The 105181-nt window shown below is 44.9% G+C and carries 91 protein-coding genes (1 of these 91 only partly in view); 52 read left to right on the top strand and 39 right to left on the bottom strand.

Annotated features, from left to right (window positions below):
* Positions 1-155: 155 nt before the first annotated feature.
* A complete protein-coding gene (locus R7044_RS11060; RefSeq protein WP_005380840.1) occupies positions 156-1715 on the bottom strand; it encodes a SulP family inorganic anion transporter in 1560 nt (519 codons plus the stop codon).
* A gap of 332 nt (positions 1716-2047) precedes the next feature.
* The gene (gene rne / locus R7044_RS11055; RefSeq protein WP_225455572.1) at positions 2048-5131 is read right to left on the bottom strand and encodes a ribonuclease E; all 3084 of its coding nucleotides are present in this window, start codon (positions 5129-5131) and stop codon (positions 2048-2050) included.
* Positions 5132-5770: 639 nt separating this feature from the next.
* Between rne and rluC the strand changes: the two genes are divergently transcribed.
* Positions 5771-6715 carry a 23S rRNA pseudouridine(955/2504/2580) synthase RluC gene (rluC, locus tag R7044_RS11050; protein ID WP_021033985.1) on the top strand — a complete coding sequence of 315 codons (945 nt, stop codon included), beginning with the start codon at positions 5771-5773 and terminating at the stop codon, positions 6713-6715.
* A gap of 58 nt (positions 6716-6773) precedes the next feature.
* On the opposite strand, the gene R7044_RS11045 is transcribed toward rluC, so the two are convergent.
* Positions 6774-7355 (bottom strand): Maf family protein, encoded by a 582-nt coding sequence (locus R7044_RS11045; RefSeq protein ID WP_064377074.1) that lies wholly within the window; start codon positions 7353-7355, stop codon positions 6774-6776.
* 149 nt (positions 7356-7504) lie between these two features.
* Between R7044_RS11045 and yceD the strand changes: the two genes are divergently transcribed.
* The 15 genes from yceD (at position 7505) to R7044_RS10970 (ending at position 20653) form a co-directional block, all read left to right on the top strand.
* Positions 7505-8029 (top strand): 23S rRNA accumulation protein YceD, encoded by a 525-nt coding sequence (gene yceD / locus R7044_RS11040; RefSeq protein ID WP_005387307.1) that lies wholly within the window; start codon positions 7505-7507, stop codon positions 8027-8029.
* 59 nt (positions 8030-8088) lie between these two features.
* Positions 8089-8259, top strand: a complete 171-nt coding sequence (gene rpmF / locus R7044_RS11035) for a 50S ribosomal protein L32 (RefSeq protein ID WP_005396978.1) — start codon at positions 8089-8091, stop codon at positions 8257-8259.
* Between the two features lie 10 nt (positions 8260-8269).
* Positions 8270-9295 carry a phosphate acyltransferase PlsX gene (plsX, locus tag R7044_RS11030; protein ID WP_017633846.1) on the top strand — a complete coding sequence of 342 codons (1026 nt, stop codon included), beginning with the start codon at positions 8270-8272 and terminating at the stop codon, positions 9293-9295.
* A gap of 5 nt (positions 9296-9300) precedes the next feature.
* Positions 9301-10251, top strand: coding sequence for a beta-ketoacyl-ACP synthase III (locus tag R7044_RS11025; protein WP_017821385.1), 951 nt, complete (start codon positions 9301-9303; stop codon positions 10249-10251).
* 75 nt (positions 10252-10326) lie between these two features.
* Complete coding sequence (gene fabD / locus R7044_RS11020) at positions 10327-11250, top strand: ACP S-malonyltransferase (RefSeq protein ID WP_205390958.1); 924 nt, start codon at positions 10327-10329, stop codon at positions 11248-11250.
* Between the two features lie 45 nt (positions 11251-11295).
* Positions 11296-12030: a 3-oxoacyl-ACP reductase FabG gene (gene fabG / locus R7044_RS11015; RefSeq protein ID WP_031781117.1), complete on the top strand. Its 735-nt coding sequence runs from the start codon at positions 11296-11298 to the stop codon at positions 12028-12030.
* Positions 12031-12276: 246 nt separating this feature from the next.
* Complete coding sequence (gene acpP / locus R7044_RS11010; RefSeq protein WP_004406112.1) at positions 12277-12510, top strand: acyl carrier protein; 234 nt, start codon at positions 12277-12279, stop codon at positions 12508-12510.
* Between the two features lie 93 nt (positions 12511-12603).
* Positions 12604-13854, top strand: coding sequence for a beta-ketoacyl-ACP synthase II (fabF, locus tag R7044_RS11005; RefSeq protein WP_033905745.1), 1251 nt, complete (start codon positions 12604-12606; stop codon positions 13852-13854).
* Positions 13855-13961: 107 nt separating this feature from the next.
* Positions 13962-14777, top strand: a complete 816-nt coding sequence (gene pabC, locus R7044_RS11000; protein ID WP_064377075.1) for an aminodeoxychorismate lyase — start codon at positions 13962-13964, stop codon at positions 14775-14777.
* The gene (mltG, locus tag R7044_RS10995) at positions 14774-15790 is read left to right on the top strand and encodes an endolytic transglycosylase MltG (protein WP_005372950.1); all 1017 of its coding nucleotides are present in this window, start codon (positions 14774-14776) and stop codon (positions 15788-15790) included. Before pabC ends, mltG begins: the two co-directional genes overlap by 4 nt.
* Positions 15787-16419, top strand: a complete 633-nt coding sequence (gene tmk / locus R7044_RS10990; protein WP_005387350.1) for a dTMP kinase — start codon at positions 15787-15789, stop codon at positions 16417-16419. The genes mltG and tmk overlap by 4 nt, the downstream gene beginning before the upstream one ends.
* A gap of 24 nt (positions 16420-16443) precedes the next feature.
* Positions 16444-17406 (top strand): DNA polymerase III subunit delta', encoded by a 963-nt coding sequence (locus R7044_RS10985; RefSeq protein WP_064377077.1) that lies wholly within the window; start codon positions 16444-16446, stop codon positions 17404-17406.
* On the top strand, positions 17397-18164 hold the full coding sequence (locus R7044_RS10980) for a TatD family hydrolase (protein WP_005372957.1): 768 nt from the start codon (positions 17397-17399) through the stop codon (positions 18162-18164). The genes R7044_RS10985 and R7044_RS10980 overlap by 10 nt, the downstream gene beginning before the upstream one ends.
* A gap of 444 nt (positions 18165-18608) precedes the next feature.
* Positions 18609-20039, top strand: a complete 1431-nt coding sequence (gene ptsG, locus R7044_RS10975; RefSeq protein ID WP_064377078.1) for a PTS glucose transporter subunit IIBC — start codon at positions 18609-18611, stop codon at positions 20037-20039.
* Positions 20040-20251: 212 nt separating this feature from the next.
* Entirely contained in the window at positions 20252-20653 is a 402-nt protein-coding gene (locus tag R7044_RS10970; protein WP_005372960.1) for a hypothetical protein, read from the top strand.
* 68 nt (positions 20654-20721) lie between these two features.
* Here the strand turns inward: R7044_RS10970 and R7044_RS10965 are convergent, their stop codons facing one another.
* From R7044_RS10965 to R7044_RS10955, 3 genes are all read right to left on the bottom strand, one after another.
* Positions 20722-20817, bottom strand: coding sequence for a MetS family NSS transporter small subunit (locus R7044_RS10965; RefSeq protein ID WP_005372963.1), 96 nt, complete (start codon positions 20815-20817; stop codon positions 20722-20724).
* Positions 20814-22280, bottom strand: a complete 1467-nt coding sequence (locus R7044_RS10960; RefSeq protein WP_005372966.1) for a sodium-dependent transporter — start codon at positions 22278-22280, stop codon at positions 20814-20816. Before R7044_RS10960 ends, R7044_RS10965 begins: the two co-directional genes overlap by 4 nt.
* 569 nt (positions 22281-22849) lie before the next feature.
* Positions 22850-23440 (bottom strand): outer membrane protein, encoded by a 591-nt coding sequence (locus R7044_RS10955; RefSeq protein WP_047103413.1) that lies wholly within the window; start codon positions 23438-23440, stop codon positions 22850-22852.
* Between the two features lie 127 nt (positions 23441-23567).
* Here R7044_RS10955 and R7044_RS10950 point away from each other — a divergent pair, with 127 nt between their 5' ends.
* A complete protein-coding gene (locus R7044_RS10950) occupies positions 23568-23660 on the top strand; it encodes a YnhF family membrane protein (protein ID WP_005372970.1) in 93 nt (30 codons plus the stop codon).
* A 44-nt stretch (positions 23661-23704) separates the two neighbouring features.
* Positions 23705-24856, top strand: coding sequence for a patatin family protein (locus tag R7044_RS10945; protein WP_047103410.1), 1152 nt, complete (start codon positions 23705-23707; stop codon positions 24854-24856).
* A 108-nt stretch (positions 24857-24964) separates the two neighbouring features.
* Here R7044_RS10945 and pyk read toward each other — a convergent pair whose 3' ends face one another.
* A complete protein-coding gene (pyk, locus tag R7044_RS10940) occupies positions 24965-26407 on the bottom strand; it encodes a pyruvate kinase (protein ID WP_005372972.1) in 1443 nt (480 codons plus the stop codon).
* 410 nt (positions 26408-26817) lie between these two features.
* On the opposite strand from pyk, the gene R7044_RS10935 reads away from it, so the two are divergent.
* Together R7044_RS10935 and R7044_RS10930 are read left to right on the top strand one after the other, a co-directional pair.
* On the top strand, positions 26818-28035 hold the full coding sequence (locus R7044_RS10935) for an ROK family protein (protein ID WP_005372973.1): 1218 nt from the start codon (positions 26818-26820) through the stop codon (positions 28033-28035).
* Between the two features lie 363 nt (positions 28036-28398).
* A complete protein-coding gene (locus R7044_RS10930) occupies positions 28399-29352 on the top strand; it encodes a chemotaxis protein CheV (RefSeq protein WP_005372976.1) in 954 nt (317 codons plus the stop codon).
* 72 nt (positions 29353-29424) lie between these two features.
* On the opposite strand, the gene R7044_RS10925 is transcribed toward R7044_RS10930, so the two are convergent.
* From R7044_RS10925 to R7044_RS10910, 4 genes are all read right to left on the bottom strand, one after another.
* Positions 29425-32499 (bottom strand): error-prone DNA polymerase, encoded by a 3075-nt coding sequence (locus R7044_RS10925; protein WP_064368639.1) that lies wholly within the window; start codon positions 32497-32499, stop codon positions 29425-29427.
* 27 nt (positions 32500-32526) lie between these two features.
* Positions 32527-33930 carry a Y-family DNA polymerase gene (locus R7044_RS10920; protein WP_047103405.1) on the bottom strand — a complete coding sequence of 468 codons (1404 nt, stop codon included), beginning with the start codon at positions 33928-33930 and terminating at the stop codon, positions 32527-32529.
* 4 nt (positions 33931-33934) lie between these two features.
* Positions 33935-34627 carry a translesion DNA synthesis-associated protein ImuA gene (imuA, locus tag R7044_RS10915; protein WP_017821660.1) on the bottom strand — a complete coding sequence of 231 codons (693 nt, stop codon included), beginning with the start codon at positions 34625-34627 and terminating at the stop codon, positions 33935-33937.
* Positions 34628-34756: 129 nt separating this feature from the next.
* Positions 34757-35503 carry a YciK family oxidoreductase gene (locus R7044_RS10910; RefSeq protein WP_005372980.1) on the bottom strand — a complete coding sequence of 249 codons (747 nt, stop codon included), beginning with the start codon at positions 35501-35503 and terminating at the stop codon, positions 34757-34759.
* A 254-nt stretch (positions 35504-35757) separates the two neighbouring features.
* Between R7044_RS10910 and sohB the strand changes: the two genes are divergently transcribed.
* From sohB to R7044_RS10870, 8 genes are all read left to right on the top strand, one after another.
* The gene (gene sohB / locus R7044_RS10905; RefSeq protein ID WP_005385819.1) at positions 35758-36819 is read left to right on the top strand and encodes a protease SohB; all 1062 of its coding nucleotides are present in this window, start codon (positions 35758-35760) and stop codon (positions 36817-36819) included.
* Positions 36820-37027: 208 nt separating this feature from the next.
* The gene (gene cmk / locus R7044_RS10900) at positions 37028-37708 is read left to right on the top strand and encodes a (d)CMP kinase (RefSeq protein ID WP_172563546.1); all 681 of its coding nucleotides are present in this window, start codon (positions 37028-37030) and stop codon (positions 37706-37708) included.
* Positions 37709-37818: 110 nt separating this feature from the next.
* Positions 37819-39489 (top strand): 30S ribosomal protein S1, encoded by a 1671-nt coding sequence (gene rpsA / locus R7044_RS10895; RefSeq protein ID WP_005385817.1) that lies wholly within the window; start codon positions 37819-37821, stop codon positions 39487-39489.
* 213 nt (positions 39490-39702) lie between these two features.
* Positions 39703-39984, top strand: a complete 282-nt coding sequence (gene ihfB / locus R7044_RS10890) for an integration host factor subunit beta (RefSeq protein ID WP_005385816.1) — start codon at positions 39703-39705, stop codon at positions 39982-39984.
* 281 nt (positions 39985-40265) lie between these two features.
* Positions 40266-40562, top strand: a complete 297-nt coding sequence (locus tag R7044_RS10885; protein ID WP_005376663.1) for a LapA family protein — start codon at positions 40266-40268, stop codon at positions 40560-40562.
* Positions 40563-40580: 18 nt separating this feature from the next.
* A complete protein-coding gene (gene lapB / locus R7044_RS10880; RefSeq protein ID WP_005376665.1) occupies positions 40581-41756 on the top strand; it encodes a lipopolysaccharide assembly protein LapB in 1176 nt (391 codons plus the stop codon).
* An 84-nt stretch (positions 41757-41840) separates the two neighbouring features.
* A complete protein-coding gene (gene pyrF / locus R7044_RS10875; RefSeq protein WP_005376667.1) occupies positions 41841-42542 on the top strand; it encodes an orotidine-5'-phosphate decarboxylase in 702 nt (233 codons plus the stop codon).
* A gap of 499 nt (positions 42543-43041) precedes the next feature.
* On the top strand, positions 43042-44880 hold the full coding sequence (locus R7044_RS10870; RefSeq protein WP_017633867.1) for an extracellular solute-binding protein: 1839 nt from the start codon (positions 43042-43044) through the stop codon (positions 44878-44880).
* Positions 44881-44940: 60 nt separating this feature from the next.
* Here R7044_RS10870 and R7044_RS10865 read toward each other — a convergent pair whose 3' ends face one another.
* From R7044_RS10865 to dsrO, 10 genes are all read right to left on the bottom strand, one after another.
* Positions 44941-45180, bottom strand: coding sequence for a hypothetical protein (locus R7044_RS10865; RefSeq protein WP_225455571.1), 240 nt, complete (start codon positions 45178-45180; stop codon positions 44941-44943).
* Positions 45181-45386: 206 nt separating this feature from the next.
* Positions 45387-46160 carry a hypothetical protein gene (locus R7044_RS10860; RefSeq protein WP_017633868.1) on the bottom strand — a complete coding sequence of 258 codons (774 nt, stop codon included), beginning with the start codon at positions 46158-46160 and terminating at the stop codon, positions 45387-45389.
* Positions 46161-46262: 102 nt separating this feature from the next.
* Positions 46263-46841, bottom strand: coding sequence for a membrane integrity-associated transporter subunit PqiC (locus R7044_RS10855; protein WP_017821657.1), 579 nt, complete (start codon positions 46839-46841; stop codon positions 46263-46265).
* Positions 46841-48487: an intermembrane transport protein PqiB gene (gene pqiB, locus R7044_RS10850; protein WP_171342887.1), complete on the bottom strand. Its 1647-nt coding sequence runs from the start codon at positions 48485-48487 to the stop codon at positions 46841-46843. Before pqiB ends, R7044_RS10855 begins: the two co-directional genes overlap by 1 nt.
* Positions 48480-49811 (bottom strand): paraquat-inducible protein A, encoded by a 1332-nt coding sequence (locus tag R7044_RS10845; RefSeq protein WP_225455570.1) that lies wholly within the window; start codon positions 49809-49811, stop codon positions 48480-48482. The genes pqiB and R7044_RS10845 overlap by 8 nt, the downstream gene beginning before the upstream one ends.
* Positions 49812-50114: 303 nt before the next feature.
* The gene (locus tag R7044_RS10840) at positions 50115-51167 is read right to left on the bottom strand and encodes a c-type cytochrome (protein WP_005376684.1); all 1053 of its coding nucleotides are present in this window, start codon (positions 51165-51167) and stop codon (positions 50115-50117) included.
* 8 nt (positions 51168-51175) lie between these two features.
* The gene (locus R7044_RS10835; protein ID WP_373920870.1) at positions 51176-51739 is read right to left on the bottom strand and encodes a c-type cytochrome; all 564 of its coding nucleotides are present in this window, start codon (positions 51737-51739) and stop codon (positions 51176-51178) included.
* Positions 51740-52016: 277 nt separating this feature from the next.
* The gene (locus R7044_RS10830; protein ID WP_225455569.1) at positions 52017-55109 is read right to left on the bottom strand and encodes a tetrathionate reductase subunit A; all 3093 of its coding nucleotides are present in this window, start codon (positions 55107-55109) and stop codon (positions 52017-52019) included.
* 17 nt (positions 55110-55126) lie between these two features.
* Positions 55127-56257, bottom strand: coding sequence for an NrfD/PsrC family molybdoenzyme membrane anchor subunit (gene nrfD, locus R7044_RS10825; protein WP_225455568.1), 1131 nt, complete (start codon positions 56255-56257; stop codon positions 55127-55129).
* On the bottom strand, positions 56254-57021 hold the full coding sequence (gene dsrO / locus R7044_RS10820; RefSeq protein ID WP_213870307.1) for a sulfate reduction electron transfer complex DsrMKJOP subunit DsrO: 768 nt from the start codon (positions 57019-57021) through the stop codon (positions 56254-56256). The genes nrfD and dsrO overlap by 4 nt, the downstream gene beginning before the upstream one ends.
* A gap of 178 nt (positions 57022-57199) precedes the next feature.
* Between dsrO and R7044_RS10815 the strand changes: the two genes are divergently transcribed.
* The 5 genes from R7044_RS10815 (at position 57200) to R7044_RS10795 (ending at position 62849) form a co-directional block, all read left to right on the top strand.
* Positions 57200-59032 (top strand): sensor histidine kinase, encoded by a 1833-nt coding sequence (locus R7044_RS10815; protein ID WP_042523068.1) that lies wholly within the window; start codon positions 57200-57202, stop codon positions 59030-59032.
* 25 nt (positions 59033-59057) lie between these two features.
* Positions 59058-59660 (top strand): response regulator transcription factor, encoded by a 603-nt coding sequence (locus tag R7044_RS10810; RefSeq protein WP_033905719.1) that lies wholly within the window; start codon positions 59058-59060, stop codon positions 59658-59660.
* 102 nt (positions 59661-59762) lie between these two features.
* Positions 59763-60161: a hypothetical protein gene (locus R7044_RS10805; RefSeq protein WP_033905718.1), complete on the top strand. Its 399-nt coding sequence runs from the start codon at positions 59763-59765 to the stop codon at positions 60159-60161.
* Between the two features lie 64 nt (positions 60162-60225).
* Entirely contained in the window at positions 60226-62337 is a 2112-nt protein-coding gene (locus R7044_RS10800; protein ID WP_225455567.1) for a protein-disulfide reductase DsbD family protein, read from the top strand.
* Entirely contained in the window at positions 62334-62849 is a 516-nt protein-coding gene (locus R7044_RS10795; protein ID WP_033905715.1) for a protein disulfide oxidoreductase, read from the top strand. The genes R7044_RS10800 and R7044_RS10795 overlap by 4 nt, the downstream gene beginning before the upstream one ends.
* Before the next feature lie 49 nt (positions 62850-62898).
* Here R7044_RS10795 and R7044_RS10790 read toward each other — a convergent pair whose 3' ends face one another.
* The gene (locus R7044_RS10790; protein ID WP_064354163.1) at positions 62899-63120 is read right to left on the bottom strand and encodes a hypothetical protein; all 222 of its coding nucleotides are present in this window, start codon (positions 63118-63120) and stop codon (positions 62899-62901) included.
* A gap of 423 nt (positions 63121-63543) precedes the next feature.
* On the opposite strand from R7044_RS10790, the gene R7044_RS10785 reads away from it, so the two are divergent.
* The 7 genes from R7044_RS10785 to R7044_RS10755 all read left to right on the top strand — a co-directional run bounded on the left by R7044_RS10785 (position 63544) and on the right by R7044_RS10755 (position 70632).
* The gene (locus R7044_RS10785; RefSeq protein ID WP_225455566.1) at positions 63544-64356 is read left to right on the top strand and encodes a TIGR02594 family protein; all 813 of its coding nucleotides are present in this window, start codon (positions 63544-63546) and stop codon (positions 64354-64356) included.
* A gap of 2 nt (positions 64357-64358) precedes the next feature.
* Entirely contained in the window at positions 64359-64793 is a 435-nt protein-coding gene (locus R7044_RS10780) for a hypothetical protein (RefSeq protein ID WP_017821643.1), read from the top strand.
* Between the two features lie 217 nt (positions 64794-65010).
* On the top strand, positions 65011-66144 hold the full coding sequence (locus R7044_RS10775; RefSeq protein ID WP_064368623.1) for an efflux RND transporter periplasmic adaptor subunit: 1134 nt from the start codon (positions 65011-65013) through the stop codon (positions 66142-66144).
* Positions 66137-67408, top strand: a complete 1272-nt coding sequence (locus tag R7044_RS10770) for a TolC family protein (protein ID WP_225455565.1) — start codon at positions 66137-66139, stop codon at positions 67406-67408. Before R7044_RS10775 ends, R7044_RS10770 begins: the two co-directional genes overlap by 8 nt.
* A complete protein-coding gene (locus tag R7044_RS10765; protein ID WP_225455564.1) occupies positions 67405-68619 on the top strand; it encodes an ABC transporter permease in 1215 nt (404 codons plus the stop codon). Before R7044_RS10770 ends, R7044_RS10765 begins: the two co-directional genes overlap by 4 nt.
* Before the next feature lie 2 nt (positions 68620-68621).
* Positions 68622-69905: an ABC transporter permease gene (locus R7044_RS10760; protein WP_205390942.1), complete on the top strand. Its 1284-nt coding sequence runs from the start codon at positions 68622-68624 to the stop codon at positions 69903-69905.
* 22 nt (positions 69906-69927) lie between these two features.
* Positions 69928-70632 carry an ABC transporter ATP-binding protein gene (locus R7044_RS10755; protein ID WP_205390941.1) on the top strand — a complete coding sequence of 235 codons (705 nt, stop codon included), beginning with the start codon at positions 69928-69930 and terminating at the stop codon, positions 70630-70632.
* A gap of 67 nt (positions 70633-70699) precedes the next feature.
* Here R7044_RS10755 and R7044_RS10750 read toward each other — a convergent pair whose 3' ends face one another.
* Entirely contained in the window at positions 70700-71383 is a 684-nt protein-coding gene (locus tag R7044_RS10750; RefSeq protein ID WP_225455563.1) for a topoisomerase I, read from the bottom strand.
* 75 nt (positions 71384-71458) lie between these two features.
* Positions 71459-72376, bottom strand: a complete 918-nt coding sequence (locus R7044_RS10745; RefSeq protein ID WP_005376731.1) for a leukocidin family pore-forming toxin — start codon at positions 72374-72376, stop codon at positions 71459-71461.
* Positions 72377-73474: 1098 nt separating this feature from the next.
* Between R7044_RS10745 and R7044_RS10740 the strand changes: the two genes are divergently transcribed.
* Both R7044_RS10740 and R7044_RS10735 read left to right on the top strand, forming a co-directional pair.
* On the top strand, positions 73475-74449 hold the full coding sequence (locus R7044_RS10740; protein ID WP_017636059.1) for a DUF1852 domain-containing protein: 975 nt from the start codon (positions 73475-73477) through the stop codon (positions 74447-74449).
* Positions 74450-74479: 30 nt separating this feature from the next.
* The gene (locus tag R7044_RS10735; protein ID WP_033905704.1) at positions 74480-75508 is read left to right on the top strand and encodes a methionine synthase; all 1029 of its coding nucleotides are present in this window, start codon (positions 74480-74482) and stop codon (positions 75506-75508) included.
* Positions 75509-75941: 433 nt separating this feature from the next.
* Here R7044_RS10735 and R7044_RS10730 read toward each other — a convergent pair whose 3' ends face one another.
* Together R7044_RS10730 and R7044_RS10725 are read right to left on the bottom strand one after the other, a co-directional pair.
* On the bottom strand, positions 75942-76961 hold the full coding sequence (locus R7044_RS10730) for a DUF2955 domain-containing protein (RefSeq protein WP_213876393.1): 1020 nt from the start codon (positions 76959-76961) through the stop codon (positions 75942-75944).
* Positions 76962-76970: 9 nt separating this feature from the next.
* Complete coding sequence (locus R7044_RS10725) at positions 76971-78035, bottom strand: HlyD family secretion protein (RefSeq protein WP_047103347.1); 1065 nt, start codon at positions 78033-78035, stop codon at positions 76971-76973.
* 99 nt (positions 78036-78134) lie between these two features.
* On the opposite strand from R7044_RS10725, the gene R7044_RS10720 reads away from it, so the two are divergent.
* Together R7044_RS10720 and R7044_RS10715 are read left to right on the top strand one after the other, a co-directional pair.
* The gene (locus tag R7044_RS10720) at positions 78135-78995 is read left to right on the top strand and encodes a LysR family transcriptional regulator (protein ID WP_005494676.1); all 861 of its coding nucleotides are present in this window, start codon (positions 78135-78137) and stop codon (positions 78993-78995) included.
* Positions 78996-79145: 150 nt separating this feature from the next.
* A complete protein-coding gene (locus tag R7044_RS10715; protein WP_005457944.1) occupies positions 79146-79688 on the top strand; it encodes a hydrolase in 543 nt (180 codons plus the stop codon).
* A gap of 39 nt (positions 79689-79727) precedes the next feature.
* On the opposite strand, the gene R7044_RS10710 is transcribed toward R7044_RS10715, so the two are convergent.
* The gene (locus R7044_RS10710) at positions 79728-80624 is read right to left on the bottom strand and encodes a 1-aminocyclopropane-1-carboxylate deaminase/D-cysteine desulfhydrase (protein WP_225455575.1); all 897 of its coding nucleotides are present in this window, start codon (positions 80622-80624) and stop codon (positions 79728-79730) included.
* Between the two features lie 223 nt (positions 80625-80847).
* On the opposite strand from R7044_RS10710, the gene R7044_RS10705 reads away from it, so the two are divergent.
* Positions 80848-82086: a leucine-rich repeat-containing protein kinase family protein gene (locus R7044_RS10705; protein WP_064354152.1), complete on the top strand. Its 1239-nt coding sequence runs from the start codon at positions 80848-80850 to the stop codon at positions 82084-82086.
* A gap of 104 nt (positions 82087-82190) precedes the next feature.
* On the opposite strand, the gene R7044_RS10700 is transcribed toward R7044_RS10705, so the two are convergent.
* Both R7044_RS10700 and R7044_RS10695 read right to left on the bottom strand, forming a co-directional pair.
* Complete coding sequence (locus R7044_RS10700) at positions 82191-83480, bottom strand: sensor histidine kinase (protein WP_205390937.1); 1290 nt, start codon at positions 83478-83480, stop codon at positions 82191-82193.
* Positions 83477-84154 carry a response regulator transcription factor gene (locus R7044_RS10695; RefSeq protein WP_005389368.1) on the bottom strand — a complete coding sequence of 226 codons (678 nt, stop codon included), beginning with the start codon at positions 84152-84154 and terminating at the stop codon, positions 83477-83479. Before R7044_RS10695 ends, R7044_RS10700 begins: the two co-directional genes overlap by 4 nt.
* A gap of 152 nt (positions 84155-84306) precedes the next feature.
* Between R7044_RS10695 and R7044_RS10690 the strand changes: the two genes are divergently transcribed.
* The 3 genes from R7044_RS10690 to R7044_RS10680 are packed head-to-tail and all read left to right on the top strand — an operon-like array spanning position 84307 to position 87183.
* Positions 84307-85347, top strand: coding sequence for a glycosyltransferase family 2 protein (locus tag R7044_RS10690; RefSeq protein ID WP_182016752.1), 1041 nt, complete (start codon positions 84307-84309; stop codon positions 85345-85347).
* A 2-nt stretch (positions 85348-85349) separates the two neighbouring features.
* On the top strand, positions 85350-86756 hold the full coding sequence (locus R7044_RS10685) for an ArnT family glycosyltransferase (protein ID WP_182016750.1): 1407 nt from the start codon (positions 85350-85352) through the stop codon (positions 86754-86756).
* Between the two features lie 4 nt (positions 86757-86760).
* Positions 86761-87183 (top strand): GtrA family protein, encoded by a 423-nt coding sequence (locus tag R7044_RS10680; protein WP_053306596.1) that lies wholly within the window; start codon positions 86761-86763, stop codon positions 87181-87183.
* A 127-nt stretch (positions 87184-87310) separates the two neighbouring features.
* On the opposite strand, the gene R7044_RS10675 is transcribed toward R7044_RS10680, so the two are convergent.
* The 5 genes from R7044_RS10675 to R7044_RS10655 all read right to left on the bottom strand — a co-directional run bounded on the left by R7044_RS10675 (position 87311) and on the right by R7044_RS10655 (position 95905).
* Complete coding sequence (locus tag R7044_RS10675; protein WP_171344315.1) at positions 87311-88255, bottom strand: hypothetical protein; 945 nt, start codon at positions 88253-88255, stop codon at positions 87311-87313.
* Positions 88256-88258: 3 nt separating this feature from the next.
* On the bottom strand, positions 88259-88723 hold the full coding sequence (locus tag R7044_RS10670) for a DUF2079 domain-containing protein (protein ID WP_182016748.1): 465 nt from the start codon (positions 88721-88723) through the stop codon (positions 88259-88261).
* Between the two features lie 119 nt (positions 88724-88842).
* Positions 88843-89796, bottom strand: a complete 954-nt coding sequence (locus R7044_RS10665; RefSeq protein WP_182016746.1) for a hypothetical protein — start codon at positions 89794-89796, stop codon at positions 88843-88845.
* Between the two features lie 3 nt (positions 89797-89799).
* Positions 89800-93309 carry a T6SS effector BTH_I2691 family protein gene (locus R7044_RS10660; RefSeq protein ID WP_225455562.1) on the bottom strand — a complete coding sequence of 1170 codons (3510 nt, stop codon included), beginning with the start codon at positions 93307-93309 and terminating at the stop codon, positions 89800-89802.
* Between the two features lie 262 nt (positions 93310-93571).
* Positions 93572-95905 (bottom strand): YgiQ family radical SAM protein, encoded by a 2334-nt coding sequence (locus R7044_RS10655; RefSeq protein WP_025767256.1) that lies wholly within the window; start codon positions 95903-95905, stop codon positions 93572-93574.
* 425 nt (positions 95906-96330) lie between these two features.
* Between R7044_RS10655 and R7044_RS10650 the strand changes: the two genes are divergently transcribed.
* The 3 genes from R7044_RS10650 (at position 96331) to R7044_RS10640 (ending at position 99937) form a co-directional block, all read left to right on the top strand.
* Positions 96331-98787 (top strand): EAL domain-containing protein, encoded by a 2457-nt coding sequence (locus R7044_RS10650; RefSeq protein ID WP_158159707.1) that lies wholly within the window; start codon positions 96331-96333, stop codon positions 98785-98787.
* A gap of 86 nt (positions 98788-98873) precedes the next feature.
* The gene (locus R7044_RS10645) at positions 98874-99584 is read left to right on the top strand and encodes a hypothetical protein (protein WP_064376491.1); all 711 of its coding nucleotides are present in this window, start codon (positions 98874-98876) and stop codon (positions 99582-99584) included.
* Between the two features lie 152 nt (positions 99585-99736).
* The gene (locus R7044_RS10640) at positions 99737-99937 is read left to right on the top strand and encodes a DUF4250 domain-containing protein (protein WP_005376762.1); all 201 of its coding nucleotides are present in this window, start codon (positions 99737-99739) and stop codon (positions 99935-99937) included.
* Between the two features lie 21 nt (positions 99938-99958).
* Here the strand turns inward: R7044_RS10640 and metR are convergent, their stop codons facing one another.
* Entirely contained in the window at positions 99959-100870 is a 912-nt protein-coding gene (gene metR / locus R7044_RS10635; protein ID WP_005386724.1) for an HTH-type transcriptional regulator MetR, read from the bottom strand.
* A gap of 278 nt (positions 100871-101148) precedes the next feature.
* Here metR and metE point away from each other — a divergent pair, with 278 nt between their 5' ends.
* Positions 101149-103431, top strand: a complete 2283-nt coding sequence (gene metE / locus R7044_RS10630; protein ID WP_085569780.1) for a 5-methyltetrahydropteroyltriglutamate--homocysteine S-methyltransferase — start codon at positions 101149-101151, stop codon at positions 103429-103431.
* Between the two features lie 133 nt (positions 103432-103564).
* On the opposite strand, the gene R7044_RS10625 is transcribed toward metE, so the two are convergent.
* From R7044_RS10625 to R7044_RS10610, 4 genes are all read right to left on the bottom strand, one after another.
* Entirely contained in the window at positions 103565-103957 is a 393-nt protein-coding gene (locus R7044_RS10625) for a GspS/AspS pilotin family protein (RefSeq protein WP_005386726.1), read from the bottom strand.
* Positions 103958-103960: 3 nt separating this feature from the next.
* Entirely contained in the window at positions 103961-104257 is a 297-nt protein-coding gene (locus R7044_RS10620; RefSeq protein WP_005386727.1) for a YciI family protein, read from the bottom strand.
* A 115-nt stretch (positions 104258-104372) separates the two neighbouring features.
* Positions 104373-104768 carry an acyl-CoA thioester hydrolase YciA gene (gene yciA / locus R7044_RS10615; RefSeq protein ID WP_005376768.1) on the bottom strand — a complete coding sequence of 132 codons (396 nt, stop codon included), beginning with the start codon at positions 104766-104768 and terminating at the stop codon, positions 104373-104375.
* Positions 104769-104993: 225 nt separating this feature from the next.
* Positions 104994-105181, bottom strand: the 3' end of a protein-coding gene (locus R7044_RS10610) for a septation protein A (protein WP_205390935.1). It continues 376 nt past the right edge of the window; only the last 188 of its 564 coding nucleotides appear in the window; its start codon lies beyond the right edge, outside the window; it ends in the stop codon at positions 104994-104996.

The raw sequence follows: 105181 nt of genomic DNA, 5'->3' as shown, positions 1-105181 counted from the left end.
TGAGTTTAAAAGCGAGGGAGTAATCGCGCTGAGTTCTTTTAGTTGTTGATTTCATAACACTCTCCAATTTTGGGGGTAGAAAGTGTCAACCTTATTTAGGACGGCACAAAGACAATAGAAAAAGGGATGGCTCAGCTCATCCCTTTTTATTCGTGTTAACCCGCTAGTATGTCGGTTGCGACTTTGTAGCTTGGGTCTTCCTTCACGTTAATTTCAACCAAGCTGCCAGCTTTGTCCAAAAGTTTACGACAATCTGGGCTTAGGTGACGAAGGTGCAGCGTTTTACCTTGAGCATTGTAACGCTCAGCCAGTGTTTCAATGGCTTCAATTGCAGAGTGATCAGTCACGCGAGAGTCTGCAAAATCGACAATCACATCTTTTGGATCTTCAGGCGCGTTAAACAACTCTAGGAAGTTAGCCGCAGAGCCAAAGAAAATAGGGCCGTGAATCTTGTACTCTTTTGAACCTTCCTCGTTTAAGCACGTGTCGGCATAGATGTGCTTAGCGTGTTGCCATGCAAACATTAATGCAGAAACGATAACACCAACCGCTACGGCAACAGCAAGGTCAGTAAGAACAGTAACAACGGTCACAAGAACAATAACGAAGAAGTCTTGCTTCGGTACGCGGCGTGCTAGCTTAAATGTTGCCCATTCGAATGTACCAATGACAACCATGAACATCACACCAACCAGAGCTGCGAGTGGGATCATTTCAATTAGCGAAGAAGCGAATAAGATAAACATCAATAGAGCGATAGCCGCAACGATACCAGATAGACGGCCGCGACCACCTGAGTTTACGTTGATCATCGACTGACCAATCATCGCACAACCACCCATTGCGCCAAACACAGAACACGTCATGTTTGCCATACCTTGACCGATACATTCGCGGTTAGATTGACCACGAGTGTTCGTCATCTCATCTAAAACTGTCAGTGTTAGTAGAGATTCAATTAGACCAATGGCCGCGAGAATGATCGCGTATGGAAGAATGATTTGTAGTGTCTCTAGTGTAAATGGTACCGCAGGAATAGAGAAGGTTGGTAGTGAACCTGCGAGTGTTGCAGCTTCATCACCAGACATTGTACGCAGGAAGTCAACAACAGTGCGAGTTTCCAGATCCAAGCCAACCACTAAAGCCGTCACCGTTACGATCGCAACAAGTGAAGAGGGTACAGCTGTTGTGATTTTTGGTAGAAAGTGAATGATTGCCATAGTCAGCGCAACCAAACCAAGCATTAGCAGCATCTGGTCTTGTGGTAGCCAAGTAAGCATGCCGTTGATGTCTGGCGCTTTAAACTGACCCAACTGAGCTAGGAAGATAACAATAGCCAGACCGTTCACAAAACCGATCATCACAGGGTGAGGTACGATACGGATGAACTTACCCAATTTAAACATACCAGCGGCAATTTGAAGAATACCAGCGAGCATGATGGCTGCGAATAGGTACTGGACACCGTGAGTCGCGACAAGCGAAACCATTACGACTGCCATGGCACCTGTTGCACCAGAGATCATGCCAGGACGACCACCGAAAATGGAAGTAATAAGACCAACGATGAATGCAGCGTAAAGACCGACCATCGGATCTACGCCTGCGACGAACGCAAATGCGACAGCTTCAGGAACCAATGCTAGCGCAACGGTTAAGCCTGATAGCACATCATTTTTTACGGAGTGCTTAGAAAATTGGGGAAATTCGAACATGTTTGTTTTTAAGTTCTCTTTGCAATGAGTTAAACCCGACACATATTCGTATTTGCACAAGCCACTGAGTGGTTGATTTCTAATCAAACATTGCAGTGTAAACCGTAGTATTAAAAGAGCAGCATCAGAATGGTGTCGAAAACTTGAGTCGGCGCATGCTACCGAAAAGTGTGATTAAGTTCAAGAATGATACGAATAATGGCGTACAAATGTGATCACGAATTGGTATTTATATGAACAATTTATTGGGCAAATATGAAGATAAAAAAGGCTACCAGATGGTAGCCTTTAATTTATTTATGCCGTTAAGCAGTTGAACGTAATGATTTAGCCTAGTTAAAGTTAGGCTTTGTCATCTCTGCCGATGCACGGTTTTTAGCCACTTGGCTACCAGCACCTTTAGCTTGGTAACGTTCGGTTTTGAACGGTGCTGCTGCAACCGTGATTTCGCGTAGCTCTTGAGGGCCAGGTGCTTTCGTCATCGGTGCGCTAGCGTTTAGCTTAGCCGCAACTTTAATGGCTTCGACTTTAGGCTCTGGTTTATCTACTGGCGCTTCGGCTGCAATCTCTTTTGCTGCTTCAACGATAGGCTCTTCAGCAGGTGCCGTTTCTACAATGACATCAACCGGTTCAGCATGTTCAGTTACAGGAGTTTCAACGATAGGCTCTACCGATGCTGTTTCTACTACTGCCGATTCAGCTTTTTCTGCGATTACTGTTTCAACAACAGGTGCTTCTACTACTGGAGCTTCCACTTTCGCTTCAACGGTTTCTTGAACCTTGTGTTCAACAACTGGCGCATCTGTTACGACAGGTTGCTCGCGACGAATAATCACTTTACCCATTGCCATTTCTGGACACGCAAAGCCACCTTGGATTGTAGGTACTGCTACTACAGCTTCTTCCTTAACTCGCTCTTCCTTCTTAGGTGCTGGTTTCGGAATGTAACGTGGCATTACTTTACCCATAGCCATTTCAGGAGAAGCGACACCTCCCTTACGTAGGCGGAACGGGTTAGGGCGGCGATCACGGCCACGGCGACGACGCTGGCCGCTTGCACGCAGGTGACGTGGCGAACGACGATTACGACGTTGCTTAGACTCTGCTTGCTTGTTGTCTTGCTGTGCCTCTACCGCTGCTTCTGTTGGCTTTTCAACTTTAGTTTCAACCGTTTCTTGAGTCTTAACCGCTGTTTCTTCGGCTTTCTTCTCAATAGCTTCTTGGTCCTTAACGCGTACAGACTTGTTCAATTTGCGACGTTGGCGGCGCTCTTTCACTTTTTCTGCTTTCGCATTTTGCTGCTTCGGTTTGCTCTCTTCTGGTTTTGTTTCAGTACGAGCTTCCGCTGCTAGCTGCAGACCTTTTTCCGCTACTTTTGCGTTTACTTTCTGCTCTTGGGCTTTATCTGCCTGTTGAGCTTTAGGTTTACGCTTTTGGTTACGGTTTTGCGGTTTATTTGTTTGTTGTTGAGCTTCGTTTTGCTCATTAGCCTGCTCATCACGAGGCTTACGACGACGTCGGTTATCGCGATTGTCGCGGTTATCACGATTATCACGATTGTCGCGCTGGTTGTTATTGCGACGACGATCGTTGCGATCACGCTTATTACGTCGATTATCGCGATTTGGTTTTTTCTCTTCCTGAGGTTTCTGTTCTTCTTTTGTTTCTTCAGAACCACCGAATAGGAAGCTACCAAGTGCTTTAAACAGACGGCTGAACAATCCAGGTTTCTCTTCTTGTTCAACGTTTTGTTCTTTCTTCTTCGCCTCAGGAGCTGGTTTAGCTGCTGGTGCAGGTGCGGTTTGAGACGGAGCAGCAAAGCCTTTAAGAACTGGCTCTTCAATTCGTTTTGGTTTTACGTCAACTTCCGCTGGCTCTTTACCTTCTGCTTCTTTCATTGCTTCCAGTTTCTTAGGAAGTAAGTAAGAAATCAGATCGAACTCTTCGCCTTCACGAACACGGATAACTTCAAAGTGCGGTGTTTCCATATCAGAGTTAGGAACAACCGTAATTTTCACTTCTTGAATGCGTTCGATATGGTTTACTGAACGACGTTTTTCGTTCAATAAGTAAGAGGCGATTGGCACAGGTACGACTGCAAGTACTTGTGCTGTGTTGTCTTTTAGCGCTTCCTCTTCAATTAAACGAAGTACAGAAAGTGCTAGAGATTCGTTGTCGCGAACGACACCTGTTCCGCTACAGCGAGGACAGATGTGATGGCTTGCTTCTGCAAGAGAAGGGCTCAAGCGCTGGCGTGACATCTCCAACAAACCAAAGCGAGAAATACGACCGATTTGTACACGAGCGCGGTCAAGGCGAACGGCTTCACGTAGACGGTTTTCTACTTCTCGTTGGTGACGAACTGGGGTCATATCGATAAAGTCGATAACCACTAAGCCACCTAAGTCACGTAGACGCAATTGGCGAGCAATTTCGTCGGCTGCTTCTAGGTTCGTGTTTAGAGCTGTTTCTTCAATATCGCCGCCCTTGGTTGCACGAGCAGAGTTGATATCGATAGACGTTAGTGCTTCAGTCGGGTCAATAACGATAGAACCACCAGATGGCAGACGCACTTCACGTTGGAAAGCCGATTCAATTTGGCTTTCGATTTGGTAGTGGCTGAATAGTGGAACTTCGCCTTCATATTTCTTAACGCGGTTAAGGAAATCAGGGCGCACCAATTGAATGTGCTCTTTTGCACGTTCGTAGATGGTGTTGCTATCAATTAAGATTTCGCCAATATCGCGACGCAAATAGTCACGGATTGCACGAACGATAACGTTACTTTCTTGGTGGATTAAGAATGGAGCAGGGTTAGAGTCCGCTGCACTTTTGATTGCACCCCAGTGGTTAAGTAGTACATTCAAATCCCACTCAAGTTCTTCAGCACTCTTGCCAACGCCAGCAGTACGTACGATTAGGCCCATGCCCTGAGGCAGTTCCAAAGTACTTAATGCGGCTTTTAGTTGAGTACGCTCGTCACCTTCGATTCGACGAGAAATACCGCCAGCACGAGGGTTGTTAGGCATCAGAACAAGGTAACTACCAGCAAGAGAAATGAAAGTAGTAAGAGCAGCGCCCTTGCTTCCACGTTCTTCTTTTTCCACTTGAACGATAACTTCTTGGCCTTCCGTTAGCACTTCTTTGATGCTTGGACGACCTTGGTAGGTGTAACCTTCAGGGAAATATTCGCGGGCAATTTCTTTGAGAGGGAGGAAACCGTGACGCTCGGCGCCGTAATCAACAAATGCGGCTTCTAAGCTTGGTTCGATACGTGTGATACGTCCTTTGTAGATATTCGCTTTTTTAGATTCATGACCTGGACTCTCGATATCAAGATCGAAAAGTCGCTGGCCATCAACCAGAGCGACACGCAACTCTTCTTTTTGAGTTGCGTTAATTAACATTCTTTTCATTGAAAATTCTCGTTGTCTTTTCTTTTATATCTTTCTTGTCGACTTGCCACTGTTTTTTCGCTCTTTCACGGTGCCTGATCCCATGGCTTGTATTTTGCAGCCTCCCGGCTGGAAGGGGATGCTCTCGGGCACTTCAGTCATCACAAGCCTCTTGTGGTTTCTGTTGGAAACGTAGACTTGTGACCCGCTATTTGGGCGGTAGGTACTCAACGTGAATATGCGAGGAGTAGGGTGGCAAGAGTGTTGAATTCGATGTGTCTCACGCCAATGCTGCACTCGACCTTCAACGATCTACTCACATTGCTTGAGGATAAATGATTGGTAATGAATAAAATGTAACCAAACCTTCCTTAGCAGCTGTGAACTATAGCAGTGCGCGTGGCTATCAGCAATCTGCTTTCACGCAAACGATAGAAAATTTGCCGCTAAACTCAAAATTTCTATTTTATAACTGGCTGTTTCATAAGCAATTGAGATGTGCAAACTGTTCAAGACAGAAAACAAATTGAGAACTTGATTGAGAGTTTTAATAATTTAAACAAAAGCTTGGCGAAATTTAGACCAGTATGTGCCACGGAGTGTTTCTTTTACGACAAGAATAATGTGAAGTCGCACGAAATTGAGTTTACAATACCGCCCATGAACGAAATAAGAACAAAAGTCCAGTTCGTCGATATCGACGAAGATATGGCGGGTCAGCGCATTGATAATTTTTTGCGCAACCAATTAAAAGACATTCCTAAAAGCATGATTTACCGAATTGTGCGTAAGGGCGAAGTGCGCGTAAATAAAAAGCGTATAAAAGCAGAGTACAAGTTAAAAGCAGGCGATCTCGTTCGTATTCCACCGGTGACCGTCGAGAAAAAAGATGACGATGTCGCACCAAGTACGAAACTTAACAAAGTCGCTGAGTTGGAAAATATGATTATCTTCGAAGATGATCATATGTTGATTCTAAACAAACCATCTGGCACCGCTGTGCATGGTGGCAGTGGTTTAAAGTTTGGTGCGATTGAAGCGCTTAGGGCTCTGCGTCCTCAAGCTCGCTTTCTTGAACTTGTGCATCGTATTGACCGTGATACTTCAGGGATTTTGCTGGTTGCTAAGAAGCGTTCTGCACTTCGTCACTTGCAAGCCCAGTTTCGTGAAAAGACAGTAAAGAAGTTTTACTTAGCTCTTGTCATGGGGCAATGGAAAAGCAGTTGTAAGGTTGTGAACGCGCCACTGCTCAAAAACGAAGTGAACAGTATTGTTCGTGTTAACCCTAATGGTAAGCCGTCAGAAACGCGTTTTAAGATTTTGGAAAAGTTCGAACAAGCTACATTGATTCAGGCGAGTCCGATTACTGGTCGAACTCACCAAATCCGAGTTCATACGCAATACACTGGTCACCCAATCGCTTGGGATGATCGCTACGGTGATCGTCGCTTTGACGCTTACACAGGTCAAGTTGGTTTAGATCGTTTGTTCCTACACGCGGCAAACATCAAGTTCCAACACCCATCAAATGATGAGTGGATGGAAATCAACGCACCGATGGAACCGAAACTAGAAAAAGTGTTGGCGGGTTTAAGAAACGCGTAACCATGTTTTCCTCGCGGATGCAAAAGGGAGCCTGTGGCTCCCTTTTATCGTATTTGGGTTAAAGGACATCGAGTCCTTGAACATGCAACATATCAATCAAATCAATCAATGGTAGTCCGACAAGTGTGTTCGGGTCTTTACCAACTAATTTCGTAAACAAGCAAATTCCCATGCCTTCGCTTTTAAAGCTGCCTGCGCAGTAAAAAGGTTCTTCCCTGTCGACGTAGCGTTTGATTTGTTCAAGCGTTAAATCTCTAAAGTGCACCTCGAAAGAATCAAAGCCGACTTCTGTATGGTTTGTGACGGTGTTATGTACCGCAAGACCAGTATAGAAAGTGATGACTTTTCCACTTTGAGCCAAAAGTTGATTTATCGCGTTATCTCTATTTAAAGGCTTGCCAACGATTTCACCATTAATGACACAAACTTGGTCACTGCCGATAACTAAACTTGCTTTATCCGTCTGGCAAGATATTGCTTTCTCTTGGGCCAGTCTCTGCACAAGTTCAGTTGGCGTTTCTTGGTCAAAAGGTGTTTCATCGCAATCAGGTGGTAAACAAACGAATGGTAGTGAGAGCTTTTCAAGCAGTTGTTTACGAAAAGGGGAAGTTGAGGCTAAAACCAGTTGGTAATTTTTCATTTTGAATTACAATTCGTGGGAGCATTTCCAATAGGATAATCGATCAAAAATGATTCTGGCTAATGCTCTGTATGTTAAGCGTAAAAAAGTACAACTTTTTTGCCTTTTTCTTTGACTAATTTTGATTTGGAAGATAATATTCGCGCCCTATGCAAAAGGTAAAAATACCGCGAACGGTTGACCCAGCTAAAGCTGCACAGAAACGATTGGATTACGATGGCATCATCCAAGCTAGTCTTTTCAAGCGCTTAGTGGAAACAACTGAAGGCGTAAAACGCGACGCAGAAGTCTCATTGTCATTTGGGATGGATGAACAGCGACTCGTTGTTATCTCTGGTAAAGCTAACATCGAAGTCGATTTAGAGTGTCAGCGTTGTAATGAGGTATTCGCACATGAGTGCGAAGTTGAATTCCTTTCTACTCCTTACTACGGTGAGAAAACAGAACAGGAAGCACCAGAAATTTATGATTTGGTAGATCTAAATGAATATGGTGAATTAGACCTCATACAACTTGTTGAAGACGAGTTCATCTTAGCATTACCTCAAATTGCGATGCACGATGAAGCGGATTGTAGCGTTGATTCAAATAACATGGTTTTTGGTGAGATTCCTGAAGAAATTGAGGAAGAAAAACCGAATCCATTCGACGTTTTGAAAAGTCTGAAAAAGTAATAGGTGTGGTAGCCGATTCTTCTTCAGGTTTTTAACCCAATAGTATAGGAGTAGGGTCAATGGCCGTACAGAAAAACCGTAAAACTCGTTCTAAGCGCGGTATGCGTCGTTCACACGATGCGCTAACTACAGCTGCTCTATCTGTAGACGCGACTTCTGGTGAAACTCACCTACGCCACAACGTAACTGCTGAAGGTTACTACCGTGGTCAAAAGGTTATCAACAAGTAAGGTTGAACCTTTGCAAAGTATTACCGTTGCACTTGATGCAATGGGCGGGGATTTCGGTCCACGCGTAACAGTGCCTGCCGCCGTGCAGGCACTGTCTCATTTCCCAGAGCTAAAAGTGATTCTTATTGGTGATCAATCTCTGATCACGTCTCAATTATCTCAACTCGGTACCTCGACCAGTTCTCGCTTGACTATTCTTCACAGCGAGAAAGTTATCTCGAACTCAGAAAAACCTTCATTGGCGTTACGTAATAGCCAAAATAGTTCTATGCGTATGGCTATCGATTTGGTTTCTGAGCAGAAAGCGGATGCTTGTGTTAGTGGTGGCAACACCGGTGCATTAATGGCACTATCGCGTTTCATTCTTAAGTTACTTCCTGGCATTGAACGTCCTGCTTTAGTTTCCGCTTTACCGACGATTACCGGAAAGCGTACTTGGATGCTGGATCTGGGGGCGAATGTATCGTGCGATGCTGATAGCTTGTTCCAATTTGCTGTAATGGGCAGTGCATTAGCTGAAGAACACTTGGGTCGTCCTCCTCGCGTTGCTGTACTCAATATTGGCGCAGAAGAGATTAAAGGTAACGATTTAGTCAAACGTTGCGCAGAAATGCTTTCTCAGACCGATGCGATTAACTTTGTCGGTTATATTGAAGGTAATCAAATTTTGCATGATGTTGCGGACGTCATTGTTTGTGATGGATTTGTCGGCAACGTATGCTTAAAAGCCAGTGAGGGAACAGCTCAACTTTTTATCGAAAAAATTAAAACCAGCATAATGGCATCAACGATAAAGGGTTGGATAGCTAGAAAGTTGTTTTCTAGGCTGTTTAATGAACTAAAAACACTGAACCCCGACCAGTATAACGGCGCAAGTTTGCTAGGATTGCGCGGCATTGTCATAAAAAGCCATGGAAGTGCGGATGTATCTGCGATTGTCAATGCACTTGGCGAGGCAGTACACGAGGTCAAACGACAAGTACCAAGCCGTATTAGCGATCGTTTGGAAGCGGTTTTACTCGAGAGGCATTATTAGTCTTCATGTATAGCAAAATTTTAGGTACTGGCAGCTACCTGCCATCTCAGGTGCGTACAAACGCAGATCTAGAGAAAATGGTAGATACAAGTGATGAGTGGATCGTTGCTCGCACGGGTATTAAAGAGCGTCGAATTGCTGCAGAAAACGAAACTGTAGCAGACATGGCATTCTACGCAGCTGAAAACGCTATCGATATGGCGGGTATTGATAAAAACGATATCGACCTGATTATCGTAGCCACAACGAGCAGTAGCCATACTTTCCCTTCATCTGCGTGTCAGGTGCAGGCAAAGCTTGGCATTAAAGGTTGTCCAGCTTTTGACTTAGCCGCTGCTTGTTCTGGTTTTGTGTACGCATTATCTGTTGCAGACCAACATATCAAATCTGGTATGTGCAAAAACGTACTTGTGATTGGTTCAGATGCTTTGTCTAAAACGTGTGATCCGACAGACCGTTCAACCATTATCCTATTTGGTGATGGTGCCGGAGCCGTTGTCGTAGGCGCTAGCCAAGAGCCTGGCATTATCTCTACCCACATATACTCGGATGGTCAATTCGGAGAGCTTCTAAGCCTACCTGTACCTGTGCGGGGGCAAGATGCGGATAAATGGCTTCATATGGCTGGGAACGAAGTATTCAAAGTCGCTGTCACTCAGTTATCGAAACTAGTAAAAGATACGCTTGAAGCCAACAACATGCATAAGTCTGAGCTAGACTGGCTAGTGCCGCACCAAGCGAACTACCGCATTATTTCAGCGACAGCGAAGAAACTTTCGATGTCACTAGACCAAGTCGTGATTACACTTGATAAACACGGCAACACATCAGCTGCGACTGTGCCGACAGCACTAGATGAAGCGGTACGTGATGGTCGTATTAAACGCGGTCAAACTCTGCTTCTTGAAGCGTTTGGCGGCGGATTCACTTGGGGCTCGGCCCTTGTGAAGTTCTAAGTTTCACAAGAATTCAAAATTTAAGGTGCACTTGGTGCATCTTATTTCTTTTTACTTTGCTTAAAGGAAAACAACATGAGCAAGTTTGCTATCGTATTTCCAGGTCAAGGTTCTCAAGCTGTAGGTATGCTTGCAGAACTAGGCGAACAATATGACGTAGTAAAACAAACATTTGCAGAAGCATCTGACGCACTAGGTTACGATCTATGGGCGCTTGTTCAAAATGGACCTGCAGAAGATTTAAACGAGACTTTCCGTACTCAACCAGCTTTGCTAGCTTCATCTGTTGCAATCTGGCGTGTATGGCAAGAACTTGGCTTAGAGCAACCAGCAAACCTAGCCGGTCACAGCCTAGGTGAGTACTCAGCACTTGTATGTGCGGGTGTTATTGACTTTAAAGAAGCCATCAAGCTGGTTGAATTACGTGGTCAACTTATGCAAGAAGCAGTACCAGCTGGTACTGGCGCAATGTACGCGATTATCGGTTTGGCTGCTGATGCGATTGCAAAAGCGTGTGAAGACGCAGCGCAAGGCGAAGTGGTCTCTCCAGTAAACTTTAACTCGCCTGGTCAAGTCGTTATCGCTGGTAGCAAAGACGCAGTAGAGCGAGCTGGTGCGCTATGTAAAGAAGCTGGTGCGAAGCGTGCGCTTCCTCTTCCTGTTTCAGTACCTTCACACTGTGCACTTATGAAGCCAGCAGCGGAAAAACTTGCTGTAGCTCTTGAGTCTATCGAATTTAACTCACCACAGCTGCCAGTTATCAACAACGTTGATGTGATTGCTGAGACAGATCCTGCAAAAATCAAAGATGCGCTTGTTCGTCAGCTACATAGCCCAGTTCGTTGGACTGAAACAGTTGAACTGATGCACGAACAAGGCGTAGAAAATCTTCTTGAGCTTGGTCCTGGTAAAGTTTTAACAGGTCTAACAAAACGTATCGTGAAAACGCTAACTGCAGCAGCAGTGAATGATATCGCATCGCTAGACGCTGCGAAGTAATCCATAAAGCGATAAATTTGCGATAAGAAAAGGAAACACAACATGATGAATCTAGAAGGTAAGATCGCGCTAGTTACCGGCGCAAGCCGTGGTATTGGCCGCGCGATCGCGGAACTTCTTGTCGAGCGAGGTGCTACGGTTATCGGTACTGCTACTTCTGAAAGTGGTGCGGCTGCTATCAGCGAGTATCTTGGTGATAACGGTAAAGGCTTAGCGCTTAACGTGACTGATGTCGAGTCTATAGAAGCGACATTAAAAACGATCAACGAAGAATTTGGTGTGATCGATATTCTGGTGAATAACGCTGGTATTACTCGTGACAACCTATTGATGCGCATGAAAGATGATGAGTGGAACGACATCATCGATACCAACCTAACGCCTATCTACCGCATGTCTAAAGCGGTTTTACGCGGTATGATGAAAAAACGTGCGGGTCGTATCATCAACGTAGGCTCTGTTGTTGGTACCATGGGTAATGCTGGTCAAACTAACTACGCAGCAGCGAAAGCGGGCGTGATTGGTTTTACTAAATCAATGGCTCGTGAAGTTGCGTCTCGTGGTGTAACAGTGAACACTGTTGCTCCTGGTTTCATCGAAACTGACATGACTAAGGCGCTAAATGATGACCAACGTGCGGCAACTTTGTCGAACGTGCCAGCAGGTCGTTTAGGTGACCCACGTGAAATTGCATCAGCAGTAGTTTTCCTTGCTTCTCCTGAAGCAGCGTACATTACTGGTGAAACTTTGCATGTAAATGGTGGCATGTACATGGTTTAATGCGACAGTTTATGCAAAATAAGCTATTTTACATTGTGAAAAATAGCCTATAGTTGCAGTTAACTGTCATGAACTTGTCATGCTTATGCGCAAGATTTGTGCATGATTTAAGTCAAAAATGTATTGAAATTCGGTTAAATTCGCTAATTTTGTGGTTTGACCAGCAAGGACCCCCTTGCAACTTTCAATAGTTCGAATAAACTACGGAATCATCGCATTAGGCGAAATCTGTAAAGGAAAAGAAAAATGAGCAACATCGAAGAACGCGTAAAGAAAATCATTGTTGAACAGCTAGGTGTAGACGAAGCAGAAGTTAAAAACGAAGCTTCTTTCGTTGACGATCTAGGTGCTGATTCTCTAGACACTGTAGAACTAGTTATGGCTCTAGAAGAGGAATTCGACACTGAGATTCCTGACGAAGAAGCTGAGAAGATCACTACTGTTCAAGCTGCAATCGACTACGTAAACAGCGCTCAGTAATTAGCTCTCCCAGGCGGTCTCCTAGACCGCCTGTGTTCTTTCTAACTTCTTCTATCCTCTCATAGAAATATTCAATTCCCGGAGAATTATATCGTGTCCAAGCGTCGTGTAGTTGTCACTGGCATGGGTATGTTGTCACCGGTAGGCAACACAGTAGAATCATCTTGGAAAGCCCTGCTAGAAGGTCAAAGTGGTATCGTAAATATCGAGCACTTTGATACTACGAACTTCTCAACTCGTTTTGCAGGTCTTGTTAAAGATTTCGATTGCACAGAGTACATGTCTAAAAAAGATGCTCGTAAGATGGACCTTTTCATCCAGTACGGCATTGCAGCGGGTATTCAAGCTCTTGATAACTCTGGCTTACAAATTACCGAAGAAAATGCGGCTCGAGTTGGTGTTGCTATCGGCTCAGGCATTGGCGGTCTTGACCTTATCGAAACTGGCCATACCGCATTAGTAGACAAAGGCCCTCGCAAAGTTAGCCCATTTTTTGTTCCTTCGACCATTGTAAACATGGTTGCAGGTAACCTATCTATCATGCGTGGTCTTCGTGGTCCAAATATCGCGATTTCTACCGCATGTACTACTGGCCTGCATAATATCGGCCATGCAGCACGTATGATTGCCTACGGCGATGCAGATGCGATGGTTGCTGGTGGTGCAGAAAAAGCTTCTACGCCTCTTGGCATGGCTGGCTTCGGTGCAGCTAAAGCGCTATCTACTCGTAATGACGAGCCTCAAAAAGCGTCTCGCCCATGGGATAAAGGCCGTGATGGTTTTGTTCTAGGTGATGGTGCTGGCATGATGGTGCTTGAAGAGTACGAACACGCGAAAGCACGTGGCGCGAAGATTTACGCAGAACTGGTTGGTTTTGGTATGTCTGGTGATGCTTACCACATGACATCTCCAAGCGAAGATGGCTCTGGTGGTGCACTTGCGATGGAAGCGGCGATGCGTGACGCTAACATCACAGGTACTCAAGTAGGTTATGTGAATGCTCACGGTACTTCTACTCCAGCTGGTGATGTTGCAGAAATCAAAGGCGTGAAACGTGCTCTTGGTGAAGAAGGTGCGAAGCAAGTTCTTGTATCTTCAACTAAGTCGATGACGGGTCACCTATTAGGTGCTGCTGGCTCTGTTGAAGCAATTATCACGGTTATGTCTTTGGTTGACCAAATTGTTCCGCCAACCATTAACCTTGATGATCCAGAAGAAGGTCTAGACATCGACCTTGTGCCGCATACAGCGCGCAAAGTTGAAGGTATGGAGTACGCTATCTGTAACTCGTTTGGCTTTGGTGGTACAAACGGTTCTTTGATCTTCAAGAAGTTCGCTGAGTAACACTATCTAACCTAATTTAGATAAGCGAAACTTGTATTCTAACGGCTCGATGCTTAGCATTGAGCCGTTTTGTTTTATTTGTTGTCTGCTAATTTGAAGGTACGTGAATGTTTTGGGTAAATGGAGTTCCGCAAACGCATGTAGAGCTAGGTGATCGCTCATTCCAATACGGTGATGGAGGCTTTACCACCATCCTGACCCAAAATGGAGAGTTGGTTTACTGGCAGGAACATACTGAGCGCATGAGTGCTTGCCTTGACGCTTTGAAGATCTCTTCACCTGACTGGAAAGTTGTGCATGATTGGGCAAGCAAAGCGGTTTTATCTGACGCACGAGCGGGGGTGAAGATTCACGTTAGCCGCGGTATTGGCGGGCGAGGGTATAGCCCTAATGGGATTGAAAGCCCTATCGTGACGATTTCCAATTTTGCGTTTCCTTCTCATTATTCATCTTGGCAAGAACTAGGTGTGGACTTGGGCGTTTGTAATACTCGTCTAGGGATTCAACCTTTACTTGCGGGACATAAGCACAATAACCGTTTAGAGCAGATTCTCGCCAAGGCTGAAATCGACAATACAGAGTTTGCAGATGCAATAACGTTAAATGTGCAAAACCATGTCATTGAAACTACAATGGCCAACCTTTTTTGGGTTAAAGGTAATAAAGTATTTACGCCGGAGCTGACCTTATCAGGCGTTACGGGCGTAATGCGTCGTAAGGTGCTTGAGTTACTTAAAGTAAGTCATATTGAAGTCATCGAGGGGCGTTTTATACTTCCAGATTTGCTGAGTGCTGACGAGGCTTTCATGTGTAACTCAATATTAGGTGTCGCACCTATTCGCAGCATAGTGACATCGAACTATAAGACTATATTTCCGATAGGAAAATTGACTCAACGACTGCAAGGGAATTTAACTACGTGATTAAAAAACTGTTGGCTTTTGTTGTGCTGATCGCAGTGATAGGCGCAGCAGCTGTTTTTTATATAATTTCACAGGCTAAACAATACGTTGAAAAGCCTATTCTATTGGAACAACCTCAGCTGTTTACTGTAGAAAGTGGTACAAGCTTTCATCATGTCATGCGCGCCTTAGTTGAAGATGAGGTGATTGAAACATCGGAGTACATCCGTTTAATTCCTCACTTATATCCAGAATTGTTGCAAGTGCGAGCGGGTACTTACCAACTTGAGCCTGGTATGTCACTTTCGCAAACATTGGAGCATCTGAATACTGGAAAAGAATACCAGTTTGCGATCACTTTTGTTGAAGGCAGCCGCTTTTCTGAATGGGTAGATCAACTAAAAAGTGCTCCTTATTTAAAGCATGATTTAACCGATCTTTCAGAAAAAGAAATGGCTGCGAAGCTCGGAATTGAGAGAGAAAAGCTAGAAGGGTTGTTTTTAGCAGAAACCTACCATTACACAGCGGGTGCGAGTGAAAGCCAGTTATTAAAACGAGCGCATCGAAAACTCAATAAAATACTCGACGCTAGCTGGGAAGCTCGTCAAGAAAAGCTGCCATTACAGGATAAATATGAAGCCTTGATTCTCGCGTCTATCATCGAGAAAGAGACGGCTATTGATTCTGAGCGTGAGCGCGTCGCTTCTGTGTTTATCAACCGATTGAACAAACGTATGCGGTTACAAACTGATCCGACAGTTATTTATGGTATGGGTGACGCCTACGATGGCAACATTCGTAAGAAAGATTTGCGTACGCCGACACCATATAACACCTATACCATCAATGGTTTGCCACCAACACCGATTGCGATGGCTGGTGAAGCCTCCATTGAAGCGGCTTTGAATCCAGAAAGCAGCAACTATTTATATTTTGTAGCAAGTGGAAAGGGCGGACATGTATTTTCGAAATCCCTTGCTGAGCACAACCGTGCTGTTCGTGCCTATTTAAGAGAACTAAGAAAGAACAAATGATGAAAGCAAACTTTATTGTCGTTGAAGGCCTAGAAGGCGCGGGTAAAAGCACTGCGATTAAAACCGTTTTAGATACGCTAAAAGCGGCCGGTATTGAGGATATCGTAAATACCCGTGAGCCAGGAGGCACACCGCTAGCAGAAAAAATGCGCGCTCTGGTGAAAGAAGAGCACGAAGGCGAAGAACTTAAGGACATGACGGAGTTGCTTCTTCTGTACGCTGCACGTGTTCAGTTGGTTGAGAACGTGATCAAACCAGCTTTGGAAAACGGTCAGTGGGTGGTTGGTGACCGACACGATATGTCGTCGCAAGCTTATCAAGGTGGTGGCCGTCAGATTGACGCATCGTTAATGAAAAATCTCCGGGATACAACGCTTGGTGATTTTAAACCTGCTCTTACTCTCTATATGGACATTGACCCTCGTGTTGGGCTTGAGCGTGCGCGTGGGCGTGGTGAGTTAGATCGTATAGAGAAGATGGATATTAGTTTCTTCGAGCGTACACGTGAGCGTTATTTGGAGATTGCTCATGCCGATCCTTCCATCGTTATCATTAACGCAGAACAGACGATTGAAGGCGTGTCGCGTGATATTCGGGACGCTCTAAACGAGTGGCTAGCTCGTCAATAAGTGAAACGTAAATTTAGGTGACTCATGTTAAATGATTATCCATGGCTACAGCCAATATGGGATAACCTCAAAGTAGGGTTAGAGTCGGACAGAATACCAGGTGCGCTTTTATTACAAAGCGAGCAGGGCTTGGGCATCGAAAAACTTATCGAGTTTTTTAGCCAAGCACTTCTTTGCCAAAATTACGCGAGTGAAGCATGCGGTTTTTGTCATAGCTGCCAGCTAAATCAATCTCAAAACCACCCTGATTTACACTGGATCAAGCCAGAGAAAGAAGGAAAGGCGATAACGGTGGACCAAATTCGCGCTTGTAACCGTCTTGCTCAGGAATCATCTCAGCTTAATGGTTACCGCCTATTTGTAATAGAATCGGCGGACTCTATGAACGAGTCGGCATCGAATGCGCTGTTAAAGACGCTAGAAGAGCCTGGGGAAAAGTGCTTGTTTTTGCTCGTTACCCACAATCAGGAGCGTCTGCTCCCAACGATTCGTAGCCGTTGTCAACACTGGGTTGTTGCGCCTCCGTCAGCGGAACAAGCAATGCAATGGATGCACGAACAAGGGGCGAAGCAAGTTCCTGCTTATGCCTTAAAACTGAATATGGGATCTCCAATAAAAACATTGGATGCGTTAAATAATGGTGAGCTCGAAGCTTACTTGGCTTTTGAACGCAGTTTTATTAAGGCAATGTCTTCGCCTGTTTCAGACGTTTCTGAGTGTGCTTCTTTAATCGCTAAACACTCAGAGCAATCATTAGACTGGGCATGGTATTTACTGACAGATGCTCAGAAAGCGCAGTTTGGTGTATCAGAAGCTCAAATGCTTCCGGGCGCGACAAAGTTTCAACCGGACAACTATAACGGTTTGTACTCATCAGCGAAGGCGCTGATGAACCTGAAAGCTCAGGTGCAAGCCTTTCCTGGCCTGAACCTTGAGCTACTATCAATGAATTGGTTAATTGAATCACGAGAGGCATTATGTTCGTAGATTCTCATTGTCATTTAGACAAATTGAATTACGACGATCTCCACATCAATGTGGAAGACGTTATTAACAAAGCTAAACAAGCAAACGTAACTGAGCTACTTTCTGTTGGAGTAACGCTGGATTCTTTCCCGAAAATGATGGAAATGATCGAGCCTTATGACAATGTTTATGCTTCGTGCGGTGTGCACCCACTTGATGTTGAAAGCGACTTTTCGATGGACGTATTGCGCCACCATGCGTCAAATGCAAAAGTCGTCGCTATTGGCGAAACGGGTTTAGATTATCATTACAAGCCCGAAACGGCCGCGTTACAGAAAGAGCGCTTTGAGCAACACGTTGATCTTGCAGTGGAGCTCAACAAACCTTTAATTATCCATACCAGAAACGCACGTGCGGATACTCTAGATATTTTGCGTAAGGGTGGGGCAGAGAAATGTGGTGGTGTTATCCACTGTTTTACAGAAGATCTTCCATTTGCTGAAGCTGCACTGGAGCTGGGGTTTTATATTTCTATCTCGGGGATTGTTACTTTCCGTCAAGCTACAGAGTTAAAAGAAGTGGTGAAGACTCTACCTTTAGAGAAGCTTCTTATTGAGACAGATTCTCCTTACTTGGCTCCTGTCCCTCATCGTGGCAAAGAGAATCAACCCGCTTACGTTGTCGAAGTCGCTTCTTATATTGCGCAACTCAAATCGTGCTCTCTTTCTGAAGTGGCACAAAAAACCACCGAAAACTTCCGAAATCTTTTTTTGCGATGAAAAAATAATAAGAGCATAAAAAAGGAGCTTAGGCTCCTTTTTTGTTGATAAAAACAACAGATACGCTCACGAGTTTAATGTTTACTAAAAATGTTGATTTAATAACATTCAAAAATCACAAATGTAATTTTGTTACTAAAAATAACATTGAGGCGTATTTTATTTACGCCTTAAAATTAATTATATAAATAATTAATTCTTTATAAAACAGTAATATAAGTGCAATGCAAACCTTTTCATCGGCTGTTTTTGGGTGTGATCCAAGACTTGTTTTGAAACTAAATTTCGTAACTGTGTGGAAAGTTTGAGGGTCATCAATATATATTTAGAGCCGGAAAATATAATGCAGTTGTGGTTACATTTTCATTGGGTGCTAACCTTTAGGCTACGGGGGTGTGCCGTTAGTGCCCAAATAATACTTATAAATTTATCAGGAGCATAAACATGTTTAAGAACCTTTTTGCTAACCTGCAAAAAGTTGGTAAGGCTCTGATGCTTCCAGTATCAGTTTTACCAGTTGCAGGTATTTTATTAGGTGTGGGTGCTGCCCATCTAAGCTTTATTCCAGAGATCGTTTCTAATCTTATGGAACAAGCTGGTGGTTCAGTATTCGGCCAAATGGCACTTCTATTTGCAGTAGGTGTAGCGCTAGGCTTCACTAACAACGACGGTGTTGCAGGTCTTGCAGCTATCGTTGGTTACGGCATCATGACGGCAACGCTAGGTGTAATGGCGGGCGTTATGGGTGTTGAGAAAATCGATACAGGTGTACTAGGTGGTATCCTTGTCGGTGGTGTGGCTGCTTGGGCATTCAACCGTTTCTTCAAAATCCAACTTCCAGAGTACCTTGGCTTCTTCGCTGGTAAGCGCGCAGTGCCAATCATCACTGGTTTTGCTGCGATCGTCCTAGGTGTTATCCTTTCTGTTATCTGGCCACCAATTGGCGGTGCAATTTCTGCATTCTCTGATTGGGCTGCACACCAAAACCCACAGCTAGCATTCGGTATCTACGGTGTTGTTGAGCGCTCTCTAATCCCATTCGGTCTACACCACGTCTGGAACGTACCGTTCTTCTTCGAAGCAGGTTCTTGTGTTAACGCTGCCGGTGAAGCTCAAAATGGTGTACTAACTTGTTACCTAGTTGCTGATGAAGCATCTCGTGCTGCTGGTAATGGCTTCGGTCAGCTAGCGGGTGGTTACATGTTCAAGATGTTCGGTCTACCAGCTGCAGCAATCGCAATTGCTCATTGTGCTAAACCAGAAAACCGTGCAAAAGTAATGGGTATCATGGCGTCAGCTGCACTGACTTCATTCCTAACTGGTATTACTGAGCCAATCGAATTCTCATTCCTATTCGTTGCTCCACTACTATACGGTATCCACGCTCTACTAGCTGGTTCTGCATACATCGTTTCGAACACTCTAGGCTTTGTACACGGTACTTCTTTCTCTCACGGTCTGATCGACTTCCTAGTTCTATCTGGTAACGCTCAGAAGATGGTGCTAATGATTGCCGTTGGTCTAGTTTACGCAGTAATTTACTACGTAGTGTTCCGTGGTGTAATCACAGCGCTTGACCTAAAAACACCTGGCCGTGAAGATGAAACGGAAAGTGCAGCTGTAACTTCTGGCTCTGATATGGGCGGTGAACTGGTTGCAGCGTTTGGCGGTAAAGCTAACATTACTGGTCTAGATGCATGTATCACACGTCTACGTGTAGCAGTTGCAGATACAGCAGCTGTTGACCAAGACAAGCTAAAACAACTAGGCGCTGCTGGTGTTGTAGTTGTAGCTGGTGGTGTACAGGCTATCTTCGGTACTAAGTCTGATAACCTAAAAACTGAAATGGATGAGTGGATTCGTAACCACGGTTAATCGCAGTCATTCATAGTAATGCATAAAAGGAGGCTTCGGCCTCCTTTTTTAGTTCCTATTTTATTAACTGACAGTTCCTTTTTAGTGTGATCCTAAACTCATCTTTACTTTTGTCAGCTTTTTCATACATCGAGCTTACCCATCGTTGACATATTGATATGCCATTATGTTTGAATAGCGAATAATGTTTTTTTGAATAATTGATAACGTGTATGAAGAACAAATTCATTTTAGTTTTGGGACTAGTTTCTAGTACGGCAATGGCGGCAAGCGAGCCAACGGATCTATCAGTTGGTATGGCTGTCGATCAACAATTAAGTGTTGTTGTAGAGTTAGATAACAAATATCGTGGCATTATCGGAAACGATGGTATGGCGTTTGATTACATCGCTAAGCGTGGAACATTCGATCAAAACATGCCTGTGACTTGGTATGTCGGCGTTGGTGGCTGGTATGAATGGGATGACGAGTTTGGTGTGAGAGTACCACTTGGTGTGAACTGGGATTTATCACGCGGCTGGGACCTTTATGGTCAAATACACCCAGAGCTAGATCTTTACAAAGGTGCTGACTTGCAACTTGGCGGCGCCGTTGGCATCAAGTACAGTTTCTAGAATTGAACTAATGTATGTATAAAAAAACGCCGGTAACTACCGGCGTTTTTTATGTGGAACTTAACGTTCTATTGTTTATCCATGGCTCGCTTGATGCAAACGGCAGCGCCGCCCCAAGTGATACCTAAACCAATAACCATCATAATAATTGCGCTGATTGTCATTTTGCTGTCTCCTTGCGGTTCACTGCGTTGATCACTAGACCAAAGATAAAGAGTGCGGCGATAAGTGCCCAGCCTAAAGTTAGATCATAGCCACCGTAGCCTTCAGTAATTAGGGCGTATAGCTTGGTCGCTAAGATAATGGCGAGCATGATTGGTGTAACGAAGCGTAAGCAGATCTCGAACCATTGACCAACAGAGAAATCAGAGCGCTCGTTAACGTAATTACGTACTTCTGGCACGCGCTTCAATAGCCACGCCATCAAGACAATCTCAACCAGACCACCAACCATGATGCCAACGTTGTTTGCAAAGTGGTCTACTAGATCGAGTAGCAGCAGACCGCCATTGGTAGCAAACGCCATAGAGACAACGAAGCCAATACCAATCACAACATTTGCAGCTTTTTTACGGCTCCACTTCAGCTTGTCGATAATGGCTGAAGTTACGGCTTCCATAATTGAAATATGCGAACTTAGACCAGCAACCACCAGTGCAAAGAAGAACAGTGGACCAAGAATATATGGGGCAGGTAGTAGGTTAATTGCCGCAGGTAAAGTAACAAAAGCCAAGCCAACGCCTGCAGATACCACCTCTGTTAACGGCTTACCTTGCTCTTGAGCCATGTAACCCAATACTGAGAAGATCATGATGCCGGCTAGGATCGAGAAGCCACAGTTGATCAACACGGTCATAAACGCGTTATTCGTTATGTCTGACTTTTCTGGTAGGTAGCTAGAGTAAGCTAGCATGATGGCGAAGCCGATACTTAGCGTAAAGAAGATCTGACCATATGCCGCTGCCCATACTTTCACATCCCAAATTTTGCTGAAATCGGGTTCGAACATGTAGTTCACGCCATCTAGAGCTCCTGGCAAGAAAATCATACGTCCGATTAAGAAAATCACCATCAAGAATAGGATTGGCATCATAATTTTAGATGCTCGTTCAATTCCTGATTTCACGCCTTTGGCAATAGCGGTGTAAGTAATTGCCCAAGCAATTACCATGGATAAAGCAATCTTCCATTGAATACTGCCTAAGTCTGTTGGTGAGTTGTCACCTAGCTTTAGGTATTCACTAAAGAAAAATGCGTTGGTATCGGTTCCCCAACCTTGAGTGAACGACAACCCAAAGTAAGAAATCGACCAACCGATAACAGCCACATAGTAAACGGCAATAACTGCAGCCACACCAACTTGGAACCAGCCAAGCCATTCAAATTTAGAATGAATTTTCGCAAGTGTTTTTGGTGCCGAGCCTCGGTATTTTTGTCCCATACTGAACTCAAGGATCATAAATGGAATACCGGCAGTGATCATGGCAAAAATGTAAGGAATAAAAAATGCGCCGCCACCGTTTTCATAGGCCATGTATGGGAAACGCCAAATGTTTCCCAAACCGATAGCAGACCCAACTGCTGCTAAGATGAATCCCGCCCGGGATCCCCATTGTTCTCGCTTCATATTTGACTCCTATAAGACTCCCTGAGGAATGAAGCTCTCTACGTAACACAGTAATAATTGCGCAAACAGTTGGAAGAAAGGACCGCTGTTATCCATCAGCTTTTCTATCCTTAATTCTAACTTTTTATAATTTTATAGAGCTATATTCTGGCTACTGTAAGAGAAAGTAGATTATTAATCTTAAAATTTTGATGTGTGTTTGATAAAACTGAAATATTTATCTGTTTTCACTGATCAGACTAACTTCTAATAATACTTAGCGCAATAGAATCTAAATGTTAATTCAGATGCGTTGTCTGGTTTTAATCTTGTTAAATTTGAGTTTGATTGTGGTTTTGTGTGGGTGGTTGGTTGTTTGTCTGGAATAAATGACTGGGATCTAATAATTGCTTTGGTGTTTAAGACTATTTTGATGAATTAGGGCGTACGGCTATCTTTTGTGCACCTATCTAGATGATGCTTCGTTACTTTGCCAAACAATGGTGTTTAGACGATGTCCTTTATCGGCTCTGTGCAGGACTCGTTCAGCGTTCTTTGTGACGAGCCCTACAGAGGAACATGCATAAAAATTAGAAGCGGAAACTAAAACCGACATTTGATTGGAATTGGTTCATCCAATCAGTATCGAACTTAATGATACAGTTTGAGCCGTCATTAGGTAGATTACAGGCGCCAGATGTATCGTTATCAACGACCGTTCCTAACCATCTCAGTTGGGCTGTTAATGCAAAGTTCTTTGAAAATTCATATTCCAGCCCTGCAAAAGCGCTAGCCGAAAATCCGTATTTTTTGTCTACCCAATCCACATCGGCATAAGAAGCGCCCAAACCTACACCGATATAGGTTTGCCAATTTTCTGCGACAGGATAGTACATGCTGCTTTGGAAGTGCAGATAATGGATATCTGCTGAGTTGGACAGCTTTTCAAGTTCCGTCGATTGATTGGAGTAAAACAATCCGATCCTTCCTTTTTCTAAGGGAGTCTCGACTGAAAGAGCGTAGTTCACTGCGGGGTCGAGATCGTATGTATTACCACTTTCATCCTCTACTTGGCCGCCTCCTGTATAGCCTATGTATGGTGTAACGATGATATTCGCTTGTGCATTGATAGCAGTACTCATCATCATGATTCCTACTAGCCAGCTGAGTTTTTGGTTCATGCCCTATCTCCTTATTATGACTAAGCTAATTGTGATGGGTTAGTCAAAATTGCGCGACTAAATTAAGCAAATCTTGAACATATTTCACACCGGTGTTATTAATTTGTTACATATTAAGGAGGTGTTTATGGAACACGATCTAAAATCCGCATTAATCATTGTGGTGACTGTTTTTGCAGTGCTTTTGTCATTTGGCATCATTGCTATTACAACAGCTTAAGATAACCACTTTTACCAAACGTTTTAACAAAATGGCGTGAGCCTATGATACGTAACAGCGGTATAATCACAGAAAGCCATGCAGAGCTTGATGTAAAAGTTTATGAGCACTTTAGGCATGGTAAAACTGCTTTAGTCACGCAAGGTGGAGGGCAGAGAGGGATTTTTACCGCTGGCGTTTTAGACGCCTTTTTACTTTCCAACTTCGATCCTTTCGATGAATTCTATGGCACCTCTGCCGGAGCACTTAACTTATGTTCTTACTTGTGTCGTCAACATGGCATGGGCAAAGCTTTTATTACCGAGCTGACAACGTCTCCTGAATTTTTTAATCTGTTTCGCTATATCCGAAAGCAGCAGTACTTAGGTTTAGAGTGGGCATTAGAACGGATTCAAGATTTCCCATACAAGCTTGACCTTGATTTAGGTCGTAGTGCATTGGGAAAACGAGAAGCGTTTGCTGCGGTAACGAATATAGAGACGCTATCAGATCAATATCTACCAATCTTGGATGACTCGTGGTTTAACACTATGCTAGCGACATGTGCGATTCCCAAGTTGTACCACGGACCTGTCGACGTAAATGGCAATAAGTTTGTTGATGGCGGCGTGTCTGCCTCTATCCCTGTTCAAGAAGCGTGGCGTCAGAATGCTCGCAACATTATTGTCATTCGCACAGAGCCGTTTTCAGAGATTGAAGCGAGAGCCCAAAGTGAAGTGGGGGATGTGCCTGTCGAATGGTATCGAGAGTCTATCAACTCAGTACAGCAATCATGGCAGCAAAAAGTGAATCAGTGGAAGCTGGATTGGGCGTCGTTCTTCCAACAAAAAATTAATGCAGCACATCAATCGAAGCTTGCAGGGAAAATGCTGCTAAATGGAGGCCGTTGGTTGTTCGGTGCCGATAACTTGTATCGTTTAAGTCATCTGATTGGTGAGAATTTTGATTCAGGTTTAGCCGACATGCTGATGATTCATTATCAAACATTTGAGCTCACTCAGGCCTTTATTTCTGCTCCACCTGACGACACTTTTATTTTACAAGTTGCGCCTAAAGAGGGACTTCGTTCTTCTTCTTTGTTAAGTGACCAAGAGTCACTAGAGCATGACTATCAACTTGGGCTTCAAGCTGGGTTTAACCTAGTTCAACTCTATGACCAGCTGGATGTTGAAATTGATGGTAGAGAGAGTGCATAAACCTTCTTACGTTCACGATGTGCGCAATATACAAAGCATATAAATAAGGCTCCATTTTCGGAGCCTTATTTGCGGGTTCTTGTGGTTAACTCCGGTTAGGTATAACGACTACGCTTGTAGAATGCGCATGCAATTGGTTGAGCCAACAACATCCATTACATCGCCTTGAGTAATAATGACTAAATCACCTTTGTGCAAGAACCCTTGCTCTTTAAGGCTAGTAATTGCAGCTTGAGCCGTTGGTAAACCCGCATCACTTTTTGACTCGAAATATACAGGTGTCACGCCTCGGTATAATGCTGCTCGATTTAGTGTCGATTCATTCCGTGATAAGGCAAATATTGGCAAGCCAGAGCTTAAGCGAGACATCATCAACGCAGTCCTGCCGGACTCAGTTAACGAGATCATCGCTTTAATTCCTTCCATGTGATTCGCAGAGTACATGGTTGCCATTGCGATGGTTTCTTCAGCGGTTTCGAAGGTTCTATCTAAGCGATAAGTAGATAGACTTGCCTCCGACATTTTTTCTGCCCCCACACATACTTCGGCCATGGATTTGACCGTTTCTACAGGATATTTACCTGCAGCAGTCTCTCCAGACAGCATCACCGCGTCAGTGCCGTCTAGAACCGCATTGGCCACATCCATCACTTCAGCACGCGTTGGCATTGGGCTAGTAATCATGGATTCCATCATTTGTGTCGCAGTAATCACGATACGGTTTAAACTGCGTGCGCGGCGAATCAGTTTTTTCTGGACACCAATGAGCTCAGGGTCACCGATTTCTACACCAAGGTCACCACGTGCAACCATCACCACATCGGATGCGAGAATAATGTCGTCAATAGACTCATTGGTCGCGACGGTTTCTGCTCGTTCGACTTTAGCCACTAACATAGCTTCAAGGCCTGCATCTCTGGCTAAGCGTCGAGCGTAATGCATGTCTTCGCCGTTACGTGGGAATGAAATAGCAAGGTAGTCTACTTGAATTGCTGCGGCGGTAAGAATGTCGGCTTTATCTTTCTCTGTGAGCGCATCGGCTGACAATCCGCCGCCTTTTTTGTTGATCCCTTTATTGTTGGACAGTGGACCACCGACAATCACACGGGTATGAACTTTATTACCCTCTACTTTGGTAACTTGCAGCTGAACGCGTCCATCATCGAGTAATAAAATGTCATTTGGTGAAACATCTTGCGGTAGTTCTTTATAATCTAACCCTACAGATTCTTGATTGCCTTCACCTTTTGGTAAATCACTATCTAATGTGAATTTATCGCCCACATTCAAAATGACTTGGCCGTCTTTAAACGTTGATACACGGATTTTAGGGCCTTGTAAATCACCAAGAATTGCAACCTGACGCCCAAGTCTTGCTGCAATGGTACGGACTTTGTTCGCACGTTGAATGTGGTCTTCACTGGTTCCATGTGAAAAATTCATACGGACAACGTTTGCACCGGCTTTGATGATCTCCTCAAGTATATTGTCCTTATCCGTTGAAGGACCCAGCGTAGTGACAATTTTTGTTCGTCTTAATTTGGAAGTCATAGATTCTCCGATGAATGTGTGTGTAAAGGTAACTTGAACTCTATCCTTACTTTACGCAATCGCTCTCAAGGTTAGCCTCGTTGCTGAGCCCGCACCTTAAAGCTACTTGAATATAAGTATATGCACAGAATGTTTACATTAAGAGTAACCCCGGTAAAACAGACAGATATTCGACAGGCAATGGCCTTATTGATAAAAATACGCTGCTTTAAAGGCATTACTTCATAATTTAGTGAATAAAAATAAGTTATTTTTCAAACAATTTAACAGGAGTAGATTCTTCGTTATTTGATTGAATACACAAACAAACAGGTTTATACGTGATGCTTGTCACGGGGATTTATTAATTCACTTCACAATTAGTTCGCAAAGTAAAAAAATTGTCCCGTTATAGAATTTCGGAGTGCAAGATGTACATGGCTCAACCGGGCCATATTGATCATATCAAACAGGTCAATGCTGGTCGTGTATATAAACTAATTGACCTAAAAGGTCCTATTTCTCGAATTGATTTGTCCAAGCAGAGTGAGCTTGCTCCTGCTAGTATCACCAAAATCACTCGAGAATTAATTGAAGCGCACTTGATTCATGAAACGACAGTACAAGAAGCGACGAGTCGTGGTCGACCTGCTGTCGGTTTGCAGGTCAATAATGAAGGCTGGCAATTTTTGTCAATGCGTTTGGGGCGAGGTTATTTAACCATTGCTTTGCATGAGTTAGGCGGTGATGTACTGATCGATACTAAAATCGAGATACACGAGCTTGATCAAGACGATGTGCTTGAGCGCCTGCTTTACGAAATTGATGAATTCTTTCAGACTTACGCGGATCAACTTGATCGTGTTACCAGTATTGCTCTTACGCTGCCTGGTCTCGTGAACTCAGAGCAAGGTGTCGTTTTGCAGATGCCTCATTACAATGTCGAAAATCTTGCTCTTGGACCAGAGATATACAAAGCAACAGGCTTGCCAGTTTTCATTGCCAATGACACGCGAGCTTGGGCATTAGCAGAAAAGCTTTTTGGTCATTCTCAAGATAATGACAACTCCGTTCTTATCTCTATCCACCACGGTTTAGGTGCGGGCATCATTCTGGATGGGCGCGTTTTGCAAGGCCGTCACGGTAACATTGGTGAACTCGGGCATATTCAAATTGACCCAAATGGAAAACGTTGTCATTGCGGCAATATTGGCTGTTTGGAAACCGTTGCCAGTTCTCAGGCAATTCGTGAAGAAGTCGTAAGACGAATCGCTGATGGCGAAGACTCTATTCTTGCTAAACAAGAAGAAATGAGTATTGAGAGCATTTGTGAAGCCGCTGCAAACGGTGATCCTTTGGCCGTCGATGTGATTGAAAAACTTGGAGGCTACTTAGGCTCTGCAATTGCTATTGTGATCAACTTATTTAACCCTGAGAAAATCTTGATCGGTGGTGTGATTAACCAAGCAAAAGATGTGCTTTATCCTGCGGTTCGTCGCTGTATCGAAGAGCAGAGTTTACCTGTTTATCACCAAGATCTTGAGCTGGTGGAGTCTCGTTTCTATAAGCAAGCCACAATGCCTGGTGCCGCGTTGATTAAGCAAGCGTTGTACGATGGTCAACTATTGATGAAGGTTGTGGAAGGTTAAGTACTTTTTAACATGATGATGTGCCTGGCTGTTGAGACTACATTTGTAGGTGATTTAGGGTGAGACTTAACGGCTCACCCTTTTTGATCGCCTATTACTAGAATGGGAATTTGAGTTATGTTGCATTGCTATATCTGCGCCATTCATGTAATTTCCTAAAAAGCTCAAGTAAATAAACAAAATGGCTTTCAATGTGCTGCGTGACTTTGCGTCTGATGCAAAGAGAAGTAATACGCTAAAACTGTTGTACTTTAAAGCTGTGCTCGAAAAGCCAAATATTTTAAGGTTATTTGGTTATATAACCTTGCTGTGTCTGTACTGATTTCGAGTAAAATAAGAATTATCCATAATTTAGGTAGTAGTATGTCCGGAGTGTTAAATACGGTTGACCAGCGTACAAACTTGGTTGGTGAAAATCGACTAGAGCTTCTGCTGTTCACTTTAAATAGTCGCCAATTATTTGCGATTAATGTGTTCAAAGTGAAAGAGGTCATCAAGCTTCCACCGTTAACCAAGCTCCCTGGATCGCACTACAATATTCGTGGGGTTGCTTCTCTACGAGGTGAAGCGGTACCAGTGATTGATTTACGAGGCGCAATTGGTTTTCCTGCTTTACGTGGTGAAGCGGAAGAAGAAAATTTGATCGTGACAGAGTACAACCGCACGGTGCAGGGCTTCTTAGTCGGTCCGGTTAAAAACATTATTAATACGGCATGGACTGAAATTCAGCCGCCTCCTTCCACGTCTGGTCGCTCGAATTACCTCACGGCTATCACGCAAATCAAAGAGGGGGATGCCTCTCAAATTGTCGAAATTATTGACGTTGAAAAAGTTTTAGCAGAGATCGTACATTACGACGTGACTATCTCGGAGGACATTCTCGATCAAGAATTGGCCCAAGCAATGGTCGGGCGTAATGTTCTGATTGTGGATGATTCCTCTACAGCTCGTAATCAAGTTCGCGATACGCTTTCTCAATTGGGTATGAATATCATCGAGTGCCGTGACGGGCTAGAAGCGTTAACGGTTTTAAAACGTTGGTGTGATGAAGGTAAAGATGTAGAAAAAGAGCTGTTGATGATGATTACGGATGCTGAAATGCCTGAAATGGACGGTTATAAACTGACCCATGAAGTGCGCCAAGATCCACGTATGTCTAAGTTGTTTATCACATTGAACACTTCTCTGAGCGGTAGTTTTAATGAAGCCATGGTACAAAAAGTAGGCTGTGATCGCTTTATATCTAAATTCCAACCGGATCTGCTGGTTGAAGTTGCTCAAGACCGATTACGCCAGATGCTTTCTAAAAGTGCATGATTAGATCTAGTGAAATCAGAGGGAGCGCACCTCTCTCTGATTTTTAACATTTCTCTCCTTAATTCCTCTGTACTAATGGAAATCCCGAGATTTACTTTGTAGATTGTTCAAGTAGTGCGTGCAATCCATCAACTTGCCAGCAATAACGTGTGTGACTTCTCCCTCTTTTTCAAGAATGCCTTTCACCATTAATACTTTAGCGCCTAAATACGCTTGCTTTTGGGCTCGTGCTGTCGCTTGCCAAACGACCACATTAATGTTGCCCGTGTCATCTTCTAACGTAAAAAATGTCACGCCAGCGGCGGTGCCTGGAGATTGTCTTCCTGTTACCACACCTACCACTGTGACCAGTGACTTATGCGGTTTCTCTGTCAGTTGCCTCATGCGGGTAAAGTGAGGGAGTTTGCCCGTTTCTTCTAATAATTTAATTGGATGGCGGCTAAGAGATAGTCCCGTGCTTGCGTAATCCTCAATTAAATTTTCATATTCAGAGGGTTGAGTCTGGTAGCTAACATTGGGTTCTTCGACCTTGTGAAACAATGGTAGGTCAGATAAGGAATCCATTGCTGCCCAGCGAGCGTTATAACGATTTCCCGATAAGGCCTGAAATGCATTGGCTGAAGCCAATAATTCAATGTCACTTCGGCTTCTTAATATCTGCTTTACTTCTTGAATCGATCGGTAACCATTAAGTGGTTTGCGCTCAATAAGCCTTTGTGCGCTTTCTGCGTTAAAGCCTTTCACCAAGCGAAAACCAAGTTGCACGCCGAGCCTGCCATTCGGACGTGAGACGAGATGATGTTGATATTTTGAATGATTGACGCACACCGGCAATACTTCGACGCCATGTCGGCGAGCATCTTGTACTAATTGCGATGGGCTATAAAATCCCATTGGTTGGCTGTTCAATAATGCAGTGTAAAATTCGGCTGGGTAATAATATTTTAACCATGCAGAACAATATGCCAGCACTGCGAAAGACGCTGAATGACTTTCAGGGAAGCCGTACTCACCAAAGCCGCAAATCTGATCGAAAATGCGCTCAGCAAACGCTAAGTCATAACCTCTCTCTTGCATACCATTGATCAGTTTTGGTCTGAATTTAGCGAGATCGCCATTCTTTTTCCATGATGCCATCGCTCGACGGAGTTGATCGGCCTCGCCGCCGCTAAACCCTGCGGCTACCATGGCTAGCTTGATGACTTGCTCTTGGAAAATAGGGACGCCCATAGTCCGCTCCAGAACGCTTTTTACTTCTTCCGATGGATAACTGACAGGCTCTTTGTGATCTCGTCGTTTTAAAAAAGGATGCACCATATCACCCTGAATAGGGCCTGGACGAACAATTGCAATTTGAATCACTAAGTCGTAATAACAAGCAGGCTTTAGGCGAGGAAGCATGCTCATTTGTGCACGAGATTCAATTTGGAATACGCCTATCGTGTCAGCTTTTTGGATCATGCGGTACACGTGTGGATCATCTTGTCGGCGAGTGATCTCGGAAATCGAGAGGGATCGCTGGTGATGTTTCTCGACCAGTTGAAAGCACTTTTTGATGGCGTTTAACATGCCGAGTGCGAGTACATCGACTTTTAGTAGCTTCAAGCTTTCTAAATCGTCTTTATCCCATTGAATGATAGTGCGATCTTCCATCGAGGCATTTTCAACAGGTACCAACTCATATAAAGGGCCAGATGAAATTACAAAGCCACCTACGTGCTGAGATAAATGGCGTGGGAAGCCAATGATCTCGTTGACCAATTGGATAAACTGCTGCCCTTTGAGAGATTCTGGTTGTAAGCCAAGTTCAATAATTTGAGCTTGCCAGCCTTGGCTGCGATCTCGGCGATTAACGTTCTTAATGAAAAAATCTAATTGGGTCTCTTCAATCCCTAGTGCTTTACCGACTTCACGCACGGCACTTTTAAAGCGATAGCTGATCACTGTTGCAGCAAGTGCTGCACGCTCACGGCCATATTTTTTGTAAATATACTGGATAACTTCTTCACGGCGCTCGTGTTCAAAGTCCACATCAATATCCGGCGGTTCCTTACGTTCTTTACTGATAAATCGTTCGAATAAGACAGCGATTTGTCGAGGATCGACGGCGGTAATTTCCAGGCAATAACACACCACAGAGTTTGCAGCGGAACCTCGCCCTTGGTAAAGAATGCCTTGCTGTTTCGCGAACATTACGATGTCGTGAATAGTAAGGAAGTAGTAGTGGTATTTCAGCTCTTGAATAAGCGCCAGTTCATTCTCGATGGTTTGATTGACTTCTGCTGGCACGCCTTCAGGAAAACGCAGCTTTTTACCGCGTTCGACCAACATACGTAAGTAAGAGTCGGGTGTATAACCATCTGGGATCAGCTCGGTAGGATATTCGTATTTTAAATCGGAGAGCTTAAACTCGCATAAATCGGCGATGTAAGTACTTTCTTCCAGCCATTCTGGTTTGTAAATCCGAATCAACTTTTTAAAAGGACGAAGCGCTCGCTCAGTATTCGAAATACGGTCAAAACCGAGTTTATCGACGCTACACCCATGCTTTATAGCAGTAAGTACATGCTGTAATGGCAAGCGTTCAACATCATGCATGAGAACGCCTCCGCAGGCAGTTATAGGTAATTGAAATTCATGTGCTAACTGCTCGCAGTGCGCAATGTACTCAGTATCGTTGTTACTCAAATGGCGCTGAATCGCTACCCACAAACGATTAGCGTGGTGTTGATTGAGCCAGCGCCCCCAATAGTGATCACTCTCTTGATGTGTGGGCAGCCACAATACCAAACAATGTCGAACCGACATCAAATCCCATTCGAACAGTTGATAGTTGCCTTTTTCACTGCGTCTCCTTGCGTTTGTGATGATACGACACAACTCGGCATAAGCCTTGCGACAAGGGCAAAGCAGTACGATTTGGCATTCATCATTTAACCAAAACATACTTCCAACGATTTGTTTGATATCGAGTTTATGTTGTTCGATGGTCGCATGGGCTTTGACAACGCCCGCGACTGAACATTCATCCGTTATAGCTAGAGCTTGATAGCGATAGAAAGCAGCTTGGAGTACCAGCTCTTCTGCATGAGAAGCCCCAGTCAAAAAAGAGAAGTTAGACTGACAAAATAGTTCCGCGTAACTCATAATGACCCAACAAAAATAACTGTCGATTTAACAAAAATAGCCATGAAGAAACCAGTGCTTGTGCTGATCGCGAAATATCCATAACCAGCGGCCTTGCTTGGTGTGTGCAATGTAGTAATCACGCATGATCTCATCACCATCCCACCACCCAGAAACTATTCGCTCAGGTCCGTGGACCAAAGAAACTTGCTCTTGCAATACAATGGGAGTCGGTAATTGCATTGCGGGGCGTAGTATGGATGGTATGGCGTGCCCCTTTTCATCCGGAGCATCAGCAGGGCGATACTGACTGGCCTTTTCTGGTCTAGGATCGCAAGCAATATTGGGTTTTAAAACGGCACTTTTTCCCAATTTAGCTTGCAGTAAAGAGAGCAGCTCTAAAGCATTCATGTTTCCTTTCTGCCCAGCAAAGAGATCGCGTGATGCACTAAGAGGCTCACCTTGACGGATGACTTTTAACGTTAGCCCTGTGACTGGGCCATTAAGCGAGAGTGATTCTAAGCTTAAACTCGCTAACTGTTGCCAACGCTGACATAGGTAATCACCTTGCGCAGAAGTGAGTTGAAGGTGTTGCTCTTGTTTCTCACGCTGGTGGAGTGTTAAACACAGTTCAAAAGCGACCTTATCTCTTAATTTAAGAAAGGTTTCGAGTTGACGAAGTAATTTGGCCAACGGTTTTTCAATCCACTGAACGTTTTCGATCTCAAACAACAGCTCTAAATAAACTCGGAAGGATTCGGTAGGGTGATAAAGGTCGACAGGGTGTTTAAACTGCCCAGTCAGTCGACCAACGTAGTTCACCAAATCGATATCAAAGCGTCGTGCGATGTCTTGCAATGGCAGTTCAAGCAGGTTTTGCAATGTGGTGACGCCTACACGTTGTAACTTCTCTACTGTAGCGCTTGATAAATCTGCCAGTGTTAACGGTAATGGTGATAGGACTTTTTGTATGGTAGATTTGTCTTCACTGATGACGTTCGCTCCTGATATTGCCATCAATTTGGCAGCAAAAGGCGAAAAACCACATCCGAATTGAAAACTCAGTTTCAGCTCCGATAAGTGAGCTCTGACTTTATTCCAATAGTTTTCAAGCCCTTCATACAGAGCGAGCATTGGAGTAGCACGCAGTAAAATACCTTGGTTTGGCATCAACACAACGTCAGATGTGATCAAATACAACCACTGAGCTACCTCTTGTAATTTATTTAATTCGGTTTGTGGATGATAAGGATGCACTTGTAAATCTCGACACAAGGACGCAGCACTGCCTAAGCCCATACCAGGCTTAATGCCTTGTTGTTCGGCAATCTCGTTGTATTGAATAATCTGGCAACGTTGGCTTTCGACAATCACCACGGGTTGTTCTTGGTTATCACCAAAGAGTGCGTCTAGCTGCAGGCGAGGGAAGTGCAAGTAAATCCACAGAGACATATCACTAACCTTGGTTCGCCAGTGGGAAGTTGACCACAGTCGAGTGCACAGTTTCAGATGATGGTTTCACCAGTTGCGGGTAATGGTGTTGGAATCCGATACTAACGCTACCTCTATTCCAGCCTCCTTTCCTTTTCAGCACTTCAACATGAATCCCTTGCTCGTCGCCTTTCAGTTTTAAACTGAGTGACACAGGCAAAGACAAGCGGTTGATAGTATCTGTTTTAAGCATAAAGAGAGGGCAACTCCCTTGTTCACTTGCTACCTGTAAGCGTTTCACTTGATGTATTTCAAGCTCTTCTTGCCATAACAAAACATTACTGCATACCCCACTTTTCAGACATTGCTCTGCAGCCCAAAGAGCGTCTTTGGGGTGAGTTGGAGTAACGACCCACACTTGGTTTATATCCAACCCGATGTAGTGTAAAAACAGAGAATTCACTAGCGCAGGTGGTTGAATAAATGCGGTCACACCATTGGTCTGAGTGGCTTTTAAATAGGGAGCGAGCAAACGCAATTCACCAATACTACCAATAGATTCCATCTCCACTACGCCATGAGGTGGAAAGCCTCCGCCGAGCAAATCATCTAATTCAGAAAAACCGGAACTAGTCTGCAACTGCTGAGGATCTGCTTTCGTTAAATTTGCTTGCCAAACAAGGTGTTGGCTTTTTAAGTTCTGAATAATATCTTGCATAATAAATACCTGTATATATATACAGTATATTTCTGTGGGAGAAAGTCGCAAGATTTTTATGAAGAGAGAAATGAAAAAAGGCAGCGTTTGCTGCCTTTTCAATCGATTATGTGAGGTAACCTGAATGAGTTATTTACGCTTCGGTTGAGCGTCGATGCACTGACCGTTCACATCGGTAACCGCAGGATCCATTAAGTGCAAATATAGCGGCATGATATCCAGTGGCGTTTTGAGAGTATTCGCATCTTCACCCGGATATGCTTTTTCACGCATGCGAGTACGAGTGGCACCAGGGTTAATTGCGTTAACGCGGATCGGTGTATCACTCAGCTCGTCAGCCAAAACTTGCATCATGCCTTCTACGGCAAATTTAGAGATAGCGTATGGCCCCCAGAATGCGCGGCCAGAGTGGCCGACGGTTGAAGAGGTAAAGATAATACGCCCAGCTTCTGATTTACGCATCACAGGCAGTAGTGCTTGAGTCATTAGCACTTCGGCTTTCACGTTGATCTGCATGATATCGTCGAAGTCTTCCTCTTTGATTTGATCAAATGGACACAGCGAACTCAAGACACCTGCGTTGTGTAATAGACCATCCAAGCGACCAAACTGTCCTTCGATTGTCTCTGCCATATCAATGTAATTCTGCTGAGTTGCACCCTTGAGATCCAATGGAATGATAGCTGCTTGTGGATAGCCAGCAGCTTCAATCTCATCATAGATAGATTCAAGGTTTTGCACATTTCTACCCAAGAGAATAACAGTTGCACCGTGCTCGGCATAAGAAAGCGCGGCTTGACGGCCGATGCCATTACCAGCGCCAGTAACAAGAATGACTTTACCTTTTAGAGCATCAGCTGAAACGGAGTAGTTCACGGCGATAAATCCTTATTATTGTAAGAGGGTCCATGATAGTTAATTGACGCTAAAAAACGCCTGTTTCTCAATGGAAAATCTTGGTAATCGTGACAAGATGGTTACAATACACCAATTCATGTGTTATACCAATTCCAGAACTTTCGTTAGGTATGCTATCAATCAGAACAAGTGGTTACAAACCGCGCTGCCTTCTCGCTGATGTTTCTGCGTAACATACTAACGTCATCTGAAATGAGATAAAGGAGCTCTCGTTGGAATTTTTATTAGATTATGGTCTGTTTCTGGCCAAAATTATCACGGTGGTTGCTGCGATAATTGTTCTGCTCATTATTGCAAAATCGGCTGGTGGCAAATCGGGTGCGGCGAAAGGGGAGTTAGAGATTACCAACCTTTCAGAGCAACACAAACAATCTGTTGAGCAGTTAGAGCATCATTTGCATGACGATGCTTTCATCAAGGCTCGAGATAAAGCCGTCAAGAAAGAAGAAAAAGAGAAGAACAAATCTCGCGAGAAAGAAATCAAACAAGCGAGCAAAGACGGTTCATTAGATAGCAAGCGTGAACCACACCTATTTGTTCTTGATTTCAACGGTAGCATAGACGCAAAAGAAGTCGCGTCTCTACGTGAAGAAATCACCGCTATTTTGGCTGTCGCACGTGAAGGTGATGAAGTGTTACTTCGCTTAGAGTCTGGCGGTGGTATGGTTCATGGTTACGGCCTTGCCTCTTCTCAACTGGACCGAATCAAAGCTGCAGGTCTTCCTCTGACCATCTCTGTTGACAAAGTTGCGGCAAGTGGCGGTTACATGATGGCATGTGTAGCAGATAAGATTGTTTCTGCACCATTTGCAATTGTGGGGTCTATTGGCGTTATCGCACAAATTCCTAACTTCAACAAACTGTTGAAGAAACATGACATTGAGTACGAACAACTAACAGCGGGTGAATATAAACGCACGCTAACGATGTTCGGTGAGAATACCGATAAAGCGCGCGATAAGTTTAAGCAAGAACTTGAAGAAACACATGTCTTGTTTAAAGACTTCATCCGTGAGCGTCGTCCTAGTTTGGACCTAGACAAAGTAGCCACTGGTGAGCACTGGTTCGGTACACAAGCGAAAGAGCTTGGTTTGGTGGATGACATTAGTACATCTGATGATATCGTTGTTGCAGCATGCAAAGATAAAACTGTACTTTCTGTGCATTATGTACAAAAGAAAAAACTGGCCGACAAGCTAGCAGGTGTGGCGGGTAAAGTCGCTGATAGTGTGATTTTAAAGTTAGCTGAGCGTGGTCAAAAGCCGATTGTTTAATCGAGCTTAAGTTCATGACATTTAAAACGGCGAGGGCGGAAGCCCTCGCCGTTTTTGTTGAACTTTATGTTTATTGATGAATCCAATTACGCATTAGGTGTAATGCTTTACACGACATTTTTCCTCGCTCCAAAGACTGATTACCCGTATAATGTGCGCCTCGAAAACCGAGCAAATTGCTGAAAAGAAACTATTGGTGGAGAAGAACATGTCCTCTCAAACTCCGGTTGTAACCGTAGATGGACCTAGTGGTGCAGGTAAAGGCACTTTATGTATGTTGCTGGCGAAAAAGTTGGGTTTCCAACTCTTAGATTCTGGCGCAATTTATCGTGTACTTGCACTCGCTGCGATTCACCACGGTGTCGACACCGAGTCAGAAGATGCTCTTGTCCCACTAGCAACCCACCTAGACGTTCAATTTATCGCGGAAGGTGACTTAGTTAAGGTCATTCTAGAAGGCGAAGACGTGTCAGGGGAGCTTCGCAAAGAAGAAACAGGCATGGCAGCATCTAAAGTTGCGGCTTTGCCACGTGTTCGTGAAGCATTACTACGTCGTCAGCGTGCATTTGAGACCGCTCCGGGTCTGGTTGCTGATGGTCGTGATATGGGCACAATTGTATTCCCGAGTGCGCAAGCAAAAATCTTCCTTGATGCGAGTGCTGAAGAGCGTGCAAATCGACGCCTTAAACAGTTGCAAGAGAAAGGGTTAGATGTTAGATTTGCTGACCTTTTAAGCGAGATCCAAGAGCGTGACGACCGAGATCGTAACCGCCCAGTGGCGCCATTACGCCCTGCTGAGGATGCGCTTGTGCTAGATTCTACGTTGATGAGTATCGACGAAGTAGTAGAAAAGGCACTACAATATATCGAATCGAAGCTAGCTGAGTAATAATACTCGACTAGGCTAAGAGCGTTGGTCGCAAGGATGATGACTGGCGAATTTAATAACCCCATGCGGTAGGATACCCGTGGAAGTTTAATTTATTGAAGATTAATTAAATGACTGAATCTTTTGCTCAACTCTTTGAAGAGTTTCTAAACGAAACAGAATTCCAACAAGGCAGCATCGTTAAAGGTACTGTAGTAGCTATCGAGAACGGTTTCGTTCTTGTTGACGCTGGTCTTAAGTCTGAATCTGCTATCCCTGCTGAACAGTTCAAGAACGCTGCTGGCGAACTTGAAGTAGAAGTTGGCGCTGAAGTAGACGTAGCTCTAGACGCTGTTGAAGATGGTTTCGGTGAAACTCAACTTTCTCGTGAGAAAGCTAAGCGTCACGAAGCTTGGATCGTACTTGAGAAAGCTTACGAAGAAGCTGAAACTGTTGTTGGTATCATCAACGGTAAAGTTAAAGGCGGTTTCACTGTTGAACTAAACGGTATCCGTGCTTTCCTTCCTGGCTCTCTAGTAGACGTACGTCCAATCCGCGACACTGCTCACCTAGAAAACAAAGAGCTAGAGTTCAAAGTTATCAAACTTGACCAAAAACGTAACAACGTAGTTGTTTCACGTCGTGCAGTTATCGAATCAGAGAACAGCGTTGAGCGTGACGAGCTTCTAGAAACTCTACAAGAAGGTTCTGAAGTTAAAGGTATCGTTAAGAACCTTACTGACTACGGTGCGTTCGTTGACCTAGGTGGCGTTGACGGTCTTCTACATATCACTGATATGGCTTGGAAGCGCGTTAAGCACCCATCTGAAATCGTTAACGTTGGTGACGAGATCCAAGTTAAAGTTCTTAAGTTCGACCGTGAGCGTACTCGCGTATCACTAGGTCTTAAGCAACTAGGCGAAGATCCATGGGTAGCAATCGCTAAGCGTTACCCAGAAGGTCACAAACTAACTGGTCGCGTAACTAACCTAACTGACTACGGCTGCTTCGTTGAAATCGAAGAAGGCGTTGAAGGTCTAGTTCACGTTTCAGAAATGGATTGGACTAACAAGAACATCCACCCTTCTAAAGTTGTTAATGTTGGCGACGAAGTTGAGGTTATGGTTCTTGAAATCGACGAAGAACGTCGTCGTATCTCTCTAGGTCTGAAACAGTGTAAAGCTAACCCATGGCAGTCATTCGCTGAAGCACAAGCTAAAGGCGACAAAGTTACTGGTAAGATCAAGTCTATCACTGACTTCGGTATCTTCATCGGTCTAGAAGGCGGCATCGACGGTCTAGTTCACCTATCTGACATTTCTTGGAATGTTGCTGGCGAAGAAGCTGTACGTGAGTACAAGAAAGGCGACGAGATCTCTGCAGTTGTTCTAGCAGTAGACGCTGAGCGTGAGCGCATCTCTCTAGGCATCAAGCAAATGGAAAATGACCCATTCAATGCTTACGTTGCTGACAACAAGAAAGGTGTTCTAGTTAACGCTACTGTAACTGCTGTTGACGCTAAAGGCGCTACTGTTGAAATCGCAGAAGGCGTTGAAGGTTACATCCGTGCTTCTGAAGTATCACGCGATCGCGTAGAAGATGCTTCTCTAATCCTAAGCGCTGGTGATGTTGTTGAAGCGAAGTTCACTGGTGTAGACCGTAAGAACCGCGTAATCAACCTATCTATCAAAGCTAAAGACGAAGCTGACGAGCAAGAAGCAATGGCATCTATCAACAAGCAAGATGACAATGCATTCGGTAACGCAATGGCTGACGCTTTCAAAGCTGCTAAAGGCGAATAATATACTCGCTTAAGCAAAAAAGGAGCCGCAAGGCTCCTTTTTTATATTTGGTCATATTTAAGTAGTAATACTAATGACAGTAAACTATCTTAATAAAAGGCATTTCTTCATTGCGCATTTTGCATAAAATTTGTCTAGAATTGTCAGCAAGTGTTTGTTGGAATTAGTATTACTTACTATAATAAGTGATAAAGATACTCAAAGAGGGCAACTATGACTAAGTCTGAACTGATTGAAAGACTCTGCGCTGAGCAAACACACTTATCAGCGAAAGAGGTAGAGGATGCTGTAAAAGATATTTTAGAGCACATGGCCTCTACACTAGAGAGCGGTGACCGTATCGAGATCCGTGGCTTTGGTAGTTTTTCTCTTCATTACCGCGAGCCTCGCGTAGGTCGTAACCCTAAAACGGGCGATAAAGTGGAATTGGAAGGTAAATACGTTCCACATTTCAAACCTGGTAAAGAACTTCGTGAGCGTGTAAATATTGGTTAATGCACTCTTATTAGTTTGAAAAAAGCGGCATACGTTTGTGTATGCCGCTTTTTTGTAATGTATCCAAGTTAGTCATACATCCAAGATCGTTTACTAATCTAATTGTGGATTCAGCTGTTTTCTTTGCTGCTTTCTATACCCAAATAACTTTAACTTCTAAGCATGTCTACAAACTAAGCATCTTGAGGTTACTTGGGTATAGATTATTGCTAATATACGTAGTCTGAAGAAGCATTTTCCTGCATAATCTTACCGACTTACTCCTAGAAGGGTGATGTAACATGAAAATTATAAAAATCGTTGCTGTTTTAGCTCTCTTTTTAATTGCATTGGCGTTAGGTTCCCAAAACCAAGAGCTCGTGACTTTTAACTATCTTTTAGCAAAAGGAGAGTTCCACTTATCTACGCTATTAGGTGTAGTATTTGTGGTTGGCTTTGCTTTAGCGTGGGTTATCTTTGGTAGCATCCAACTGAAAACTCAGCTACAGGTCCGTCGTTTAAAGAAAAAACTGAAAAAGTACGAACCAACTGAATCAAACAACGCTGCTGATAAGCCAGCCATTGAAAAACAGGCATAAGGATAAGGCTTAACTTTAATGCTTGAACTACTCTTCTTGTTGTTGCCTATAGCTGCTGCGTATGGCTGGTATATGGGGCATCGCAGCGCTCAGCAAGACAAGCAGAAGCAATCTCATCAAATCTCTCGTCAGTATATGACGGGTCTTAATCTGCTGCTCTCTGACCAATCAGATAAGGCTGTCGATCACTTTATTGAATTGCTCCAAGTTGATAACGAGACCATCGATACTCACCTTGCGTTGGGTAACCTGTTCCGGTCTCGTGGTGAAGTCGACCGCGCAATCAGAATTCACCAAAATCTTATTTCTCGTTCAGGCTTAACACTGGACCAAAAGAACCTCGCCCTTCAACAGTTAGCGAAAGACTACATGGTCTCAGGTTTTCTTGATCGTGCAGAGAAAATCTTCGAACAGTTAGTCGAAGAGCCAGATTACAAAGAGGCGGCTCTTCAACAATTAGTGACCATTTATCAGCAAACACGAGAATGGGAAAAGGCGATTTATTACGCGAACCAATTGGCTAAGTTAGGTAATAAACGCTCAAGGATGCGTGCAAATATTGCCCATTTTTGGTGTGAAATAGCCATGCTCGACCAAGCTGATGGGAATACTAATAAGGCAATACAGCATTTTAAAAAAGCGTTAGCGGAAGACCCGAAGTGTGTTCGAGCAAGTATTGCTTTGGGACGAATTTATCTAGAGTCTGAAGACTATAAGCACACCATCAAATATCTGACAGGGGTACTTGAGCAAGATAAAGACTTTATCAGTGATGTCTTGCCAACTATTGCAGAATGCTATCATCATCTGGGCCAGGAAGATGAACTTGTCGAGTTTCTGCGAGCTTGTATTGATAAGAAAGCAGGCGTATCAGCCGAGTTGATGTTGGCTCAATTAGTTGCTCATCACGAGAACGTTGGGGCTGCTCAAGAGTTACTGACGAAACAATTGCTGAAAAACCCAACCATGAAGGGCTTCTACCGTTTAATTGACTACCACATTGCAGAAGCAGAAGATGGTCGAGCGAAAGACAGCCTATCAACACTACAAGCGATGGTGGGTGAACAGTTAAAAGTGAAACCACATTACCGATGCCGGAAGTGTGGATTTTCTACCCATTCCCTTTATTGGCATTGTCCGTCCTGTAAAGGATGGGGGACGATCAAGCCAATCCGCGGATTGGATGGTGAATAATTCTTAATGCAGCTGGCAGAGTTTCTGTCCGCTGCATTTTTTTAACTTTTTATTTAATAAGAACCAAAACAGTTAGGAGATGAAATGATCGACCAAAAAGTTATTGTCGCACTGGATTATGATAACCAAGCAGATGCACTTGCGTTTGTAGATAGAATTGATCCTGCGTCATGCCGACTAAAAGTTGGCAAGGAGATGTTTACGCTATTTGGTCCTGATTTTGTACGTGAACTCCATAAACGTGGTTTCTCGGTATTCCTAGATTTAAAATTTCACGATATTCCAAACACCTGTTCGAAAGCAGTTCGCGCTGCGGCTGAAATGGGTGTATGGATGGTGAACGTACACGCGAGCGGTGGTGAGCGTATGATGACGGCATCACGTGAAATTCTTGAGCCATATGGTAAAGATCGTCCACTTCTTATCGGTGTAACGGTACTAACCAGTATGGAACAAAGTGATTTAGCTGGTATTGGTTTGAATGTTGCGCCTCAGGAGCAAGTGATTCGTCTAGCAACCTTGACCAAAAACGCAGGCTTAGATGGTGTGGTATGTTCAGCGCAAGAGTCCTCATTACTGAAGAGCGAACTAGGCCAAGAATTTAAGTTAGTGACCCCTGGTATTCGACCTGCTGGCTCAGAACAAGGTGACCAACGCCGTATCATGACGCCAGTAGACGCTATCCAATCAGGTTCAGATTATCTTGTGATTGGTCGCCCTATCACTCAAGCGTCAAATCCTGCAGAAGTGCTGAAGTCGATCAATGAGAGCTTATCTAACATGTAAGCACTGTCTCGATTGTATGGAGAAAAGTGAGGCTAAGATGCCTCACTTTTTACATCGAATGAAAATACTGATCGCGGTAAACAACCATTCCTTTTAACCAGCTATGTCTGATCATTTACTCGCTTTAACTGGTATATCGGGGCCAATTGAGATAAAGGTTCTGCGGTTTATTCTGAGTAAAGTAGGGCTTGGTACTATGCCGATCACACTTTTGTAACATAACTCACTGTGATGCCTCGAAAATGCAACCATGTGTTATTGATGGCTTGCGTTACAAATGTCTAAAGAATACTATGGCGAAGATGCATTCACTGCGTTGTAAGGTCTAGGATGACCTAGTGAAACTCTTTGAAATTAATATAGAAGCTGGCAGGACGTCACTTCATATTACGTTCCTATTATTTCCTATCTGCGTATTTTAAATCGCAGCTTTCTGTGAGCTTTCACACGCTGTCTTCCTTGTTACGACCTTAGTGCGCAAACACAACAAGGAAGAAACATGACTAAAAAACTGCCATTTTCAGTACTAGCAACACTGACCGCTGCCAGTTTTCAACTGAGTGCGGCAGAATTGCCAGCTGATATCGAATGGATTTCAAACAACAACGAACCTCTATTTGCCTCTGAAGAGGCGGTACGAGGTGGCACCTATCGCACTTACATTCAGAGCTTTCCGCAAACATTACGAAGTGTTGGTCCAGATGCGAACTCAGGTTTGCGCCAATACTTAATGGATGGTTCACCAAAACTGGCTCAGCGTCATCCAAATACTGGCAAATGGATCCCTCAACTTGCTAAGTCATGGGCATTTGGAGAAGACAACAAAACCGTATTCTTTAAACTCGACGAAACGGCCGAGTGGTCAGATGGTGAAAAAATTACAGCAGATGATTACGTCTTTATGATGAAGTACTACACGTCAAAAGACATTATCGACCCGTGGTATAACGACTTCTTCACAAACAGTATTGTGAGTGTTGAAAAAATTGATGACTACACGATCAAAGTCAATCTTGCTGTAGCTCAAAGTCATGACTCACTTATGGTTATGATTAACATGCCAAGTAATGGTTTTCAGCCTCGTCCTGAACACTTCTTTGAAGGAGAAAAGGACGCAAATAACGATGGCATGCCTGATAACTTCGTCAGAAAGTTTAACTTTAAATCTGAGCCAACCGCAGCGCCTTACTACATTGATCAAGTGAAGAAAGGTAAGAGCGTAACATTCAAACATGTCGGTGAAGATTGGTGGGGATACAACAACCGCTACTATAAAAACCGTTATAACGTTGAAAAGGTTCGCATTAAGGTGATTCGCGATCCTGATATTGCCATGAAGCACTTTGAGAAAGGCAACTTAGACTACTTTGAGATGGTGCTACCAAGCTTTTGGCATGACAAGACCAATAGTGATGTGTACAAAAAAGGCTATATCCAAAAGTACTGGGGCTTTAACGAAGCACCGCAAGGAGCTGGTGGTCTTTGGATGAACACAGCGATGCCGATGTTGGATAACCTAGAAGTGCGTAAAGGTGTTATGGCAGCCACTGACTATGACGGCATGATTGAAAACATCATGCGTGGAGATTATTCACGTAAACCGCATGGACTCGGCTTTGGTCATGGCGAATACGATGATCCTAACAATACACCGCCAAAGTTTGATGCTGATGCGGCGGTTAAACACTTCGAAAAAGCGGGCTTTGACAAAGTGGGCGCAGATGGTATTCGTGTTAACGACAAGGGCCAACGCTTGAGCTTTGCTATCACCTACGGATACAACTCTTGGACACCGCGTATTGCATACCTGAAAGAGCAAGCGAAACTTGCTGGTCTTGAGTTCACGTTAAACTTGGTGGATGGCTCATCTGCGTTTAAATACATTCTTGAGAAAAAGCATCAGCTAGCGTTTTTGAATATGGGCTCTGGTGAGATCCCTGCGTATTGGGAATACCTACACTCGGATAATGCAAATCGACCACAAACGAATGCTCACACCAACTACAGCAGCCCTGAGCTAGACAAGTTAATTGAAGCGTATGATTCTGAGTTTGATCAGGAGAAGCGTTACGACTTGTCGCATCAAATCCAAAACTATGTCAGCAAAGCGAATATCATCGTTCCTGGCTACATGGTGCCTTATTCTCGAGTTGCTCATTGGCGCTGGGTTAAAATTCCTAAAAACGGCATGACAAAAGCGACAGAATGGGTGCTTCATCCAATGGATATCGGTAATTTCTGGATTGATAACCAAGTAAAAGAAGAGACAGAAGAAGCGATGGACGAGGGTAAAACCTTCCCAGAATTAACGGTAATTGATGATCGTTACAAATTGTAAATCAGTAGTTTAGATAGAAAATGATAGCCCCGGTAATGAATTTTATCGGGGCTTTCTTTTTTACTTAACAAGGTAAGACACTTCTAAAAGGTAGGTTTTTGCATCACCAAGCAAAGAGAACGCTCTATCGATGGTTTTAAATCGATCATCAAGCGAGTCGCTGGATATCAGCTGGCTGAATGTTTGCAACGAGAAAGCTTCGTTTGCTTTGAAGAACTGATGTACGTTTTCAAGCTGCACTTTATGAATATGCTCCACCTTATTTAGGGCGGTGGTTAAATCGGAAATGTTAATCGACATTGCTACTCGGGAACCTTATCAACAAGACCTATATGAGGTCATAGAGTGGGGTTTTATATTTTGCGACAGAGAGTAACACCGAAGAGCAATTTATAGTCTGATGAAGATCAATTTGCCTTATTTAAGCATCTGTAACGCGGCACTAGACGTGTACCTAGAGCTAGTACACGTTACAACGCTTGAATATAGGCTAGGGTTTCACCTGATCAAAAGTAAAAGCCAAGTCCGACTAAAAGCCCTTGAGAAGCCGTATCATATTCAAATACCTCTTCATTTTTGTAATCGACCCAGGTCGACTTGTAAGCTAAGTTGAGATCAGACCATTCGTTAAAGCGATAACGAACACCAGTTTGAATGGCATAAGTGAAGTGAGTATCGTTGCCAAGTCCGGCGTCGATACTGGCATGAAATCGCCAGTTTTCACTCAATTCATCAATGAGTCGCAAGCCAACTAAAAAATCGACCCAATCTTCTTGTAATGACAGTCTATCTTCTAGTACCCGGTTGTCATTACGATACAGCTTGCCGGTGATGTCATTGTCCCACCAACGTAATCCAAACATATAATCCAGTTTACCAAATGAATATTGTTCGCGTTGGAATGCCTTTGCTTCTAGAACACCTTGCCGTATTTCGATGTCCGCACGATAACGAGCGTTAGGCAGAGCGCCCTTGATATTATTAACATCACCACTTAAGTTCATGAAACTATAATCTATGTAGTAGCCCCACTTACTTTGGTAAATACTCTCGAATCGCAACATCGCCCCAATATCGAGGTGGTCTACGATGAACTTAGGATCGACATCCACCTCTGATGAAAAGCGACCAATACTGGTATCCCCGTGGATATTCAGTCCTAGCATGTACACTTCTATGCTATTTCGCCAACGAGATTCTTGTGTCTCAGCTGAGAGCGCTACTGATGTAGGTAATACAAGAATGAGTGAGGAGAGTGATAGCAGGTTACATGGTTTCATCCAATTTCCTTTTCGGCTTTTCGTCAGCTTTCAGCTTAGTAGAAGTCGCTACACTCTGCATAAAAAAGGGAAGCAACTTGCTTCCCTGTAATTAACATTGACTTAGAGTTGTTTGGCAATGTCTGAGGTTAGGCTTTCTAAGCCTATGGATAAAGCGTTGACGAGCGCTTCATAGCCCTCATCTTGAAGCGGCTGAGAGATTTGTATTGGCGCGCTGTTTTCTACCTTACCTTCGGCATTAATGAGTAACCATTCCCCCTCAATTTCGATATTACCTTTGTAGCTGCCATTAAATTTATTTAACGTAAGCTGGAGTTTGGCTTCACCGCTTTGATCCAACAGATTATTCATTTCAGTCGGCCAGTAATGACTTTGCTTGTGACGTAGTTCCGCGACGACTCTCTGAGTGATTTGCTCAGAAATACTGTGCGCCCATTGATTGTGCTTCGCCTGAATAACTTGGGTCTCAGAGGTTCGATAAACAATGCCATTATCATTCAAATAACTCGCCAATGTCACTGGACGAACAACTAAAGTTGGGCGCTGAGCGATATCAGAAGAGCTCAGCGTCACTGGTTCCGCCTTAGGTAGAAGGTACATAGCTCCTTTAGTTTGCGGAGCGCTACTGCAACCCGTTAGACCGACAAATAGCGCGATAGACAGAAAGAATACTCGTTTCATTAGTTTTTGCCTTTAACTGGTATTGGGTCACTGATTTCATCTTCTCCAAACACGAGAGAGTTTGGCTTTTCGTTTAGCTGTTTAAGTACGGGTTTAAACTCTGTCATTACGCTTTCTAATTCTTTTAGCGTGGCTTCCATTTCGCTGTACATGGTTGAGTTGGGCCCATAACCATCGAGTGTTTTTTGTAATTGCTGTAAGCTTTGGCGAATATCTGTTGGGATCTCTTGCGTCTCTTTTTGATTCAAAAGTTTATCAATACTGTCCGCCACGCGTTCTGCTGAAGCTAACGTTTTTTCGGACGTTTTTAACGTTGAATTGAGAGAGTCTAGTGTTTCTTCCATCGGTAAGTTATTAATCTTATTTAGGAAGTCGTTCACTTGGCGCTGAACCTGCGCAAAACCACCACGCATGGTTGGGAAAACATCTAAATCAGCAAACTTACTCGGTACGTAAGGCTCGTCATTTGGATAGAAGTCGGCGTCAACATACAGTGCGCCTGTTAATAAGTTACCTGTTTTTAAAGTACCACGTAGGCCTTTAGCAAACTCACTCTTCAATTTATCTTTTAACATTGGTAAAGATTGGGATTGGAAATCGCCATAAACACGGCCGAGCTCGATACGTACCAATACAGGGATTTTTTTCGCAGAAAAGTTCTCTTCTGGGGTTGGAAGTCGCATTGGTACACGCATCACAGTACCAATTCTCAAGCCTCGATATTCGACAGGTGCCTTACGTTTAAGTCCTCGTACCGATTCATCAAAAAGCATAACGAATTCAATATAATCATCGTACATGCCTTCTCGAAGTTGTTTAATATCATCGTACAAGCGGAAGTTGACCATATTTTCAGTGAGCTGTTCACCGGATTCAAGACCTGGAACGGTATCGAAGGTAACACCACCCGTTAGCATGCTCTCTAATGAGCCAAACTTGACTTCGAACCCTTCAGCGTTGAGCTGTAAATCTACGCCAGAATTCAGCCAGAACTTGGTACGAGTGCGCACTAAGCTGTCATAAGGCTTGAAAATAAAGAGTTGGTATAACGCTTTGCGAGTGTCAACATCAAAGCTGGTTTTCTCTACACGACCAACCGTAAAGCCTTTATAAATGACGGGGTCACCAACGCCTAGCTTACCAGCCTCGCGGTGTGTTAACACAAGGCGTAACCCCTCTGCATCAGGAGAGGCGACTGGGGGAACATCTAAGACCGTAAAGCGCTCTTTCTCTATCTTAGATTTACCCGGCTGAAGTTGGATATAAGCGCCAGAGAGCAAGGTCTCTAAACCTGAAACGCCATCACGGCCAATACGAGGCTTCACAACCCAAAACATGGTGTCATCTCGCAGCATGCGTTCTGCATCCTTGTTCATTTGTGCCTTAGCGATGATGTGATCGTAATTTTCACTGAGAGTGACTTCAGTAATCAGTCCGACTTTTACATTCAATGCTCGGATTTCGGTTTTGCCAACCTCAATCCCATCTGCGGTTGGCAGTTGGAGAGTAATTTGTGGGCCTGTACTGTTGATATATTGGAACAGCATCCACGCTCCCATGGCTAGCGCAAGGATCGGGACAATCCATATCGCAGAAATCTGCTTTTGCGGTTTTATTTGAGCGGTTACGTTGTTCTTATCACTCATATTTGGCTTTCTCGTTTAAGTTGTCAGAAATCGGCTCCTGCACTTCGTTTTGTGGCAATTGCCACAACAAACGTGAGTCAAATATCATTGCAGAAAGCATAGTAAAAATGACCACTGCCGCGAAAGAGAGCGCAGCAGGACCTGGATAAATCGCCATTAAGTTTTGCAGCTGAACCAGTGCAACTAAGATCGCGACGACGAAGATATCGATCATGGACCAACGGCCAATAAACTCAGTTATGCGGTAGATCTTTAAGCGTGAAATACTCTCTTCGTGCGGAAGATATCGCGCTTTTTGCGCATTGTAATACAGCCACGCGAGTGCCAGCATTTTCGCCATTGGAATAAATACGCTAGCAAAGAAAATTACCATCGCAATAGGGTAAGAACCTAAATGCCAAAGCAATATTACCCCCTCCATGATAGTCGAACCTTCTGCATGTCCAAGGCTTACGGTGTACATCATAGGGTAGAGGTTCGCAGGGATATAGAAAATGATTGAAGCAAACAAAAGCGCCCAAGCTTTTTGTAAATTGTCTGCGGGGTTGTATTTGTGAATAGGGCTTTTACAACGAATGCAGTGTTGGTGTTTTTTAGCTTCAATAGGGTTGAGCTGGTGGCACGTATGACAACCAATATGGTTGTGGTTATGGTGCGTATCACCCTCTTTTACATCAGGTAGCTCGATAGCTGGAATAAAGTGCCCCCAGAGCCAGCTTTTGTCGACCATTGATATGCATTTGACTACCAGAACGGTATATACACAAAACGCCCAGAATGAAGTGCCCATTCCTATGTCTGCGAGGGAAGCGATTTTAATTAAGCTGACCAACACGCCAATCAAAAATACATCCACCATTAACCAAGGTTCGACTCGAAACAGAAGACGGCATAAAACTTTTGCCATTCGTTGCTGCTTTTTAGAGGGGGTATGTTTACGTGCTTTTAATGCTTCAAGGTGAAGAAAGAGAATGAGACCAACATAGATTGCAGGCAAAACGATAACTGTTGCGAGTAGCAGCACACCCAAAAGCACATTTTGAAACTCAGCCAGCATTTTGGCAGCGTGCAACAAGGTGATTTCTTGCGACAACCCTTGCACGCTGAACGACATAAAAGGGAAAGAAATGCTTAGCACTAACATGATCAAACATGCCGATGATATGGCGATCACGCTTTGGTAAGGCTTGGCATTCACTTTAGTCAGCGGATGCGAACATCGAGGACATTGTGCTTTTTGCCCCTGTTCGATATCGGGAATGCGAACAACAAGGCCGCACTCTTCGCATGAAATTAACTGACGGGAATTAGGTTGAATACTCATCGGGTAGGTTTTAGATTCATTTGCTTTAAGAATACTCTTTTTTCACTAGGCACGCTTGTTTTGATTCAGGAGTTTACGAGTTTCTTACTTTTGGCATTAGAGGATATGGGAGATCTAAGACATAAACGAAGTCGCGTTTGGTACAAGATTTTACGGCGAAGATGAGTATGTTGGAAGTCGAAAATAATGTGATATTGCTTGTCTGTGGAGGGGGGTAATTACTTGTTTTTAAGGGTAAGTAACCCTGCCCAGATAATCAGAGCAGGGAAAAAGAGCATTTTATTTAAGGTACTTAGTTGTACTTTACTTGACCGTTCCGCTCTTAAAGGCATTGGAGCCGACTTGCGTACCGTTGAGCGTTTTGCCGTAATAGCCTTGGTGCTGGTGATATTTCTCCGCGTTTGCGGTGACATTGCCTTTGAATCGAGGATCTTGTGGACGCTCATGGCTGTTGACGTATGCTGCGACATCCCAAGCTTCTTGCTCTGTCAGCTGCACACTTTTCCCAAGCGGCATGTTTTCGTAAATAAAATAGGCCGCTGTGTTAATCCGGTGCATACCTGCGCCCCAGTTATACGCATATTCGCCCCAAAGTGGTGGAATGTATGAATGGTCGTTGGTGTCTTTGATGCCTGAACCGTCGGCGCGATGGCAAGTTTCACAGTTCTTTTCGTAGACCAATGCGCCTCGCTCTATTGATGGTTCTTGCTCAGGGGCGGCGATTTTTGGGTAGCCACGCCCAGAGAGATTACCCCGCTTTTCAATTGGTAATGCTTGTGCGATGGCTTCGGGCAACGGGAAGTCTTTTGCTTTTCCACCAATTTGCAACGTTTTTGCGTCTAGTTCTGGAATGGGTTCATCCGCCATACCATGTTTGTCAAGCAAGCCGCCCATCGCTAACCAGTAGGCGTAAGCACTAAGGGCAACAATTTCTGTCGAATCGTAAGCGGGCGCTTTACCGTTCATGGAATACTCGAAACAACCTTGGATACGGTCAGCATAGCTGTTTACGCGATCGTTTTTCTTACGATATGCCGGGTATGCCATGTAAGCTGCCCACAGTGGCGCAGCGTTTGCTTTTCGTCCTGCCTCCATATGGCAGTTCACACAGTTTTGTTCGTTGCCAACGTATTTTCCGCGCATTTGTTGTGAGTTAACAAAGAGCGAGTAACCGCGTTTTACTTGCTCACCAAATGCGGTGTTTGGGATTGTGCTGAGATCACGCGGTTTTAAGTATTCACCGTGCTTTTCTTTTTCTATCGCAGGTAGCTCTTTCTGGCGGTCCGGTAATGGAGCGTTAGCTAGTACGAGCGTAGAAATGAAAGGCAGTGCGAACAAAGAATAGAAACGTTTCATGACTGCTCCTAGTAACGTAATGAGGCAAAGTAGTAAGCAAGATTTTCGATCTCTTTGTCAGTGAGATTTTTTGCGATGGTCCCCATCATATTGAGCGGGTCGCCACTGCGAGTGCCGTTTTTCCATGCCATCAATTGCGTTTTTAAGTAATCAGCATGTTGGCTTGCGAGGCGAGGGAACTTGTCGACGCCCATACCGCTGGCTCCATGACAAGTTGCGCAAGCTGGAATATTTCTATCCCAATCGCCTTGGAAAATTAATTTACGATACGGGTTACGAATATCAGCTTGGTCGCCGCGTTGTTCTGGATTCGTGAACTCGTAGCTCGGGAGGTTAGCAAAGTACTCCATAACTTCCTTACGGTCTGCGGGATCGTTGAGTTCCTTCGCCATGCCTTGCATGACCACATTTTGGCGTTCGCCACTAAGGAATAGTTCGATTTGAGTGTTGAGATAGTTCGCGTTTAAACCAGCGATCATCGGCGCGATATTTGGCTGTCCCATGCCATCTTGGCCGTGACAACCGCTACATACGCTGGCTTTTTCCGGAATAGAAGAGGCGCTTGCGCCCATAGTGGTTGCTAACAAACAGGCCACCACCACTGGAAGAATTTTTGACATGCTGACTCACTTTAATTTTTATTAATATGTCTAAGTGCTACTTGGTAGTCACTTGGACGATATTGTCGGCCTTGTCAATAATGAAAGGTATTGTGGATTTCCACATATTTAATAAGTGTAAATGGCCGTATTTGTTTTTATTGGTTGTTCTATAAGCGATAAAAACAAAGTGGTGAAGAGCTGCACAAATCGGCAGCTCTAAGTGGTAGAGACGTCTTAACGTGCGGCGTTACGCTTTGCGGATTTTGGCTGGTAATGATTGACGAGCCGCGGCTCCTACCACCCAATCTAACAACACGCCTTTCCCTTCTCGGGTTGGGTCAATTAATCCGATGTCGTTAATGTTGACGCCATCTTGGCTGCGAGTTTTTACTGGTTGCTGTTTATCGCCGATCCAGTGCGAGCGTTGTCCTAGCTCGGTATGACCAAACCCATGTTCAAATCCGAGTGTGCCAGGGCGAATCCCGCTGACTATCATCGCAAGTGCTTTGGTGCTTGCAGATGGTGTCTCGATAACAAACTCATCACCCGTTTTAATGCCTGCGCGCTCGGCATCGATTGGATGGATGTACACTGGGTTTACGCCTTTAATCGAGTTCAACCTTGGCGATAGATTGGATACCGCACTGTGAATGTTGGATTTAAAGTTCGTCAGGCTGAAAGGCCATTCTGAGCTTGGGAACTGGTCTTCCATTGGTGTGCCATCGGCCAGTTTTTGTGGATGCCATGTTGGGCAACCCGTGTAGAAATCACCGGTCATGGTGTTTCTTGCGTTGCCGACACGTTCATTCCATATCGCGACAGGTCGTGTCCATTTGTGCTTCATTTGCTCACCTTGATACGCTTCGGTTGCATTTTCAAAGCGTCCGCCGCGAGCAAAAATAAACGCCACTCGTTTCATCTCATCCGCTGTTAGCGTTCTTTGCATCGCTGGCATTAAACGCTCTAAGCCTGACCATGCAATGTCTTCTGCCGAAACTTCAGGCACGCCGCCTTTCACATAAGCCAAGTTTGCCGCAGCTCGCAAATAGAAATCTTCGGCGTGATGGAGAGCGTGCCAGTTGCCTTGTGCATCTTGAATTGCATTGTCACCAAAACCGCCCAGCTGCATTTTCTTAGCAACATCAATCAGGAAGTTCTCTAAACAAATCGAGCGACCGTCGGCGGTTTTCTCTGTTCTCGCTTCCACTATCGGCCAACGAGCGGTGACGGTTTTCACCGGAACGTCGTGCCAAGGCGTTGCCATGCCCCAGCTTTCGTAAGTAACGGTGTCCGGCACAATGTAATCCGACAACGCGGTGGTTTCGTTAATGAATGCATCAACAGACACAATCAAACCGATCTGCTTTGGATCTTTAAGCTTGTCTTCCAGCAGTGTTTTCAAACCGGGTACACCATACATCGGGTTCGCCATGTGGTTGATCCACGCTTTAACGCGATATGGATAACCATCAATAGCCGCAGATAGCTGTTCTGTCAGCAGTGGCGCGGCAAACGGATACCAAGGGGCGCGAGTTGGATAAGGGGATTTTCCTGCCTCAACGCGACGTTTGTATTCGCTGGTTTTGTGGTATGGGAATTTACTGCGCGACAAAAAGACGCCTTTCGGGCCGACTTTGTCAGCAAATTTGGTGAAGTCGTAACGAGGACCCGCAGCGGAAGTTGGGTAGCCACCCGCTTTCGCCATCGCGCCGCCTTTCATGTTGATATTACCAATCAACGCATTGAGCATCATGATGGTAAACGAGTTATAGAACCCATTGGTGTGCATGTTGCCACCGTGGGTATCGACCACCGCTTTTGTTCCGTGACTGGTAAAGCGCTTTGCTAGTTCAACAATTTGTTCGACAGGGATTTCACATTGTTGGCTGTAGAACGCAAGACTGTATTTGAACGCCTCTTCTTTGAGCCTTTGTAGAGACGATTTTACGCGCACTTCGCCTGATGCAAGCGAAACCGTTTTATCGACAAACAGTGCCGCTTCTCCTGTCTGGGTATGCACACCAAATTCGCCGCTTTGATCATCCACGATGACGTACGGGTCGGAATCAGACAACGCTTCGCCCTCGAATGGCAGATTCATATCCGATGCGCGTAAAAACGTGCCGTTTCTCGGGTGCTGCTCATCGCTTATCACGAGATGTGTAGCATTACACCAGTGCGCGGTGCCTGCTCGTTTCATCGCGTTTGCCCCCGGCTGCGCCAAGAAGGTTTTGTTGTAGCGTTGGTTTTCGATGATCCATTGGATCATGCCAAGCACGAGGGCAGAGTCGGTGCCCGGTTTGATTGGTATCCAGCGGTTATTGTCACCTGCTGCCAAGCTCGATGAACCCGCCGGCAAACTTGGTGTGATGATGGTGTATTCCAAGCTGCCTTCTGTTCGCGCATTGGCGAGTTGGCGCGCCTGACGCTTAAAAGGGTTACCCGCTTGAGCTGGCGACATACCGATGAAGATGATGTATTCCGCATTATCAAAGTCTGGCTTTAAGTGTGCGTTCTTATCTAAATCGTTCATAAATGCGCCGCTGCCAGCACGAAATGCATAGCCGCAGTAAGAGCCATGATGCCCAAAGTTACGCGTACCATAGCTGTTGAACGCGAAGCGTTTGAATATGTCGTCTCGGCCTTCGTTACCTGCGTTGGTCATTAACAATTGGTTGGCTTTCGGTCCATATTCTGGGTTTTCAGGATCAACGGGCGTTGTTAAATCGCGAATATCGCGTAAGCCATCAACATGGCCTTCACCAAATAAATCACCACCTTCAACGACTTCTTTTATCAATTGCTCGTAGCTGATCGGAATCCATTTTCCTTCGCCGCGTTTGCCAACTCGTTTCAGTGGCTGAGTAATGCGGTACGGGCTGTTGCGAATTTCTAGCATCCCATTGCCACGTGCGCATGCTGTTGAACGACCGTCAAGGCCCGCTTCTCCTGTCAAACTTAAATAAGCATCTTTGACTGGCGTTTCGAACGGAATGTGTTGCTGATGAGAGAGTGGGTGATATGGGTTGCCAGTAATACGCAAAATCTCGTCGCTGCGGTTATCAATGCGTACACGCAATCCGCACAGTGACCAACAACCAAAACACATTGATGGCGCAACGCGCTGATTTGGATTCGGGATTAGGTTGCCTTTGCTGTTGACCGTGTACTCTGGTTCAAGCGAGTTACCGTGGTGAATATCACGCGTTTTTTCTCCCGCAGTGCCTTCGAGCGCACCCTCGACCATGTGTTTGGTGGTGGTGGCGTAACCCGCAGCGAATACGCCAAGCCCACTCACTGCAATGCCTGATTTCAAAAACTGACGGCGTTTGTTATCCATGATGAAATCCCCTTTGATTAGCGTTCAGTTAAGGTGGGTGATGAGGCTTTTACTTCGATCTTTTGTTTTGGCTGAACCAGCTCCGAACCGAGCAGTGCCAGTGCAAGCCATAATCCGAGCATGCCGATAATGCCTATCCAGCCATTTCCATCCATAGTGAGTTGGTATGGATACAGCCCTGCATCGAACTTGGCGATGGTTTGCACTTCCATGATGGTAAACCAGCGAATCAGCCATGCACTTGCCAGTGCGGCAGCAGACACAACACAGAGCCCTATGACGTGACGAAATCTGGCTGATGCGGACTTTTTGGTATCGCGCAAGAAGATGAAAGCGAGCAAAACACAACCTAAAACGACAAAAGTGATCAGGGCAATGTTGTGCATCCATTGTTCGCTAGAATAGAGCGAAAATGCGGAATTGTTGGATGCCCAAATCGGTAGGAGAATCAGCGTCAGAACGCCGCTCGTTACCAGTGACTTCTTGAGTAAATTGCTATCACCAGAAGTGAGGGCTTTCGATTGGCTAGGCAGCAGTAACCAAATCAGTAGAGAAAATCCGACCGCGCCCATAAATGCAGTGACAAACCAAAGAATTGGTGACGCGGGTTGGTGCCATAAAGAGCGCGATTTAACGACTGCAATTTCAGCTCCAGTATAAAGGGCGATGGTTAAGCCTGATAACACGGTGATTGCAGATATTGTGAGCATCACTTTGTGAGAAATTGTCCACTCACCGAGCGATAACTTAGATAACAGAGGTAGTACTTTTCCCGGTTGATTTCGCAGTGCGATAAGATCCTGACGCAGATACAGCCATGCTGTCGCAACCGCCAGCGTAGAAAAAACAGGCAGGAACAGCGAGCCTAGAGACATCCATGACCACGGAGTGATGTGTGCGTAAAAATGCCATGCGCGTCCCGGTTGGTGTAAATCACCAGTTAACGCTAATGGTCCCACGATGGCGCCGATGGCCAGCGTCAGCACAAGCGCAGCGCGCAGTCTGTGGCTGGTGTGTTTTTCAAATAATAGGGCGATTAGGAATAAAATAGCAGCCGCATAAGCCGAACCGATGTAGAAGAAATACTGTACCGCCCACGGGAGCCAAGCCATCGCTTGAGGTTGGACTAACACTTCGGTGATGTTCATGCGCGCTTTCCTTGTGGGTCGTAAATAGCTGGCTGCCCGTCGATGTGGCTGGTGAAGCGTTCATCCATGCCGATGTAAAACACATGCGGCTTGGTCTCTTCATTGGGCTTTAGCACTTTGATATCGTCTTGGTGCTTCGCAATTAAGCGGCGAACTTCACTTGATGGATCATTCAAATCACCAATTACACGTGCTCCGCCAACACAGGTTTCCACGCAGGCAGGTAATAGGCCTTGTTCTAGACGGTGAGCGCAGAAGGTGCATTTGTCTGCGGTGAGGGTGTCCTCATTGATAAAACGCGCATCGTAAGGGCAAGCCTGTACGCAATACGCGCAGGCGACACAGCGACTGTTATCCACCATGACGATGCCATCTTCGCGCTGAAAGGTCGCTTGAACCGGACACACAGCCACGCAGGGTGGGTTTTCGCAGTGGTTACAAAGGCGAGGGAGCATAAAGGCTTTCGCTTCTCGCGTGGCTGTAGAGCCATCATCTAACGTAACTTCGTATTGCTTTACGGTGGTTCGGAATTGACCGATAGGCACTTGGTTCTCGATGCTGCAACCCACAGTGCAAGCCTGGCATCCGACACATTTACGCAAATCCACCACCATGGCATAACGCTTGCCGACTTGTCCTTTTCGGTCAGCGGACTGGTTATTTCGAATAATGTTTCCCGCAGTTGCCGTGCCAATGCCTGCGACTGGAATTAACGCGGCTCCGGCTGTGACCGCGCTGAGAAAGCGACGTTTGGTGGAATCCATAACTCACCTGCTTTTTTGTTGTATTTGAATTGACTGATTCCATTGTGAGAAATGCGCCGCGAGGCTTATATTGTGGATTTCCACATACCCAGATCAAACTTGATCTAAAACAAATGTGGTTTAGGGAAGGTAGCTGTTATTCTTGTCGTACTCTCTTGACGGAACGATTCGACTCATCATGAAAAAAGCACTGTGGCTTCAGCTTTGGATTCTTTGCTTAGTTGCCTTTGCATCTTTGGCTCAGGGCGCAGTTTCTGAACAAGCAGATCTGCAAGGAATGCAAGAGCAAAAAGCAGAGCAGCCACAGGCCAAGCAAAAAGTCGAAGTGGGCGTGTTAGCGATACGTGGTCATCTTTATGCTGAACAGAGATGGCAACCGACCATTGATTGGCTCAATCAGCAAATTTCCGATGTGCATTTTGTCCTTCATCCCCTTAACTTGGATGAAATGGGCGAAGCGGTGAAGTTTCAGAAGATAGATTTCATCTTAACCAACCCAGGTCAGGCAGTGCGATTGGGCAGGCAATACGCGCTGTCGTGGATGGCAACGCTAACCAGCAGAGCACCACAAAACTCGAATTACGGCATTGGTTCGGCGCTTGTGGTTCGAGCCAATTCAAGTTATCAAACGGTGCAAGATGTCTCAGGACGTCCCGTTGCAGCGGTATCAGAAAAAGCCTTTGGTGGTTATCTCACGATGCGCTATCAAATAGTCAAAATGGGTCTTAATCCAAACGATTTCTTTTCTGATGTCCGCTATCTTGGTTTTCCTATTGATGCCAACCTGTATCAATTACGTGATGGCAATGTGGAAGCGGCCGTTGTCCCTGCTTGTTTATTGGAACAGATGCTAAGTGAAGGGCTTTTACAACCGAGTAATTACCGAGTTTTAAATCAACAGCCGAACGAGCGTTCGTTATGCGCTGTTTCCACACCGCTTTATCCGAACTGGTCATTTGCCAAAACAGAGCGCGGCTCATCTCAGATTGCCAAACAGATTGCGCAAGTATTGTTAGCGATGCCACCTGAACACCCTGCGGTTATTGCGGCAGGCGCGTCAGGTTGGACGTCCCCCGTCAGCTTGCTGAGTATCGACAAACTGTATCAGGCGTTGGATCTCCATCCGTTGCAACAACCTTGGTGGAGTGAGGCTCTACGCTGGCTGCGTAGTCATCAAGAATGGGCATGGGCGCTGTTCATGTTTGTGATTGTGTTGAACGCGTACCACTTTTGGCTTGAGTATCGATTTAGCAAGAGTAAGCAAGCGTTGGAGCAGACATCGTTACGATTAAAAGAGAAAAGTGAACAGTTAGAACATTCACAAAGGGTCGCGATTGTCGGAGAAATCGGCACTAGTCTTGCTCATGAACTCAATCAGCCATTGGCAGCCATTCGCAATTATAGTGAAGGCGGTTTACTTCGCTTGGCCAAAAAACGCCCACATGAAGATATTGTCCCTGTACTTGAGAAAATACAGGGCCAAGTTGAAAGAGCCGATGCAATTATTCAGCGATTAAGAACGTTGATTCGCAAGCGCAGTGTCGACAAAACGTCGTGCGATCTTCAAGTACTCATTGATGACACGATTGAGTTGCTCCATTTTAGAATGCAGAAGCAAAACATTTCTATTGTGGCCAGTACAGAAGGGAACATTCGTCCGTTACTTGTCGATGCAGTTGGCGTACAACAGGTTTTAGTTAATGTGATCAGCAACGCGATTGATGCGTGTACTTTGTTCCAAGAGAAATATCACTCATCAGGCTATCAAGGTAAAATTGCCCTGCATTGCGATTACCAAATCAATCAACTCTCTATTCGAGTGTTAGACAATGGTACAGGGTTGCAGCAAGAGAATCCGACTCAAGCGTTTGTGAGTAGCAAAGAAGAAGGGCTTGGGCTAGGGTTAGCCATTTGTCGCGATGTGATGGAAATGCATGGTGGCGAGTTTGTCATCAGCTCGACAGCACCACATGGTTGTTTGGTTGAGCTTGTGTTTCCATATCAAAACTAATCTGAACTAGGCATAGGAGCATTCAATGAGCAGCGGTGAAAAGCAGCTACCTGTTTTTGTAGTCGATGATGATGAATCGGTGCGTGACTCGCTCGCTTTTATGCTGGAAGAGCATGAGTTCAAGGTGACGACTTTTGCTGATGGGCAATCTTTTCTCGATAAAGTGAACATTCATCAGGCCGGATGCGTGATCCTTGATAGCCGAATGCCCAACCTTCGTGGTCAGCAAGTGCACCAAGTTTTAAATAAAGCCAACAGCCCGTTAGCCGTTATTTATCTGACAGGGCATGGTGATGTCCCGATGGCGGTCGATGCATTGCAAGCTGGGGCGGTCAATTTCTTCCAAAAGCCAGTCAAAGGCGATGAACTGGCACGAGCCATTTTACAGGGACAGGCGCAGTCTGCCACAAACCTCGATATGGCAGCAGCTAAATCGGCTTATGAATCGCTCACACCTAGAGAAAAAGACATTTTACGTTTGATCATTGAAGGAAAGCGCAACATTCGTATTGCTGACGAACTTTGCATAGCAATGCGAACGGTTGAAGTACACCGAGCTAATCTATTGAAGAAGTTCTCGGCAAAAACCGTCGCAGAGTTGGCATATATTTATGGCAAGCTAGATTAAAGCTTACCGAGTGAAGCCTCTTAAGGCTATTTAGAGGATACAACTTGAGCTTTATGACGACTCGCGTATTATCTTCTTCGTTCTTACTTTATCTGAATTCTTATGAGTTTGTTGACTAAACGACATCACACGCCACATAAGCGGGCAAAATGGCTACTGGCGATTATTGGCTGGGTGGTCGTTGTGTGTCTGATGCAAAATTCAGGTTTTGCCTCGTCATGCTCTATGAAATATGAGACGGAATCGCCCGCGGTTTCACTTACTGATGAGCGTTCGAGCGTCAAGTCGATTGATACTAAAGAAACCAGCAAGTGCGAACTGTCTGAAAAGTTAATTCAGTTTTCTCAACATCAACTCGATGTATTTATTGTTGTTCTGTTTGTTGGTCTTTTTGCTTCGGCAATTTGGTTGTGCAGTGCCTATATTGGTGCGCAACATTGGACGGAACCGATAGGCCGTAAGTATCGAGTCCATCTGACTTTCTGTGTGTTCCGAGAATAAAAGCGTGCTTTCTGACCACTAGCGTCAGTTATTTAGCACCTTTGTCTTTTAACTAGGAATCACTATGAATCAAATTACTAAACTGACTCAGTTTGCGTCCATGTTTTTTATGACGCTTGCTTTGAGTTTGCTCTCTCTGAGTATTTCAGCTCAAACTACTGATACAGGTTGGCTAACCAACCCACAACATCCTCCAGTGCAAACGCGCTTTGTGCTCACTGGTCAGCAAGATCCGCAAGCCAAAACAATTACTGGTTATCTGGACGTCAAGTTGGCTGGGGACTGGAAAACTTACTGGCGTTCACCTGGTGAGGGCGGCGTAGCACCATCTATTGATTGGCAAAATTCACAAAATTTATCCAAAGTGGATTGGCAATGGCCGCACCCACAAAAATTCGAACTATTAGGTATCGAGACTCTTGGGTATAAAGGCGACACTTTGTTCCCCATGACGCTGCACGTCGAAGACATGTCCAAACCTGTCACGATTGATGCGGTACTGACACTTTCTTCTTGTACGACGATTTGTGTGCTGACCGACTATCAAATTCAATTGACGTTCTTGCCTTCTGATCTAAAAGTCGATGAAGACGTGATGTTCAGTTACGCTCAAGCAGTGAGTAACGTGCCGCAGCCATCGCCGTTTATTGATGTTACTCAGGCGAGTTGGGATGCGAACCAATCGAAACTACAAATCAAGCTACAGAACAGTCAGGGTTGGCAACAACCACAAGTGCTGGTGGATGGTGTCGATCAAGCAACGCGAGACTATAGCTTCAAGCTTGAAGGAATGCATCCAGAAGGAAACATCGTCACCGTGAGCTATATCGTTGATACTTGGCTGGGCGATGTGGAGTTAGATGGTCAGTCGCTGTTTGTGACCATCAAAGACACCAATTTACTAGCAGAAGAAACCACTCAAGCAACTGCTGAGGCAATAGTTGAACCGCTGCCGAGCACGTCTCTAACGAGTGTTTTTCTATTCGCGTTGCTCGGCGGTTTAATTCTTAACATTATGCCTTGCGTTCTTCCGGTTTTGGGGATGAAGCTAAGTAGTATTGTTGCCGCTCAAGGTATCGAGCGTCGTCAAATTCGCGCTCAGTTTGTTGCCTCGTCACTTGGTATATTAACGTCGTTCTGGATTCTCGCTGGTTTTATTTTGGTGCTCAAGCTAACAGGTAATGCCATTGGTTGGGGCGTGCAATTTCAAAGCCCCTGGTTCTTAGGTTTGATGGTGTTGGTCACCACTTTGTTTGGGGCCAATATGCTGGGGCTGTTTGAAGTCCGTCTATCATCGGGTACCAATACATGGCTGGCCTCGAAAGGTGACAACTCGTTAGCTGGACACTATGTGCAAGGGATGTTTGCAACCTTGCTTGCTACGCCGTGTTCTGCGCCTTTCCTAGGAACGGCCGTGGCGTTTGCTTTGGGTGCCGATGTGGTTACGCTGTTTGCTATTTTCACCGCCTTAGCGTTGGGGATGGCGTTGCCTTGGACTATGGTGGCAATTTTCCCAAGTATTGCGCTTAAATTGCCGAAGCCGGGTCAGTGGATGAACGTGGTCAAAAACGTATTTGGTGTGATGATGTTGGCCACCAGCGTTTGGCTACTGTCTTTGATGGCCAATCACCTCCCAGTGTTTTGGGTCATTTTCGCCGGTTTAGTCGCGTTTATTGTTCTGATGATTCGCGTTAAACGCGTTCATGGCGATAAAGCACTCGTGCTATCCGGCTCTGCATCGCTTATCTTAATTGCTGGCGGGCTGCTACTTGGTAGTATCACTGCCGACCAATGGGCGACACCGCTTCCTGAGGACTTAGCGTGGCAGAAGCTTTCTAACTCGGCGATAGAACAGCACGTCAATAATGGGCGAGTGGTGTTTGTGGATGTCACTGCGGATTGGTGTGTCACGTGTAAAGCGAACAAGATCGGCGTGATCTGGCAAGATCCTGTCTACTCATTGCTGCAAAGCCCTAATGTGGCGACGTTAAAAGGGGATTGGACACATCCGGACGGCTCGGTAACGGACTTTTTACGAGCTCATGGGCGTTACGGTGTGCCGTTTAACATCGTCTATGGCCCGGCGGCGCCACAAGGTATCCCGTTACCTGTTATTCTGACTGATGATATTGTTTTAAGCGCGGTGAAACAAGCGAGTGGGGGAACCATTCAATGAGTTCGACAAAGCAGCGTAGAACATTCCGATATTGGCTCGTTCAAATCGTACAGATGGTGCTCATTGTCACCGCGATTTCTATCGCGATGGATTGGTATCGCACCAAAGATATTCCTAAACAGGAGGCTCCACCATTGAGCTCCGTATTGAGCGATGGTGAATACTTCGATGCAATCGCGCAAAGTTATGAACAACCTGTCGTTGTTTATTTTTGGGCTACTTGGTGTCCCGCTTGTAAATTTGTAAGCCCAAGCGTGAGCTGGCTGAGTGATGACTACACCGTAGTTGGCGTTTCTGGCTCGTCGGGACCGAATGAGCGTGTGGCGCAGTTTATGAGGGCAAAAGAATATCGTTTCGAAAACATAAACGATCCTTCAAGCGATATTATGCGCGAATGGAAAATTAGCGTGACCCCAACCATTTATGTTTTAAGAAATGGTGAAATTTCCTCCGTCACAACTGGCGTTACTACTCCGATAGGAATATTAGCGAGAATTTGGTTAGCTCGATAACGCAATAACAATCCGATATTCAAAATATTGAGTATCGGATTTTTTCTTTTTATTTTCTCGCTCTAACGGGAATAATAATGTGTGCGTATGGCATACCATTCCACATCTCGTATGGGCCATCATAACTTGAACCGGTTGGTCGAGAATCGAGCAACACTTGGTCTAGGGTAATAATCATCATGTGTGGTTCTTCCACAATCCATTGGTTATCGTCCGTTATTCCTTCTGAAAATGGGTCGGTGTTATTGGCGCCGCCATCACCCGCTAACATGCCAAAAAGTACAATTAACTGAAATGAAATTAGTTAAATAGTCAGATTAATAAATCAAAGCTCAATTTAATAAAAAATTAAAGTTTGATAAATTTAATTATAGATTGACCTTAAAAAGGAATTTTATTTAAATTTAAAATAGTAATTGATAGTTTCACTATGTTAATTTAAGTGTTCTCTTATAAGCATTTTTCGTCTATTAATACGCATGGTTTAAAACATCTGGCTGTCCTGTTTTGAAGCGTGACCAAAAGATGCTAAATAGATGTTTTTAGTGATATGAGCTGAGTTTATTTGTAATCTATATTTTCAACACCTAATTTCCCTCGTATGGCTAATCGTATAAAACAACATTTTATCTTTATTGTTGTCACGCTAAAGCGTACTTTCTTAATTATATGATTAGTTATAAAGGTAACGAGAATGGGATTAAAAATCCGGGGCTCTGTTGGTATAAATGGCACTAATTCGAAAAATGATGTTAAAGCAGTTCAACAATTTTTAAATGATAACCAAAAGAGAATAGGTTTTACCCGACTGTTGGTTGTTGATGGCTCGTTAGGGCGGAGTCCTCATTTGTCGAAAACAGTAGAGGCAATAAAAGTGTGTCAGCGTAAGCTACTTTATATGGTAAAGCCAGATGGTCGGATCGATGTAAATGGTAGAACTCATCGTAAGCTCAATGGATTACCATCCTATAGCTCAGTGAAAAATGATCCTCATGATGCTCAAAAACTAGTAACCAAAGTACCTTGGATGAAAACAGCGTTGGGAGAAATTGGACAAAAAGAAGTTTCAGGCACTAAGGCCAGTCCAAGGATTTTAGAGTATTTTACAGCATCTAAGTTCTGGGGCACTGATGACTCTGGAGGTCAAAATGCTTGGTGTGGTTCGTTTGCCGCTTGGGTTTTTAAACAACACGGAATCACTCCAGTAAAAGAAGCTTATCGAGCAAAGGAGTGGAAGGGTTTTGGTAAAAACATCTCAGAACCTATACATGGAGCTCTAGGGATTAAATCGAGAAAAGGTGGTGGGCATGTTGCTTTTGTCGTGGGAAAGAGCCCTGATGGTAGGCATTTGTACATGTTAGGAGGAAACCAAAGCAACCAAGTCAATATAGCAAAGTACTCTATTGATGTCTGGGACAAGTTCGTAGTACCGAGTAACTACGATGAAACAAAAGGTACTTTACCTGTATATACAAAAGGCTCTGTCTTAGCAGGAACGGAAAGTTAAATATGAAGAAATTTATAAGTTTGCTAGGCTGTGTGAGCTTATCAGCTTGTGCTTCACAGGGAGTGTACTCTCAGAATGAGGTACTCAAAGATGCGATATTTCAAACGCCCTATTCTGCAGTGGTGAAAATTACAGGTTTTGAAAAGTTTGCTGAACACGAGGAAGATGTTCTCTTTAAAGTTCAAGCAGAAGTGATTCAGAAACTTCGTGGAGACGTTGGGTCTGAGATTACTTTCAGTATGTATGGCGAGCTAGGAGATGAGCCCAATATACACAATGATCCTGTCATTCTCACACTATGTCGTGATAAAGATACATATTATTGGCCTGGAACGGGGGCTGAGTTTGGGGCTAATCAAGAGAACATATTAAACGCTCAAGAAACAGCTGCTCACTTGGATACAGATCAGCGCCATTTTGCACATTGTTCAGAATGAAAAGGGTGGCGGTTGAAACGAGCGGTTACAGAGCTTGTTAGTCGCCATCGTAGACAACGTCTTTGCTGAATGATTCTTTAGTTTTTGATTGTCAGAGCCGACTGACAAAACCATACTAACTGTGACAACCAAACCGCTATTAAAGCAGGATATTATTCCTTCAACTTTGTGTTTTAGGAGTAGTCATTAGACTACCCAATAATTGTTGGAATAAATAATGACGAAACGTTGGTTTGTCTCCGCTGTGAGCTTCGCGCTGCTCGGCGGTGGTACGTATTTCTATCTCCAATCTGCTGCTCAACCAGAATTGCTGCCTACATTGATTGTGGAAAAAGGCACGATTGAAAAACAAGCGGTGGCTGTTGGTAAAATTGTCCCTGCACACTCCGTGTCTATCAAGTCACAAATCGACGGTATCGTCGGTGAAATTTACGCGAAAGTTGGTGAAAAGGTGAAGCAAGGCCAGCCGCTGATCAAAGTGCGTCCAAACCCAACACCCCAAGCATTAACGGATGCATCGGCAGAGCTCATGCGTAGCGAAGCCGATCTGGAATCCGCCAAACAAAAACTGTCCAACTTAGAAAGCTTGGTCAAGCAGGACATTATTCCAAGTAACTACGACGAATACGTAAGTGCGCGCTCGGCAGTCAAATCTGCGCAAGCGGACGTATTGCAAAAGCGCCAGAATCTCGAACTCATCCGCAGTGGTGAGGCGTCTATCGGCGATGCACGTTTAACGTCGACGATCTACGCGCCAATTGATGGCACGGTACTCAACCAGAAAGTTGAGGTCGGAGAGCCGATCATCTCGACTCAATCAAGCCAAGCCGCGACTGAAATGATGTCATTGGCCGACATGAACAGTCTGATTTTTAAAGGTAGCGTCAGTGAGCATGATGCTGCGCAGTTGTCTCCGGGAATGCCCGTTATGTTGACGGTTGCGCCTTATCCTGATGTGGCGATTTCTGGTGTGCTAACCAAAGTGGCGATTCAATCTGAGAACCTTAACTCACCAGAGGGCAATGCTTCGGCAAAAAGTTTTGATAACGGTTTTGAGGTTGAAGTGGGAGAACTCAAGATCCCACAAGATGTATTGCTTCGTTCTGGTTTTTCATCGACGGCTCAAATCATTCTGAAGAAGTCTGAAAACGTGCTCACGCTACCGGAGCGCGCTCTGCAATTTGATGGTGACGCACCGAATGTTCTGATCCCCGACAGCTCAGAACAAGGGTTTCATAAACAACCTGTGAAACTCGGTCTGTCAGATGGCATCAATGTCGAAGTGCTTGACGGCGTGGAGCTTGATGAAGAGGTTATCGACAACAGCATGATGGGAGCGGCGCATGGTTAAGCTGCAACGATCAACAATCGCCTTTGCATTGTTGGCTGCCACGCTCAGTTTGCCGACCTACGCAATTTCTATTGAACAAGCTTGGCAACAAGCAAAGCAGAACGATCCAAATTACGAAAAAGCGAAAATCGGCGTCCAGCTTGGCGAGGTTGGCGTACAGAGTAGCCGCAGTGCGTTATTGCCGGGTTTAAGTGCCAGTGCGTCAGCGGATTGGAATGAGTCCTCAAGCCATTCCAACAGTTACGGCGCTACCTTATCTCAAACTATTTGGGATAGCAGTTTGTGGTCGGAACTGGATCAAGCGAATGCCAATTATCTCAAAGCACAGTTAGAGCTATCTCAATCTCATAACGAGCTTGCGCAGAAGTTTCTCACTGCTTACCTAGATGTGGCAAGCGCACAGGGCGACCTCAAATTGGCGCAGTCCAAGCTGGAGGAGGGGAAAGAACTTCTCAACATCATCGAGAAACGCTATCGAGCAGGCAAAGTGAAGTCGGTTGATGTTGAAGAGATGCGAGCGAATCAAGTCTCTGAGCAAGCAAGTATCCTCAATGCAAAAGCCGATCTCGAAGTGAAAAAAGCAGAGCTTGCGGCGTTAATCAATCAAATGCCGGAGAGTGTCGACCAAATTCGAACGGATTCTTTGATTCAGCCACCGATGCTGGTGGACTCTCAGGAGCAATGGCTAAAGCTGGCGAAAGACAGTAGTCCAGAGCTGTTGGTGGCGGCGCAGATGGTGAAAGCGAGCGAGTTCGCGAAAGATTCAGCTAAAGGTGGATACTACCCAACCGTCAAAGGCAGTGTGGGCTACAGCGATGGTGATAGTCGTTCAAACGGCGAGTTTAACGCTGGGATTAGTTTGAATTTGCCGATTGACCTCAATGGTGCAGTGCGAGCGAGAGTGGACGAAGCATCGTTGAACATTTTAAACGCCAAGCAAGATATGCGTAGAGTGGAAATTGATATTCAGAAACGAGTTATTCAGCAGTTTACGCAGGTCGATATCAACTGGAATCAAGTTTTGATAGCGAACGAGCTGGTTGAGTCGCGCGCCAGAGTGTTGCAAAGCAAAGAGAAACTTTACGACGCTGGTCTGCTTGAAGTGTCGGAAGTTATCAGTGCACACAACAGCTTGTTTGAGGCGAAAAACAGTCTGCAAACCAACTTGTACAGCTATTGGCGTAAGAGAATCGGCTTACTGCAAACCGCAGGGAAACTCGATGACGATACCATGGCGTTGATCTCTCGGGCTTTTCATTCATGAGCAGCCTGTTGCAGCAAACTTGGCAAACGTTGATAGCGCACCGCATGAAAAGCGTGCTAGCCATTATCGCGATTGCTTGGGGCGTGATCTCTGTGGTGGTGTTAATCGCACTTGGCGAAGGCTTTTATCGCCATCAGACCCAGTCGTTTTCATTTATGATTAACAATGTGCAAGTGGTGTTTCCGTCGAGTACCAGTAAACCGTGGCAAGGGTTACCTTCAAGACGCCAAATTGATATACCACAAGAAAAAGTCGACATGATCAAACAGTCGGGCTTCGTGCAACAGGCGTCGAGCGTTTACGCCAAATGGGATGCGAATATCACCAATCTCAAAGGACAGAACTTATCGAGTACGGTCAGCGGTATTGATATGTCTTACTTTCCTTTAATGCAACGCAAGCTGCAATCCGGTTCGAGAAACCTGTCACCAAGTGATATGGACAACCACACTCGCGTGGCGGTGTTAGGCGATCAAATTGCGCAAATGGGCGGAATCCAAATCGGGGATAGGCTCAAAGTTAACGGCATTCCGTTTTTGGTGATTGGGATAACCGTCGGTGAGGACACTGGCATTTCATTCGGCGATAGCCGCACGGTTTTCATTCCTCAAACAACGTACCGCGATTTGTGGGATGCGAAACCTTGGATGGTATTGATGAAGCCGAGAGACGGGATGGATGCACCGTCGTTTCGACAAAATATCGTGAACTTTTTCGCCAAGCAGCTTCATTTTGACCCAAGTGATAAAGATGCGGTCGAATTACCCGATTTTAGTGAAGGTGCGGCGGTCATCAGTGGAATTTTGCGTGGCATTCAGATTTTTCTCGGAGCGAGTGGCGCGATGACCATGGCGGTCGGTGCGCTTGGCGTTGCCAACATCATGTTTTTATCTGTCACGGAGCGCACGCGTGAAATCGGTGTGCGTTTGGCGGTCGGGGCGACTCAAAAATCCATACTCAGTCAGTTTATTCTTGAGGGGCTTATTTTGGTAGCCGTGGGCACGGCATTAGGTCTGATGTTTTCGTATGCAGTGGTATCTGTCTTAAGCAGCATGGCATTACCGGAATGGATGGGTTTACCTGTGATCACGCCAGATTCCATTGCTTGGTCTTTACTTGTGACGCTTATCTTGGCATTGATGGCGTCGTATTTCCCAGCAAGGCGAGCATCGCGTCTCACGCCAGTCATTGCTTTGAGTGCGAGGGCTTAGCCATGTTGTTACCGATGAGACAAATTTTCCAAGAAATGGCCGCAGAAAAGCTGAGACTGGGTTTGACCATTCTAGCAGTAGCGTGGGCGACCCTTTGTATCGCTGCTATGTTGGCGGTAGGTGAGGGTATTCGTCAGGGCGTATTGAAAACCGCACAAAATGGTAACGGCAACTTGATTTATTTGACCGGAGGGATGGCCACCGTCGACCACGGTGCTTTTCACCAAGGTAAGTTTCTGACACTAAAAATGGACGATTCAGAGGTTGTTCGAACGTTACCCGATGTAAAAAGCGTTGCGCCAACGGCGAAGTGGAAAGAGCGCATCACCGTTGGTGACAGAAGCTCGTGGCAAGAGCCGTTAGCGGTCACGAGCGAGTTTCAATCCATGACCAATTTGGTGCCGATGGCGGGGGGACGATGGTTAAACCCACTCGATCAAAAAGAGACGCGCAAAGTCGTTGTACTGGGTTATGAACTGGCAGCCGACTTATTCAACCCGAATGAGGACTTTAGTTGGTTTGCGACAGTCACATTGCAAGTCAACCCTGTGGGGAAAAAGGTAAAAATCGGCAATGAGGAGTTCACTGTTGTGGGCGTATTGGAGAAAAACAGCGCCCAAATAGAACTGGGGGATCTTATCAACTATTCCAGCTTTGTGCCGTTAGCGACGTGGAAGCGATTTCATGTCAACGGTGAAATTGGTGGCATCAATGTGCAGCCACAAGCGGATGTAGACCGAGAAGCCTTAGCAAAGACGATCAGGCAAGTGATTGCCCGTAAACACGGGGCAAGTGTCAGTGATGAACAGGTCGTCCAAGTCGATGATATGTTCCTTAAGCAAAAGAGTATGCAGCAGTTTCTGATAGGTTTGCAGAGTTTCCTTGGCATTATCGGCTTCGTGACGTTAGCTGTTGCTGGCGTTGGCATCGCCAATGTGATGTATGCCACCGTAAAGCGATCTACGCGTGATATCGGCGTGCGCATGGCAGTCGGTGCAACTCCAATGGCCATTCGCATGCACTATTTAGTGCAGTCTTTATTGACAATGATGATGGGGGGCGCGCTTGGCTTAGGCGTGACGTACGCGCTGGTGTCTGCCATCAGTTCCATTCCTTTAGAGGGCAATGCCTTTTATGAACAACTGGGTAAACCTGTCCCGGAGTTGTCGTGGGTCGTTGTCGCGATTGTCATCCTCACCTTAGTGATCATTGGTGTGGCATCTGCATGGCTACCTGCAAACCGAGCCGCAAAAGTCAGCCCGTTGGAGGCGCTACAAAGTGAATAACAACAATAACTCTGGAGAGAACATGTCGAACAAGCCGCTTGTTGAGCTGACCAACATCTGTAAATACTACTCAAGCGGGGAGGCGGAAGTTCGCGCGCTAGACAGCGTTGACTTAACCATTAATCAAGGCGAGTTTCTTTCGATTCTTGGCCCGTCCGGTTCAGGCAAATCAACGTTGATGAACATGCTCGGCTGTTTAGATAAGCCCACCGATGGCGAGTACCAACTTGGCGGCCAAAACGTCGCAAGTTTAAGTGCGAATGAGCTGGCTGGCATTCGTAACCAAAAGATCGGATTTGTCTTCCAAAGCTTTAACTTATTGGAATACGCGACGGCGCTTGATAACGTGGCACTGCCGTTGGTTTACTCTGGTATCAAAGCCAAAGAACGTCGCCAGCGCGCAGCTAAATTGCTAGAGCAAGTCGGGCTAGGGGATCGTTTAGACCATAAACCAAACCAGCTTTCTGGTGGTCAAAAGCAGAGAGTTGCGATTGCAAGAGCCTTGGTCAACGATCCGCAAATCATCCTAGCTGACGAGCCAACTGGCGCGCTCGATTCAAAATCTGGTGCTGAGATCGAAGCTCTGTTCAACCAACTCCACGCCGAAGGTAGAACATTGATCATCGTGACGCACGATAACGCTCTGGCAGAGCGCACTAAACGCATCATCATTATCAAAGACGGCAAGGTAATTTCGGATAGGGTGCCGGTAAGTAGGGAGAAATGAGCTTTTCTTAATTGAGAAACTGAGTTTTAAGGGAAATAGCGATACAGAGGCTATCTCCCTTTACTTTTTATTGGCGATGTTCGTTTTGTCTCTCTTTTATCAAGTCATGCTTTTGTTCTTTAAGTAGAGTGATTGCGAGCTTAGTGTCCTCAATCAATTTACTGTTATCGTTGAGATCTTTGCTCTTCAAAGGCAAAACTAGATAATGAATGCTGCCATCTGCATTCTGTACTCCGGTAGCGATGATGACATCACCTTCAGACGCCGTACCAAAATACTCTGATACGATTTTGGTTTCGCTGACACCGTAGCTATCCAAATAGGATGACTCCGTATTGTCAAACAAGATAGGAACCCCTTGCTTGGCTAATGTTCGCAATTGTTTTTGCTTTTGCTCGTCGAATGGATAGTCGGTCGTACTGATGTAACTTACCTGTTCAGCTTCAATAAAATCGTACAGTTCATTGCTCAGTTCATTTAATGGGGCAGATATCCAAGGTGTAGCTGGAATGACGTCGGAAGTATCATCATTGCCACTTTGTGGTGTTGGAGTGGTAACCACCTTTTGAGCAGCATCGCTCTCAGGAGGCGTTACACTTATTGTAGCAGCGTCTTCTGTCTTGATTTGCTCGTCAAGGCTTGCAACAGGTTCGGTCTGGGCATTCTTGTTATTTGAATTAATCAGAAATATGGCGAGTACTGCACCAAGTGCTAGCGCCGATCCAGTCAAGAGGTTTTTGTTACTTGTCATGTGTCATGTCTTACCGTTTATTTCATTAGTAAATACGGCGGCCACTTATTTATTCCGTGGCCGCAGGCTAATAAGTTAGTGGTAGAGATCGTCATTCCAAGAGATAGTTACGGCTCGGCTAGTCTCTGTCCATTGACTGCTATCACGATTTTTCTTCCAGGTATTTTCTGGAGTGGTATACCAGCTACACCAGTCGCGACCAAAGTAGTAATTGGTTTTTCGCCAACCAGCAACCAGCTTGACCTCTGATGTATCTAGGCCATCTTGAATGTCATTTTTTCTATATACGACGCCGACTTGTGGTTTAAAGTCTGAACGCATAACGACAGGTAACTCATTGTAATCAATCAAATTACCCATGTCACAACTGGTCCAACGATACAATAACCAGTCTTTAGCTGGCGTATTATGGCGGATAGTCTTGTTTTCAATTAACCAATTAATGCTTTCGTTAGCTTGGTTAAAATCGGCAACCGTTTGAAACTCTGGCTGGTCGTACGTTACACGGTTGCTCCAGGAGATTCCCCCACTAATATTTGGAGAAGTAGAAGCACTGAATCCAAGGTTAAAATCTAGCGACTCACTGACAGATGCCGTTGCAATGGTGTTTTCTGGAGCATGGCTCATGTGGCGTAAAGGGGCGCCATTTAAATAGCTCAGTGCCAGCTTAAAAGCCGTTGGAACGGTGTAACGGTAATCTCCCCCAGTAGCAAAACCATAGATTTGTTCTTTGTTTGGAACATTAGTCATGTCGAAGCCAGAACCGCCATTTAGGATCAACTTGGCTTCTTTAGCGCCATTTGGTAGCAAAGATTGGTTCCAGACATTTTCTAAAGAATAAATTAAGCGGATTTTTTTCGAGCGTGCATCACCATCATCAAGCTGAAGCAATGTCGAAGTGTAAGATTTCAATGTATCTTCAGCATGTGCTGGTGCTAAAGAACCAAGTAAAGCGAGTGCGATAATACTCGCGGAAAGATGCTGCTTTTCCATTATTTTTTCCTATTAGTCAGCCCATAAAGACTTTTGTTTTAAACCATCTTGATGGGCACTTTATAATTATGGACAGGTTATAAATTCAAGCTCAATAAATGAGCGGTGAAATAGTGCATCTTGTTTTTTATTAAAAAAAGAAAAAGGATAGATTCGTGGGATTAATGTCTCATAGTTTTTAAATTCACCACTCAACTATAATAAATAAGAATTTGGTTATTAAGTCTTGTCTTTTTAAGTTATTGCTTAATTTTAATTTTCTAATGTTGTGTTGAGATTTTCTATTGATAAAAGTGAATTTTATAAATGTTAGCCATGTTATTTTTAGGGTTTTTGTTATACCAAATTAAGTAAAGTATCGTTATGTGGTTATCTCGGGTTTATGGGTTTAATTCAAATTAAAACAGTGGCTTATGTTTTTTTGTTATTATTTTTTAGAGCTTAATGTAATAGTTTAGTGATAAAGTCCGTCAATGAAGTTGCCATGTTCGTGTATGAAGTTATATGTGCTTTTACAGCAGGAAATTAAACTTTACGTTTAAGATGGTAAAGATAGAAAAAGAAATAAATAAGATTATTAAATAATCATGTTTCGAGAATATAAAATGTAACGTACTTCTAATTAAACGAATGCTTGAATAAACGATGGAGTGTGAAAAGTGCTATTTAAGTTACGCTGCCCTATATTCCAGTTGGTGCCTTGTTCATACAATGCGTTTTCTCGGCTTAAACTGGTTTACGTACTGCTAATCTCTTATCCGTTTCTTAATTACACATATTGGCAATATGCTCGCCAAGTTACGTGTATTGGTGTCAATGAAAAACAGTATCTACGATAGCTCTCTCAGGGTTGGAACTGCCACTATGAATTTCCTTCATGTTCAATGTGAAACAATACCAATATTACTCAACTCGTGAAGCAAGTATAAAAAAGGACTGCTCTGGTGTTAGGCACTGCGACGGTCGTTTTTTGTACGAACCGTTCGTCGTAAGTGCTGTGCAACCTAACGATTGGGAAAACCAAAAAACAAAAAATGTCCCCATGCACAGAGTTAGGAAAAGTCTGCTTTATCTAAGGAAATAGGATACCAACTCACGATGAATAACGATTTCACATTTGCTATCAAAAGCATTCGCTTTGATGAGAATTACCAACCATCAGACAACACGCGAATCACTACCAACTTTGCTAATCTGGCTCGCGGAAACTACCGTCGAGAGAATCTGCGCAATGCGCTCCGAATGATCGATAATCGTTTTAATGCGTTGGCATATTGGGATAACGCGCAAGGTGACCGCTACTCAGTTGAACTTGAAATCATCTCTGTTGATATGGATATCCAAGGTAGTGGAGAAGCATTCCCATCGATTGAAGTGCTCAAAACTAACATTGTTGACCACAACACTAACGAGCGTATCGAAGGCATTGTGGGCAACAACTTCTCTTCATACGTGCGTGATTACGACTTTAGCGTTTTGCTGTTGGACCACAACAAAAACCAGCCACAGTTCAGTATCCCAGCGAACTTCGGTGATTTGCATGGCAAACTGTTCAAAGCTTTCGTTAATTCTGAGTCTTACAAACAGCATTTCAAAAAGCTGCCAGTGATTTGTCTGAGCGTATCGGACAACAAGGTATATCGACGCACCGAAAACCAACATCCTGTTTTGGGCTTTGAATATCAGCCGAACGAATCTTCGTTGACGGAGCAGTACTTCAAAAAGATGGGCTTACAGGTGCGCTACTTTATGCCACCAAACAGTGTCGCACCATTGGCATTCTATTTCTTCGGTGACTTGCTGAACGACTACTCAAACCTAGAGCTTATCAGCACGATAAGCACGATGGAGACATTCCAGAAGATTTACCGACCTGAGATTTACAATGCCAACGCGGTTGCCGGTAATTGCTACCAGCCAAACCTAAAAAACCTAGACCACTCGCTAACTCAAATCGTTTACGACCGAGAAGAGCGCAGCCAACTGGCGATTGAACAAGGGAAATTTGCCGAGGAGCATTTCATCAAACCTTATCAATCTGTGCTTGAACAATGGTCTGCAAACTACGCGTAATCGACAACGAGAATCTAGAAAGGAATGACGATGAAAACACTATTACCGACTTCAACGGCTGGCAGCTTACCGAAACCTTCTTGGCTGGCCGAACCAGAAAAACTTTGGTCACCGTGGAAACTGCAAGGTGAAGAACTGATTGATGGCAAACGCGATGCGCTACGTGTCGCTTTGCAAGAACAAGAACTGGCAGGCGTTGATATCGTCAGTGATGGCGAGCAAACTCGCCAACATTTTGTGACGACCTTTATTGAGCATTTAAGCGGCGTAGATTTTGAAAACCGCAAAACGGTGACCATTCGCAACCGTTATGAAGCAAATGTTCCGACTGTGGTTGGCCCAGTAAGCCGCACAAAGCCCGTGTTTGTTGAAGATGCCAAGTTCTTGCGTCAGCAAACTAAGCAACCTATCAAGTGGGCGCTGCCAGGCCCTATGACGATGATCGACACACTTTATGATGATCATTACGGTAGCCGTGAAAAGCTGGCTTGGGAATTTGCGAAGATCCTCAACCAAGAAGCGAAAGAGCTTGAAGCGGAGGGTGTCGACATTATTCAATTCGATGAACCTGCGTTCAATGTGTTCTTCGATGATGTGAACGAATGGGGCATTGCGTGTTTAGAGCGTGCGATTGAAGGGCTGAAATGTGAAACTGCAGTGCACATCTGCTATGGCTACGGCATCAAAGCGAACACGGATTGGAAGCAAACGCTAGGCACTGAATGGCGACAATACGAAGAAATATTCCCTAAATTGCAGCAGTCAAATATCGATATTATCTCGCTTGAGTGTCATAACTCACGAGTGCCTATTGAGTTACTTGAGTTGATTCGCGGTAAGAAGGTGATGGTTGGTGCGATTGACGTCGCTACCAACGAAATTGAAACGCCAGAAGAAGTGGCGAACACACTGCGAGAGGCGTTGAAGTACGTTGATGCCGACAAGCTTTACCCATGTACCAACTGCGGTATGGCGCCTTTGTCTCGTGAAGTATCGACCGCTAAGCTCAATGCGTTAAGTGCGGGTGCGGAGATCATTCGTAAAGAGTTGGTGGGTTGATATTAATACTTAGGCTCCGCACCATGAACTAAAATTAGGGTCATTCTAGCGAGTTTAAATGAGACTAGGAATCGGTTTACTGCTCGCTAGGAAATGACGATAACTTTCGCACTTCAAAGCAGTCGGTGAGTAGATCCTGAATCACGCTCGTCCCTCACTGTTCAGGATGATGGATGTTGGAAGATACATTGCTCGCCATCCCTCAGGTATTAGAGCAGCTCTAAGGTAGGGTCATTCCAGCGAGTCTAGACGAGACTAGGAATCTGATTACAGCACGCTAGGAAATAGCGATAACTTTCGCACTTCAAAGCACTCGGTGGGTAGATCCTGAACCACGCTCGTTCCTCGATGTTCAGGGTGACCGTTTTAAATAAAAATGCCGCTCACAGTAAAGTGAGCGGCATACATTTCCCGTTTCCAGCCTCGGCCAGATTTAATTCAACTCTACGTTCTTAATCTCAGGATGCTTTAGCAACATCACACGAATCCAGTGATGCACCACCCACATCACCATCGCGGTGAGCAGAACCGCAACGAAAATCGAGCTGAAACGGTACAAGATCGAAAAGAACGCGTCTTTTTGTTCTGGCACCAACGAGGTCGTCAGCGGAACCGATAGGGCAGACATGGCAGAAAACGCGATAGCCGCTTTAATTTGCCCCTTTGTGAGCCACAAGCAGAATGGCCCCATTGCAATGGTAAAGGCGAGCCAAAAGAGTAGCCCATGCCCATACCAACTGCCCAATATCAGCTGAACAGCCATCCCTGCGATGCAGCCTAGTGCGGTGCCGATGATGCGAATTTTTGCCATGGCGAGCGAGCCTGCTAAAGTCATTGGGGTTAGGATGATCAAAATGGAAGCTTGTGCGGATAACGAGTCATATAAGTCCGCTACTTGGAATACGATAAACGCCGCCATCGCCACTACCCAACCCATGGCAACTTGGCTGATGTAGTCAATATCGCTTTTCACTGGGGTCGACATCTCAATGTGCTCGGTGGGGGACTTTGGCTCAGGGAACAACCAATACGCGAATGCGCAAACAAAAATATTGCTGAACGCCATCACCCACATGTTGACATTGAACTCTTCAATATCCATGAAGTTATAGCTGGCAAAATTCAACACAATTGAACCCACTAACAGCCCCATGTAACCAAATAAATAGGTTTTCTGGTTCATCATTGCAATACACTTGAACAGCATCATGATTCCGACGGCTACGGTCATTAATGTTGGATGAAACTGCAAGTATTCCAGCAAAAATGTGGCTTGTATGGTTGTCCACACCGCAGAGAAAAACACGATCAATAAAGCCGAAAGGTTAAAGTTGTCCATTCTGCCCAATATAAACAGCGGCATCATGATGGCAAAAAATCCGTAAGACCAACCGAAGATCATGCTTAGCGCGAGCCCTAAAGAGCAGCCGAACCAAATTCGTAAGGTTTTCATTGTCGCCGCCTAGTAAATGAAGTGGAACCAGCTTGCGAGGTGAATCTGTGCTTGCGCCATCAACTGCCAGAAAATGCTGTTGTCTGGGTACAAAACAATGGTAGCGCGAGAGCCGACAAACAGTGCTGGTGGTAACTCATCGCTGCTGGTTAGGTTCACTCGTGTACGCTGCGCATCACGTACCCAGCGGTTGTTCACTTCCACTTTGGTTAGTGCGCCATTAGGCGTTTGTTGTGCGGCTGCTACACCGTAATCGCGGCTAGCTAAATCAAAGTCGTACACCGAACCTGGGTTGGCATCAAATGTGACCAAGGCGTGGAAAGTCTTGTCTACGTTCGCGACGGATTTTTCACGAAAATCAGCGGCTACCCAGAGTGATCCTGTTGGTACAAACGTCAGCAATGGCATGTTGGTGTTTGCCATCGTGCCAACTTCTAGTTGCAGGTTGGTCACGACACCATCACTGGGAGCGAGTACCGCGGTATTTGCCAAATCAAGTTGCGCCTTTTCGATGCCGTTTTTGGCAATTCGAACGGCGGTGCTTTGACCTTTTTGGTCGCCTAATTGCGCCTCAATGACTTTTAAGTTTTGTCGTTCCGCTTTAAGCGCTGCACGTGATACCTGATTTTGGGCAAAGGCATTATCGAGTGTCGATTGAGAGATGACTTTCTGCTTCGATAGTGTCAGTAAGCGGTTGTACTCGCGGTGTGCATTATCAAATGTCGCTCGTGCGCGGGCAATATTGGCAAGAGCGGCTTCGCGTTGAGAATACAGTGTTGCTTCTTTTTCATAGGCGGATTGCAGAGACAGCTCCGCCTGTTCAAGCGCTATCTTGTATTTACGATCATCAATCGTAAACAACACATCGCCTTTTTGAACGGACTGGTTATTCTCGATGAGAACGTCGGTCACTTTACCAGATACCTCGGGTGCGACTTGGACAACGTATCCTTGCACTCGTCCTTCGGTCGTTAAGGGTGCGTGGCGGTCAGCAATGATAATGTACAAAAATAGTACGATGAACAGGACAATCAAAGTTCGCATCCAGTGTTTGAATTTTTGGTCAGCCGTCATTACAAGTTCCGTTAAACATATTGGATAGCGGATTATAGAGAAGTCACTCACAATTCAGTAGAATGATAATACGAACATAAATGACCTAAAAATAGGACAATGAACGTTAGTTTTGATGATATTTACCTATTCACTCAGACGGTGGTTCACGGCGGTATAAGTGCAGCGGCAGAGGCGAATCAACTACAACGCTCAAAAGTTAGTCGTCGCCTGCAAGAATTAGAGAAATCACTCGGGGTACAGCTTTTGATTCGCACAACACGCAGCATTGAGTTGACGGAGCACGGGAAACGCTTGTTTGAGTTGGTGGGGCAGCCTATTGACCATATTCAGCAAGGTTTAAATGCCATGCATGAATATCAACAAGAGCTGACGGGCAAGGTGCGTTTAGCCATTCCTTCCGCATTGATGAGCTCTGCCGCGTTTAACGCGATCATCACCGAGTACACAACGCGGTATCCGGATATTTCGGTCGAGATTGAAAACCATCAAGAGAGTGTCGATCTCAAGCGTCAATCGTTTGATTTGCAGCTTCTTCCGAGCGTGGTCAAAGTCACCGATGACAGCTATGTGCAGTTCAGTCTTTTGCCTTATCGTAGTCACTTTGTTGCGTCAAAAGCCTATCTAGAATCGCATCCGCCAGTAAAAACGGTGGAAGATCTTAAGCAGCATCGCCTTTTAACTAATCGTTACAATGCTGATTTGCTCGATTCAGATCTGCATGTGGCGTTGCGCTCGGACGACCTCAACTTGCTGCGCTCGATGGCGATAGCAGGAAACGGCATCGCGTTTATTCCACAAATTCATTCCAAGCCTGCATTGCGAGATGGTTTGTTGGTCGAGGTGCTGCCTCAATTTGCGCATCCGAAGCAGCATCTTACTCTGATTTATCCCTCGGCCTTATTTCTGCCCAATAAAGTCAAAGCCTTGATTGAACTAATTCGAGAGAAATTTAAATAGTCAGTTCAAACCACTCTTACCTAAGGGCAAATGTGTGAGCGAAGGTCATCTTTCTAGGTTTTATTGCTCTAACATGAAAGGGTTCTGATACATTAACTGTTGCTCAACTTGTTGAGTATGGTTTGTGGTCGCACAAGATAGGAGATGGAAATGTTATCGAAAGGAAACACGGGCCTGATTGTGGTGGATGTTCAGGGCAAACTCGCTACATTAATGCATGAAAGCGACGCACTGATTGAAAATATCACGAAACTGGTAAAGGGCGCCAAAGCACTAGATTTGCCTATTCTGTGGCTAGAACAGAATCCAGAAAGGTTGGGCCCAACCGCGGAGCCGATTCGTGAAGTGCTTGAAAGCACGCATTTACCTATTACCAAGTACACGTTTGATGGTTGCAAAGAGGCGACGTTTAAGGTCGCGGTGGAGAACGCGAAAGTTGATACCTGGTTGGTTTGCGGTATTGAATCCCACATTTGCGTCTATCAAACCGCGGTTTCTCTGCGCCAGTCCGGTTATCGCGTTGAATTAGTCACGGATTGTGTCTCTTCCCGAACCGCTGCCAATAAAGCGCTCGCTCTTGCGAAGTTAACCGCTAACGGTGTGGTGCTCACTGGGTTAGAAATGTGTTTGTATGAAATGGTCGAAGATTGCCGAGCACCTGAATTCAAAGAAATTCTGGCGCTCATCAAATAGTGGAATCACTGTAATCAGCAACAACTTTATTTGAACACGCTATTCAAATTCTCGTTGATATCTTGGCAACATCGACTCGTTGCCAAGTAACCCGCCTTGGTGAATATAAATCACCGTTTTATCTGTGTTCTCTTCCAACCAAGGGGTGAGGCATTGCCACATATACGGGTCGTATAACAGGTCAAATTCGAGGTCGGTTTGCTCAAAGAGTGCTTTCCATGTGATGTAATCTTCTTCGTACAAGCGACCAAAATGGTGTTTGTTGCGCACGGTTAAAATGGTTGGGTGGCTGTTTTCACCGAGCTGGTTGAACTGCTCAGTTAAGTAATCTGCATCGCCTACGCAAGGGCAAGTTAGCACTTCTATGCCGTGTGGGCTTAAATGTTTATGAAGATATAAAGCCGTCGTGCCAGTGCCTGATGGCAGGGCGACCGCAAACTGCTCTTTACCTCTCAATCGCGTCCAATCAAGAATTTCTCGTGCTAACTGTTTGATGCCAGCTTCAGCGAGGTGGGAACGTCCACCTTCTGGAATAAGCAATGTCGATTCATCTAATCTTCGTACCTGGTGGATGTACTCACTAGGGTGGAGTTCGCTACCGATGTCTTGCATGGCGGTGATTTTCATACCCAAATCGAGAGCGCCGCGATAGTTTCCGATGGGGGAGCTTTTTAGCCAAGATGGAATGTGATGAACATAAAACTCAAATGCCCAATCTTTAATCTGGGCGAGAGCCGCTAGCGAGTACATGGCATTAGATTGAGCGGAGCCAAAGCTTATTAACGTGGTGATGTCGGGATTGTGCTCTTCCATTAACGTCATAAACTTACGTGCTTTGTTCCCAGAAAAGTGGGAGTGGAGCATGTCGTCACGTTTAAGGAAAAATTTGTGCCCATTAAAGCTATGTTGGGTGATAGGACTTTCTGAGAGTTTCATGTCGATGCTGACGGAATAAACCGTGTCACCTTTGCCATTTAAAAAGGGCGCGTAGTGTAACGCCATTAAACCCAGATAAAAAGTCTGGGTTTCAGTACAACCATTTCGGTTATTCCTGATGTTTTGACGCGCTTTTACTGGGGCTGTAATGCAATGGCTCGCCTTTCTGCTTCAAGCCACGTAAACTACGCCGCTTATTTCAACTCAATCAGAAGGCTTGGTTTTGCAAACTCTAGAACAATTAAAAACAGGACAATTAGTAGGAACGAAACAACTGAAGTTGGCAGAAGGGCTAACTGAGTTTCCTATGGAAATTTTAGAGCTTGCAGAAACGCTTGAAGTGTTAGATTTGTCTGGTAACGCACTGTCAGATTTACCACCAGAGTTGGAACAGTTGACCAAGCTAAAAATCATCTTTGCTTCCAACAACCAGTTCACCCATCTGCCAGAGGTCTTGGGTAAATTGCCAAACCTTGAGATGGTTGGGTTTAAAACCAACAAGATTAAAGTGGTGAGTGAAGCCTCACTACCAACTCAGTTACGTTGGTTGATTCTGACCGACAACGAGATTGAAGTTCTGCCAAACAGTCTGGGTGAAAGACCACGCCTAAGAAAGCTTGCATTGGCGGGCAATCGCATCAAACAACTGCCAAACAGCATGGAAAACTTGGTCAATTTAGAATTGATTCGTTTATCTGCGAACCAGTTAGAGCACTTCCCGGATGTGTTGATGAAGCTGCCTAAATTGGCATGGTTTGCTTTCGCAGGTAACCCATTCTGCAAACACCCATCTTCGTTAGACAGTGTGCCGAAAGTGACGACAAACAGTTACTCGCTTAATCATGTTCTTGGCCAAGGTGCGAGTGGTGTGATTTCTCATGCTAACTGGACTGACGCTCAATACGACTTCCCGAATGAAGTGGCGGTGAAAGTGTTCAAGGGCGAAGTGACCAGCGACGGCTACCCACATGATGAACTTGAAGCATGTTTGCAAGCCGGGCATCACAACAACTTGGTGAAATCCATCGCGCAAGTGGATGACGGTAATGAGCTTGCTTTGGTGATGGAGCTGATCCCAAACTGTTACTACAACTTGGGTTTGCCACCAACGTTGGAAACTTGCACCCGAGATACATTCCCACAAGGTTTTACGTTGACGGTCGAGCAAGTCAATTCCATTGTTGAGCAGATGGTGGACGTGTTTAATCACCTGCACGACAACAAGGTGTGCCATGGCGATTTGTATGCGCACAATACTTTGGTTAATGAGCAAGGTGAGATGATCTTCGGCGATTTTGGTGCGGCGAGCATTTACGGTTACTTATCGGACGAACAGCAAGCGGCAATCCGAACCATTGAATCTAGAGCGTTGAAGTACTTTATCGAAGATATGTTTTCTGTGTGTGAGGCGTCGGAATCGGCATCGCAAGCATTCAATCGACTAGCAGCGCTTGCAGCATAAGATTTCATTCAATCGAAATTAAAAAGAGGTATCGAATTGCTCGTTTGATACTTAGCAAAGTAGATACCTCTCAATTGAATTAGGCGCTGAGGAAGTTACTCTGATCAAGCCTCTTGATGCTCTGACGCAAGATTAATCACCGCCTCACAACCACCTTCTGGATGTGTACCAATCTTAAATTGCCAGCCATAGCGTTGGCACAAATCGTCCACAATCATCAAACCTAATCCGTGCCCATCAGAATGTGGAATGGTCGAAAAGCCTTCACCTTCATCGCGCACCGAGATGGTGTTTTCATCCATATTGATATGAATTGATCCCGAAGGTGTCGCAGCGATGCCGTTGCGAATCAGGTTGCCAAGAATAATGGTCAACACGGCATTGGTCGCGCGCGTTCTAGGGTTGCCGTCGATCTGTACATCAAAGCTGAGTGCTTTCTCATCCGCCTGAGCTTGGCTTTGGAAGATGATTTGGTTGAGTTCTTCTTCGGTGATGCTGCGCACTGGTGAATCATCTGCATTACGCTCGTAACGTACTAAGCCGAGTAGGGCATCCACCATGGTCGACATCTGCTGCGTTGCATCCTGAATTCGGTGCACTTGGCGGGTTTGGAAATCCGTGTTCGCACTTCTCGCCAGTAAGCTGCTTGAGCCTTTCATCACGGTTAACGGTGTACGCAGTTCATGACTCGCGTATCGTGCAAAGGCTTGCTCGCGCTTGATGACTTGGTTGATTTTGTGGCGGTACTCATTCAACTCATCCGCAAGGGTTTGGAACTCTTTGGCTGAGCCCTCAGGCACACTAAAGGTCTGCGTGGCATCGCCTTGGTGATGATCGAGTTGGATTTTAAGCGCATTGACGGGTTCAATCAGGCGCTGTGATAAACGCAGCAGCAGGCTACCAAACAGGAACACCAGCACGGCGACAATGGACAGCACCATTGCGACGACGAGAATGAATTCCTCTGAGGTGATCTCGATTTCATCAATCAAGGAAACCAGAATCACCGGATGCTCAACGCCTTTATAGGTGTAAGTGCTCATGTAAACCATGCGCGAGTATTCACCGTCTTCTACTTCATCAAGAAAGTGCTTTTGACCAATCAAGTATTTTTGGTAGCGCTCGGCAACCAATGAGATGTCGTTGTATGCGGTGGTGAGCAGGTCAAGCTGAATACTGCCTTGCTCTGGGTGGGACTGGAAATGTTCAATCGCTTCTTTTTTGTCGACCATAATACGACGCTCGCCCACGCGGTCTTCAGACCAAAGCAGGGAGCCGGTAATCAACAAAAAGCAGAAGATGCCAATCACGACCGACACAAAAGAGAAAAACAGAGCGAGTCGCCCTGTCATACTTTGTGTGCTTTGCGTGCTGGCAAGTAAGCGATTTATCATGCACCTGTCTCCAAGCGGAAGCCAACTTTCGGTACGGTGATCAGCACATGTTGTTCAAATGGCTTATCAAGTTGGTTGCGAAGTTGGTAAATGTGGCTGCGCAGAACGTCGTTGTTCGGCTCGTTCTCTTGCCAAAGTTGGAAGGCGATTTCTTCGCGTGTCACTACGTCTGGCGCGCTTTTCACAAGCATTTCCAGAATGGTGTAAGTGGTTGGGTTTAGCGCTAGCAGTTTATCTTGGCGGTAAGCTTTACGTGTTTTTTGGTCGATAGAAACTTCACCGTATTCCAACTTACTCGATGCGACAGTGCCACGGTAACGGCGGATCAGTGCCATCATACGCGCTTCTAGAATATCCAGATCGAAGGGTTTGGTCAGATAGTCATCGGCACCGTGTTGGAAGCCTTTGAGCATATCGTCACGGCTATCGAGCGCCGTCAGCATAAGTACCGGTGTGTTGTTGCCCGCGTCGCGAAGTTTATTACACATGGTCAGGCCATCCATGCGTGGCAGCATGAGGTCGAGCAAGATGATGTCGAAGGTGTTTTCCATCGCCAGCTTCAGGCCGAGCTCGCCGTTGTCTGCATAATCGAGTTCCATACCTGCACACTCAAAATAATCGAACAGCATGCCTGCGATTTCTCGATTATCTTCGACTAAAAGTACGCGTTTCATGTATTTCTCTCCAAGTGGGCGGGTTTTCGAAAATAAGACTTCGTCTTAACCGAACATTATTCACTAAGAACGTGAAAAAGATGTCAACAACATCTCTTTCACATTGATGTTTGTAGACTGGATTCATTCATCGGATTTAGTGGAAGAGTAGCATGTCAACCTTTAACATTCACTCTGCAACCTTTTCAAAGGTGAGCCAACACACTGAGCCTAAAACAGTTTTGTCTGTTGTGGTGCCATTCTTTAACGAGCAAGAAGTCTTGCCTGAATTTCATCGTCGTTTAGCCACCGTTTTGGATGAAATGCCAGAGCGTTGCGAAATCGTTTATGTGGACGACGGTAGCAAAGACGACAGCCTAATGATCGCGCAAAACTTTTCTCAATCTTCTAGCGACGTTCGTTGTATTGCACTAAGCCGTAACTTCGGCAAAGAGTCCGCCATGAGTGCGGGGCTGGAACACTGCCAAGGTGAAGCGGTGATCGTGATTGATGCTGACTTGCAAGACCCGCCGGAGTTAATCCCGCAAATGGTATCAAAATGGCGTGAAGGGTATGACGTGGTGAACATGCAGCGCAGTGAACGCCACGGCGAAACTTGGTTCAAACGCTTCTCGGCCGCTTGCTTTTACAAAGTGCTTAATAGCATGGCGAAATTGGATGTGCCGGAGAATGTGGGCGATTTCCGTCTACTGAGCGCAAAAGTGGTCAAACACATCAATGCGCTGCCAGAGCGTAACCGATACATGAAAGGCATTTTCTCTTGGCCGGGTTTCAAGCAAGTGACGGTTCAGTTTGAGCGTGACGCTCGTTTCTGTGGTGAAACCAAATGGAACTACCTCAAGCTGATTGGCCTTGCAATGGATGGCATTACCTCGTTTTCCATTCGTCCTTTGCGCTTAGCGACACTTGCTGGTGCGCTAGTGGCGTTCAGTGCCTTTATCTATGGCGCATTCATTGTGATGAAAACCGTTGTGTTTGGTGAGCCTGTCACTGGGTACCCATCCATGATGGTCGTCCAACTTGCATTGGGCGGTGTGCAACTGCTGTCGATTGGCCTTTTGGGCGAATACATTGGCCGCATTTTTGTCGAGACCAAGCAACGTCCTCTTTATCTTGTTCAGTCTGTTTACGAGCAGCCTGCAAAACATCAATCCATCCAAACCATGAAGTTTAAATTGGGAGAAACCGCGTAATCATGAGTATTAATAAAACCCATCTGTGGTTGTTGTTGGCGTTTGCTCTTTTACTCCGTCTTATTTCACTTGCCGCTTACCCTTTGATGGACACCACGGAAGCCCGCTACGGCGAAATGGCGCGCTTAATGGTGGAAACCGGCAATTGGCTTACCCCACAGTTTGATTACGGCGTGCCTTTCTGGGGGAAGCCCCCCCTGTTCACTTGGATGAGTGCTTATGGCATTGAGCTGTTTGGATTGAATGAATTTGCAGTGCGCGCACCTCATTGGTTGGCGGGGGTTGCGACAATTGTTTTTGTTGCTTTCATGGCGCATCGCGCAGGCTTTAATGCTGTCATCGCAGCGTTGGTATTGGCGACGTGTGGCATCTTTTCAATCGCGGCGGGCGCGGTGATGACAGACATGGCACTGACGTTGGCAATGACCATGGCGATGGTCGGTTTTTACTATTGCTGGCTTGGTAAAGACAAACACGACCGATTGTGGGGTTACCTCGGTTTCTTTGGCTTGGCTTGTGGGCTGTTAGCAAAAGGTCCAGTGGCGATCGTGATCATGGGCATCGCAGTATTTCCTTGGCTCGTGATTCAGCATGGTTTCTTTGGTGCCTTCAAAGCCTTGTGGCAGCGTTTTCCAATTGTGTCGGGGTTGGCGCTCATGCTGGCGATTGCTCTACCGTGGTACATCATGGCAGAAATGGCGACGCCTGGATTTATTGATTACTTCATTGTTGGCGAGCACTTTAAGCGTTTTGTTGTCAGCGGTTGGGAAGGGGACCTGTATGGCTCTGCTCATGATCAACCACGTGGGATGATCTGGGTATTCTGGCTGCAGTCGGCTGCGCCTTGGTCAATCGTATTGCCTATCTTGGCGTGGAAACGTCGTAAGGTGCTCAAAGCCATTGAAACCGATCATCAAGGTCTATTTAGCTTCCTGATGTGTTGGCTGATTTCACCAATGATCTTGTTCACCATGGCTGGGAATATTTTGCCTGCTTACGTGCTACCGGGTGTGCCTGCATTGGGTATCTTGATTGCAATGCTGGTGGATAAACACGATTTCAAATGGCTGACCGGAACGGCAGCGGTGTTGCCAGCCCTGCTTATGATTGCGATGTTGGTTTTGAATATGGGCAAAGCAGATAGCCGCAGCGACCGCATAATCTTCGCGCAAATTAATGATAATGCTCCGGTCTTCTACATTGGTAAGCGCCCGTTTTCAGGCCAGTTCTATAGTCATGGTCAGGCGAAAAAGCTTAAACATAAGAATGACTTAAACAATCTGAAGAAATTCCACCTGATTGGTAAATCGCAGCAAGTGGATAGCATGATTCATGAAAATGCGTTGAGTTGTACCAACGAGTTCACAGCAAAATCGAAACGCTCACTCTACACCTGTGTGGTTGGATAGCGGAATGCGCAAATTACCAAAGTTTGCTTCGTCAGAAAGGTATGCTTCGTTAACAAGGTTTGCTCTGGTAGGTGGTGTCGGCTTTATGGTCGACACCCTTATCTTTTCTGTGTTGTTCCATTGGTTTGGTCTGGATCTGATGTTGGCTCGTGGGATAGCATTTTTATTTGCGGCAACCACGACTTGGCTTGGTAATCGTTGGCTGACTTTCTCTCAAGCAGAAAAAACCAACCCTTTCGCTCAATGGAAAAAGTCTATGATGAGTGCCTGTATCAGTGCTTTGCCGAATTTTATTGTGTTTAAAGGCGTAACGCTCGCGCTAGGAACGCAAGGAATGATGGTCTATTTGGCTTTGAGCTTAGGCATATTGGCAGGCATGATGAGTAATTATTTGCTCAGTGCAAAATGGGTGTTTAGTAGAGGATAGAAAGGTTCGGGCTTACTCTCCTATCCTCGAGTTAAAAATTCGTTATTTGAACCAATTTTTCTTTTTGTACATCAGAGTAAACCTAAAGCTTTTCATGGGGGATGTAAAAAGGTAAATAAGCCAAGGTTTATACCTTGGCTGCCGTTAGTTCAGATTTTGATTGTTCGATTTCAGATTCCGTTTGCCACTTGCCGTTGTAAAGGTATTCACGCTCAGGAAGTGGGGCATTTGACGCCCTTAAATCAAATACCTCTTCGGTTTGATATTCTCTACTACAAACTGGAATACTAAAGAGCCTTGATTCTGGCTTTGCTTCAAACAGCTTTTTATGATCATCGACCTCTTTACAATCCAGTTTGTAGACCTCTGACAGTTGCGTGACCATGGATTCTAAATCCGCTTCAGTTTTAAAGAAAACATAACAATCTGATCTATCTTGTGAGCGAAAGATAGTCTTATGAGCAGTATCTCGATATCTGCATATGTCATGCTTAAAATAGAACTGGATCACTTTCCTTTTTTTATTGTAGTCCGCAAACAGCCAATCCTCACGCTCTCCGATTCTCACTTCTGTTGGTTCATCTGGTTGGCGTTTAAGCATTTTAAAGGAGACTAATATAAAAGCACCTGCACCTGCTAACGCCATCGGGCCAACCATCGCTACCATCACCACACATACCACTGCACCTATCCAGCCAACGGCTTGCATGGCGGTATTCACCCACTTAGGCATGTTGCGACGTTTCTTCATCACAAAGCCTTTGTCAGAAAAAATATAGTCATAGCGATAGTCGAGGCCAATCGTAAGGTAAAAGGCTCCAGACACCATCACCGATAAAATAAAAGAAAAAATAGTTACGTCAACCGTGTCACTCGTATGTATAAACAAAGTTAATAGGAATGGGGCGATCACAAATGGAAACGCAAAAAGTTTAAAGTAATAGCGAAATGGTTCCTCTACATCATACTTATGCCATGTTCTGACGTTATCGCCTGCGAGTATTTCTTGCTCTTGTGCCTCTTGATAAACTGCCAACTCTTCTGGGGTGACGTAAAATGGTGAATATGCCAAGAACTAATCCTTATTTATAAGTGGATAAAGATTATCCGAGTCTTCTAGTTGCTGTAATGTTTTTGGTGTGATGCAAAGAGATTCTTCTCTAGCAAACTTAGTTGCGAAGAATGGTAGGTAGCCTTCGGGGGAACGAGAGCACTCTTTCAGTCCAGCATTGTCATATCGTGTTTGATAAATCCAAGGGGTAATTAGAGTCAATACGATAGAAACAGCAAGAGAACCTAAGATCAAATATTGTAAGCCGTTTCCATATACTTGATCCCAGCGTTTCTTTTTAAATGCAAAAAACAAAGCACTGATTAACCCTCCAAGTAATACGAAGCCAAATGGAATCATCGCTAAGTCAAACCTTGAGTAAACCGCAACGTCTCCAATTTGGGAAGTTAGCGCTGAGATTTTTTGATATCCAAAGTAAAAACAGAAGCTCGTTAAGCCAGCAAGGAGCAATAAACCACTTAAATACATAAATTGACTAACCAGAAGTTTAGGCTTGGTTTGTGTACCTTATGTTTTTGCATTCTCAAAAACATAAGGTACGGGGGCAGGTTGATACCTGGAGCCCTTTTTTTAGTGCTTGTTGTGAACTATAAAACGGAAGTAGCTTGCTGTTCACCTGCCGCTTTTAAGCGTTCGATTTCAGATTCCGTTTGCCACTTGCCGTTGTAAATACGTCGCCATTCAGGAAGTGGGGCGTTTTTAGCTCTCAGGTCAAAGGTATCGGCTACCGGAAATTCAAGGCTGCGAGAAGGGATATCTTCAATTCGAGGTTCAGGTCTTCCTTCAAAAAACGCTTTATGGTCTGGAAAATCAATACATTCAATGTCGTATTTGTTTGAAAGGGTCTCTAGCATTGCATCTAGGTCTTGAACAGTCCTAAAGAATATGTAGCTATAACCACGAGTTTGAGCTCTGAAGATGGTATGCTTCTCTAGGCTCCATTTAGAACACTCGTCATACTTGTGGTAGAAGCGAATCACTTTACGCTTTTTGTTGTAGTAGGCGAACAGCCAATCTTCTGTCTCTGCTACTCGAACTTCCGTAGGTTCGTCAGGCTGACGATTTAGCATACGAAATGAAACCAGTATAAACCCTCCAGCACCGACAAGAACCATGGGCCCAGCAATACCTACCATTACTACACAAACTATAGCACCAACCCAGCCCATGACCTGCGTTGCTGAGTTTACCCAATTAGGTAAATCACGTCGCTTTTTTATCACTAAGCCGTTGTCGGACAAGGTGTAGTCATAGCGATTGTCTAAACCAAAAGTCAAATAGGACACTCCAGACATGATTATCGTCAGACCCGATAAAATGTAAGTTAAGATCATTTCACTACTATCATGTAGGAAATAGGTAAGGAAAAATAATGGGCTAACTGCGGCTATAGCAATCGATAAATATAAGTATCGAAAAGGTTCCTCAATATCGTGCTTGTGCCAGGTTGCAAGATCTTTCCCCTTTAGAATTTGTTGCTCTTGTTCTTCTTGGTAGGCCGAAAGTTCGTCTGGCGTGATGTAAAAAGGTAAATAAGCCAAGGGTTACTCCTGTAAGCTAAGTTCACTAGCATCAGAAGTTAATGAACTTCTGATCGTTGCTTGTTTAGTATTGTCTGAAATCGCCGTATAAGTTGCACGCTGTTTTGCATTATTTTGGAACCAGTACTTACGGCTTAATTCGTTTTTATCATCAAGGATGTATTCAATCTCAAATGCTAGATAGTTAGCTGAGTCTTTCATTGGTAAAGTTAATTTATAGACGCTTTGAGAATCTGAGGAATCCGTTGAACTATTCAACGTTTCTAGATTTACTCCAGTGTACCAAGCTCCCGACATCAGTCCCTCCTCTGTTACAGAAGTATTTGTCCGAAGTTTTATGCCATCTCTTGCATTATTGGTGGGAACTTGGATATGTAGCTCAATACCAAACAATTCTTGTTTTGCTGCTGGGTACTGTGTTGATGAATTCGGAACGGTACGCATCATTGGTGTTTGGCAGATTAAAGGTTTATCCATTATGGTTTTTAACTCAAAAAGGGCCTCTTGTACTAAAGAAGAATTATGCTTTTCTCTCTTTACCAAGCTTGAGGATTGACTCCAACGTGCTTTATCTGGGTGATAGCCCCAAGGAAGTTTATCTAACCATTTTTGATAATCGTCTTGTTTAAGTTTACTCATGATATGATTACTAAGAAGGTAAACCGCAGTGAGTCCCATAATGACAAACATTACTGGTCCTCCAAAGAGAACGTTTGCCGACCATATACCTGTTATTCCACCAATGGCCTGAAAGGCACCAACGACCGTTAATCCGGCCAACGAAGAAAAGTTAAAATACCCAGCGATTCTTGCATCTCTTTCTAGGTCATCGATGCTATTTAAAACACGATAAGCCTCTATTCCTGACGCTAGTGCACCTATGATCCCAGTAACTGCAAGCCATTTATTGAAGGTTTTTATGTCGTCTATTATTAGGTGCTCGAAACCATCGGCTTGATCTGCAATTAGCTTTTTAAGCCTTATCCGTGAGTGTGCTCTGAGTTGGGCTTCACCTTTCACGCTATCCCATAGCTTACCGGTGCGAATTCCCGTCCAAGCGTTTACTGTATAAAAAAGCTTTTGCTGAATATCCAAAAATTCATCTGAGGACATTAACCCCGTGTCTTGGATACTACTCATGGCATCACCAAGCGCGATGCAGTTGAATATTAGTGCTAAAAAGCCTAGGCCACCTGCATTCTCGAACAGTTTATTCAAATCATCGAGCTTATTCATAGCGATCCGAGTTCTAAGCTCGACGGTTCTTTGCGGTAGATCATCGGGTAATTCAATATATTGTGGGTACTCCAATGTAGTTACAGCGAGTGCCTTCTTAATTCTCTTTTTATTTTTTAAAGCTGTTGTGTATTTAGAGTCGGCTTTGCGGTTGTTTTTCTGGAAGTCAGCAATGACCGCATCGTTTTTCTTGAGCTCACTTAGGTAATCATTTACGCGTGTTTTCCATTTTTTAAAATCGCGAGCGTAGCTTTCATTTACAGTCACCGGCATATTGTGTGCCATATGCTCTGCAATAACGGCTAACAAATAATAGCTCTGACGGTTCAGAGGTTTAGCGAAAACAGGCATCAGTAAAATCGATGCTTGTGAAGTCATGCTAACGCCAAACTCTAAAACTCCTTTTGCAAGTGCACCTATTGCAGATTTAAAGATAATGTCCAGCTCTTGGAAACCTTTGGCGATATCCTTGAGAAAGTCCGTTTCCGCAGTGTTTGGGTTGGAAACAAAGTCCATGATCTTAGAGTACATATTCACGCGGTTGCTTGTATCAGATATCTGGTCCATCAACTGATTATCAGGTTCAGGATTGTCTGAGACGATCGACTGTTCATCAAGCGCCTCTGTAATATTCTTCTCCATCACTTTAAATAAACTACGACTAAACCCTGAGGCATAGAGAGCAAGTAAACTGGTTGGTTTTTCCCATTGGCTTTCAGCCCACTGTCGGTCTTCTTCTTGCATCACCAGAGTAAATGACTCAACGGCTTGCTTGTGCAGTTGATACAAGCTGTACTGCGTGTCTTCGCTGTATAGGTCGAAGGTTCTCTCAAGATGATGAGGTGTCAAAGATTCCATTACAGCAATAAAGTCGCGTTTGACCGAAACCACTTGGGCTAGCATGGTTTCTTTTTGTTCTGACAGCTCTTGCATCTCGCTCAGCATTTGCTTCCAGTTGAGCTGCTGACGCCAGCGTTCAGTCGCTATCCATTGTTCGTATTTACCAAAACGGCTCGCAGAAATTCGATATTTGTCCTGTATCGCTTTAGCAATGTCACTTTGGGTATGTTGGTGTGATTCAATCGCTCCAGCGGAAAATTTAGCAGGATAGCCGGACTGAACTGAGCTTTTGTTCTGCTCTGCCAAATTAAGTTGGTGAGAGGAGTCATAATAGTCAGCCATGTCGGTATAAAACGACAGCTCTTCGCCGTTACGCTTAACGCTAGCTGGCATGTCTATCTCGTCACTTGATCCAAACATACACAGTTGCATGGCAGTCTGCATCAAGTTCCACTGGTTTGAAAACTGGTCAGTGAAAAGGCGGTAAGGGCTTGCGGCACCAACAAAATGCAGTGACATATCTTGAATGTCTGCGGCGTAATCTTTTATCGCGACGAAGTAGCCTGATTCTTCTTCTGGAATCGCAGAGGTTAAATCGCTTTCGACTGCGACAGGTTTAAAGACAGAACCATCTTCATCTGCTTTGGTGGCGATGCCAGAATCCGCAAAGCGACCATCATCGACGGCAGAAGATTCAATATCAGCGACTTGGGTTAACTTATCTATTGGTGCAATGTTGTGCTGATTCTCGTTTGAGGACAGAACAATGGTTTGCATGCGATCGATATGATTACTCGGATTGTTAAGTACGCGCATGAACGTGTGCCATGTCCACCGGTGCTCAGAGAAGCAAATTGATAGTACGCTTCCGTTGACGTAAGTAAGGAAGGGCTTTGCATCTTGTGGTGTCCCACGCTGCTCTGATTTTGGGCTTTCTGATTCTCCCAACTTATAGAGCGTGAATTGCGTTCCTTTGATTTCGTATTCGTCTAAGCTTTTGTTGATTGCATCATACACATACAGCCAACCGTCGCGCAGTTGACGCAGGGTGTAACCAACGGTATTGAGTTTGGCTGGGCCTTGGCCTTTCCATTCTTCAGGCAAACCAAAAGGTTGTGTCTCTTCTGTTTCTAGCTGATCGATGGCATAGCGGACTGGGATAAAGTGCGCAGGTGATGCTTCCGTTGCTTCCTTCTCAGTTTTTAAATTGAGAGGCTCTGGTTCAGACGGCGGTGGCGGATCGATTTTTTTTGTTTCTCCCTCCCAAAACATACTGCGCTCTGGGGGTGAGCCAGCAAGATCATCGGATTCCGTGGTTGGAACGATATTCAGCGATTTCAGTGTACCATCGCTTTCAAATGCCTGAACGGCCTCCTCATAGGTATAGCTGTTGTCATACCAGAACATAGAAGTTTTTGGGGGAAGTGGATTATTCATCGTTAGCCCATGTTTAAGAGTTTTATTCTATTACGCAAATATCGCACCAAAATAAAGCAATTAAAAATCAATGAGTTAGATTTTTATGGTTTTGCTTCAATCAAATAATTGTTTGTTTTTCCAATAAGTTGGTTGGTGTTTACCATTTTTTGTATTGATTGAATCAAAGTTTGAGTTGTGAGTGATGCCTCAATGAGCCGACAAAACAAAAGGGCTCCAGAGTTAACTCTGGAGCCCTTTCTAGTATTTAAGCTCTAAATAATTAGCGACGCTTTGGTTTACGTTGACCAGCTGGTTTGCCTTGTCCTTGCGGGCGACCTTGGCCTTGCGGCTTGCTACCTGCCGGGCGGTTTGCACCGTTGCCGCTAGGACGTTGGCCGTTGCTTGCAGGGCGTTGACCACCTGTAGCTTTGCCAGAACCGTTACGGTTACCAGATGGCTTACCATCTTTTGAACCGCTTTCAGAGCGTTTGTTCAAATGACCACCGAAGCCTGGTTGATTTTTGGTATGTTTGGTTGCAAAGCGGTTTGCCCCGTGACGACCAGATTTACGACGTTGCGCAGGTGTTTGTGCTTCAATGTCTTCTGCAGGAACGAGACAGCCTTGTTTGTCACCAATCAAATGTTTTTTACCCATACTGACTAGGGCTTCACGGATCATTGGCCAGTTTGCTGGATCGTGGTAACGCAACAGCGCTTTATGTAGGCGACGTTGACGTTCACCTTTTGCTACAGGTACATCTTCACGTTTTTTGTACTTCACGCGTTTCAGAGGGTTTGTCTCTGAGTAGTACATCGACGTTGCGTTACACATTGGCGAAGGGTAGAAGTTTTGTACTTGGTCACATTCGAAGTTGTTCTTTTTCAGCCACAGAGCAAGGTTCAGCATGTCTTCGTCTTCTGTGCCTGGGTGCGCAGAGATAAAATAAGGGATTAAGTACTGCTTCTTGCCTGCTTCTGCACTGTATTTCTCGAACATCTCTTTAAAGCGATCGTACGTACCCATGCCTGGCTTCATCATTAGATCAAGAGGACCTTTCTCTGTATGTTCCGGTGCAATCTTCAAGTAACCGCCTACGTGGTGAGTCACGAGCTCTTTCACGTATTCTGGTGATTCAATCGCAAGGTCGTAACGTACGCCAGATGCAACCATCACTTTCTTCACGCCTTCAACTTTACGCGCTTCGCGGTATAAATCGATCGTGTGTTTGTGGTCTGTGTTTAGCTTGTTACAGATGCCCGGGAATACACAAGAAGGACGACGACAGTTCGCTTCCGCTTTTGGATCTTTACAGCCCAGGCGGTACATGTTTGCAGTCGGGCCACCAAGATCGGAAATTGTGCCGGTAAAGCCCGGAACTTTGTCGCGAATTTCTTCAATCTCGTTGATGATAGACTCTTTCGAACGGTTTTGAATGATTCGACCTTCATGCTCGGTAATCGAACAGAAAGAACAGCCACCAAAGCAACCACGCATGATGTTCACAGACGTCTTGATCATGTCGTACGCAGGAATTTTTGCTTTCCCGTACATAGGGTGAGGGACACGCGCGTAAGGCAGGCCAAACACAAAGTCCATCTCTTCGGTCGTCAATGGAATTGGAGCTTGGTTTACCCAAAGTTCACGATCACCATGGCTTTGAAGTAACGCTCGACCAGAGTACGGGTTCGTTTCTAGATGCAATACACGGCTTGCATGCGCATAAAGAATGCGATCGTTTCTTAGCTTTTCAAACGAAGGTAAACGGACCGCAGTCGTCGCAGCATCGTGGCGTGATGGGCGAATCGTGATTGGTTGTGCAACTGGCTCGTCTTTTTTAGTTTCACACTGAGTTTCTACTTCGTATGGGTTCTTTGGTACGAACGCTTCTTTACGAGGTTTTTCAATGCGAGAAGAATCAATAACCGTGTAGCCTTCTGGCGCCGCTGGCAAGTTCACGGCAGTACCACGAATATTGGTCATGGTGCTGATGTCTTCGCCGTTTGCGATGCGATGTGCTACTTCGACAAGTGCGCGCTCTGCGTTACCAAAAAGTAGGATGTCTGCTTTTGCATCAAACAGTACAGAACGGCGAACTTTATCTGACCAGTAATCGTAGTGCGCCACACGGCGTAGGCTAGCTTCGATACCACCTAAAACAATAGGTACTTCTTTGTATGCCTCACGACAACGCTGAGAGTAAACCAAAGTCGCGCGGTCTGGGCGTTTACCACCTTCGTTATTCGGTGTGTACGCGTCATCGTGACGAAGCTTTTTATCCGCAGTGTAACGGTTGATCATGGAGTCCATGTTACCCGCAGTGATCCCGAAGAACAGATTTGGCTTACCAAGTTGCATGAACGCATCTTTATTTTGCCATTCTGGTTGAGCAATGATACCGACACGGAAACCTTGTGCTTCTAGCAGGCGGCCAATGATAGCCATACCAAAGCTCGGGTGATCCACATAAGCGTCACCGGTTACAATGATAATGTCACAGCTATCCCATCCTAGGGCATCCATTTCTTTGCGACTGGTCGGCAAGAAAGGTGCCGTACCAAAACACTCTGCCCAGTATTTTTTGTACTCATGAATAGGAGTGATGTTATTGGTCATATTTTGCTCTCTGTTCCAGGGAGCGCGAATTATAGCGATTTGATTATCAGGTATCTATAACAAACTCATCTATTCAAGCTTAGTTCATCGAGTTTTATTTGGTTTGTAAAAATATCAATGCTCTATCGGCGATTTTCTGTCTAATTTCACCTTGAAAGCCTCATGGTTATAGATCGGTTCATGAAAAATGTCGCAATCTTAATACAAAGCATAAGCAATGGTGTGCTTATATGGGGTAAAGCCTATAATCAAATTAGTGCATATTAAATGCAAAAGGCTGAGCTGCTCTGGAAATAGTTCTAAGTCGATAGGCTTATCGTTGACACAATCCATCTATAAAGAGGATCGGCAGGTCCCAACTGGAATGTCGCGAATTGACTGTGAATTTTGAGCCTTGGGCTAATTACAAAAAAAGGGGCTAGGGTATGAGTGAATCTACGACAACAGTGCATCCAAAAATGCAAACGACTTCCAGTCTAACTCCTGTTATAGAGTGGTCTTACGATATTGATACTCGCGAGTTCGAATGTGATCAGCAAGGAATGGCAAAGGCATTTGGGATAAGTACGCCAGTAACCAGCCTAAATAACTTGTTTGATCATATGCTGATGGGGCAACAAGAAACGCTAAAACAACGAATTCTAGAAGTGGAACTCTTTGGCGGACGGGGGCGGTTTTCTTGTTGCATGATGCTAAAAAACGTTAACTTAGTGCACGTTACTATTAGTTTTGAAAGGCTCAATAAGCGCATTATCCAAGGCACTATCATTCCACAATTAACAATCACTGGTTGCGAGGAGTTAGCGAAAATTCTCGAAACGATTTTTGATTTGCCAAATGTAGGCGTTTTAGTTGCCGATGAAGATACGCGCATCTTAGGTTGTAACCGTGCCTTTGAGTTGCAAATGGGCTATCAAAACCGAGATCTGGTTGGGCTTAAAACTCATATATTCAGTACCTCTCACCATAGCCAAGCGTTTTATGATCAGCTGTGGCAGCAAATTAATGATGAAGGATGTTGGTGTGGTAACTTGCTGAGCAAAACAGCAAACGGTAGCAACCAAGCTCATCATCTTTGTATTTACCGACTTACGTTTCATTCTGGACGAATTCTTTATCTCGGATTTTCTACGGATATTTCTGCTTCGTTGTTGTGGATGAAAAATCGTTGTGAACAACAGCATGATTGGGCTGCCTTTTTACCGACGAGGAAAGAATTTGAACTCCAATTAGCAACCTTAGCGAATGAAAGCAGAAATAAAGAACTCAACATTGTTATGACACTCAGACCCAAGTTTTCGGAGAGATACTTGCTTGAACAGCAATTAGGTTTTGCAGATTTTATTATGCGAAGTCGCTACACCAGTATTGCGGGGCAGTTATCTCGGGATGTGTTTGTCGTATGCTTGCAGACCCCTCATTGTCAATGGTTGAGCCCGGTTCGTTTGATCCAAATTGCCATGAAAGGGTTCTTTAATGAGCTTAGAAATGAAATGGGCACAAAAATGCATGCCACTATCGTTAAAGGCCAAACTGGTGTGTCAATCCTTGGCTATGATACGAACCGACCAAGACAAGCGCTAGCACATGCAGCGCAAGCGATGTTGTCCTCTATTTCCGGTGAAGGCAGCTATTTCAACTTTTACGACAGTGAACTTCACTCTGAATTAGTGAAGCGCCAACATCTCGAGGCGTTTTTGGAGGCGCAAATAGAGAGTGGGCTAGTGGACGTTTACTTTCAACCGATTATCGACGTTCAAACCGGAAGAGTGGTTAAGTTCGAGGCTCTCGCACGCTTCTATGATGAAAATGATGCGTATTGTACGCAAAAGATGATCGCTATTATTGAAGATCTAGAACTCATAGCGGCACTTGATGATGTGGTCTGCCAAGCTGCGTTGAAGCACTTTCCGCGCTTACAAGAAATTTATGGCGAGGAAGTGGGCGTGACCATCAATCGCTCCCTCAATACGAAATTGGATTCTCTTCAGATCCTTCAGCGGTCGCATGATTTGATTAAAGCCAGTGGTGTAGACCCTAAGCGAGTAACTATCGAGCTAACAGAAACCGCGTATTTTGAACAAGATGAGGAGCATACTCGAGCTCTAGAGGAAGTGCGGAAAGAGGGCATTGAGATCGCGATTGATGACTTCGGTACTGGGTATTCTTCTTTTTCTTATCTAGAAAAAGGGCAGTTTGATTTACTGAAAATAGACCGAAAATTCGTCAAGAACATTCATAAAGGGAGCACTAGCTATAACATTGTGAAAATGGTCACCGAGCTTGCACAGCAAATGAATGTAAAAGTGGTTGCTGAAGGCGTGGAATCTAAGCAAGAACTTCAAGTATTGGCAGAAATCGGTGTCGATTACATGCAGGGCTTTCTATTTTCTGCTGCCGTGCCTGTCGATTTGATGGATAAAGCGGACAGTTATGAGCATCTGTTCTCTGACATCGCGATTGAGTCTAAGCAAAGTGATGTGTTGCAATCTTTGAGCCATGAACAAGTCAGGTCTATGGACCCTGGAGAACCGCTCTCCTTGGCAGTGGAGTACATGAATTTGAATCCAAGCTCGCCTTTAGTTGTTCTCAATGAAAATCGTTGTGTTGGGTTAATTACGAAAGAGACGGTGAATTTACACCTAACGCCTTCGATGGGAACAGAGCGAGAAACTGAACGAGAAAGCCGAATTTGGAAACGTCCTGTTAATCAGATAATGAGCACCGAATTTGTGTTGGTTGATGAGGATTTACCTGTCTCTGTTATTCGAGAGTTGGTTAAAACCGGGATTCGTTTCCCTTGGGTACTGTGTAATACCAAAGAAGAGTACCGTGGAGTTTTAACGCAGGAAGACGCGTTGAAGTATCTTGCTTCTCTGTGAATAAAATTGTCTTACCGTTTTAGCTCATTTGGGGGCCGACTTTCGGTGGTTTGGCGATAGTTGATTTGATATTATCGCCCCCCAAAATGACTTTTGAGCGTGCATTCAACATGATTCAACAATTGCTGGTTACTTTCCCTCCGATGCTATTTGGCGCACAAGCGCTACTGACTTTGCTTCTAATCAAGGGCGATATTTGTCCTGGTCAGCGAGGACGTCTTCATAAAATGTTGCCTGCAGTAGCTGTATTGTGGCTCGCTGTTGCGTCACTTCGCATTGAAGCATTTATGATCGTGTTTGCTATTTTCTACTTCTATTCTCAGGTTCAAACCAAGAAAACGCGTGAAAAAGGGCCACTATGGGCGATGTATTTAGCGAATGGTTTGGCCTTTGCGTATGTGAGTATTCAAGTATTTGAGCAATCAAGCTGGCCAGCATCGATAGCGATAGCGCTAATGATATTTTTCCTTGGGGCGTCATTTTCTCAATTGCTGCTTACGATAGCTCGCAGCAGATTACAGGCATTTCACCGTATTTTACCAGTTACGGGCATTGTGTCTGGAATGCTATTAGTCATCGCAACGTTGTTTGCTTCTTACCAGTTAAATGAAGCTGCACTGAACGCTGCAACACAGCCAATCTTGCTGTCTTTAGCTATGTTAATTTCTTCAATTATTGTGTGGTGTTGGCATATTTTTACGCATAAGAAACCAGAAAAGGTGCAACTGAGCGTTGCCTTGTTGCTAGCACTCGCGTCGATGACGAGCCTGCAAGGTTTATTCTCTCTCGCGGCTTAACCTCTATTCTAAAGACAAAGCTAGACGGCTTATATCCAAGTGCTTTCTTGGTGCTTGGGTATAAGGTGATCACGTTTTAGATCGCACTCACTTTAAATTCGCGTGATTACTACTACGCTTATTTATATACCTTGTCCAAGAGGAGAGTCGCGATGGATTTAAGCAATGTAGGTAATCTGGACAGCACTATTTTGCTAGGTATCGTCAACGAAAAGCTACGTTTAGAGTGCGACAGTTTTGACGAGTTAGTATCAGTGTATGAGATGGATGTAGAGTCTGTAGTCGGCAAGCTTGATATGCTCGGTTATCAGTACGATCCATTGACTAACCAATTTAAAGCATATCAACGCTAAGCCTTTCATAATCCAAATCTTTTAAGCCACCTTGATTCCGTCAAGGTGGCTTTTACATTGTAGCCTCGCGGTTGCGAAAAAAGCTTGTAAGTAACGCTTTTCTTTCTCTGAGTGACGCGTTGCAGCAAACAAGCGACGCCATAAGCCTTGGCCGAAAGGTTTACTGGTAATAAGACCTTGGCGAGAAAATTCAGAAATCGCCCAATTGGGTAGTGCCGCCACCCCTAATCCAGCAGAGACCATCTGAACTAACATGAGAGTGTTGTCGGCTTGCTTCCATTTCGCAGGTTCTATTCCTGCTGGCTGAAGAAAGTGTTTTACGACGTCTAGCCTTTGTTTTTGAACCGGATAAGAGAGCATGGTTTGATCTGCGAGATCTTGCGGCTCAATAATTTCTTTTTCCGCCAATGGGTGGTTGGTTGCGGTAATTAAACGCATTTCAAAGTCGAATAGAGGCTCGTAGTGGACTTCGGATCGAGGTTGGATATCGGAAGTAATAACGAGATCGAGTTCGCCTGCCAATAGAGCTGGGAGTGGTTCAAAGCCAAAACCAGAGGAAAAGTCCAATGTTACGCTAGGCCAAGCAAGTTGGTACTCCCTAAGTGCAGGCATTAGCCATTGGAAGCAAGAGTGACATTCAATGGCCATATGTAATCGGCCATTGACGTCTTCTTTCAAGCTCGCTAAATCATTTTCTGCTCTTGCGAGTTTCGGAAGGATATCTTCTGCAAGACGCAATAGGATTTCTCCCTCTGAAGTGAACTTCACCGGACGAGTCTTTCTCAGGAACAGTTGCCCTCCAATTCGCGCCTCCAAATCTTTGATCTGATGAGACAGTGCCGACTGAGTGAGATGTAAAGCGGTCGCTGTTGCCGTTAGAGAGCCAGTGTCTCGAAGCGAAGTGAGTGTCCGCAAATGTTTTAGCTCTATCATGAATTCCTTTCATCCTTTGTTGCTCGCTATGAACAGAATAGCAATCGTGTAAATAACTTAACGACAAAAAATGGATATGTAAACGTCTAGACGTCTATTTGTTGTGTTTATTTGCGAATCATGTCGCCTCATGATGAATTTTTTTAATAAACAAGTTGAATAAATGGACGTTGTTCAAACCGCAGATGAGAGCGATAGTTTAGCCATCCAGACATCTTTCATGACGAAAGATACTCTGACCCAAACAAATTAAACAAGATTGAAAAAGGAATAGGGACATGGCTACAACAACGCACGTACTAGGTTATCCACGCATCGGTGAAAAACGAGAATTAAAATTCGTTCAGGAAAAATACTGGCGCGGAGAAATTGATCAAGCAGAGCTTAAAAAGGTTGGAGCAGATCTGCGCGCTAAAAACTGGCAAACGCAAACAGATGCTGGCTTGAGTTTTACCACCGCTGGCGATTTTGCTTGGTACGATCATGTACTGACGACCACGTTGTTACTGGGTCACGTGCCAAAACGTCACGCAGACGGTTTCCCTGATTTGGATACGCTATTCAAAGTGGGTCGCGGTCAATCTCAAGCGGGTTGCGGCTGTGCGGGCGCTGCAGCATCGGATATGACTAAATGGTTCAACACAAACTACCACTACATCGTACCTGAATTTAGCAAGGACGATACATTTGAAGTGAGTTGGCCTCAACTGTTTGAAGAAGTCAACGAAGCAACCCAAGCTGGGCATAAAGTGAAGCCAGTTTTGCTTGGTCCAGTCAGTTATCTTTACTTAGGTAAAGAGGTAGAAGAAGGGTTCGATCGCCTGACGCTACTGCCACGATTGCTTACGGCTTACCAAGCTATTTTGGCAAAGCTCGCAAGTCAAGGTGTTGAGTGGGTTCAGATTGATGAGCCAATTTTGTCACTGGAGCTAGAAAGCAAATGGGCTGATGCGTTCAAGCTAGCGTACCAAGTGATTCGAAGCGATGTAAAAGTGCTGCTAACGACGTACTTTGACTCTATAAGCGATACGCTAGACAAAATTGTAAAGCTACCAGTGGATGGTTTACATATCGATTTATCTGCCGCGCCTCAGCAGCTTGACGACGTGGTTGCCAAACTACCGGAGGGGTGGGTGCTGTCTGCTGGCGTGGTCAACGGTCGTAACGTGTGGCGCTCGGATTTGAGTGCGCAACTTGAACGTCTACAGCCAGTAAAAGAAAAACTGGGCGACAACCTTTGGGTTGCGAGCTCATGCTCTTTGCTACATAGCCCGGTTGATCTGGAACAGGAAACAGAACTCAGTGAGGAAGTGAAAAGCTGGTTTGCGTTCGCAAAACAAAAAGTAACAGAAGTCGCCTTGCTTGGCCGCGCACTCGATGGTGATCAAGATGCGATTCTCGCTTGTGATACCTACAGCCAGCCAATCAAAGCACGTAAAACGGCAACGCATGTGAATAAGCCACAAGTTCAAGCACGTTTAAACAGTATTACTGCGTCACTTGCCGAGCGCAGCGCACCTTACGCGGAGCGTGCTGCGCATCAAGCTGAAGTATTGGGCTTGCCTTTGTTGCCAACAACGACAATCGGCTCTTTTCCTCAAACGGATGAAATCCGGGTGCAGCGCAGCGCTTATCGTACAGGTCAATTATCTGAGTCTGAATATATCCAAGCACTTAAAGGACATATTGCTGACGCAGTAAAACGTCAAGAGGCGCTCGACCTAGATGTGCTAGTTCATGGTGAAGCAGAGCGTAACGACATGGTGGAATACTTCGCTGAGAACTTGGCGGGTTTTCAAACGACCAAATTTGGTTGGGTACAGAGTTATGGTTCTCGCTGTGTGAAACCTGCCATTGTAGTTGCTGACATTGAACGTGAAAAACCGATCACAGTTGAATGGTCGACGTACGCACAATCGCTAACCAGCAAACAGATGAAAGGCATGTTGACTGGACCAGTAACGATTTTATGTTGGACGTTCCCACGTGAAGACATCACACGTCAAGAAATTGCGCAGCAACTTGCTTTGGCACTACGTGATGAGGTGTCTGACCTGCAAGATGCAGGCATCAATATCATTCAAATTGACGAGCCAGCCATTCGAGAAGGTTTACCACTCAAAAAACGCGATCACAAAGCGTACTTAGAATGGGCCGTAAATGCGTTTAAGGTCTCTGCGGCAAGTGCAAAACCAGAAACTCAGATTCACACTCATATGTGTTACAGCGAGTTCAATGAAATCATTGATTCGGTTGCGGCACTCGATGCGGACGTCATTACCATTGAAACATCTCGCTCAAATATGGAGCTGCTGAAAGCATTTGAAGAGTTCAATTACCCGAACGAAATTGGCCCTGGTGTTTATGACATTCACTCACCAAACATTCCTACGGAAGAATGGATTGAAGGTTTAATCAAGAAAGCGGCAGAAAAAATTCCGGCTCAACGTTTGTGGGTAAACCCAGATTGTGGTCTGAAAACACGAAACTGGAAGGAGACAGAAGCCGCATTGGCAAATCTGGTTTCAGCGGCGAAGAAGCTCCGTGCTGAGCTGGCGTAACACATCGTTGCAGCAAATAAAAACGGAGACTGTGGTCTCCGTTTTTCTATTCTTAATTGTTAACTTTCGTTTTCAGATTATCCAATAATAGCGAATCATCGTCTCATGCCGAAAGCAACAAAAATTACTGTAGCTACTTCACCTGAGTACAAGTCTGTGCGGAAACCAACTCATCTGCCATCAACTGACCGCGAGAATTACGTACCTTAATACGATACATCAAGCCCATATCAATTTGCTTGCGAACTTCTGGGTTGCTGCAGTAGGTATAGATACTGGTATTCAGTACTTGATTTAACGGCTTTGCACCGAGTGCGCCATCGTTATAAATCATCATCATCTCTACAACATTTTTGTTGGATGAGACACGCATTATTTGCAGTGGACCGTACTCTAAAGGGAGGCCCGCAGACAAGACTCCTGCTCGGTTTGATGCCATAAGCTCAAGTTGGCGCTGATTATCATCGGTTGATGAACAGCCAGCCAGAGCACCAAATACCAAGAAAAGACACAGTAATTTTTTCATAAATTAAAACACTTTTTTGAACGGTTTCACGATTACATGATCGTAAACACCAGCCGCTACATAAGGATCGGCTTCTGCCCACGCTTTAGCATCCTCTAGAGAAGCGAATTCAGCGATGACAGTTGAGCCCGTAAATCCAGCTTCACCAGGATTGTCAGAATCTATCGCAGGCATCGGACCAGCTGTAAGAAGGCGGCCTTCGTCTTGTAGCTTTTGTAAGCGATCCAAGTGTTGTGGGCGAACGCTCATGCGTTTTTCCAACGAGTTCTCAACGTCCTGTGAAAAGATGACATACCACATAGCATAGTTCCTTAATTGGTAGGGTAAAGTGTTAATTTAACGCCTTTTTTGTGTCTCTCACAAGTGAACAACAGAAAATGTGAGATCCTTTCTAACTGTTAGCGTTGTAGGTTGACTAATTCTGAACCGGACGCGGTTTACCTTCACTGTCAATGGCTACGTAGTTGAAGGTCGCATCACAAACCATGAAGCGTTCGCCAACACCGTGAGCTTTGACGGGTTTGACCCATACTTCCAAATCGACACTCATGGATGTGCGGCCGATCTTAGTGCATTCGCCGTAGCAGCATACGACATCGCCCACACCAACAGGTTTTTTGAACGTAATGCTTGATACCGAAACGGTGACAACGCGACCACAAGAGATCTCTTTTGCCAGAATCGCGCCTGCTAAGTCGAGCTGTGACATTATCCAACCGCCAAAAATATCGCCATTGGCGTTTGTATCTGCAGGCATTGCAAGGGTACGAAGCAGCATTTGACCTTTCGGAGAGCTAATTTCTTGACTCATTGTGACATCCTAAATCTTAAAGGCGCTCAAACTAAGCGCCAACATAGTAAATACCTAGAACCAAAGGTCCTTAAAAAACCGCAGATACCGGACCAGAGAAAGTTGGTTTACAGCAGCAAGAATGGTCTGAAAACGGTACGTTGTTTGAGCGGTTTACTGATACATGGAGCAAAACAGCGACCCTAAGGTCGCTGTGAAGTCGCGGATTATAGCAAAACTGAGTTTTTAATCATCAGTGGACACATCGGATGAGTTATTTTTTTGTTCTTTTGGCATGTGTTTATAAATGTAAAAGCCAGTCACAATCATGTAGGCAAATGTCGCGATCAACATTCCAAATACTTTGAAGTTAACCCAAACATCCAATGGCAATTCGTAAGCAATATAAATATTTAGGCCAGCGAAGAATGAGA

This window comes from Vibrio sp. 1402, assembly GCF_033340275.1.
This window is presented reverse-complemented; position numbering and strand designations above follow the sequence as displayed.

Bases quoted from the DNA above. Each gene is read 5' to 3' on its own strand.
- R7044_RS11060 (WP_005380840.1), bottom strand. From the start codon at position 1,715: ATGTTCGAATTTCCCCAATTTTCTAAGCACTCCGTAAAAAATGATGTG.
- rne (WP_225455572.1), bottom strand. From the start codon at position 5,131: ATGAAAAGAATGTTAATTAACGCAACTCAAAAAGAAGAGTTGCGTGTC.
- rluC (WP_021033985.1), top strand. From the start codon at position 5,771: ATGAACGAAATAAGAACAAAAGTCCAGTTCGTCGATATCGACGAAGAT.
- R7044_RS11045 (WP_064377074.1), bottom strand. From the start codon at position 7,355: ATGAAAAATTACCAACTGGTTTTAGCCTCAACTTCCCCTTTTCGTAAA.
- yceD (WP_005387307.1), top strand. From the start codon at position 7,505: ATGCAAAAGGTAAAAATACCGCGAACGGTTGACCCAGCTAAAGCTGCA.
- rpmF (WP_005396978.1), top strand. From the start codon at position 8,089: ATGGCCGTACAGAAAAACCGTAAAACTCGTTCTAAGCGCGGTATGCGT.
- R7044_RS11025 (WP_017821385.1), top strand. From the start codon at position 9,301: ATGTATAGCAAAATTTTAGGTACTGGCAGCTACCTGCCATCTCAGGTG.
- fabD (WP_205390958.1), top strand. From the start codon at position 10,327: ATGAGCAAGTTTGCTATCGTATTTCCAGGTCAAGGTTCTCAAGCTGTA.
- fabG (WP_031781117.1), top strand. From the start codon at position 11,296: ATGAATCTAGAAGGTAAGATCGCGCTAGTTACCGGCGCAAGCCGTGGT.
- acpP (WP_004406112.1), top strand. From the start codon at position 12,277: ATGAGCAACATCGAAGAACGCGTAAAGAAAATCATTGTTGAACAGCTA.
- pabC (WP_064377075.1), top strand. From the start codon at position 13,962: ATGTTTTGGGTAAATGGAGTTCCGCAAACGCATGTAGAGCTAGGTGAT.
- tmk (WP_005387350.1), top strand. From the start codon at position 15,787: ATGATGAAAGCAAACTTTATTGTCGTTGAAGGCCTAGAAGGCGCGGGT.
- R7044_RS10985 (WP_064377077.1), top strand. From the start codon at position 16,444: ATGTTAAATGATTATCCATGGCTACAGCCAATATGGGATAACCTCAAA.
- R7044_RS10980 (WP_005372957.1), top strand. From the start codon at position 17,397: ATGTTCGTAGATTCTCATTGTCATTTAGACAAATTGAATTACGACGAT.
- ptsG (WP_064377078.1), top strand. From the start codon at position 18,609: ATGTTTAAGAACCTTTTTGCTAACCTGCAAAAAGTTGGTAAGGCTCTG.
- R7044_RS10970 (WP_005372960.1), top strand. From the start codon at position 20,252: ATGAAGAACAAATTCATTTTAGTTTTGGGACTAGTTTCTAGTACGGCA.
- R7044_RS10965 (WP_005372963.1), bottom strand. From the start codon at position 20,817: ATGACAATCAGCGCAATTATTATGATGGTTATTGGTTTAGGTATCACT.
- R7044_RS10960 (WP_005372966.1), bottom strand. From the start codon at position 22,280: ATGAAGCGAGAACAATGGGGATCCCGGGCGGGATTCATCTTAGCAGCA.
- R7044_RS10955 (WP_047103413.1), bottom strand. From the start codon at position 23,440: ATGAACCAAAAACTCAGCTGGCTAGTAGGAATCATGATGATGAGTACT.
- R7044_RS10950 (WP_005372970.1), top strand. From the start codon at position 23,568: ATGGAACACGATCTAAAATCCGCATTAATCATTGTGGTGACTGTTTTT.
- R7044_RS10945 (WP_047103410.1), top strand. From the start codon at position 23,705: ATGATACGTAACAGCGGTATAATCACAGAAAGCCATGCAGAGCTTGAT.
- pyk (WP_005372972.1), bottom strand. From the start codon at position 26,407: ATGACTTCCAAATTAAGACGAACAAAAATTGTCACTACGCTGGGTCCT.
- R7044_RS10935 (WP_005372973.1), top strand. From the start codon at position 26,818: ATGTACATGGCTCAACCGGGCCATATTGATCATATCAAACAGGTCAAT.
- R7044_RS10930 (WP_005372976.1), top strand. From the start codon at position 28,399: ATGTCCGGAGTGTTAAATACGGTTGACCAGCGTACAAACTTGGTTGGT.
- R7044_RS10925 (WP_064368639.1), bottom strand. From the start codon at position 32,499: ATGAGTTACGCGGAACTATTTTGTCAGTCTAACTTCTCTTTTTTGACT.
- R7044_RS10920 (WP_047103405.1), bottom strand. From the start codon at position 33,930: ATGTCTCTGTGGATTTACTTGCACTTCCCTCGCCTGCAGCTAGACGCA.
- imuA (WP_017821660.1), bottom strand. From the start codon at position 34,627: ATGCAAGATATTATTCAGAACTTAAAAAGCCAACACCTTGTTTGGCAA.
- cmk (WP_172563546.1), top strand. From the start codon at position 37,028: ATGTCCTCTCAAACTCCGGTTGTAACCGTAGATGGACCTAGTGGTGCA.
- rpsA (WP_005385817.1), top strand. From the start codon at position 37,819: ATGACTGAATCTTTTGCTCAACTCTTTGAAGAGTTTCTAAACGAAACA.
- ihfB (WP_005385816.1), top strand. From the start codon at position 39,703: ATGACTAAGTCTGAACTGATTGAAAGACTCTGCGCTGAGCAAACACAC.
- R7044_RS10885 (WP_005376663.1), top strand. From the start codon at position 40,266: ATGAAAATTATAAAAATCGTTGCTGTTTTAGCTCTCTTTTTAATTGCA.
- lapB (WP_005376665.1), top strand. From the start codon at position 40,581: ATGCTTGAACTACTCTTCTTGTTGTTGCCTATAGCTGCTGCGTATGGC.
- pyrF (WP_005376667.1), top strand. From the start codon at position 41,841: ATGATCGACCAAAAAGTTATTGTCGCACTGGATTATGATAACCAAGCA.
- R7044_RS10870 (WP_017633867.1), top strand. From the start codon at position 43,042: ATGACTAAAAAACTGCCATTTTCAGTACTAGCAACACTGACCGCTGCC.
- R7044_RS10865 (WP_225455571.1), bottom strand. From the start codon at position 45,180: ATGTCGATTAACATTTCCGATTTAACCACCGCCCTAAATAAGGTGGAG.
- R7044_RS10860 (WP_017633868.1), bottom strand. From the start codon at position 46,160: ATGAAACCATGTAACCTGCTATCACTCTCCTCACTCATTCTTGTATTA.
- R7044_RS10855 (WP_017821657.1), bottom strand. From the start codon at position 46,841: ATGAAACGAGTATTCTTTCTGTCTATCGCGCTATTTGTCGGTCTAACG.
- pqiB (WP_171342887.1), bottom strand. From the start codon at position 48,487: ATGAGTGATAAGAACAACGTAACCGCTCAAATAAAACCGCAAAAGCAG.
- R7044_RS10845 (WP_225455570.1), bottom strand. From the start codon at position 49,811: ATGAGTATTCAACCTAATTCCCGTCAGTTAATTTCATGCGAAGAGTGC.
- R7044_RS10840 (WP_005376684.1), bottom strand. From the start codon at position 51,167: ATGAAACGTTTCTATTCTTTGTTCGCACTGCCTTTCATTTCTACGCTC.
- R7044_RS10835 (WP_373920870.1), bottom strand. From the start codon at position 51,739: ATGGGCGCAAGCGCCTCTTCTATTCCGGAAAAAGCCAGCGTATGTAGC.
- R7044_RS10830 (WP_225455569.1), bottom strand. From the start codon at position 55,109: ATGGATAACAAACGCCGTCAGTTTTTGAAATCAGGCATTGCAGTGAGT.
- nrfD (WP_225455568.1), bottom strand. From the start codon at position 56,257: ATGAACATCACCGAAGTGTTAGTCCAACCTCAAGCGATGGCTTGGCTC.
- dsrO (WP_213870307.1), bottom strand. From the start codon at position 57,021: ATGGATTCCACCAAACGTCGCTTTCTCAGCGCGGTCACAGCCGGAGCC.
- R7044_RS10815 (WP_042523068.1), top strand. From the start codon at position 57,200: ATGAAAAAAGCACTGTGGCTTCAGCTTTGGATTCTTTGCTTAGTTGCC.
- R7044_RS10810 (WP_033905719.1), top strand. From the start codon at position 59,058: ATGAGCAGCGGTGAAAAGCAGCTACCTGTTTTTGTAGTCGATGATGAT.
- R7044_RS10805 (WP_033905718.1), top strand. From the start codon at position 59,763: ATGAGTTTGTTGACTAAACGACATCACACGCCACATAAGCGGGCAAAA.
- R7044_RS10800 (WP_225455567.1), top strand. From the start codon at position 60,226: ATGAATCAAATTACTAAACTGACTCAGTTTGCGTCCATGTTTTTTATG.
- R7044_RS10795 (WP_033905715.1), top strand. From the start codon at position 62,334: ATGAGTTCGACAAAGCAGCGTAGAACATTCCGATATTGGCTCGTTCAA.
- R7044_RS10790 (WP_064354163.1), bottom strand. From the start codon at position 63,120: ATGTTAGCGGGTGATGGCGGCGCCAATAACACCGACCCATTTTCAGAA.
- R7044_RS10785 (WP_225455566.1), top strand. From the start codon at position 63,544: ATGGGATTAAAAATCCGGGGCTCTGTTGGTATAAATGGCACTAATTCG.
- R7044_RS10780 (WP_017821643.1), top strand. From the start codon at position 64,359: ATGAAGAAATTTATAAGTTTGCTAGGCTGTGTGAGCTTATCAGCTTGT.
- R7044_RS10775 (WP_064368623.1), top strand. From the start codon at position 65,011: ATGACGAAACGTTGGTTTGTCTCCGCTGTGAGCTTCGCGCTGCTCGGC.
- R7044_RS10770 (WP_225455565.1), top strand. From the start codon at position 66,137: ATGGTTAAGCTGCAACGATCAACAATCGCCTTTGCATTGTTGGCTGCC.
- R7044_RS10765 (WP_225455564.1), top strand. From the start codon at position 67,405: ATGAGCAGCCTGTTGCAGCAAACTTGGCAAACGTTGATAGCGCACCGC.
- R7044_RS10760 (WP_205390942.1), top strand. From the start codon at position 68,622: ATGTTGTTACCGATGAGACAAATTTTCCAAGAAATGGCCGCAGAAAAG.
- R7044_RS10755 (WP_205390941.1), top strand. From the start codon at position 69,928: ATGTCGAACAAGCCGCTTGTTGAGCTGACCAACATCTGTAAATACTAC.
- R7044_RS10750 (WP_225455563.1), bottom strand. From the start codon at position 71,383: ATGACAAGTAACAAAAACCTCTTGACTGGATCGGCGCTAGCACTTGGT.
- R7044_RS10745 (WP_005376731.1), bottom strand. From the start codon at position 72,376: ATGGAAAAGCAGCATCTTTCCGCGAGTATTATCGCACTCGCTTTACTT.
- R7044_RS10740 (WP_017636059.1), top strand. From the start codon at position 73,475: ATGAATAACGATTTCACATTTGCTATCAAAAGCATTCGCTTTGATGAG.
- R7044_RS10735 (WP_033905704.1), top strand. From the start codon at position 74,480: ATGAAAACACTATTACCGACTTCAACGGCTGGCAGCTTACCGAAACCT.
- R7044_RS10730 (WP_213876393.1), bottom strand. From the start codon at position 76,961: ATGAAAACCTTACGAATTTGGTTCGGCTGCTCTTTAGGGCTCGCGCTA.
- R7044_RS10725 (WP_047103347.1), bottom strand. From the start codon at position 78,035: ATGACGGCTGACCAAAAATTCAAACACTGGATGCGAACTTTGATTGTC.
- R7044_RS10720 (WP_005494676.1), top strand. From the start codon at position 78,135: ATGAACGTTAGTTTTGATGATATTTACCTATTCACTCAGACGGTGGTT.
- R7044_RS10715 (WP_005457944.1), top strand. From the start codon at position 79,146: ATGTTATCGAAAGGAAACACGGGCCTGATTGTGGTGGATGTTCAGGGC.
- R7044_RS10710 (WP_225455575.1), bottom strand. From the start codon at position 80,624: ATGAAACTCTCAGAAAGTCCTATCACCCAACATAGCTTTAATGGGCAC.
- R7044_RS10700 (WP_205390937.1), bottom strand. From the start codon at position 83,480: ATGATAAATCGCTTACTTGCCAGCACGCAAAGCACACAAAGTATGACA.
- R7044_RS10695 (WP_005389368.1), bottom strand. From the start codon at position 84,154: ATGAAACGCGTACTTTTAGTCGAAGATAATCGAGAAATCGCAGGCATG.
- R7044_RS10690 (WP_182016752.1), top strand. From the start codon at position 84,307: ATGTCAACCTTTAACATTCACTCTGCAACCTTTTCAAAGGTGAGCCAA.
- R7044_RS10685 (WP_182016750.1), top strand. From the start codon at position 85,350: ATGAGTATTAATAAAACCCATCTGTGGTTGTTGTTGGCGTTTGCTCTT.
- R7044_RS10680 (WP_053306596.1), top strand. From the start codon at position 86,761: ATGCGCAAATTACCAAAGTTTGCTTCGTCAGAAAGGTATGCTTCGTTA.
- R7044_RS10670 (WP_182016748.1), bottom strand. From the start codon at position 88,723: ATGTATTTAAGTGGTTTATTGCTCCTTGCTGGCTTAACGAGCTTCTGT.
- R7044_RS10660 (WP_225455562.1), bottom strand. From the start codon at position 93,309: ATGAATAATCCACTTCCCCCAAAAACTTCTATGTTCTGGTATGACAAC.
- R7044_RS10655 (WP_025767256.1), bottom strand. From the start codon at position 95,905: ATGACCAATAACATCACTCCTATTCATGAGTACAAAAAATACTGGGCA.
- R7044_RS10650 (WP_158159707.1), top strand. From the start codon at position 96,331: ATGAGTGAATCTACGACAACAGTGCATCCAAAAATGCAAACGACTTCC.
- R7044_RS10645 (WP_064376491.1), top strand. From the start codon at position 98,874: ATGACTTTTGAGCGTGCATTCAACATGATTCAACAATTGCTGGTTACT.
- R7044_RS10640 (WP_005376762.1), top strand. From the start codon at position 99,737: ATGGATTTAAGCAATGTAGGTAATCTGGACAGCACTATTTTGCTAGGT.
- metR (WP_005386724.1), bottom strand. From the start codon at position 100,870: ATGATAGAGCTAAAACATTTGCGGACACTCACTTCGCTTCGAGACACT.
- metE (WP_085569780.1), top strand. From the start codon at position 101,149: ATGGCTACAACAACGCACGTACTAGGTTATCCACGCATCGGTGAAAAA.
- R7044_RS10625 (WP_005386726.1), bottom strand. From the start codon at position 103,957: ATGAAAAAATTACTGTGTCTTTTCTTGGTATTTGGTGCTCTGGCTGGC.
- R7044_RS10620 (WP_005386727.1), bottom strand. From the start codon at position 104,257: ATGTGGTATGTCATCTTTTCACAGGACGTTGAGAACTCGTTGGAAAAA.
- yciA (WP_005376768.1), bottom strand. From the start codon at position 104,768: ATGAGTCAAGAAATTAGCTCTCCGAAAGGTCAAATGCTGCTTCGTACC.